Raw genomic sequence first — 85,352 nt, forward strand, 5'->3', positions numbered from 1 at the left:
TCGCAATGAGCGTTACTGCCAGCAAGAGCGCATAGCGGAGGCGGCGTGTGTTGAAAAGAAACATGAGCGAAAAATTTTGATTTCGCAGCAAAAATCCCCCTCTGCGCCGCGCCAAGCGCCCTTGCTTGTAAGGTGAGTCCCTTTTTTGGGGTTATGTTGTAGCAAATTGCCCGTGCCGTTGACGAGCTCTGTTTACCCCATACGCAATCGCTAAGTTGACGAGCCAACTCAACCAAGCCGCGAAGTTGTAAACAAGGTCATATTCGTAGGGCAGGAGTATGGATAAGGGCATGTAGATGCGTAAAGTCACTGCTCCTAGACAAGCTGCATAACTGTACGTCATCATTTCTTGGTGGCGCACAAGTTTTTTCATAAAGACATGTTGTTTTGATGACGCTGTAAAATTCTGCGCCACATTTATGCCTTTCGCCCTTGCTTACAAGCTAGCACCAACAGCTCGATGTTGTTTTACGTAATCAGAAGGAGAGAATCCCGTCATTTTTTTGAAGTAGCGATTAAAGGCTGATTTGGAGTTGAACCCGCAATCGTATGCAATCGCAAGGAGAGTAAACCGTTGATTATGAGGGAGAAAAATTTGGCGTTTAAACTCTTCAACTCGGTGGTGGTTGATGTAGTCATAAAAATTTACTCCCGCTACTTCGTTGATTACTTGAGACAAATAATTGGGGTGAATCTCCAGGCGATTGGCCAAGTCGGTGAGGGTAAGTTCGGGCTCGGTAAACAGTTTTTCATCGTGCATCAATTCTTCCAAACGCTGATGAAGGTCTTGGGCGCGGTCTTCATTAAGCCCCGATTTGGCGTATTTTTTTCTATGGACTTCTATCTCTTCGGGTTCTTCGGCGGCTAATTGAAATGGTGGGGTAGCGTTGGGGAGGGTAGGAGAGGTATTCGTAAAAATGCCAACCTGCTTGATGCCATAATACCCAATAAGCACCACAAAAACGCTACTGGCTGAAAAAATAAGCGGGTCGTTTTTGAGAAAAATGATAAAAAACCAAATCAGCCCCATGGCGTAAAAAAGAAATCGGAGCCAGTTGAGGTTGATTTTTTCTTGGTAAGAAAATTGATTCAGAATCCGTTTGCGGTGCTTTTGTAGTAAATAGTTTGTTGCTACTACGTAGAAAACCCCCGAAATGGTTAGCAGCGCATTACTCACTAGAAGGGTGAACTCATAACCCGCGCCTTCCCTTTTGAAAACCTCAATTTTTTGCGTTCCCGAAAGCATCCAAAAAGGGGAGTAGAGGGCAATAATGAAAAAAGGTATCGCGCCGTGAAGTAGCCATTTTTTGGAGCGAAATTGTTCGGGGCGGGTGAGGGCAAGGGTGTATAAATAAAGCAGTGGCCCGTGTAAAAAAGGCAATGGAAAATTGATTCCAAGAAAAGCGGGGTAGCGATAAATGAGCTGGGTAAGGTAGCTGTAGTAAGAAAAAACGTGCATACTCACTACAACCATCCAAATTCCCAAAATTAGGTCGGCGGTAGTTCTGCCTTTTTTGGTAAGAATAATGACAGCGAGAAAGAGGGCAATAAACGTTCCGACGAGGTAAATCATAGACTGTAGCGAGGTTCTTTCCTATGACAACTCAACCAAGTTTTACCCTATACGAAGCGGCGATTGTACTTTATTTTTCTCCATTCCCGTGTCTTCGGTTACTTATAACCGAAGAGTGAGGTTTCTCAAAACCTAATGACCACAAAATAGCGAACGGCGAATAAGCAAACCAAAATGCCGAAAGTTTTGTTGCAATAGGAACAATCATTTCAGGATTGTCTATTTATTTTGATGAATCAAACAACGAGTCATACTTTTTCTATGCAACCCGTATTTATTTATACCGAAGCAAGCCCCAATCCAAACTCGATGAAGTTTGTCTTCAATTTTGAACTTGTTCCCCAAGGTTTATCTTTCGACTATCCCGATTTGGCTGCGACGCAGGCCGAAGGAAAGTCGTCGCCGTTGGCGGGAGATTTGTTCCAATTTCCATTCGTGCAGCGCGTGTTTTTGGCGTCCAACTTCGTGACCCTCACCAAAGATGACACGACTGACTGGGGTTCAGTAATTTTGGATACCAAGCAGTTTTTGAAGATTTATTTTGAAGAAAATCACCCCGTATTTGAGCAAAAAACGGTTGAACGTAATACCACGATTGTGGACACGGATAGCCCAACGGTACGCCAAATCAAAACTGTTTTGGACGATTACGTACGTCCAGCGGTAGAGTCAGACGGAGGCGCTATTTCGTTTCATTCGTTTGAAGAAGAAACAGGTACCGTAAAAGTACTTTTACAAGGTTCGTGCAGCGGCTGTCCGTCTTCGACTCTGACCCTCAAAGCAGGTATCCAAAATCTGTTGACGCAGATGGTTCCGACCGTCAAAGAGGTGGTTGCGGAAGGAGTATAGTCGCTTCCGTGTGCGATTTACCGTATTTTTGAGTTTCTTTGTGAAAAATATCCTCCAAAACCTTCTAAGTTTGTCAATTAGACAAAAATTTAGAAGGTTTTGGAGCGTTTATTTATGGTTGAATAGCCTCTCTTACTCATTCACAATAAGCCATAAACTTAAAGAACCACTCATGTTGAACACGTTCAAAATAGGATTACTGCTTGGTTGGATCACTTTTTGTAGTTTTACTTTCAAATCGGACTCCGATGGGAGTATCGATGTTATCGTGTTGGATGCGGGGCATGGAGGAAAGGATACGGGAGCTAAAGGTAAAATATCAAAAGAAAAAGACATTGTTTTGGACATAACAATGCGGCTGGCGCGGAAAATAAAGCTTGAAATGCCAGAGGTAAAAATAATTCTGACGCGAGCTTCGGATAAGTTTGTGGAATTAAATGAGCGTTCCAACATCGCCAATCGCCGCAAAGCCGATTTGTTTATTTCGATTCACTGTAACTCTTTGCCCAAAAACAAAAAGAGCCCAGCTGGAACGGAGACTTTCGTGATGGGTTTGCACAAATCCGACGAGAACTTCGACGTAGCAAAACGAGAAAACTCCAGTATCTTGTTGGAGCAAAATTACGAAGAGCGTTACAAAGGCTTTAACCCCAATTCTCCATTGGCATATATTATGTTGGCCAACCGCCAAAATGCCTACATCGCGAGTAGCTTGAGTTTTGCGGGTAAAATCGAGCGCCAATTTCAAAAATATGCCGATCGCAACAGCCGTGGTGTAAAACAGGCGGGTTTTATGGTACTTTGGCAAACGGCCATGCCGAGTGTATTGGTGGAAGCAGGGTTTATTAGCCACGCACAAGAAGAAAAATACCTTAATTCAGACGACGGCCAAGACGAAATAGCAGAGGCTATTTTTCGGGCGTTTAAGCAATACAAGCAAGACGTAGAAGATCGGTAGTCATAAAAACAATCAACGATTCACATTCATGAAAATTTCTAAGGAAGCAAAAGTAGGGTTGATGGCAATCGTTGCGTTGTCGATGCTCTATTTTGGGTTTAATTTTTTAAAAGGAGCTGATTTCTTTTCGAGCAAATACAAGTATTTTGTAGTATATGACAACGTGGGCTCACTTCAGCCGTCGAACCCCATCAAACTCAACGGCGTGCAGGTAGGGCAGGTCAAAAGTACCGAACTGATGACCGACCGTGGAAACAAGGTGTTGGTAACGCTGGAAATTCAAAAAAATGTATTGTTGACCCAAGGTTCTAAAGTAATGCTGACGTCGGAGTTGTTGGGTGGAAGCGCTCTGATGCTGCAAATTGCGACGGGTGGAAAACAACTTCAGCAAGGCGACACACTAATGGCTGATTCTGAAAAAGGGATTCAGGCATTGCTCCAAGAACAAGCTTTGCCCGTGGTAAAAAATGCTGACTCGCTCATTATCAATTTGAACCGTATCGTAAAGCAGTTTGACCAAACGGGGTACGTATTGAATAAATTACTTACTACCACCGACCAAACGGCTTCGGGTATCAACGCAACTGTTGCTCAAAATCGCCAAGCCATTGCGGCGACTTTGGCCAATGTCAATGCCCTTTCGGCTTCTTTGATTGAAACCGAAAAGAGTTTTAAGCCTATTTTGGGAAATCTAAAAACCGCCACTGATTCGTTGAAAGCGCTTCGTTTGGGCGAAACATTGGCACAGGCCAATTCGGCAGTAGCTACCCTTCAAAAATCACTTACAGCCCTCGAACAAGGCGAAGGAACGGCAGGAAAGTTGTTGAAAGACCAAGCTTTGTACGATAATATCAACCGTACGATTGTGAGTGTTAACAAACTGATGACCAATTTCCGTCAATATCCTAAACGCTACGTCAATGTGTCGGTCTTTGGTAAAAAAGACAAAGGCCCCGCTGACAGCCCCGCCGATACGACGTTGAAGTATTAGTGGAGCCTTTGGAGGTGTATAAAAGACGTATTGCTAGGCACTAGCGAAGCGCCAATTTGATGAGTTGTTCGACGGTGATTTGGTCGCCTTCGCGTTTTAGAATGGTATCGACACTCTTCTCGGCGGTAGGCTTTGGAATCCCCAACATGACCAAAGCCGCCAGCGCTTCGCTGCGCACTTGGCTGTTGGCTGCCATAAAGACATTGGGCTGAGGAGCGATTAAGCCCTCTTTCTTGATTTTATCCTTCAAATCAATGATGACGCGCTGGGCGGTTTTTCCACCAATTCCTTTGATGGTTTGAATCAGTTTCACGTCTTCGTTGACAATTGCCTGCTTGATTTCGGGTGCTGACAACGACGAAAGCATAATCAACGCCGTTGCTGACCCTACGCCTGATACGCTTACCAAGTCCAAAAATAGAGTTTTTTCGGTAGGTTCGGCAAAGCCGTACAGCGTGTGGGCGTCTTCGCGGATTTGCTGGTAGGTATAAATTTTGCAGGCATCTCCTACATTGGGCAGCGCCCCGAAGGTTTGTAAAGATACTTTTACTTCATAACCAACGCCGCCTACGTCGATGATTACGTAGGCGGGGTCTTTATGAGCAAGTTTACCGTGTAAGTAAGCTATCATGGTTTATTTTTGAGTCCAATAATCAACCACCAATACTTTGTCGAGGTAAGGCCCTAAGACTTTACCAAAAGCTTTGTGGTCGGGGTGAGGCAAATAGACCGCACGGTCGGCTTCCGACGCAAACGTCAAGAAGAAGCAATGGGTAAAACCTTGGTCGTGGCCTTCTGGGCTATTGTTGGTTCCCCACTCAAACCCTTTGATTTCTTTGATTTGGGTAGGCAGTTTACGAAAAGCATCTTCCACTTTTTTGGCTTGCTCGGCAGTGGTGCCGTCTTTAAATTTAAACAAAACGACGTGACGAAGTACTTTGTCGGAAGAAGATTGTGCCATAGCGCCAAAGGTAAATAATGCCAAGAAAAGGGCTAAAAATGTTTTTTTCATGTGTAAATGTCTGTTTATGATAGTGAAGTGTCAAAACCGCTAAATCTACCCAGAGCAGTTGATACACTCGCCTGTGTTATCAAAAACACTGCGTTCAAAATCGCCAAGTTGTTCTTTTAACTCCAAAATCTCGTCTTCAATCTCACAACGGTCAAACAGCGATAATTCGCCCGAAGCAACTTGATTTTCAAGGTTTTTGAGCTTGAGTCTCATTTCTGAAACTTCCATTAGGGTTAATGTTGCCATGGTAATAGTAGGAGTATAAATGGATAATGTGGTTAAATGTCAATCCGAATAAGGCGGAAAAAGTTCGATAACTTTATTGAATTGTGGGGGTGTCATGCCACCATTCGTCGTTTTCCCAGTAATTGTCCCAGCCCAAATGGCGGTATTTTTTATTGATTTCTACGTCACGTTCACCAATAGAAAAATCGGTTAGAATATCGTTGGCAAAAATGAACAAATCTTTTGCCCACACCACGGGTTTTGTCTGATTTGTTTTATAGTTGCGCCAATTTCCGTCAAATTTAAAGCCACTTCCCTGCGCAGGGGCATTTTGGGAATAGTACCAAAGGTCAATTGTTCCATCTTTGCGTTCGTAAAAATCGAGGAACATTTGCCCAGAAAACACGCCTGAACCCTTAAAAACGGCGTTTTCTTTTAGCTCAAACGTAGCTTGGGCAGAATACGACTCTTTCAAAGCAAATTCGTCGCTATCGTAAGATTCTTCTTTATGATTGGGGTCTTTGAAGGTCGCCAGTTTCTCAAACTTAAGTGTTCCTTCAAACGGGGTGATGTTCTTTTTATAGCGGTTTTTCCCTTTTACATAATAAACCGTTGGATTTAACGAATCGCGGCGAACTTCCGAGAAATAAAACTCAATTCGGTAGTGGTCTGCACCATAAAAACCATCAAAACGGTTGGCATATCCGCCTTCGGCATCAGTCATAAATAACAACGGCGTAACATCGTGCTGTCCAAAAAAACTTGCCAATTGTTTCTCGGAAAGAGGGCTAACAATCAACGCTTTCAATGGTGCCGTGGTATCTTTCCGCAGCGAGTCCACGGCTTCTTTGTGCGTTACGAGTTTAACGGGTACGGCCGTAGGTTTTGAGTTCTCGTTGGTATTGCGAGCACATCCATACCAAGTAAGAGCAGCGAAGCCCAGAAAAAAAGCTTTGTTTAAAAAGAAGCGCATCAACGAATTTTATGGATTAGGTATGTACCAAGGTTATTATAAATCAAAACTTCTGCAATTATCAAATTGACGACCCACGATGCCCAAGTGACCGTTAGATAGGTTTCGATGGGTTTAGTACTTAAAAAATACACCATTACGTAGCTTCCCACTCTCAAACTCATCGCGGCCAGCGTCACGGCATAGCTTCGCATCATCCATTCTACGTGCCTTTGCCACTGATTTTTACGAATTTCGTACCAAGCAACGAGGGTAGTTAGCCACCATACAAGGCACTGCAACGAAAAACCTACTTTGGCAGGCAAGCCGCCGTTGGCATACAATGCCAGTACAAAACCCGACGGAGCGGCTAAAAACAGTATCGAAAATACGTAAACTTTTCCAAGGGTTTGGTGCAAACGGCGATATTTTTTTACAAAACTTGGAATGAACTGAAACAGGCCAATTCCCATCACCCACCAGCTGCTGAGGATATGGACGTAGAACCCCACTTGAAAATCTTTTTTTGCCAAAACTCGGTCGGTTTTGGTCGTCAAGAAGTCTATTTCTGGTTCAAAACTTAGGTAGGGAATTACCTTTGTGAGCATCAAAATCGTGAATGCCGCAACGGAGAGGAAGAAAAGGGTAGGAGAAAATCGAGAAAAACGCATATTCAACTACCCTTTTATAATTGATATTACAAATACTTCATATACGTAGCCAAATCTTTGTCGCCACGCCCTGAGAGGTTGATTACTACTGTTTCGTTGGCAGCCGCTTTTAGGTAAGGAAGTACCGCTAAAGCGTGTGAACTTTCAAGGGCGGGGATGATGCCTTCCAATTTGGCGAGTTCCATAGCTGATACCACCGATTCGTCGTCGGTGATGGCGTAGAATTGCGCCCGCTTGCTATCGTGCAAATGCGCGTGCAACGGCCCAATGCCTGGGTAATCCAATCCCGCCGAGATAGAATGTGGCTCCACAACTTGCCCATCTTCGGTTTGCATCAAAATACTCTTACTGCCGTGCAGTACGCCAATTTTTCCCAAAAATGTCGTCGCCGCCGACAATCCCGAATGAATTCCGTGACCGCCCGCTTCGGCTGCTACCAATTTCACAGGCGCATCATCTAAGAAATGATAAAATGCTCCTGCGGCGTTTGAGCCTCCACCTACGCACGCAATCACATAATCAGGGAGTTCGCTACCCGTTTTTTCTAGCAACTGTTTTTTAATTTCTTCCGAAATCACTGATTGAAAACGAGCCACCATGTCAGGGTATGGGTGTGGCCCCACGACCGAACCGATGATGTAGTGCGTATCGGTAGGATTGTTAATCCAGTGGCGCATGGCTTCGTTGGTGGCGTCTTTGAGGGTTTTAGAGCCACTCGTTGCAGGGCGTACTTCGGCGCCGAGCATTTTCATCCGAGCCACGTTTGGCGCTTGGCGCTGAATGTCAATTTCTCCCATATAGACAATGCACTCCATGCCCATCAAGGCACATACCGTAGCGGTTGCCACGCCGTGTTGTCCTGCGCCCGTCTCAGCCACAATCTTTTTCTTACCCAAACGACGCGCCAACAGAATTTGTCCGATGGTGTTGTTTACTTTGTGCGCTCCCGTGTGACACAGGTCTTCACGTTTGAGGTAAATGGTTGTATTGTATTTTTCAGAAAGGCGCTGTGCCAAATACAGCGGAGTAGGACGCCCTACGTAATCGCGGAGAAGGGAATGAAACTCTTCTTGAAAATCGGGTTGAGCGATGATGTGGAGGTAGTTTTCACGAAGCTCTTCCACGTTAGGGTAAAGCATTTCGGGAATATATGCCCCTCCAAACTGGCCATAATAACCGCGTTCGTTGACTTGGAAGGGTGAATTTACTGACGTTATTGCCATTGTGATGTTATTAAAGTTCGATTTCTTCTTCGGCGGGTCGAACCAATTCGAAGAGTTGTCTTAGTTTTTCAATGTCTTTAAACGCAGGTTCAGTTTCAAATTTACTGTTGACATCCAATCCAAAAATTTTGATGCCCAGTTCTGCGACCTGCTCTATATTTTCTAATGATAAACCACCGCTGAGAAAGAATGGTTTATCGTTTTGATAGCGTTTTAATGTGTTCCAATCAAACGTCACTCCGTTTCCACCTGGCTGTGAACCTTTTGCGTCAAACAAGAAATACTCGCAATGCGGGGTGTAATTATTAAGGCTGTTGAAGTTAAATGCTTCGTCGATTGAAAAAGCTTTAATGATATTGACACCTCTGCTTTTGAGGGTTCGGCAAGCATCGGGTGTTTCGTTTCCGTGGAGCTGTACAAATTGCAAATCGTAGCGTTTTACTTGCCTAAGGATAAAGTCAGGGTTGGCGTTGACAAAAACTCCTACCTTTTTACTGGTCTTGGGAATATTTTTGACAAATTCCTCATCGAGGCTTTCCCCTACGAAGCGAGGTGATTTGTCGTAAAAAATAAATCCGATAAAATCAGGTTTCAACTCCAGCAATTCGGCCAAATTAGCCGTGTCACGCATTCCACAAACTTTAATTTTCATCATAAGGCAAAAAGTGCATAGGCACCATTAAAAGGTTAACTATTACGTCGGCTATTAAGCAAATTGTGTTTTTGACGTAATCTCATCGACCAAACCGCGCAAGGCAGCGGCGGGGTCTTCGGTTTTCATAAACGTTTCTCCAATGAGAAAACCCTGATAACCAGCTGCGCGCAATTGTAAGATTGTATCAGCATCTTTGAGACTACTTTCGGATATTTTGACGAAATTATCGGGAATAAGTTGCGCCAATTCTAACGATGTTTCGACCGATGTAACAAATGTTTTAAGGTTGCGGTTGTTGACCCCGACCATGTCCACGTGCTCGCACAAGCTTTGCTCCAATTCTTCGCGGTCGTGTACTTCCAAAAGTACTTCTAAACCAAGGTCGTGGGCTTTTTGTCCTAAGTAGCTAATCTCGTCAGGAGTCAAGCAAGCTGCAATGAGTAAAATCACATCGGCGCCAATGGCTTTGGCTTCCCACAGCTGATATTCGTCAATCATAAAATCTTTGCGAAGCATGGGCGTCGCAGGATTGGCGGCACGTGCTTTGCCAAAATCCTCAAACGTACCACCAAAAAAATTGGTATCGGTCAATACCGATAGGCCATTCGCCCCCGCTGCGACGTATCCTTGCGTCACAATTTCGGGGAGAACGCGGTCGTTGATGATGCCTTTGGAAGGAGACTTACGCTTAAATTCGGAGATAATACCCGAAGCACCGTTGGCGGTGAGGGCGTTTTTGAGCGAGAGAGTGGGGCGACCAAAAAGTGGCGCTTGTTCAAGTTGGGCAAGGCTCACCCGACTTTTGGCGTCGGCTACTTCGGTACGTTTGTGGGCTACTATTTTGTCGAGAATATTCATTAGGGTTCAAAAATTTTGGCGACCGATATTTCAAGCTCAGGTAAGATGCTCGTCGTTATCACGTCGTCTTCTGTAAAAGGCCGTAAGCCAATGTATTTTCCTTCGTCATTGAGTACATACACAAAGATAGCGTTATCGTTGGGTTCTACCAACCAGTATTCTTTCACGCCATTTTCTTCATAAACTTCGTATTTATCGCGCATTTCTTTTTTGGTATTTCCTGGCGATAAAATTTCTATGATTAAATCAGGGGCACCAATACAACCACGGTCGTCGAGTTTATCAATGTCACAAATCACACAAATATCAGGTTGAACCACCGTGTAAATTTGATTATCCGAACGCTTTTTACCTTTCAACGGCGTGAGACGTACATCAAAAGGAGCTGTGTACATTTCACAACGTTTTCCATCGAGATAGTTACCGATGGGTAAAGACAACTGACGAGAAATTTTTTGATGTCGTCGTGCTGGTGCAGGCGACATGTTAAAAATCTTTCCTTTGATGAGCTCCAAACGCTCCTCAAACGCCCACGTTAAATAATCGGCGTAGGTGTAGGTGCCATTAAGGTCTAATTCTTCAAATGTCATCACACTCATAAGAAATAATGCTTTTAGAGTTGATTTCTTTGGGTTAGGAGTAATCCAAAGCACGCTACTTACTCTTCAATCAACGTTTTGAACGCCGCCAGCGCTCGCTTGCTTTCCAACGACTCTCGGGCCATGGCTACTGCGTCAGTGAGCGACAAAGTGGAATCAGCGGCAAAAAGCGCCAAACCTGCATTGGCCAACACGGCCTCTTTTTGAGCTGGTGTTGCCTCATCATTCAGTACATTCAGAAATATCGTTGCCGAATCTGCTAATGTTTCTCCTCCAAATAGCTCTTCAGGTTTCAGCGTCTTTAATCCTAAGTCGGCAGGCACGAGAATCTGCTCATTTTGTGCCGTAATAATCTTAAAGTCACCCGTCAATGATACTTCATCGTAGCCATCCAACGAATGAACAATCAAATATTTCATGCCCGATTGCTGATATAGATACGCGTAAAGGCGAGCGAGTTCAAGGCTAAAAACCCCCACCATTTGTTTGGGCGTAAAGCTCGGGTTAATCATCGGCCCCAACATGTTGAAAAACGTTTTTATCCCCAGCTCTTTACGAATGGGAGCTACGTTTTTCATCGCAGGGTGAAAAAGCGGGGCGTGCAAATAGCAAATACCTGCCGTTTCCATTTTTCGACGGAGATAATGAATGTCGTTGGTGAATTTAATTCCCAAATACTCCAACACCGTCGATGACCCTACTGCCGACGATACGCCGTGATTACCCTGTTTAGCCACTTTCTGCCCAGTTCCTGCCACCACAAATGCCGAAAGTGTCGAGACATTGAACGTATCCTTTCCATCCCCACCCGTTCCGCATACATCCATGGCATCAAAGTCCGAAAAGTCAACGGGCAGCAACATCTCTAGCATTGCTTTACGAAAGCCTGTTAATTCTTCTACCGTAATACCTCTAAGGGCAAAAACTGTTAAAAAACTAGCAATTTGAGATGAATTATACTCACCACGACCAATCCCCAACAGCGTTTGATAAGCCGTTTGTTCATCCAGCGTTTGATAATTGAGTAAGTAGTTGAGGGTTGCTTTCATATTGGTTCGGTTTAGACCTGCCAAGTTTTAAAAACTTGGCAGGTCTGGAGCCTCGTTTACTGTTTACAAATTCTGTTTTATTTGCGCTAAAATCTCGGCCGCACCTTCGCCCAGTAGTCTTTCGGCCAATTCGCCGCCTATTGCTTCTGTCGCTGAAGTATCTCCCGTTACGGTATGTTTTAGCAAGGTTTTTCCATCCAGACTTACTACCCCTCCTGTGATGCTCAAACCTTCTGCTTGGTGCGTTGCTAGTCCAAAAACAGGTACACTACAGCCGCCTTGCAAACGTCTCAAAAAGGCACGTTCGGCCAAGAGACAGGCTTCGGTAGCGGGGTGGTTGAGTAGCGCTCGTAGTTTTTCTTTTTTTTCTGGAGCAATGGTAGAGCTGCATTCGATAGCCACGCTTCCTTGCCCCACCGCAGGCGTAAATTCATCAAGTTGCAAGTGTTCACAAATCAGCGAGTCGTATTCCATACGGTGTACGCCTGCGTACGCGAGCAAGATGGCATCACACTGCCCTTCTTCCAGCTTACGAAGACGCGTTTGGAGGTTACCCCGCATATCCACTGTTTTGATATGGGGATAAAAATGTTTCAACATGGCTACTCGGCGCGTCGAAGAAGTCCCCACGACAAACGCCTCTCCGCTTTTCAACGACAGCGTTGGGTTGTGGCTTACAAGCACGTCGTTGACGCGTTCACGCTCAGTAAAAGCAATCAGTTCTAGGTCTTCGTCAAGTTCCGACTGCAAATCTTTGGCACTATGAACGGCAATATCAATGCGACCATCGCGAAGCTGGTCTTCAAGTTCTTGGGTAAAAACCCCTTTACTTCCAATTTTGGAAAGCGAACGGTCGAGAATTTGATCGCCTTTGGTTTCGATGATGACAATCTCCGTCGAAAGCCCTCCCTGTTGAAGTGATTTTTCGACGTAATACGCTTGCCAAAGCGCCAAACGGCTTCCGCGTGTTCCGATTTTTATGTGCATGAATGAATTCCGTTCTGAGTAAATAAGTATTTATTACTGAATGTAAAATTTATGCGACAGCATAACCCGAGTAGGAGCGTATAAATTCAGGTTGAAACCCTAACACAATATCATTCCGTTCAACTCCCTGTTCTACTAAGGCATTTGCAATATCATCTTCTGTCCAATTGGCTAAAATCCACACTTTTCCAGTCGGTTTTAATTGAATATGAATTAAAATACCTAGGCGAAATGTATCTTTATCAGCCCATCCAGAACGTAATACTTGAAAATGGCCGTGCTCAAAATCGGTAAGGAGGTGTTCCTCAATATTATTTTGTGGTTGACTATGAACGTACTGTTTTAGCAAACCCACGATGGCTTCTCTATACTGCGTTAGTTTTTCCATGATACTATCATTTTTTCGCTTGCATCATAAACAATAAGCCTAATGTGATAGGTTTCTATCGCTTCTATTATCATTCCTAAACTTTCAAAGGCTCGATTCGCATGGGAAGGAATCGCCAAGTACAGGATTCGTTCTGGTTCTTGTTTACGTAGCCCAATCAAATAATTCATATACTGTCCTAGCGCAGTATGAAAATCATAGACCAATGAAGGGTTCAAAAAACTTTTAACTTCAACAGCAATTTTCTGAAGCCCTCGCTCTGCCGCAAACATTTTTTCTGCGCCCAAATCAATATCTTGTTTTGGGCGAAATTCAGGTATATTGATTGTATAAGGATCATGTGTAATGCTCCACCCCTCTTTTTCAAGGGCCACTCTTACAGCCTGATGAAATATATCCTTTGCCATTGTTAACCCCCTCCTTCTATCCTAAACTCTTCTTCGCCTCTGCTTTCAGGATTTCTTTATCAATCGGCACTACCCCAACGTGTTCGCAAACGAGTCCGCCGCCTAGGTTGGAAAGTTCGGCTACAGTCGCTGGTGCAACCCCCAATGCCACCGCACAAGCGGCAATACTAATAACAGTATCTCCTGCCCCCGATACATCGGCGATTTCGCGTTGATGCGCTGGACTGCGGTGTTGTTTGTCCAAATAATCAATATACACTCCTCGCTCCGAGAGGGTCACAAATGCTCCTTTGGCGTTGAGTTCGTAGCGGAGTTTTTTTACGACAGCTTTCAGTTCGTCTTCATTCCGTACATCGAACTCTACTTTCAACCCTTCTTTCAGTTCCTTTAGATTCGGTTTGAACAAAGTGACGTTTTGGTAGGCCAAAAAGTTGCGTTTTTTTGGGTCAACCACCGTCGGAATCCCTAATAAGTTGGCCGCATCGGTGATTTCTTTGATGACGTTGGGGCACAAAACGCCTTTATCATAGTCTTCAAAAAGAACAACGTGGCACTCGGGTAAAAGTGCTTTGGCCTTCTCAATCAGCTGCGCTTGTTCTTCCAGCGTTATTACTTTATCGGTTTCAGTATCCACTCGAACCACCTGCTGCGAACCCGCAATGATACGTTCTTTGATAGTCGTGATGCGGTCGGGGCTTTGTAAGATTCCGTCGGTGCGCAACTGACGCTTTGTCAATTCGCCCAATAAATTCTGTCCCTCCGTATCTTGCCCCACCACCGAGCAAATAATGGGTTCGGCGCCGAGCGCGTGTATATTCAAAATTACATTCCCTGCTCCTCCCAAACGGTATTCGCGGCGTTGGGCCACGACTACAGGGACGGGTGCTTCGGGCGAGATTCGGTCCACTTTCCCCCACACGTAGGCATCCAACATCACATCTCCTACAATCAGTACGCGCAGTTGGTTAAAAGAATCGAACAGTTGGTCAATAGTCATACGATTAAATAGCAAGCCAATTTTGTAGCATTTGTTTTCCGTGCTCTGTTAGCACCGACTCAGGGTGGAACTGTACTCCGCGCACGTCGTACGTATTGTGACGAAGTGCCATCACTTGGCCATTTTCGTCCACGGCTGTGATGGTCATGGTATCGGGTACGGTTTCGCCCACCACTGTCCATGAGTGATAGCGCCCTACTTGAAACGACGACGGAAGTCCTTTGAACAAAGGTTCATTGGCATCTGTTACAATGGCTTTATCACTAATGCCGTGAAGCACATCCGACATATTGTTTAGGCTTGCCCCAAATACTTCCCCAATGCCTTGATGCCCTAAGCATACACCCATGATGCTTTTTGTCGGGGCGTAAGTGCGCACTAAATCTTGCAAAATCCCTGCTTCTGACGGAATGCCAGGGCCAGGTGAAAGAAGAATTTTATCATAGTTGGCGACATCTTCCAGCGCAATTTTATCGTTGCGGTGCACTTCCACATCATCGTGCAACTCACGAAGGATATACACCAAGTTGTAAGTGAAAGAGTCGTAATTATCAAGAACCAAAATTTTCATAGTAATAGCTATTTGTGGCAAAAGTACCCAATTCCGTCCGTACCTCAAACCTTACGTTTAAGATAGGAGTCGTAGTCGGGTAAGATGGTTTCATATTCTTGGTACATCAACGGGGAAGTGAGGATATAATCGGCCGTGATGCGGTCGCAAGCCATGGGAATGTTCCAAAGTACCCCCAAACGCAAAAGCGCTTTGATGTCAGGGTCGTGCGGCTGTGCCGACATAGGATCCCAGAAAAAAATAAGCACATCAAGGCGCCCTTCGGCAATCATTGCCCCAATCTGCTGGTCGCCGCCGAGCGGCCCACTAAGCAGGCGCGTGACGTGGACGTCGAGGGCATCTTCTAGCAACCGCCCCGTCGTTCCTGTTCCAAACAATTGATGGCGACCCAAAGTAGCCTTATTATACACCGCCCATTCGATGAGTTCGGCTTTTTTGTTATCGTGTGCCACAAGCGCAATTCGCTTTCGGGCTGGAGTAAGGCGGGTTTGCATATTGTAGTATAAGTATTCGTTACAGAGTTTGCACATAAGAAAACAAACCAAAAAGCCGATTCGGCTGCTTTCGGTGTTTCTATGTGTTTATTCCTATGTTTTCTATGTGTTTAAAATCAATGCGTCTTCATCTAGCATTTATTTTTACACCCCTAAAACCCAATTTTCCCTTTACGACCTTTCGTATTTTTCCCTTCAAAATAGGTTTTTAACTCTTCAAGCTCTTTCTCAAACCCTCCCGACAAAATCGGGAAACGACACCACGCCCGAGGGTCTAAGTTGTAATCGTCGAGATGGAAGCCTGGGGCGTAACGCTCTCGCTTCCATTGATTTCGGCTCCATAATTTAAAGAAACGATCAACTGACGCGTACAACGTTTCCCTTGAATATTTTTCGGCAAAACGCACTTCCATGCTACGGAAACAATCGACAGGGGACTTCTTGTCGCGAATCGCTACTTCCTCAATGGCATCCAATACCTCGTAAGGCATCAAATCTTTCTCGTCGGTTTGCATCCGTTCTTTAGGGCGCAATTCGGCCGTGGGCTGCAAGCTGTTTACTTTTTGCAAACCTTCCACTTTAATATGGTGTCCTTTGACGTGGCATCCGATGGTTTCGAGCCATACCAACCACTGCCGCAGCCAGTATTTGTCAATCCCCGCAATAGGGCTAATGCTCCCCGCCGTGTCACCGTCCATGGTACAATACCCCACGGCAACTTCAGAACGGTTGGAGGTAGCGAGTAACAAATGTCCGTATAAGTTAGCCAACATCCATACGCTCGGGGCACGTACCCTCGCTTGGATATTTTGCAACGGAATATCGTCTTGCTCCCACGTGAGGTCGCGGCCAATTTGCTCCTCGATAAGCCCTTTGTAGGTTTCTACTAGGCCATTGATATTAATGTTGTGGAAAGTCGCGCCGATTGAATGAGCCAAACTTGCCGCCGATTCGTAGGTGTCGGTAGAACTATTTTCTGTCCCTTGATAAATACTATGAATCAACTGTTTGGCAATACCCTCCACGGTCGTTTCTTGCTGAATTTTTTTGATATGACCCAGTTTTTGTTTGAACGCTTCGAGCCCAATGCTTTCATCGGCCAAACGAATCATCAAGCCACACAATGCTACGCAAGCACAAGAATCAGCCCCGCCCGAAAGTGACACCGTAAAACCATACGAACGGGATTTGCGGAGGTAATCAAACAATCCTAAACAAACAGCCCGCGCAAACTCTTCTTCTTTTAAATACCCGCCACGCTCAAAAGGCTCTAACTCGGCCACTTGGTACGCGGGTGCTACTTCGTGCCACTGGAAGGTATCGGTCACTTTCCAATTTCCGCCAGGAACGGGCGATTTTACCTGCGAATGGGAAAGTCGGGTGACATCGGTATCAATGACCGCCGAAGTAATGTAATAATCGGCATAGCCAAACCGTGGGCTAGAGGCCAACAACGTACCATCGCTGGCAATCATGGCATCGCCGTCAAAAAGAAGGCGACCCGCTTCGTTGCCAAGCAAGTTGGTATAAACATAACTACACGAAAACGAGCGAGAGCCGTCAATGACGAGTCGCTCACGGGTCATGAATTTCTGGAAAGCAAACGGGCTGGCACTCGGATTGAGGATAATGTCAACGCCTCGGTCAAAATGCAAACGCCCTGGACGTTGGGCCACCCACGCATCTTCACAAATTTCAAACCCAATTCGGATACCCGATAAATCAAAAATCAAATCGCCAACGGGATACGAAAAGTCACCTACTTTTACTTCGTCACGCATCCCCGCAGGCCAACGGTGAAACCAACGGTCTTCGTAGAAAAGTCCGTAGTTGGGCAAATGTTGCTTGGCCACAAATCCAAGAATACGCTTATTGACAATCAAACAAGCCGTGTTGTATATTTTATTGTTGAATCGCAAAGGAAGTCCTACCGCGACGGCAATACCCGTCGTATGAGGGGCAATTTCGTGCAAACTTTCAATGGCCTGTGCAAGGGTATTTGCACTGTAAAAAGCATCGTCGCAGCCATAGCCTGTAATACATAATTCGGGCAAGCAAAGCAGGCTAATCTCTTGTTGGCGAGCGTCTTCAATCGAACTTACGATGTGTTTACGATTCGATTCCCACGCTAAAGGAGTGGTATTGATAGTGCCTGCGGCTACTTTAATGATAGACATAGCAGAAAGAATGGTTTATAAAATCCCTGCAAAGGTGCAAAGTTGTCCCTTTTTATCAGCGTATCAGGGGCTAAAACTTTCAGCTACTTTTTTTACGGTTAATCAGGCAGCCTACGGCTTCGGTGCGATGAGGGGCAATAGTTTTTCCTGAAATAAGCGCTTCTAGAGCATTTTGAAGATAAAATTCGGTGGTTTTAGGACGGTACTTGCCAAGTCCAAAAAACTGGTTGTCAACCGCCCCGCGATACACTTCTTGGCCTTGGACATTGAGCAATACAACCTCAGGCGTCGTGCGCGCGTCATAGCGTTCGACCAGCTTGTGTTTTCGGTCTATTACGTAGGGCAATGTAAATTGGTATTCTTTGGCAAAAGTCCTTACTTCCGACTTTTTAAGAGACTTGGTGGAAAAAACAGCCGTAAACGCAACGTTTTGGCCATATTTATCGTACATTTCTTGTAATCGTTTGGTAGTTTTTTGGCAAATTGGGCACTCGGTATCATAAAAAACAAACAAACGTCCCTGAGAATGAGCCGCTAACCCACAAAGATAGAACGATATGAATAAAAGCAACTTTGACCAAACCATCTTAAAGTCGTCGTTAATTATCCCAAAATTAGATACAGTACTTTGGAAAACATTCAGTAGAATCTTTCGTTCTTAAAAGTACAAATAATTTGGACAAGCCTGTTTTTGCCTGACTTTTTTGTCTAACTTTTCGCCAACAACTAAGCGCTGTCTTGAGGATAAAGCTTGTTTTTAGATAAACTTTGTTGATTATCAGTTGTTTACTAAAAGTGACTTCGTTTGTCTGGTCGCAAAAACGCTGACAATTAGCCCAATTCGTATATTTTTTCTAACCTAATAGCTAATTTTTTTCCGAAACGCCTGATTTATAAAATACGTTTACATGAATCAATTGTTACGCAAGTCTTTCTTCATTTTAAGCATGACCTTGGGCTTCTATGGAGCACTCTGGGCCCAAAATCGTACGATAACGGGCAAGGTCACTTCTGCTACCGACGCGCAGCCTTTGCCAGGCGTAAACGTTACCCTTAAAGGCGCTACCACGGGGGTTTCGACAGACGGCGAGGGGAGCTACCGGATTGCGGTGCCCGACGGAAAAGTGACCTTGGCTTTTTCGTTTGTCGGAATGCTCAGTCAAGAGGTGGTGGTCACTAATCGAACTATCATCAACGTCGAACTTCTCGAAAGCCCTACTCAGCTCAACGAAGTTGTGGTGACAGGTTACACAACCACCCAACAAAAGGATGTCATTAGTGCCATGACAACCGTGAAAGGGGATCGCCTCAAAAATTTGCCCGTTTCGGGGATTGACCAAGCCTTACAAGGACAAGCGGCTGGAGTTCGCGTGTCGGCATCGTCAGGAACACCTGGCGGGGGGGTAAAAGTGGTTATTCGAGGAAACACCTCTATCAATGCCTCTAACCGTCCGTTGATGATTGTCGATGGGATTCCAGTGTATGACGGAGCCGTATCACAATTTAGTTACGGAGGCCAGCAAGACAACGCGATTTCGGCTTTTAACACCAGCGATGTTGAGTCCATTCACGTCCTTAAAGACGCCTCAGCTAAGGCAATTTATGGGGCAAGAGGAGCCAATGGCGTAGTACTAATTACGACAAAACGCGGCAAAGCCAACCAAAAAACCAACATTACATTTGATGTACAGCGCGGGGTGTCGGACGTGGTTAAGCGCCTAGACTTGTTAAGCTCCAGCGAAATTTTGACCCTTCAACGCGAGGCTGTGGCCAATTTTAATGCCAAACAAACCCGCTTTCAAGACATGGTTGACCCCGATGCCCTTGGATTAATTCCTGGCGTGACGGATGCGGTTAATACCAATTGGGTCGATGAAATTCTTCGTAAAGGGATTTATCAACAATACCAACTTTCTACTTCGGGAGGAAACGATCGTACGCGCTTTTATTTGAGTGGTAGCTACCGCGACGAAGAAGGGGTGCAGCTCAACAACCGTTTTGCGCGTTATACGGGTTCTTTTAACCTCGACCATAAAGCTTCTCCCAAACTTTCGTTTGGCTTAAACTTAAGCATTGGTAGTACCAAAAACCGCCGTGTGTTTAGCGACAACGCCGTGGACGGCGTTTATGGTTCGGCACTTCGTAGCTTACCGTTTTATGCACCTTTTAACGAGCAATCAAAACTTTACACCCCCAACGACCCCAACTACCAAGGCTTCCCCAACGGTAATCCCGTGGCGGAGGCATTGTTGCCACGTCAGCTAACGTACGGGATTAAGTTTTTGGGCGGTCTGAATGCCGAATATGCTTTCATGCCAAATCTCCGTCTTCGTACCAAGTTTAGCATGGATTACAACGGCTCGCAAGAAGATACCTACAATCCCACAGGAACATTTTACGGAAGTTTGCCGTCGATTGGGGGACAAGGTTACGGGGCGTATGGAACGTCTTCGTTGGCAACCTTCTTAAATTCGACCATCTTAACTTACAACACCAGCATTTCTGAAGACCACCACATTAGTGGATTGGTGGGAGGGGAGCTTCTTCATTCGCAGGGACTTTCGTCGGGAGTGCAAGGGCGTATTTTTCCACGAGACGAATTTACGTATATCACGTCGGCAGGGGTGGTAGATGCAGGTAGTTCGTTTTTCGCTCAAAACGGTTTAGTATCTGGTTTTGGAGAAATAAAATACGATTACAAAGACAAGTATTTGTTTAGCGCCACTGCTCGCTACGACGGTTCGTCGCGTTTTGGGCAAGACCGCAAATTTGGTTTCTTCCCTTCGGCTTCGGTAGGCTGGCGCCTAAAAGAAGAAGGCTTTTTGAAAGATGTGGGCTTTATTGAAGACTTAAAACTCAGAGCAAGTTATGGTTATACAGGAAACGAACGTATCGGAAACTTCCAGTTTTTAGGAACGTGGGGAGCCACGACTTACAATGGTTCGTCGGGGGTGGGGCCAATTAGCCTTAGCAATCCGAACTTGCAATGGGAACGGACACGAGAAACCAACATTGGCTTGGACGTGGCGTTTTGGAAAGGCCGCTTGAGTTTCACGGCCGAAGTGTATGACAACCTTACCGACGCTCTTTTGTTTGCCGAACCACTACCTGCCACTACGGGCTTTGGCTCGCTCCAAGGAAACATCGGCAGCATCTCAAACCGAGGGTTTGAGTTCACCTTACGTTCGGTCAATTTTGACGGCGCATTTCGCTGGACTACCGATTTGAACGTGTCTCGCAATGATAACAAGGTGGTAGCGTTGGCCTCAGAACAGCCTTTATTCCGTGGGTTTTCGGCAGCGGGAGTGGGATCTACCAATGTCATCAAAGTAGGCGAACCCCTCGGAACGTTTTGGGGACTTAAATACCTAGGGGTGGACGTGGCAACTGGCGATGCCTTGTACGAAGATTTTAATGGCGATGGCCGAATTACAACCGACGATGCGCAAGTGATTGGAAACGCCCAGCCCAAATTGATAGGTGGCTTGACAAACACCTTTTCTTGGAATGGCTTTGATGTCAGTGCTTTCCTTCAATTTTCGTACGGAAATAGTGTTATGAACTACGGAAATTCGTTTTTGCTGAACCCAGGCACTGACCTACGGGTGAACCAAACGCGGGCATCGTTGCGCCGTTGGCAGAAAGCAGGTGACATTACAGACGTGCCTCGTTATGAGTATAACAATACATACAATAGCTACTCAAGTAGCCGCCTTGTGGAAGATGGCTCGTATTTGCGTCTTAAAAACGTGGCCATTGGTTATACGGTTCCAGCCAAGTGGACAAGCAAAATAAAGCTTGGCACAGTACGCTTGTACGCTACGGGTACGAACCTTTGGACGTTGACGCGCTACACGGGCGCCGATCCAGAAGTAAGTACGCTCGACGGCTCGACGGCAGCCCAAGGCATCGACTTCTTTACGTTACCGCAAGTGAAAACGATTGTGGGTGGGGTAACCGTAAATTTCTAACCAGCTTTAATCTCCCGAATTTTATGAAACGTTTATCATACGCATTCCTTCTAACAGCTTTGATGTCGGCTTGTAACACGGTGGTTCTTGACCCACCTGCCGTTGATTTGCTGATTGACGACATTGTATTTACTACCGCCAGCGATTTGCCTTCGGTACGAATTGGGTTGTATTCGGCGGCACGGAGCATTGGAAGTCCTACGGTGCAAGCGGGCGATTTTACGGCCGATAACATTATTCACTTAGGAACTTTTACGGATTACCGAGAATTGGGTACCAAACAAATTACTCCTTCCAACGGGGTCGTGGGGGCGCTATGGGGAAGTGTGTTTCGCTCGATTTATTTGGCCAATTTTGTGCTTGAGCGCCTGCCAACCATTGCGAGTGTGCGAGCGGCTGATGCGAAAGCCCTGACGGCGGAAGCAAAATTTTTACGAGGGTATGCCAATTTTATTGGTGCTCATACTTTTGGAGGGATTCCCAAAGTCACTTCAACAACATTAGCAACCAACCGCACCGTTCCGCGTGCTTCTAAAGAAGAAATTTTGACTTGGGCGCTGGAAGATTTTCAAGCGGCGCTTGCTGATTTGCCCGATGGTGACCCGCAAGACCGTAACGTATTTGCGGGCTATGCGACCAAAAACGCTGCTCGGGCTGCATTGGCCCGTTATTATCTCTACCAAAAAAACTGGGCACAGGCCGAAGCGTATGCGACACTTCTCATTAATTCAACCAATTATTCGTTGGTTTCTTATAATGACGTGGTAACCAAGGATTTTACCCAAGAGTCTATCTTTGAGTTTGGATACACCCTCAACGATTATTCGGGAGATATTAATAATTATTTTGTAGGTCGCAGAGAAGTGGTTCCTTCCAATCAGGTGGTGGTGTCGTTGTTGTCAAGGGAATCGGGAAACCGCAGCCAAACCCTTGTATTTGATTTTACCAAACAAAAAGGCAATGACAATGGTTGGACACTCCGTAAGTATGGAACCGCCGATGAAAGTAACCGTAATTTTGTCATATTCCGTTTGGGAGAAATGTACTTGATTCGGGCAGAAGCACGGGCGCAGCAGGGGAAAATTACGGGAACAACGGGGGCCATTGCGGACATTAACAGGTTACGTACTCGCGCAGGTGACGGGTTGGACGACAGTGCAAAGCCTCCATTGATTACCACAGCCACCCAAGCCGAAATGCTCAGTATTATCGAGCGTGAACGGGTTTATGAGTTGGCATTTGAAGGGCACCGTTGGTACGACCTTGTCCGTACTGGGCGGGCGCAGGTAGTGATGTCGGCTTTTTCAACCAATTGGAACGTCAAATATGAATTATGGCCCATTCCACAAACTGAAATTCAACGAAACCCCTCCCTGGTAGGACAGCAAAATCCAGGTTATTAGGTTATACCTTTTTGGTTTGGAGTTTTCGGTTTATGGTTTCGGGTTTGGAGTTTATGGTTTATGGTTTGGAGTTTAGTGTTTCAGGTTTAATAAATTAACAGTAAACCCCAAAACAGGAAACAGGCAACCAAAAACTCGAAACAGTAAACCCGAAACTGAAAACAGGAAACCCGAAACTGAAAACAGTAAACCCGAAATTGAAAACTCGAAACAGTAACCCCAAAACTGTAAATCAAAGATCTGAAAATGAAATCTAACTATTCAATCATAAAATCAGTCATTTTTGTTTTTCTGATGGTATCGGCTGGGCTATGGCTGGCGGGCTGTGAAGAAGAACGAATTACCTACCAAGGAGGGAATTTTGTGGTTTTTAATGACACTGCCCTCAGTTTCAAAGAAAGTTATTCCAAAGCCATCAAAATCAAAGTACACAATGGTGGGGCAGTACTTAATGAGTCAATAAACATCAGTTATACGGTAGGAGGGACTGCTCGTGAAGGTAAAGATTACCGCATCGAGGGGACGAAAGGAACGGTGATTATTCCTGTAGGCCAGAGTTTTGGTGAAATTACCCTGTATCTGCTCAACAACGCCAATAACATTCTCGAATCAAGTACCATCGAATTTTCCTTGACGTCAGTCAAACCTGCGGACAAAGTACAAGTTGGTTTTGGAAAAGGAGGCATGGGCAACAAAATGATATTTACCATTCGGGATGCGTGTTTGATGGATGGGCTTTACACGGGACAGTTGCCAGTAAATGCGACCCAGTCGTATCAATTGGCCGATATTGAAATTTCAAGTACAGACTGCAAACGTTATACAATTTCCAATATTAACGTTGGCTTGATAGGTTTTCAGCAGTTTTTTAACTGGGAAGCACCCGTTGGTTTCCAAGCCGAAAAACCAACCCTCGATTTTATTGACAACGGAAACAATACCTTAACTATTCCACAACAAGTCATCCCTCAGTTTGCTGCAGGATATGATACATTGTCAGGAACAGGAGTTTGGAACCCTGTCAATAAGCGAATTTCGCTGAATATTAGAATGAAGGTATATAGCTATGCCACTAGAAAAGATACAAACGTCATTGTTCCATTAAACTACGTCCCCCAATAACCACCTTACAGAGATGAAAAGAAGTATGCTTATTGCCTTCGTTGGTATAATCATAGGTGCGCTAAGTGGGTGTACCGAAAAGTTAGACCCTAAACCGTTGACTTACTCTCAGTTGCTCACTGGTACTGAAAAGAAAACGTGGGTGCTGAGTGCGGTTACGATTGTTGATGAGAAAGATCCTTATGATTTGGCAGGAAGTGATGTCCTTGAAGCTTGTCAACTCGACGACCAGTTTGTGTTTTATGCCAATGCCGAAAAGAAAATGGAATATACCAACGGGGCAACCAAGTGCCGTACAACAGAGGCAGAGATTCTGATTACAGACGTGTGGCAATTGACGAGTGCCAATGCGACGCTTGAAATGGGCATTCCTCGGTTGTTTGGAGGCTTTAAGCTGCCGTTTATCGTAAAGACATTGACCGAAAACACGATGGTTCTTGAATATTATTTCGGAGATGTTGATGCGAGTTATCGTTTTAAATTTACATCCACAGGCAAATAATTTCGTGCCCCGTCTCAATTTTGTACAATTACTATGCGCCAGTTACTATACATTTTTGCCCTCTCTATTCTAACAAATTTTGCTGCCCACGCACAGCGGCGTCCAGAACCTTGTGCCACCATGGAAATGGACAGCCTACGCCGACTTCGGTTTCCTAGCGAAGGTAGCCTTGATGATTTTGAGCGTGATTTACAGCGAAAAATGGTTGAGCTCAAGTCCAAGATGGCGTCTAGCAGAGGTGCGGCAGATATTATCACCATTCCTGTTGTTGTACACGTGATTCACAACGGAGAAGCTGTAGGAGTTGGGAGAAACATCAGCCAAGCGCAAATTCAGTCGCAGATAGAGACGCTTAATGAAGATTTTAGACGAAGAGTAAATACCAACGGTTTTAATAATGACGCCCGCGGAGCTGACATCGAAATTGAATTTTGTATGGCCCAATTTAACCCTAACGGCCAACGCATGACGGAGGCTGGTATTGATCGGGTCAATGGAAATCGTACAAACTGGGCACGTACTGACATTGAAGGTTCACTCAAGCCAACTACTTCGTGGGATCCTAACAAATATTACAATATCTGGGTGCTTGATTTTGCGGCACAAGACGATAACCTGTTGGGATATGCCCAGTTTCCAAGTAGTTCGGGACTGTCGGGGATTCCATCTGGTGGTGGAGCGGCCAGTACTGACGGGGTTGTGATCAACTACGCCAATTTTGGAAATTCTCAAAAAGGCAGCTTTTCTCTGTTGAGAGCACCGTATAACCTCGGTAGGACTCTTACGCACGAAACAGGTCACTGGTTAGGGTTGCGCCACATTTGGGGAGATGCCGCTTGTGGAGATGACTTTTGTGCCGATACTCCAACCCAAGCGTCAGAAAGCCGTGGCTGTCAAAAAGGGCGTATCAGTTGCGGAGGAGCAAACATGGTCGAAAATTACATGGACTATTCGGACGATGGCTGTTTTAATATTTTTACGAGAGACCAAAAAACCCGAATGCGAACGGTGATGGAAGTCAGTCCGCGTCGGGCAAGCTTGCTCACTTCTAATGTGTGCGGTCAGCTTATTTCGGGGAGCCCAATTCCTAATTTTGTGGCTGAAAACCGTACGGTATTGCTAGGTGGCCAAGTACGCTTCACAGATCTTTCTACCAATTTCCCAACCGCGTGGAAATGGGAGTTTGAAGGAGGGGACCCTGCTACTTCGACGACCCAAAACCCGACTGTAACCTACACGACTGCGGGTAAGTTTAAGGTGACGCTCACTGTGTCAAACACCGCAGGAACCTCAGCCCCACTGGTAAGAACAGAATATGTTGAAGTAATAAACGCGGGATTATGCGCTACTGTCACCAATTTTTCTGGAACAGGAACTGTCTTACGTCAAACGGGCGGTACAGGCTATATTGCAGGACAAAATAGCCGTCGAACCCAAGCAGTTGCAGAGTTATACTCAAATCCGCTTGGATACACCAATTTACGAGGCGCGACCCTGAAATTTGGCGTGGCCAAGGCGGCAAATAGTACTGGAACTGAAAGCGTGGTACGCGTTAAAGTATGGAACGCACGCGGTTTTCAAGGGGGGCCAGGTTCGGAGTTGACAGTCAAAGAAATTCCGTTGCGTAAGATTCTGGACGATGTTAGAAACAACCGAGAAACCAAAGTGGTTTTTGACCAAAATATTAACCTTTTAAGCCAAAATAACCTCGCTTTCTTGATTGGCGTAGAGTTTGATTACGTGGCAGGTGATACCGTAGCCCTTGTCACAACCCGCGACGGTGAATCGCTCAATGCGACTTCTTGGGAGCGAAATTCGAGTGGTAGTTGGGATCGATATATTGTACGTACAGGTTTGAACATAGCCCATTCTATCACTGCCGATGTAGGGATGAAGCCTTCGGTGCAGATACAAGCATCGGCACAATTTATTAACCCTGGTGAAGCTGTTATTTTACAAGCACGGGGAGCAGGGGTAATCAATTGGTCGCCGTCGGAAGGACTCAGCTCAACGCTGGGGCCTCAAGTAACCGCCCGCCCAACCCGTACACTGACGTATTTAGTAAAAGGCTCAGGCACGGATGTGTGTCGTGACTCGGCAAGTGCTACGATTTATGTTCGTAACGTTCAAATTTTGGGCAGTGAAACCTTGCCAGACAAAGAACTGACGTTGAGTCCCAACCCAACCGATGGCATGGTGGAAGTGAAATTTACTAATTCATTGCGCGGAAAAGTACTCCTGCGCTTGCGAAGCATCACGGGGGCAGAAGTGTGGCGCGCTGAGTTTGAAAAGAACACCGATGCTTTTGTGCAGCCAATCAACGTTCGGACTTACCCTGCGGGCGATTATTTCATTGATTTGCAGTTGGGAGATTATGCCGACCGAAAACGCCTCGTGAAGTTTTGATAATAACCTTTGGTTATTGCCTATTCGTTGTTTTTGGGCTTATTATTAGGAAATTAACAAGGCAAGCCCGTACTTTGTATCACCAATAGAGGGAGACCTCATTTTAAAGGGAGTAAAATCCCTTTAAAAATTTATGAATTACAATATTAACTCGATAGAATTTAGGAATTAATAGATATGTCAAACATCCAATTCACATCAAACATAAGCGAAGCTGCGCGCCGCGATATTCTTGAGTTAGAAAGCAAAATCAGCGTTTTTAGCGACGGAAACGTGCCCGAAGAAGCTTTTCGTAAATTCCGCCTTGCAAGAGGGGTGTATGGTCAACGCCAAGCGGGGGTACAGATGATTCGCATCAAACTTCCTTATGGTCGTATTACTGCCGATCAGTTGGTACGAATTGCCGATTGCTCTGACAAATATGCTACGGGAAATCTCCACGCCACTACGCGTCAAGATATTCAGCTGCACTTTGTAAAGTTGGCCGATTCGCCTGCTTTGTGGGCCGATTTGGAAGATGCACAAATAACCCTACGCGAAGCTTGTGGAAATACCGTTCGTAACGTAACGGGTTCTGCGCGTGCGGGAATTGATCCGTTGGAGCCGTTTGACATTACCCCAATTACCCACGGCATTTTTGAATATTTTCTGCGCAACCCAATCTGTCAAGACATGGGGCGTAAGTTTAAAATTGCGGTGTCATCTTCAGAAAAAGACTCGGCTTATGCTTTTATGCACGATGTAGGTTTGATTCCACTCGTACGTCTCAATGAGCAAGGCGAAGAAGTCAGAGGTTTTAGGGTATTGATTGGTGGTGGCCTTGGCGCACAGCCACTTTTGGCAAAACCTGCGCACGAGTTTTTGGAAGAAAAATTCGTTATACCGTTCATTGAGGCTGTTATTCGCGTATTTGACCGTTACGGAGAGCGCGTGCGCCGTCACAAAGCGCGTATGAAATTTCTTTTGGCCGACATCGGTTTAGAAGAGTTTTTGAAGCGTGTAAATGAAGAATGGACATCCATCAAAAACAAAGAATACCTTCCGCAAGGACTCGACTTTGCGAGCTCGAACTTATACACTTCGACGCGTGAAGGTGGAGTGACAAAAAAAGAACTAATCGCGGCTTCGACCGATGATACCTATACAAAATGGCTTCAAACCAACGTTTTTGAACAAAAACAAAAAGGCTGGTACGCCGTGCAGCTTCGCGTTTTGTTGGGTGATATGCACTCGTCAACGGCACGTAAACTAGCCGACATTGTGCGTCAATACGCGGCCGACGATATTCGCGTTACCGTAAATCAAGGCTATTTACTTCGTTTTGTAAAAGCCGAAGATTTGGCCACGGTTTATCAACAGTTGAATGATTTGGGATTGGCCGAGCCTGGTTTTGATACCACAGCTGACATCACTACTTGCCCAGGAACGGATACCTGTAACTTGGCGATTTCGAGCAGCTACGGCATCACCCGCGTTTTGGAAACGATGATGAAAGAAGAATTTCCTGACATCATTTACAACAACGACATCAAAATTAAAATCAGCGGTTGTATGAACGGCTGCGGTCAGCACAGCGCCGCCAATATCGGTTTTCACGGAAGTTCCATTAAAAATGGGAAACTCGTATTGCCAGCTTTGCAAGTGTTGTTGGGTGGTGGATTCAACGGAGTAAGTGAAGGAATGATTGGCGATAAAGTGGTGAAAGTACCGACCAAGCGTGGCCCTGCGGCGTTGCGTTTGTTGTTGCAAGATTACGAAGCCAACTCGTTTGAAGGTGAGTATTACAACGATTACTACCTCCGCCAAGGAAACAAATATTTTTACGCGATGTTGAAGCCGTTGGCCGATTTGACAACCGCTACGCCAAGCGACTACATCGATTGGGACCACGAAGAGCCTTTCCAAACGGAAGTAGGAGTAGGAGAATGTGCTAGTGTATTGGTTGACTTGGTGGGTACAACGCTCATCGAAGCCCAAGAAAAATTGGGTTGGGCTTACGAAAATCTTGAAAAAGCCGTTTGGGCTGACGCCATTTATCATTCATACAACGTGTTTGTGACGGGTGCCAAAGCCATGCTTGTGAGCAAAGGCGTACCTACCAATACACAGTACGGAATCATCCGTGACTTTGACGAGCACTTTGGCGCAGAATTTGGTCATTTGACGGAAGGTGGTTTCAAAGAGTTGGTATTTAGCATCAACAAAAGCGAACCAAGCGAAGCCTTCGCTCGCCAGTTTGTGGAAGCTGCTAGTCAGTTTTTGAGCAAAGTAAACGAACTGCGTCAAGCACAATTGGAAGAAGTAGAAGAGCCAGCGTTATCGTTGGTAGAATTTGGAAAAGATAGCTAGTTTTATGAAAGTCACCCTCATTGGAGCAGGTCCAGGTGATCCCGAATTAATCACCTTGAAAGGCATCAAAGCGCTTCAAAGCGCAGATGTGGTATTGCACGACGCCTTGTCGAGTACCGAATTGCTAGCGTATTGCAAACCCGATTGTGTGATTGTCAACGTTGGGAAGCGCTTCGCCCAACACAGCTGTAACCAAGACGTTATCAACCACCTGATTGTTGAATACGCCCAACAATATGGCCATGTGGTGCGCCTCAAAGGTGGCGATCCGTTTATTTTTGGTCGTGGCTACGAAGAACTCGAATATGCCGAGCGTCATGGCATTACGGTAGAAGTAGTGCCAGGGATTTCGAGTAGCTATGCAGTGCCTGCTTTGGCGGGGATTCCGCTTACGACCAGAGGCATGAGCGAGAGTTTCTGGGTGATTACAGGCACGACCAAAGACCACAGCTTATCCAATGACTTGTCGTTGGCGGCGCGTTCGTCGGCTACGGTGGTAGTACTGATGGGGATGCACAAACTTCCCGAAATCGTTGAGACGTTTGCGCAGTTAGGAAAGATAAATTTGCCCGTAGCCATCATCCAAAATGGCAGCCGTCCCGACGAAAAAATTGTCACGGGGAAAGTCGGAAATATACTTCAACTAGCCCAGGCTGAGGGAATTGGCTCGCCCGCCATCATTGTGATTGGCAAAGTAGCGCAACTCGCTGATAAAGTAAAAGAAATTTCTCAATTAGCTGATTATTAGCCCACCCTTCATTTATTTGACAAGTCCCCCATCACTCATGGGGGCTTTTTTTTAGTACCCCAAGCAACTTTACCCGCAAAAATTGGGTTGAGTTTTTGAGTACGTTTTTTAATCAACCAAAAATTTACGTTGAAAACTATCTCCACCGACCCCTACGCCGCGCTGCGTTATCCAGAGTTTGTCAACCTGATAACCACCAATAGCCTCATTACGGCGGCGCTTTTGATTCAGGAAGTGGTGATTGGGTATGAATTGTACAAAATTACCCACGACCCACTCTCATTAGGTTTTATTGGGCTGGCCGAAGCCATTCCTTACATTTCGTTGGCCTTGTTTGGTGGCCATTATGCCGACCGCAAAGACAAGCGCACCATCATGCAAATCAGTCAATCGGTGATTTTGGTTTGTTCTTTGGGACTCATTGCTTTGATGAACCCCGAAAATCGCAGCCATCTTTCGCAGACATCGTTGTTGTTAATGGTTTATGGCGTGCTTGCTGTTATTGGTTTTGCCAAAGGGTTTTATTCCCCAGCAGTCTCTTCGATGAAAGCCTTCTTGACCCCTCGTGAGGTATATTCCAACGCCGCCACTTGGAGTGGTACTTTTTGGCAAGTAGGGGCCATTGCAGGCCCAGGCGTAGCTGGTTTTTTATACGCTTATTTGGGATTAATTAACGCTTTGTGGGTTGTCGTAGTGATTTTAGCCGTCACCCAAGCGATGTTACTTTTGATTTCTAAGAAGCCCATTCCGCAAGTTGCCGAAGAAGAAACGGTCAGTTTGTGGCAAAGTATCAAAGAAGGAATCCAATTTGTATATGAGCAAAAAATCCTTCTCTACTCCATTTCGCTTGATTTGGCGGCGGTACTTTTTGGGGGAGTGATTGCGATACTACCCGTGTTTGCCGAAGACATTTTAAAAGTAGGCGCCGAAGGGCTTGGAATCTTACGTGCTGCGCCGTCGGTAGGGGCGGTCTTGACGATTTTTATGACGGCTTATTTTCCTCCAGCTCGGCACGCATGGCGCAATATGCTTATTTCAGTGGCGGGATTTGGGGTGGCTACGCTTGTTTTTGCAGTTTCAACCCACTTTTGGTTGTCAGTAGTGATGTTGTTTTTTACGGGTGCTTTCGATGCTATTAGCGTTGTCATTCGCCAAACAATTTTGCAAGTTGTTCCACCCGACCACATGCGTGGGCGCGTTATCTCGGTCAACAGTGTCTTTGTGAGTTCGTCCAACGAAATTGGGGCGTTTGAGTCGGGAGTGCTTGCCAAAGTAATGGGAACCGTACCGTCGGTACTTTTGGGCGGTAGTCTGACGATGGTAATTGTTATCTGGGTGTGGATTAAATCGAAAGAGCTGTTTAAAGTTGAATTGATATAGGAAAACATTTTTGGGCACAATTGGTTACATACCTACTTGTCCAAAAATCTATAAAAGTGAGCGAACCTTCCTCTTCACAAAAATCAACAATTACCTCTGGCCGTCATGGCCTAGAGAAAGAAGACTATTATACCGACGAAAATGGCTTTATTGTATTTACGGCGGCGTATCATCTCAAGCGAGGCTACTGCTGCAAAAACGGCTGCCGCCATTGCCCTTATGGGTTTAAGAAGATAAAAGGGTAGTATAGTGTGACTTGATTTTTTAAAAATTGACCGAATTATTGGCTAAAGTTGTAATATATAGTTAGGAAAAACTATATTGGAAAACGAGTTCAGGATTGTTACCCATGACACTACTCGTTTTTGTATGCGCTCTTTTTTACTTATTTTCTTTAGTGGTGTTGCCTCCCTGTGCATGGCACAGCACTATCCTATTCTTCATTATACCTCGCAAGATGGGTTATCGCAGCTACAAGTGATGACAACCTTTCGAGATAGCCGTAATTATCTTTGGATTGGTACAAAATATGGGTTCTGTAAGTTTGATGGTGAACGTTTTGAGCGATTTGCCCCCAATGAAAAAACGATCGGTAACATCGTTCGTAAATTTGCAGAAGATAAAAAGGGCTACCTATACATAGAATCCAATAATGTTATCTCTCGATTTGATGGCAAATGTTTTACTCCTCTAAAGCAGGATAAACAATCTTATTTTGGTATATGTATTGACAAAACAAACCGCCTTTTTTGCCTCAATACCGCAACGGGTGAATTATTTACGAGCATCCAAGATTCTTTGGTGGCAGCAAAATGGCCTTCACTTCAAAATAAAAGGCTGTCTCGGCTTATCTATGACTCTCCTAAACAAGTACTAATTGCCAACATTGATTCATTGGGCTTGGTAGAGATTACTCCCGAGCGACTGACGCCCGTTGCTAAAGTGCTTCAAAATGCAAGTGCAACCGATTCTTGGCTGCGCGCTCGAGGAGGCAAAACAGTTATCCACCGCCATTTTGGGGGCAAAAACGAACAGTTTTTAACAGAGTTTGGGCCGAATAACTGGCAACCATTTTTACAAATAACCAATCAAAAATGGGAAGTATTACGTCCAATTGAATTTGATTGGTTATTTACTTTTGAGAGCAAGACATATCTATTAGAGGCCAAAAGTCAAAAGGTAACACGAGTGTTACCCAATGAATTTAATCATAATACAGTTACCTATTCTACACATGGGACATGGGTAGGTACTGAAAAAGGGCTTGTATTTATCGTTCAAAACGGAATAAAATATTTCCCCGAAAATGAAGTGCCTTACGCTTGGTCGGTAGTAGAGGATGCCCAAAAAAGAATGTGGTTTTTGAATTATCTCCAACCTATTCAACAGTTTGATGGAAACCGAATTAAAATAGTAAAGGGTTATGCCGAGAAAGTGTTTAGTCAGTTAAAAGCGGCAAAAGTTTCCAATATTCCGACCTCACAAGACGGCTGGTATTATGCCGCTTTGCGGGATAAATTGGGGCATTTGTGGCTGCCAAACTCCAGTGGGGCAGTTTGGCACGATGGGCAAAAATGGGAACTGCTGTTGCGGCCTACTGCTGCCCATAAAACGTCTATTGCTTTCGGTATGCTTGAAGACGCCGACCGAAACGTGGTTTTACAGGGAGGAGAAGGAGCTGTGCATATTTTTGACAATAAACCTCCTTTTCGGACTACGTCTTTGGATCAAACAAATGGCATGAATATTAAGCCCTACGTACTAGCTATGGCACTTGAAAAAACAGGAGTGTATTGGTTTGGTGGTGTCAAAATGCTAAGTAGGTATGATAGTAAAAAAGAAAAATGGACGGAGTACTCAGTTGATAACCAAAAACTAGGAGCTCGTGGTATTTTCGACTTAAAGTTTGATAGCAAAGGAACGCTTTGGCTGGCTACTTTTACGAAGGGACTTTGCTACTTAGATAGCCGCCGTGATACGGTCAGGTGTTTATCTACTCCCGAATTAAAAGAACCTGTAAATGCTATTTTTCCAATAAATGATGATTTTTTGTTCATTGGGTCTTTACGAAATGTGTACGTCTTAAATTTAAAAAAATGGTACGCTTCTCAGAAAGTAGAGCTAAGGTGTTTCAACCATCACAATGGCTTTGTGGCCATTGAACCTGGACAAAATGGGTTTTACCGAGATTCGAAAGGTCAAATCTGGCTTACGGGCGGAGCCGCTTTGTCGGTGATTGACCCTAAAAAAATAAACTTTAGACCAGAACGGCTTCGAACGTATGTTAGTAAGCTCAATGGGCAGCGCCTGCCGTTTTCTCAGTTTTTAGCAGATAGTACTTTCACTTTGCCGTTTGATGAGGGAAACGTACGGTTGGAGTTTGAGTCAGTAGGGGAAGATAAGCCCTTTGTGTCTCAGTATAGTTACTTGGTAGAAGGGGTAACTGATGGCTGGTCGGCTTGGCAAGAAGAACCCGTTGCAACACTCGTGCATTTGGCGTCGGGAACGTACACCGTGAGGGTGAAATCACGTACGGGCGGGATAGGGGTGAGCAAAAGCCAAGAAGCTACGATTCGTTTTTCTATTCGGGTATGGCCCTGGAATTCGCCGTATTTCCCCTATTATGCTTCCCTTGCGATTGTTGGCCTGTTGACAATTGGTGGAGTGATTTATTGGAACAACCAAAAACAGGTACGTCGAGAAATGCGAACAGCCCGCGAACAAGCCGAAAAAGCGGCCAAAACGGAACAAATGGTCAAAGTGCTAGAAGTACAAACCGCCCAAGCCCAAATGCACCCGCATTTTATCTTCAACGTTCTGAACACCCTTCAAGGTTTGGTGTATAAACAGGAAACGGCTCGTGCCAACGAACATATCGTAAAATTGGGAGAGTTGATGCGGAATTACTTGTCGGCCTCGTTGTCATTGGATGGAACGCGGGAGTCGTTGGAGCGAGGAATGATTACCCTCGAACAAGAAATAAAGCTATTGCAGATGTACGTTGATTTTGAACAACTACAATACCGCGACCGTTTTGAGGTGTTTATTGAGGTTCAACCTTCGCTAAGTCCTGATTTTTATAGAATCCCTCCGTTGCTGATTCAGCCCTTTGTCGAAAACGCCATTAAACATGGGGTACTCGGTGATTTGTCAAGAAAAGGTCATGTATGGATACGCTTTTGGTTAGACACGGATGAAGCTTTATTGTGTGAGGTCGAAGATGATGGAATAGGACGAAAAGCTGCCGAGCAAAAACGCCGAAATGCGTATCAGACGCACCGTTCGGAGGGGACGAATTTGGTGAAAAACCGAGTTAAATTGCTCAACGAATTGGGTTTTTACATTGATATACATACGATTGACCTTCCTGAGCGAGGGACACACGTAATCATACGAATGAACGATAGATTATGAAAAAACTAACGACCATTATTGCCGAAGATAGTCAAGAACAACTGGAGTTGATACGACGCCTTATTGAAGATTATTGTCCACAAGTGTCGATTTTGGCCGAAGCCCTGACGCTAGAAGAAGCGTACCGAGCGATTAAGCAATACCAGCCCGATTTGGTACTGCTGGATGTAGAATTTCATGCGCACGAAACCAGTTTTAATCTATTGGATCGTTTAAAACAGGAGAATGACCTGTCGTTTCAAGTGATTTTCTTTTCGGGTCATGCCAAAGAAAAAAATTATGCGTATTCGGCCTTGCAGTATGCGGCTTTACAGTGCCTTCAAAAACCGATAGATTACCACCTTTTGGTAGATGCAGTGGAAAGAGCGGTGGTTTTTGCGGAGGCAAAAAACGTGGCTCAACTTCGGGCTCAATACGAAGTGTTGATGAACCTTGTCAAGACGCGAAATTTTAGCGATACTCCCCTTTTTATTCGTACTTCTAAAGGAAAGTGGGAAAATATAAACCCCGATGAGATTTTATATTTAAAGTCGGCGGCAACGGTAACCATGATTTATCTTAAAGGAGATAGAGAAATTATTGGGATGGAACTGATTGGCCACTATGAGTTTTTGACGGAAAACCCGCATTTTTTTCGAGTCCACCAGAGTCATATTGTGAACCTCAAACACGTCAATAGTTACGACCCCAAAGAGCGTATCTTATTCCTCAACAATGGGGAAACGTTGGAGGTAGCTCGCCAACCCGACCGAGAATTACGAAAAAGATTGGGGATGAGGTTATAACATGACCGAATTATGGCCAATAGTACCAAATTCTGGTTTTGAATTGTTTGCCGCTGGAGGTTGATGTAGTTTAGCTATAGACTCAACTGCCAGCCTTATGCGATTTCTTCCATTTGACAAAGACAAACTAGCCGACGTTTTTTTGTTTGAAGCCGAGCGCAATTACACGATGGTTTACTACCTCAACGGCCATCGCGACGTATATAGCTTACCGCTCAAGCGCTTTCACGAGTTTTTACTCAACGAACCCAGCTTTGTACGCATCCACAAATCGTACTTAGTCAATCGTCGTTACATCAAAACCATTGCCCGCGACCATGTTCAGCTCCACAACGGGCAGTTGCTGCCCGTGGCGAGGCGGCGGGAAGTGTGAAGTAATTGATAATCAATCATAAATAAATCCAAATCGAACCCAACTCCCAAACCTATACTTCAATGAAACGGCTTTATTCTCTACTCGCTTTCTTTTATTGTACTGTTTTTGTTTTTACAAATGTCTTTGCCCAAGCTCCTACCAATGGCTTAGTGGCTTATTATCCTTTTAATGGCAATGCCAACGATGCAAGTGGCAATGGTAATCATGGGACAGTGAATGGTACACCCACATACCCCAATAGAGTTATTGGGAGTTCAATACGTTTAGATGCGTTTGGCATACAAATTCCGCAAATAATCACAAATAGCACGACATCTTTTTCAATTTCAATTTGGGTAAAAGAGGAAGGTCTAACAAATAATGATGGTGAAGGATATATTTTCTTTGGAGATCATTCAAATAGTGGTTGGTTAGGGATTCTGCATGGTGATGCAGAAAGAACAATTGAAAAGATTTATTTTGCAGTTAATGGCGGTGCAAATATTGCTATTACCCCTCCAGCCAACTACAAGAATAATTGGGTAAATTATCAGATGGTTTACAACAATGGTATTCTGAAGGCATTTGTAAATGGAGTGATTGTTGGCCAAATTAACTCAGCCATCATACAGATAGGGCATAATAACTCAGGAATTGGTACGCATTGGTTTTCAAATGGATGGGATAATACTACTCGCTTTATTGGTTCAGTTGATGACATTCGTATTTATAATCGCGTCTTAACTGATAGTGAAGTACAATTAATTTATCAATCTGAAGTTCAAGCTACTTGTCCCACATGCCTCACTGCTCAGACTGTTGCCAATTACAGCACTCAAGAGCATTTTTGTGCGGCACAGGGTTTATGTACGCAGAGTATTATTCAAAAAACGCAAACAGATCCGAAGCAACCAATCAATCGGGGAGATTTGGCTAAGATTGCGTATTTGGGTTTATTAGGAAAAACCGCCATCACTACAGCCGTGGATTTTCCCGTGCCTTTTGTTGATTTGCAGGCGGCTTTTGCTACCGATACCACTTATTACAAATACGCCAAGGTACTTTCCTACCTCGAATACGCCGATAATCGTGCGCCCTTTGACAGAAATCAGCTAAATTTTAACCCTACCGGTGCAATTACCCGAGCGTTGGTTTTGAAGGTTTTACTGGAAGCGTGGAATATTGACGAAAGTACCGCCACGGGTGCATCACCTTTTAGTGATGTAGCGGTTTCACACCTTTACTATAAATACATCAAAAAAGCCCACGAATTGGGGATTGTAACGGGAAGCGGCGGCGCGTTCAGTCCCGATGATAACTGCAAGCGCGAAGATGCCTTTTTAATGCTTTATCGCCTCCTTTCTTCCTCCGGTATTCCTAAACCTACGCTTACTCAAGTGAATGTAGGGTTTTTCATTCCCGGGCAATATCGTCCTGATAATATGGGCGTTGGGGTTGGGACAGATAGGGGTAATTTTAACCATTATACCAAAACCAGTTTTGCGATAGATGGAGTTGTACCTTTGGTTTTTGCGCATAGCTATAATTCTTATACCACAGAATTGCCCAATCAGTTGTACCCCAACTATTTAGGTCGCGGATGGACACATTCATTTAATTGTTATATCACTGTCATAGGTACTTCACCTAACCTAAAGTTGGTAGTCCATTATCCTGATGGTAAATTACATTTTTATAAAACACAAGGAGGCGTGTTTGTACCAGAAACGATTGGCGTTTTTGACCAAGTAACTACTTCGGGAAATCCCATAAATTCAGTGACCATCACAACGCCAAGTAAAGTAGTATATCTATTTGAACAAATAGCTGGGCAGACAAACAATGCCTTTTGGTTAATAAAATCCATCAAAGACCGAAACAACAATACCCTCACTTTTACGAATGAAATAGGCATTTCGGGTGTACCAAGATTAGCTTCCGTAGCTGACCCGTCGGGTAGAACCATGAATTTTACGTACCTAACAGGACAAAATTATAACTATCTCTCACAGGTTACTCTGGCTGGGGTGGGGGCTTTCAATGGCCGAAATATTCAATTTACGTATCATACAGCAGTTTTGGACGGTGATGGTATTAGAGATCTGGCTACTTATAAAGAATATGATTTAACGGGTGCTTTAAAGACTACTTCTTACTCTTATTATACTACAGAAGGCGCTGAACATTTATTGAAAACAATCACCCTCCCCAAGGGAAACGTGATTGACAATACCTACGAAAAGCGCAAGTTGAAAAGCAGCCAAACACTGAATGGTGCTACAGTAGTACAACAAATGAGCACTAACTGGACACAAACCTACAACTCCACGGCGGCAACCAGTACAGGAGCCGTGACCGTTACGGCAGGCGGAACAACCAAAACAACCAATTATACCCATAACGGCAACGGATTGGCGCAAACCCTCAAATCCACAGGAACAAACCCCGTGGATTTGACAATGACTTATGGCGTGAGTGCCGACCCCACTTCGGTAAGCCAAATTACGCAAATGGCGGGAAACGTAGCCACGAATGTCACGATTGCTTATCACCCGACTGCGCCTTATAATGTCAGTTCCGTAACAACGGTTGGCCCTAATGGTAATATCACCCAATCTTATACTTACAATTCATTCAATGATATTTTGAATTTTACCAATGGACGGGGTAAGACGACCACCTTCGGTTATAATGCCACGGGTAATTTAACCTCCATAACTCATCCACTGGGACAGCCTACTACCATGCTGAGAAATAGCAACGGAACTATTTCAAAAGTGACTACTCCTGCGGGGGTGGTGACCAATTTTACTTACAATACCTATGGTAATTTACTGACTACCAGTACTCCCAACGGTGCAAGCCCTGCCATTACGACCTCTGCCACTTACGATGCTTTGAGTAGGGTAACCTCAAAAACCGATGCCCGAAATCAAACCGTTACCTATGATTATTATGCCAACGACTTATTGAAAAAAATGAATGCGCCTTTGGGGTATTTCGTAGAATATAATTACGATGCCAACGATAATAACACCACCGTAACCAACGCCAAAAACAATGCCACTACCAACGTATATCATCCACAAACCGACCAATTGACGAGTCGTTCGTTTGGCAGTAAGACGGAATCATTTACCTATTACGAAGACGGTTCGCTCAAAACCTTTACTAACGGACGAAACCAAACGTTTACGTTTACCTATGACCCATCAGGAAGGGTTACGGGTGACAGCTACGCTACCTATACCTACAACCCCGAAGGGACGCTCAACACAGTTACGCATACGCAAGGTGCAAAAACATATACGTTGGATTATGATTATGACGTACTCAGAAGGCTCACCAAAACGACCTGCGATGGCTTTGCGGTACAATACCGCTACGACAACAACAATAACTTGGACTTATTGACGTATCCAGATGGAAAGACCGTTGCCTACACTTACGATGATAAAGACCGCATAACCAAAGTAACGGATTGGGCAGGAAAGGTAACCACCTACGTATATGACGATGACGGTAAAGTGTTGAGTTATACACTCCCCAACCGCACCAAAGCCCTCTATACCTACGATGTCGCAGGCAGACCCACGGGCATACGACACGAAAAAAGTAACGGTAGTGTCATTTGTGCTTACACCTTTACGCTCGACCAAGGCGGAAACCATACCGAAGAGAACATCATTGAGCCTTACACTACCTTACCTGTGTTGGCCCCAACCACCACCAATTATACTACCAATGCCCGTAATGAAACCACTGCCGTAGGCAGCAATGCCTATGTTTTTGATGGCAACGGAGCTACCACTACCCAAGCGGGACAAGCCATTACTTGGGACTCCAAAGACAATCTGTTGACCCGTAACGGCATCACCTATTTTTATGACGGCAACGAAACCCGCCGTGCTAAAACGGGCAGACGCTACGTGATAAACGAGTTGAGTAACAGTGTATTGGCCGAAACCGATGAAGCGGGTACTTATTTCTCTTACTACGTGTATGGCCCCACTGGCTTACTTTACCGCCCGTATGTAAGCCCGGGCACTGCCTATTATCATTATGATTTTAGGGGCAGTACCATTGCCCTGACCGATGATGGCCAAAATACATTTCGCCAATACCAATACGATGCCTACGGCAAGATACTGCAACAAACCTCCGCTGGTTCTGACGATAACCCTTTCAGATACGTAGGGCAATACGGCGTACAATACGAGGCCCCTGACCTCTACTTTATGCGTGCCAGATATTACGACCCCACCACAGGTAAATTCCTCTCCGAAGACCCGATTTGGAGTACAAATTTGTTTGCGTATGGAGGGGATAATCCTATAAAATTTATTGATTTTGATGGAAAAACTCCTGTAGAACCTTTGGTTACAAATCCCGATTATTATAAAGATTTTGCGCAGGAGGTTTTTTTTAATGTAATGGATAGCGAATACGCATATAAAACTGTTCATTCTTTTGGAAAAATGAAAACTATTAACAAAAACACAAGAGATGCTTATGGAAATTTAGCACTTGCTTTGCAAATGGCAGATGCAATATCAATAGTTTTTGAATATGGAGAAAATATTTACTACGGAAATTATGATGAAGCAAGTAGAAGTATTATTTGTGATGGAGTTGGCAATGTAACCCCTTTTGTCGGGGGAATAGTGGCTGATGCCTGTATTGATATGTCAAAGAATTTAAATGGGGAACATACAGGAACGAGTTTTGATGAATGGTTAACAAATTTTGGGGATAAAATAACGGTTTATACAAGGACTTCAAAAAATGGAGCATTCATAAGAAAAACTCTTAGACAACTTCTTCAAATGCCAGAAGAAATGCTCTGTAAAGAAAGATAATTACTTTACAGAGCATTGAAAAAATACGAGGTAAAGAAGTTAAATAATTGATAATCCATCACTCAAAAACGACATTCAAAAATGAAAAAATATATCATTCTCATTGTACTGAGTTTGGTCTGTTGGGTAGGTATCCACGCCCAAACACCCAAAAAAGTCACCTACACCTACGATGCCCTCAATCGGCTCACGGAGGTAACGTATCCTAATGGAGAAAAAATCACGTATAATTATGATGTGTTGGGTAACAGAACAAGTGTAGTACAAACGGGCTGTACAGCTACTCCCACGGCGGTTATTTCGGGCGGGGGTACTATCAACATCGGAGAAACAGCCGATTTGATAATCACTTTTACGGGGATAGCACCTTACAATTTTACGCTCTCAAGCGGGTCTTCAGGTACCGCTTTTGGTTCTCCGTACACATTACGCACTGGTCCTACGGTCACAACCACTTATACCCTCGCGTCCGTCAGTAATCAATGCGGTACTGGCACAGTCAGCGGCAGCGCGGTGGTAACGGTCAATGGTTCGAGTCCTTGTCCGCCAACTATCACGCACAGTGGCAATATAGCAAGCGGTACATACTCGGCTTCGGGTACTATCGTGAGCACAGCCAATGTCCCCAATAACACCAAGTATTATGCGGGGCAATCTGTCACCCTTTCACAGGGGTTTTCGGCAGGGCCTGGCGAGAATTTTGAAATTAAGATTCAGGGGTGTAATACTACGCCTACCGCACAAACACCTCGCCCGCGTATTGATTAAAAGTACCTTCTTGAAATCACAAAACAGCCCAGCCGCGTTGGCTGGGCTGTTTCTATTTCATAGGTTATTGACAACATCTGTTGAAAGTTCCGTCATTTCTGAGATGGTTTCGGGGTCAAAGCCTTTGGCTTTCATTTTTTTTGCCATTTCAATACGGGCTTGTTGCTCGCCTTCTGCTTTGCCTTCTATTCTACCTTCTGCTTTACCTTCAATACGCGCGGTAGAGATAATTCCCCGTTCTGAAAGGAGCATTTTTTCGTGTTTTTCGTAGGCTTGCTGCTCTTGTTCAGATAGTTCGTCAAATTGAAGTTGTGCTTTTACTTCGGCCAATCCTTGTGCCTTGAACTCCTCTTTTACCTCATTATTTTTGAAGTAATAAATCCATTCATCGAGGCTATCTCGTGCTATATCGTCGAAATTGTTGATTTTAATGACATAATATTCAGGATAAACTTCATACACGGCGTCTTTCTGAAATAGTTCTTTTTGTTTGACTGAAAGTCCTAAAATATCGTTTTGATGAATGCCCCTAAACTCTGTTTTGCCATGATAGACATAATCGGTACCATGCCCTAAATCGAAGTAAATTAAGTTGATAGAGAATATTTTTTTGATGTCTTGGTAGGGTTTTCCTTTTTGGAGGGTCTCGGTTAAGTGTTTGGAAGTAGCAAAAAGCATACGCTGAAAGTAGTCGAACTCTTTGCTGTATTGGAGTTCGATGATGAGCCGTTCTTTTTGCTCATTTTCAACCAACATATCCACCCGATTGATTTTTTGTTCGTCATCCTCCGCGTTGGATTCACTTTCCAACAAATTGATAATGAGGATGTCACGTTTTAGTAAAACGCTCAAAAAACCTTCAAGAATAGCAAAGTTGGCTTTCTGTCTAAGAAGCCGTTTTAAAGCCCAATCAAAACTGACAAGTGTGCGGTTCATTTAGATGAAGTTTGCTGCAAAAATAACGAAAAATAAGAAGCAACCCTCAGCAATGTTTAACTGCACCGCAGGAGTTGCGTTTTTGAACAATCTCAATCTTTAGGGAGGTGAGAGAGGAAACTATTACGGTAGATGCTTGCTGCCAACAGGATTTTCTGCCAATTTATTTTCTACTACTCCACCCACCCTTCGGGAAAATGTCCATATACGGTTTGATAAGCCCTAATGATAAGGGGTGGGAGTTGGTATAGCGCTTCTTCTCGTTCTTTTTCGTAGGCATCGTCTAGCTGGGCTTGAAGTTTGGCTACGTCTTCGAGACGTTGTTGGCGAGTAAGTTCTTCTTCGAGGGCTAGCTGCGGGTCATAGTCTTCGGGTTGGGTAACTTGCTCAGGTTTCTCAAATGACACAATGCCAATCCTTGGGAAACTGTACCGCCAGTTGAATCGACCCTTTTTGAGCCTTTCAAACAGTAAAACCAAGAGCGAAAAAACGGTATCGTCGTCGAGTAGTAAGACATCAGCACAGTAAAAATCTATGTAATCGAAGATTACTTGGGAGGGGAAATACTCATTGAGAAAATCGGCAATAAAACGTCCTGACCCTCTGAAAGACCCTAAATGGTAAACAGTCCCGTTTTCGTCAATCACATCGTGGTTATTAGAGAAAATGCACCACAAACAGGATCCTAACACATCTAAAAACTCCTCGTAGGGTTTGATGGGTTTGGGATTTTCAGCCAATTCGTTTTCAATATCCGTAAGTACAGGTGCGTCTAATGCTTTGCCTGCTTGAGTCATCCAAGCTTTGAGGTTCTCATGGATGTGCAAGCTTTTCTCATAAACTTGTTGGGCGGTTGGATGAAAAATGAATTTGTAAGGAGAGTTTTCCCAGCCATCGGGGGCAATAGCAGTCATCAATTGCTCAGATGAATCTGTTAAATACTTCAACAGTTCTTGACACGCTTGTTCAGTGGCTTGGGTTGAAGTGTCCATCATTTTGTGAGATTTTTTCCATGCTGGTCAGGATCTGCAAACTCGACTCAACGGCATTAAACAATCAAATAATATTCCTCTTTAGCAAATATAACCACAATGAAACGATAATCCTTTTTACTCCTCCAGGTTAAACGCATTAAAAAAAGTAGCCTCAGCGAGGCTAAATCTTAGTAGAAAAAAGGGGGTAAAGGCCATCCAAAAGCCCCATCGGGGCGGCCGACGTTCGGTGAAAGATGTCACCGAACGTCGGCCGCCCCGATGGGACTTTGTGTGGATTTGATACATTTTTCTACGAAGATTTAGCTCCTCTGGAGCAATGAATAGCCGCTCTATATTTTAACGCGTCCAACCTGTCTTTACTCCACTAGCCGCCGCAACTCATTGAGTTTGAGCAATGCTTCGATGGGCGAGAGGGTGTTGATGTCGAGGATTTTTAGCTTTGATTTTAGCTCTTCTATTTTGGGGTCTTGCGGTTCAAAGAGCGTCATTTGGTAATTCACTTTTGGCATTTCTTTCACCGCTTTGGTGGTTTCTTGCTTGCGATGACTCTTTTCGAGGCTGTGCAAAATATCGTTGGCTCGCAGCACCACTTCTTGCGGCATCCCTGCCATTTGAGCTACGTGAATCCCAAAACTGTGCTCGCTTCCGCCTTCTTTGAGCTTGCGTAAGAAAATGACTTTATTGCCCATTTCCTTGACGGCTACGTTGAAGTTTTTGACCCGAGGAAAATCTTCCGCCAATTGGTTGAGTTCGTGGTAGTGCGTCGCAAAAAGCGTTTTGGCGCGGTGGCGCGGGTGATTGTGCAAAAACTCGGCGATACTCCAAGCGATACTCACCCCGTCGTAGGTGCTGGTGCCGCGCCCGATTTCATCCATAAGTACTAAACTGCGCTCGCTCAGGTTGTTGAGGATACTGGCAGTCTCGGTCATCTCGACCATAAAGGTACTTTCGCCGCGACTGAGGTTGTCGGAGGCGCCCACGCGCGTAAAAATCTTATCTACCAACCCAATTTCGGCTTCCAATGCGGGGACAAAACTGCCCATTTGCGCCATCAACACAATCAAGGCCGTTTGACGCAGCAAAGCGGATTTACCCGCCATGTTAGGCCCCGTGATGATGATAATTTGCTGTGTAGCGTCGTCCAAATATAAATCGTTGGGTACGTAGCTTTCGCCCAATGGCAACTGCTGCTCAATGACGGGGTGACGTCCTTCCTTGATTTTGAGCGCTTTGTCGTCGGTGATGACGGGTTTGTAATAGTTGTTTTTCTTGGCAATTACTGCAAACGACGACAGCGCATCCAACACCGAAATAATTCGAGCGTTTTGCTGAACGGCCGTTACGTAATCGTTGGCCGTCATGACCAAATCGTTGAAGATGCGCTGCTCTATGACAAACAGTTTTTCTTCGGCACTCAAAATTTTATCCTCGTATTCTTTCAACTCGGGCGTGATGTAGCGCTCGGCGTTGACGAGGGTTTGTTTGCGAATCCAGTCGGACGGTACGCGGTTTTTATGGGAGTTGGTCACTTCCAAATAATACCCAAAGACCTTGTTGTACGCAATTTTTAGCGACGTAATTCCCGTACGTTCAATCTCACGGTTTTGGACTTGAATCAAGTAATCTTTACCAGAAAAGGCCAGTTCTTGCAAACGGTCTAACTCGGCATCAATACCCGCTTTAATCATGCCCCCTTGGTTGGTTACGGTTGGAGGGGCGTCGCGGAGTTCGGTTTCAATTTTTTCAAGCAAAAACTCGCAAGCGTTTAATTGGTCGGCGTATTTGCGAAGAGGGCCTAATGCGGAAGGGGCGTTTTCGGTTTCATTCCAGGCCGCTTGCAACAACTCTTTGACGGGCGCAATGTGACTCAGCGATTTTTTGAGTTGCACCATCTCTCTTGGATTGATGCGCCGAACGGCTACCTTAGAAATAAGTCGCTCTAAATCACCAATTTGTTTGAGGTGTTGGGTGAGCGTTTCCAGCATTTCTTCATGCTTGAGAAAATGCTCCACCGTTTGGAGACGTTCTTCGATGGGCGCTTTGTCTTTGAGAGGCAACACCAGCCATTTGCGAAGCAAACGCGCACCCATGGGGGTCACGGTTTGGTCTAGAATTTGAATGAGTGGAACGCCCCCTTCTTGTTGGGGATACACCAACTCAAGGTTGCGAATGGTGAAGCGGTCGAGCCACACGTATTTTTCTTCGTCGAGGCGGGTAAGACGCGTAATGTGCTGGATTTCGCGGTGCTCAGTATCGGCTAAGTACCTCAAAATCACGCCTGCGGCCACAATACCTTCGGTCAGTGCTTCTACCCCAAAGCCCTTCAACGAGGCGGTGTTGAAGTGCTTGGTGAGTAAGTCGTAGGCAAAATCATGGGTGTAGGCCCAGTCTTCAAACGAAAAGGTATGAAACTTATCACCAAAAAATTCGGTAAACTCTTGGCGGTGTTTTTTGCAGTACAATACTTCCGAAGGGGCGAAGCTCTGGAGGAGTTTTTCGATGTAGTCTTTGGTGCCTTGGGTAGTCAAAAATTCACCCGTAGAGACATCCAAAAAGGCAATGCCGAAGACGTTATTTTTGCCAAAATGAACCGAAGCAAGGTAATTGTTGCGCCGAACGTCCAACACGTTGTCGTTGAACGAAACTCCTGGCGTCACCAATTCTGTTACACCTCTGCGCACAATCCCTTTGGCCACGGCGGGGTCTTCAAGTTGGTCGCAAATGGCTACCCGTTCCCCCGCGCGGACGAGTTTGGGGAGGTAGTTGTCTAACGAATGGTGAGGGAAACCCGCAAGTTCTTCTTGCGAACCGCCGTTGTTGCGGCGCGTCAAGACAATCCCCAAAATGCGACTAGCGCGCACGGCATCTTCCCCAAACGTCTCATAAAAGTCGCCTACTCGAAAGAGGAGCATGGCACCTGGGTATTTCGACTTTATTTGGTTGTACTGACGGTTGAGAGGTGTTTCTTTGACTTTAACGGGTTCGGTTGCGTTTTTTGCAGTGCGGGCCATGCCTAGTTCGTAATTTGTAAGGATTGGCCGCAAAAATAGTCAAAATATCAAGAGGAAAGACGCTTCCTTTTTATTGTTTGACAACCGCAGGTTCCACGCTTACGCCCATGCTCATAATACCAGGCAGGGGGTCTTGGCGCATGTATTGACGCACTTTAAAGGTATATTTTCCTGCTTTTGGGAAACGGTAGTTTTTGAGTGCCACGATTTTATGGTCAAACAAGTCGCCGAGCCCGTCACCCATGGGTTTGCCCGTACGTTCGTCCATCAAAATCAATTCGTTGAGGGCTTCGTTGACAACTTTATTTTTGTCATTTACCAAAAAACGTTTTACGAATAAGTTGTAATACGGGTAAGAAATACTGTTGCGTACCAAATAATACACGTTGTAAGGCTGCGAAATGTCGGTGATTTCGAAGGTAAACGAAGGCTCGTTTTTGACGAACCACATGCCATCATCGATGTCTTCGTGGTCTTTGAAAACAGCGTTTGAGTCGCAAGAAAGTAAGCTAGTAATGGCTAAAAGAAGAACAAATTGAGTGATTTTTCTTGCGTAAGCGGTAAAAAACATGGCAAAATTGGTTTAGCTCAAAAACGGTATTTTTCGACGGATTTTCAAAGGTATTGATTCTCGTTCAACGAGCAAAATCCCGAATCCGTACAGCAGACATAACGCTAAGTGGTACGGAACCGATACCCAGAAGCTGGAGATTTTTACAAGGGTTGAAAAATAAATCAACAGCCCTGCGCTAAAAATATACCCTAGTGCCGATCCTACATTGTAGGGAACGGAATAGTATTTCTCTCCCAACAAATAACATACCACACACATAGCAATGCTTGATACCAAAAAGGCGTAGGCGCAGCCTAAGTAGCCCATTTGGGGAATAAGCCACAGGTTTAGCCCGACCGTCAAAGCAGCGCCAATGAACGTAATAAGGGTTCCAAAGTGGGTCTTATCGGTCAATTTAAACCAAAACGCCAAGTTGTAATAGACGCCAAGGAAAAGGTTGGCTAACAATAAAATGGGAACAACCTCCAGTCCCACGCGGTAGGCTTTGGAAAGCATATAATGGCCCAAAATATCAATGTTTAAACTAACCCCGACCCAAAGTACGACGCATACAATTACAAACCATTTCATGACAAGTGCCAACAACTCGGGAGCGTTTTTGTCTTCGGCTTTGGAGAAAAAAAAGGGGTCGGCGGCGTACTTGAACGATTGAATCGCGAGCGACATAAAGACGGATAGTTTATAACAACTGCCGTAAATGCCGAGGGCGTCCTCGGAGGTGAGTTTGGGGTAAAAACCTGTGGGGAGCAGGTGGCGTAAAAACCAGCGGTCGGCCATTTGGTTGACAGTTCCTGCCAAGCCCAAAATCAAAATAGGGTAGGCATACACCCACATTTCGCTGAAAACAGGCCCTTTCCACGTAAAGTGAAATCCCTTAAACGCATCGCGAAGCAGCAGTAAAAAGCACGCATTGGCAATCAGGTTGGCAATAAAAATATAGCCTGGGCCGATTTCGGGGCGGTACAAGTACGAACCAATAGGTTGTAATGAGGTGAGGTATTTACCCAAAGAAATGTCACGACAAAGTACCAAGAAAAAGACGTTGAGAATGACGTTGATGGCAATGTTGATAATTTTGACCGCCACAAACTTCTTGGCTTTTTTCTCCAACCGAAGGCGCGCAAAGGGAATCGCCACGATGGCATCAATGGCCACAATGAGGGCAAGAAAGACAATGTTGGACGACTCTCCAGGGTAATTGAGCAATCGACTGAGCGTAGGAGCCATGACAATAAGCAAGCCCGAAAAAACAAGGCTTACCACCGTTATTGCGGTTTGCGCTTGATTAAAATATTCTTGGCGGCGTTCGGGGTTGCGGTTGGCAAAACGGAAAAAAGCCGTTTCCATCCCAAACGTAAAAATTACATTGAACAGAGCTACCCAGCTGTATAATTCGGTATTGGAAGAAAGCTCGCCAGGACGAAGAAAGACGTGGGTATGAAGAGGAACTAAAAACCAGTAAATTACCCTGCCTAAAATGCTACTCACTCCGTACAGGGCGGTTTCACCAGCTAATTTTTTGAGAACACTCATGTAGTAATTTCTTTTTGGTGTTGTTTTTTGGTTTGTCTAGCGATTTCATTGGGTAGTATTCGCTTATTTTTTAGCCTGCTTCATTCTTGTTTATAGAAATGTAACGTTGTCAGGTACCAGGTCGAGGGTGTTGACTGGAGGCATAATCAGTTGATTGAAAGGAGTTTGTTCAGTTTTGGTGTGCAATACTCCTCTAAGTGTACCCACGGTGGTTATGGCCAAATGAATGGCAAAATTTCGGGGCAGTTGTATTTGGTCGGTATTTTCTACTTTGAGGTCATTCCAGCTATTGTCTTCAATCCTGAAATAACACACTACCGTAATGAGCATAAAGGGGGGGCGGTCCGGGTGTAAATATCGCGCAGTTTTACGTGCTAAAACGATTTGATGGGTTTTATCTATACCGAATGCAAGTTCGTGATTTATCTCGAACGGGGCGTGTTCTTGATAAGATTCGGGAATGATGGCAAACTGTTCGGTCTGAATCCGAACGATATTAAAACGAATGGTTTTTTCTTGATTTTCCATTAGGCAGCTATTGCATAAGCGTAGTTGGAGTCGGAGGGGGCAGTATCGGTTGTGCTTTTTGTAGGCGGTATTTGCACCTGCACGTCCATCGTTTTAAAGTCAAAGCCTTGTACAGGCATTTGGGTAGGAGTAACATACGAAACGGTGGAGCCACCCAAAAAATCAATACTTGTTTCAATGTTTTTATCATCAAGCAGCGGAGATTGCAAGATAGCCTCCAAGCGAGTGATGGTTTCGAGGGTGAGGTTTTCGTTCCCTTTTACAATTTTATTAATGTATTGGGGCGAGGCTCCCATTAAATCGGCCAACTCTTTTTGATTAGCGGGGGTTTTGCCCGCTTTTTTATTATTGCGCAATTGGCTCAATATTCTAATTGCAATTTTGGCTGACCGGTCGAGCCACTCTTTATTTTCTTGGCGCCATTGGGCTTTTTGAAGCCAACCCGAGGGTTCTGTACTGACCATTTGGTCCAAAATATCGGTTACGGTTTGGTTTGTCATAAAAGGGTTGGTTGTGGTTATATGTCAATGTATCCAGTGTCAAAATCAGTATTTTCGCTAAAATGATTTCGCTTTAAGATACTTGCCACATTCAATAATTTGTCCAATTCGTATTGAGTATGGGGGCGTTCTTCCATTGTTGACGTTAGTTTAATGGCCCCGCCTGTTATGATGAAAACGTCGGCTATACGCACTGCATAGACCCTAAGCCAACTTGCTTTTGCAAGCCCGTAGGCTTTTGTGGTACTATTGAGCAGGGGTTTGCGCGTAGAATTTTGTTTGAGTAGCGGTACAAAAAGGGAGCTTAGATTGGTTTCATCGGGAGCAGTGGTTGAGTTGGCAAGGTCAATTATCTTTTTTTCAAAAGCATCTGTCTGCCGCCTTGTTCTTTCGATAGCCTCTTCGGTAGAAATAATTTTCCCAAAAAGTGATACCCAAAACTCACTTTGAAGGTCTGTTTGGTGCTCTTCAAAAAAATCAAAAAGGTATTCTATGTCATTCCAATTGTTAAAAATCTCTTCAAAAGCGTGACCGTCAGCATTTTCAAATACTACACTGTACAGGTTATGAGCAATTTTTTGAAGCGCAAAGTTAGTGCCAACTTTCATAAAATCAACTTATAAGTTTACTTATTTGTTCTTTGAGTTGGTTTTCAATGTATCTAATGTTGTTGGCAATAATGACATTCGGGATAATCGTATGTATCTTTCAGGGCATTTACGGCAGAAATCTAATGGTTTTGAACCAAACCAAAATCAAAGATAAATTACTTTTACGGTGGAGAAAAATGGTAGTTGTATTTTTACGAGGAAAAGGGAACTGATAACTGATAGATTCTGCTTAGTTTTAAAACATTAACCAATATTGATGTCATGCCCACTCTTTTAGATTTTGTAGGAAATACTCCCTTGGTGGAGTTGAAAATGATAAATCCAAACCCAAAAGTAACCCTTTTGGCCAAACTCGAAGGTCATAACCCAGGAGGAAGTGTCAAAGACCGCGCCGCGTATAGTATGATAAAAGGAGCCGTTGAGCGCGGTGAAATCAAACCTGGGATGAAACTCATCGAAGCCACAAGCGGGAATACAGGCATCGCGTTGGCGATGATTGCCCGTTTGTACGACATTGAAATTGAGCTAACCATGCCCAAAAATTCTACTCGTGAGCGCGTGCTTACGATGGAGGCATTTGGGGCAAAAGTGATATTGACAGACACCATCGAGTCGGCTAGAGACTATGCCGATGCCAAAGTCGCCGAAGGTGGGTATTTGATGTTGAATCAGTTTGCCAATCCTGACAACTACTTGGCGCATTATCGAAGTACTGGTCCCGAAATTTGGCGAGATACTGAAGGGAAAGTGACGCATTTTGTGTCGTCTATGGGAACGACGGGCACAATTATGGGAACGTCACGCTATTTGAAAGAACAAAATCCTAACGTGCAGATTGTAGGCTGCCAACCCACCGACGGGTCGAGCATTCCAGGGATTCGGAAGTGGCCTCAGGAATATTTGCCAAAGATTTTTGAACCTGCGCGGGTGGACAGAGTGATTGAAGTATCTCAGGATGATGCCACGCAGCGGGCGCGTGATTTGGCAAAAATAGAAGGCGTTTTTTCAGGAATGAGCAGCGGAGGAGCGGCGCACGCGGCGATTCAGTTGGCCAATGAACTCGAAGAAGGCGTGATTGTCTTTATCGTATGCGACCGTGGCGACCGCTACTTGTCAAGTGATTTATTTGGGTAAAAATAATAACCTCCCGAAAGTTCTAAACTTTCGGGAGGTTGTAAAGTCTAGTAGCCTGGGTTTTGTTTCAACGTTGGCTGACCTCCTTTTTGGCTGTTCAAGATTTCGTCTTGCGGAAGTGGGAAGTACAAGTTTTTAGAAGCAAAAACTTTTCCTACCATGTACGAACGCTTATTGAACTTACGGCCAGAAGGTTCAGTCCCTTGTACTGATTCTTCGGCAGCGTATTTATTCAACACTTTTTCGGCGATGCCCCAGCGTACCAAATCAAAGAAACGGTGGCCTTCCATCGCAAACTCAAGACGTTGCTCCATCCGAACGGCGTTGCGGGCATAATCAGCGCCTTTGCCTGCAAAAGTACCTGCTGGGTACGGTTCCACTTGGTATGTTACGGTTGGGTCTTGTACTGAACCAGTTTTGGCACGCACACGAAGTTGGTTTACGTAACCTTCAGCAGCAGCCAAGTTGCCAAGCTCAACTTCGCATTCTGCCAACCACAACAATACGTGCGAAAGTTTGATGAGGCGGTAGTTGTTGTTTACGTTTCGGCGGCTTGTCGAGTGAGTCGTGCTGTTTTCTTCGGCAAGGTAATACATCCATTTTTTACCAGTGAATGGCCCTGCGTAAGCTTGGTCACGAATCCAAGTAGAACCTGGCATTGGTCCCCAGTCAAGGAAATTTACGCCACGGCGACCTACTGTCCAGTCCAAACGAGGGTCAACAGGGATTGTTTTGTCAAGGGTAAAAGCAGTGGCAGCAGCGATACCTTGGTCAGTTGGTAAATCTACTTTGTTGTACGTATCGAGCGTGCCGTCAGCGGCGGTGCCAATCATTGGCAAACCGTTCTCTGTTTTAAACGCGTTTACGAGGTTGTGCGAAGGTTGGTAGAATCCGCAGCAGCCACGACCTGGAGCAGTTGCCGAATAAGGCCAGTTAAGGTTGTCACCAGCGTTACCGTTGTTACCCGTTGTACCGTCGTTTACTGAGAATTGTACTTCAAAGATAGACTCTGAATTATTATTGGTCACTGTGCGGTAATTATCATGGTAATTAGCTGCCAATTTTTTGCCAGAATTTTTCACGACATCTTCCAACAGAGTTTTTGCAGCAGCCCATTTCTTTTGGAAGATATAAGCTTTTGCTAGGTACGACTTAGCAGCCCACTGCGTCGCTCTTCCTTTTTGAGCCTGAAGGACAGGAAGGTTTTTGGCAGCAAAGTCAAAATCCGCTTCGATGTTTGGCCAAATGTCTTTGTCGTTAGGAATCTTTGTGGAATTCGGATCGTCGCGGTTATAGACTTTTTCGTCAATATACGGAACGTTGTTCCACATTTTCTTCGCCTCGAAGTGATAGTGCCCTCTTAAAAAACGTGCTTCTGCAATGGCCTGCGTTTTTTCGGCATCAGTCATGTCTTTTACATTGGCTATGATTTGGATTACTTCGTTGCAACGAGCCACTCCATCGTACGAATGCCACCATTTTCCTAAGAAATAGGTATTGTCCGACAACCAGTTGTATTGTTCAATAAACGACTGTTCTGGCTGGTCACCCGCGTCAGTACCTTTTACGGCGTCATCGCTACTGATACCACCGAAAACGTAGTTCGAAATCGTTGATTGACGACCTGTGTTACCCGCACCAACTCCGTCGAGCAACGAATAGGCACCAATCAAAAGGGCATTGATACCATTTTTCGTAGATAATTGGTCCAAAGACGCGCGTCCTTGGGGTTTGAGGTCAAAGAAGCTCTCAGAACAAGAGAAGCTTAGGCCGACCAAAAGCGTTAATATGATTACTTTTTTCATTGTTGTTTCGAAAATGTTTTGCTTGTTGTTGACTAAGATTAGAAACCAAAGCGTAAACCTACAAGATACGACTTCGCTACAGGGTACGCACCCTCATCGACACCCATGTGGATGTCTTGGTTGTCGTTACCTGATCTTCTCAAGTTGATGTCTGGGTCAAGACCAGTGTATTTTGTAAGTGTAAAAACGTTCTGGCCTTGGACATAAACCTGAGCAGAACTCATGCCTAATTTTTTCAACAAAGTGCTAGGCAATGTATAAGTCAACTGGATGTTTTTCAAACGCAAGTACGAGCCATCTTCCAAGAAATAAGAAGAAACTTGCTGGCTAGTCGCATCCCCAGAGTTTAAGCGAGGAAGTTTCGCATCGTCGCCTGGTTTTCTCCAAGAATCGTACAACATTTCTTTCGAGCGGTTGCCTTGGAATACGTTGAAGTCTGTCCAATAACGAACGTAGTTGAACAATTGGTTACCCTGAACGCCTTGGCCAAACATGGTCAAATCCCAGTTTTTGTAACCTAAATTGATGTTGAGACCATACGTAAACTTAGGGTGCGGGTTGCCCATGATGGTACGGTCAGCGGCAGTAATTACGCCGTCGCCGTTGATGTCACGGAATTTGAATACCCCAGCTCTGGTATATGTTCCAAACTTAGGCGCAGCAGCTGCTTCCGCATCGTCTTTGATGATACCATCTACAATATAGCCGTAGTAACTAGCAATCGGTATGCCAGCCTTGGTAGCCGAGATGGCAGGAAGGCGCGTTGTGAAACCAAACACCGTAGCATTCGGGTCGTCGTTCAATTTCTTCACTTCGTTTTTGTAGTGACCAACGTTCAATCCCACTTGGTAACGGAAGTCTCCTTTTTTGTCGCGGAAGTTGATACCAAGGTCAATACCACGGTTTTGAACCGAACCGATGTTTGTGTATGGGATAGTACCAGAACCTGCCGTACGTGGAATCGCAATCTGGGTAAGCATGTTGCTTGTCAGACGATTGTACCAGTCCACAACCAACTCCACTTTGTTGTTCAACAACACCGCATCAATACCGATGTTGGTAGAGGTATTTGTTTCCCATTTACCTTGTGGATTACCAAACTGTACAAGGTCAAAACCTCCAACGATGGATGTTCCAGTACCGTTGATGTCGTAGGCGTTGTTAGATGGATCCGCTGCGTAAAGTGTGTAAGCGTTATAAACGTTAGGAATCAACTGGTTTCCTGTTTTACCCCAGCCAGCGCGTACTTTCAAGTCGTTGATAAACTTCACTTCTTTCATAAAGTTCAGCTCAGTCATACGCATACCCACCGAGAATGCAGGGAAGATGGCGTAGCGGTTGGCGGCTGAGAAACGTGAAGAACCGTCGCGACGAAGGGTGAAGTCAGCAAGGATGAAATCTTTGTAGGCGTAGTTGATTTTTCCAAACTGTGAGAACAATGAACTAAGCGTTGCTCCACCGCCCGCGTTGCTCAAACCTGATGCCGAACCTGCGTCAAGGTAGCGGTAATCCAAATCATCGAAAGCAAAAGCACTACGACTGGCTTGGAAACCAAAAGCGTACGTTTTCACGGCTTCTGTCCCTACGAGTACGTTGAAATTGTGAACGCCTATTGTTTTGCTGTAATTCAAGGTATTAAACCACGTCAACGAACGGTCGAATTGATTAATAACGTTCAAGCTGTTGGCGTTACGTGCTTCGGCCGCTTCAATGTCACGGTGGAAGTACTCAGAGCGGTTGTATTGGTTATATTCCAAACCAAGGCTTGTGCGTGCTTTCAATCCAGGAAGGATGTCTAACTCAGCAAATACGTTACCAAATACGTGCGAACCTTTGGTAATGTTGTCTTTTTCACGGTACAAACGCGCCAATGGGTTAGGAGCATTTCCGAGGTTACTACCTCTACTTCCCGCGAAACCGTTATAAGGAGAGGTGTTTGTTCCACCCAATTCGGCAGGGCCGCCAGTGATGTCAAATACAGGGATGATTGGGTGAACACGAATGGCAAACATGATAGGGTTTGACTCGTCGTTGTTCGTAATCCCTTGTCTTTCGTCGTAAGAGAACGTAAAGTTTTCCCCGATAGTCAATTTTCCTTTGGTAAACTCAGTATTGGCGCGGACAGAATATCGGTCATATTTGGTGTAGCGCAAGATACCGTCTTGTTTGAAGTAGTTGGCCGAAATCGCGTACTTACCTGATTTCATACCACCTGTAGCTCCTATCTGGAAGTTGGCGATAGGGGCTGGGTCAAAAATAACATCTTGCCAGTCAGTTCCTTCTTTGTTGGCTTTGGTAATATTGAAAGCCGTTTTACCTAAGTTAGGGTCAGCGATGTCGTTGGTATAGGTGTAGTTAGATGGAAGTGCGCCATACACGTTGGGATAAATGTAATCTGCAATTGTTTGCTCACCATTTGATCCAAATTTATACTGCGCCGAAGGCGATGCTGCCGAAGGGTTTTTGCCCGCACCCAACTCAGACTCGTACAAGTATTGACCAAGCTCTTGGGTGTTTAGCAGGTTGAGCATTTTGCCTGGGCGCTGCGTACCGCTGTAGAAGTCGAAGGTAATGCTTGGCTCGCCTACTTTGCCTTTTTTTGTTGTGATAATAACAACCCCGTTGGCGGCACGCGCTCCGTAAATAGAAGCAGCTGAGGCATCTTTCAACACCTGCATCGACTCGATGTCGTTGGGGTTCAATTGGTTCAATGTACCTTGGGTAGGAACACCATCGATTACGTAAAGTGGGCTGTTGTTGTTGATTGAACCAAACCCACGAATCCGCACCATCGTTCCACCACCAGGTGAGTTATCGTTTCCTACAACTACCCCCGAGGCACGTCCTTGGAGCATTTGAGTAACGCTGGCCGCAGGAGTAGCGGTAAGTTCTTTGGCACTTACCACGGTGACAGCTCCAGTGATATCTTTTTTACGCTGAGAGGCGTAACCCGTTACAACCACTTCCGAAAGCGACTTGACATCGACGGCCAAAGAAACATCAATGGTTGTACGGTTTCCAATCGCAATTTCTTGTGTATTGTATCCGATGTAGGATACCACAAGTGTTGCGCCAGCAGATGGAGGGGTAAGGGTGAAGCGGCCTTCGCCGTCGGTGGTAACACCTGTGTTGGTCCCTTTGATGAGCACACTAACACCTGGTAGTGGATTGCCATCATTTGAGTCAGTGACGCGGCCAGTGAGGCGGCTTTGTGCCCATGTTGTTAGTACAACAAGCCACAATAATGCAGCTAGGTAGAGCTGTTTTCTCATGTGTTAAAAAAAGTTAGATAGATAGAATGAGCAATAACAAGGAACAGTAAACCATTCTTAACCGTAAAACTAGAAAAAATGTCATTTTTACTTTAAAAATTTAAAAAAAATATTTTTCAGGAAAATATGATTTGGTCGAAATTAGTGGTCTGTATGTCGATAAATAAAGTGGAGTTGACAGTTTTTGGTATAAATAACAGTGGGAAGCGTATAAACAGCAAGCGAGCCTATCCTTAGTATGGATAGGCTCGCTTGCTCGGGCTATAATTGAATACGGTTACTTAATCAGGAACTGTACCCGACGGTTGCGTTGCCGATTCTCTTCCGAATCATTGGGAGCAATGGGTTTACTTTGTCCTTCGCCACGGTGGGCAATGTTGGCTTCGGTGGCTCCTTGATTGACGAGGTAGTTGGCGATTACTTTGGCGCGTTGCTCCGAAAGGGTTTGATTGAGTCTGGGGTCGCCTATATTATCGGTATGGCCTACGATTTCGATTTTAATGTCAGCGTTTTTTGCCATAATCACCGCTAGGCGGTTGAGTTGGCCGTAAGCTTCTGGCCGTAAGATATAGCTACTTTGGTCAAAATAAACATTATCTTCAATCGTCAGGGTTTGGCCTGCTTTGATATTGTCAAAGATTTTTTCGTTTACAACAGGTTTGCCCTTAGCGGCTGCTTTTTTGTGAGAAATCAACGAAATATTGGTCAGGTATTCGCCTCTTTTTGCCCAATCACCCGCGTCGATGCGCATTGAGTACATTTCGTAGCCGTTGGCTTCGGCTTCCACCAAATAGGCTTGGTCGAGGAAAAGTTGGGTGGTTACATCGGCATATCTCACCTTGGTGGGAATCGCTTTCTGAGTGGCAATACTGGTAACGCGAAAACGGAGATTAGGGATACTCCTGCGCGATTGGGCATCTAACACTTTAAACGTGAATACATGTGAAGGCGAGGCAGCAGGTTTGGCCGCGTTGGGGGTAAGTTTGGCTTCGTACGAAAACACTTGACCCACCTTCATTTCTTCGGCATCAAGGTTGTGGGTAACCGATTGATAACCATTCGCTACTACTTCAATTTTGTAAATATCAGGTTCCTTTATTTTGTGTCTGGCAACGGTTGAGGCTGTGCCTCTTACTTCCGTTGTTTGTTCGGTGAGGGAGGCCGTAATTTTAAAAATGGCTGGGATACGTTGTCCTGTGTTGGCGTCGGTTGCGGTGAAGCTGAGATACGTGTCGTCGATTTTAGTCAGTTTGACGGTTAAGTCGCTCGTTTCAGTCAGGAGTGGGAGTACTTTATCCAGTGGTTGTTGGTACGACATAAAACCCTTAGCTTCGGCTTCAATAATGTATTGATGACCAGGGCTAATAGGGGTGACAGCTTGCCCTTGTGGCGTTCCCTTAATGTTCAAAATGGCACGTTTATCAGCTTGGTCAATCACCCGTAAATTGGCGATGATTGGCTGTCCAGATTGTTCTTCAATGATTCTAATCTTTAGGATAACATCTACTTTTGAGAGCTTAATTACTTGTGGTGTGGCGGGTGCGGTGGTTGTAATCGAAAGTTTTGATTCGTAACGGCGGTAACCACTGGCAGTAACTGTCAGATTATAAGGTTGTTTTTGAACAACGACGGTTGGATTGAACAGGCTTCCATCAGCGCTTGTAGTCCCTGTATAGCTTTCTTTTATTTCGTCCGAAAGCTTAAATTGTGCCGCTACGGGTTTGTTGGTGAGGGCGTCAATGGCCACAAATTTTAGCTCTTGCTTGGGTATTCGATTAAGAACCACTTCCGTGGCTTCCCCTGCTTTGATTTTTAGCGAGCTCTTGTAAGTTTCATACTCGGGAGCGCTAACTTCGAGGGTATATTGCTCCGTATCTTTTAACTCAGCCAGCCAGCTACCTCCAACGTTAGGATTTTTTTTGGCAGTGATAAATTGCCCATTTCGTTCGTCTTTGATGGTGACTACCGCCTTGGTAACAACCGAACGCTGTGCTTTGTCAATCACTAAAATGGTATGCCCAGCATTGGTGGTTGTGGCCACTTCAAATGCTTTGGGTGGCTTGAGTGGTTCGAGGTCAATCACAAAAGGAAAATAGCCTGTGGAGGAAGGAGTGCCTGCCTCAAATGTGTGCGTTTGGCGGTAGGTTCTGTACTCTTGAAAAGCGACAAACACTTGATATTGAGTGCCTGGGGTTACTTTTACAACGTAAGCATCATTGACCATTTGGCCTGGTAATTCGGATTCGGTATTCACGGCCAAAACTGAGACAATTGGAACAAGCGGACGCTTGGTGTATTTGTCTCGAACTTCGACGCCAAGACGGAATTCGGTTTGTCCCCAGAGGGAGGAGGAATACAAACTTGCCAAAAAAACTAAAAAACTGACTGTAAGACGCATAGGTTAGGGGAAATAGGAGAATAGGCAAATTTAAGTACTTTCCCTTAAAAAATGATAAAGCCGCCGTAAAACCCTATGTTTTTAATGGAGAATACCCTTGTAATAAAAAAATGGAATGCTCTTTTGAAGAACATTCCATTGGACGGAAACCTTTAAAATAAAGTACCTAAACGACCTAAACTTACTCTTGCTTAGTGTCTTTTGCGTCTTTTTTCTTTTCAACCTTTTTGCCTACCAACGTACCTGCTTTAAGGCGCTTCGAGACTTCGATAAACGGTCCCGAAATGATTTCTTCTCCTTCTTTAAGTCCTGAGATAACTTCAATGTTTTCAAAATCACTGATGCCAGTTACTACTTCACGCGTGGCAGCTTTGCCTTTGTCGTTGATGAAAACTAGCTCTTTCAACTTCTCTTCTTTCTTAGCTTTTGATTCGTTGTTGTTTGAAGAAGCAGGAGCTTCCTCGCCTTCTTTTTTCTCTCCGCTTTCGTCATCTTTTCCACGGGTTGTGACGGCCGAAATTGGCACTGATAAAACGCCCAACTTACGTTCAGTAATGATTTCAACGGCGGCAGTCATCCCTGGTTTGAACGGGTATGATTTTTTGGCGCGTTTGGCCATCAAGTCACGATACGATGAGTTAAGAATCTTAATTTTTACTTCAAATTCAGTTACGGCATCCGCAGAGTTAGAAGCGGCCGTTGCCGTTCCAACGCCGTTGGCCGTGTTGGCAATTTCAGTGACCATCCCCTTAAACTTACGGTCAGCGTAGGAGTCAACTTCAATTTCAACGGTATCGCCCAAATTAACCCGAACGATGTCGTTTTCATTAACATCCACGCGAACTTCCATGTTGTTGAGGTTGGCAATACGCATCATTTCGGTACCTGCCATTTGGGAAGTTCCTACGACGCGGTCGCCTAGTTCAACGTTTAGTTTTGAAATAGTCCCACTTTGGGGGGCGTAAATGGTGGTTTTGCGCAAGTTTTCTGCCGCGTCACGGAGTGCTGCTTCGGCACTTTGCACATTAAATTTTGACGCTTCAACGGCAGCTTTAGCCGCTTCTACGTTTTGTTGTGCCACGCGATAGTCGGCCTCACTGCGTTGAAAATCAGCTTCTGCTACTACTTTGTCGGCTAGTAGTTTCTGATTACGCTCATATTCGGTTTTTGCCCTAATCAACTGCGCATTCGACTGAGCAAGTGAGGCTTTAGAACGTTCTACTTCGGCCTTACTTGAGTTGACCGATGCCTGCGAACGTGCCAAGAGCGCTTCGTAGTTGTCGGGACGAATTTTGGCTAACAGCTGGCCTTTTACTACTGAATCGCCTTCTTCGACGTACAAGCCAATGATTTCTCCTGGAACGTCAGGGCTGATTTTTACTTCTATTTCTGGCTGAACTTTTCCCGACGCACTTACGCGCTCAATGATGTCAGAGCGTTTTACTTTGGTAAATTCTACTTCGGTGGGCTTCACTTTGCCAATCCATCCAGCTTGTTTGGCAATAAACAGTCCTGCACCGAGGGCAACGACAACGCCTCCGAGTATCCACCATATTTTTGAAGAAGATTTTTGTGCCATGGCCTACGATAAAGTTTTGATTTTAGTCAGTTCGGTTTTGGTTGATGCGGTTAGGAAAAGAGGGGATTTACTACTCAAGAGACAATGGTTTGTTTTGGTAGAAATCCAAAATCTTTGAACGGAAAATGTACTCGTATTTGGCCTGAATAAGGCTTGCCCGTGAGCGGTCGAGGTTGTTTTTTGAAATGTTGTATTCAACGGCGTTGATGGCACCCGCATTGAGGCGGGCCTCTGCGGCTTTGAACGACAACTCCAACGATTCGATTTGCTTGGCTGTAGCCTCGTAGCGTTTGGCAGCGTTGAGCATGGTATAATAGGCTTGCTCTACCGTTTGACGTACTTGGTTACGCACAATTTGGGATTGGTATTCGGCATTTTTCTGCTGAATTTGGGCATTCGCAATGCGGTATCTTACTTGATAAGCGTTGAAAATTGGCACACGAAGCGACAGCGACAACGATGCGTTGCGGTTAAAATTCAACTGGTCGAGGTAGCCAAAGTTTTGGATTGACCCGCTGGGGATGGTCGTTTTTTCAATGACAGGAACGGTAAAGCCAGCGTAAGAAACATACCTAGTGGTTGAAGGAACATCCACAACCCTAGAAGCCCCACCGTCGCCTACAAAACGTTGTTTGGGGGCGGCGCTTGAAAAAGACGAACTTAAACCTCCACCGAGCGACAACGAGGGCAGTTTGGCGCCGCGTGCAATCTCAATGCCTGTTTTGGCACTTTCAATCCGAAGCGTGGCTGCTTCCATATCGGGTAGGTATTTGATGGCGGCGTTATAGACTTGCTCCAACGTCGCATCGTAAGGGGCTGACGACGATGGAAGTGGTAAGTTGATGGGAATAAGGTCGAAGTTCTCGCTGGCAGGCAAATTGAGGTATTGCTTGAGGGTCAATTTCGCAATTTCGATGCTGTTTTGCGCATTGACAATCGACAACTCATCATTGGCTAATTGCGAACGAATATCGTACAGGTTGATTTCGGGTAATGACCCTGCTTTTACCAATTTCTCAGTACGCTCCAACTGAAGCCGCGTTGTTTCGGCTTGGCGGCGGGCAAACTCCAATTGCTCTTGGTTATTAAGGACGTTGAGATACGAAGTAGCCACGTTCAAAATAAGCGCGTTACGATTGCTTTCAACGTCTTTTTGCAGCGCCTGAAGGTTCTGTTGGTTTTGCTTAATGGTATTTTTAAGTTGGTACCCATTAAACAAATTGACGCCTGTATTTAGCTGAAAACTTGAAAAATTGACCGTTTGCTCCACAAATTGGTTGGTAAAAGGGTCGATGTTACGTCCCGATTGCAAACCTTGGTTGGCGCTTAAATTGAGGGTAGGGAATTTCTGCCACTTCGATTGGTCGAGGGTATTTTGGCCAGATTGCACCTGAAGTCCCTGTTGTTTCAGTTGCAAGTTGTTTTCCAACGCTATACCAACGCACTGTTGGAGGGTATATTTTTGTTGAGCCTGGGCGGACGCACTAAAACCCAGCGCAAAGGCGAGTAACCATTTTTTCATCGCTGTATTGGGATTTTCAGTTCAAGGTTACAAAACAATGTTTGCTCGCTCTACGAAAATTGGATAAACGGTGAAATAAATGGATTAGTTGGAGGATATAAAGGATGCAGGCAGTGAGCTACTTAGCGGGGGGAGATACTTTTTTAAACTCAATATCACCTGCGTTGGCTATCCCAACAACCACCCGGTCGATGGCTCCTTGTGGATCGATTTTAAACTCAAACTTGCTTTGGTCAAAAGTGCCCGTTCCTTCAAAAACATCGTAATGATAATGTTGCAAACGAAACGATAATCCGTGAAATGCCCCTACGTAGTCGCTTTCTCCGCGTGCTTCGAGCGTGATGCTGCCGTAGGCAGGGTGCGTATAAACGCCACTATATGCTTCCGCTGAGTGAGAAGGACGGGTATCGGTTTTGCGTTTGGCGGCGTTGTCAGCTTTGGCTTTATCGATTTTGGCCTTGGCTTCGGCTTGGGTTATTTTTAAACGCGCCGACCAGTCGATCATCGAAAGACCCAGCCATTGGTCAGAAACGTAGTTACTCACGGCATTGACAAAATGATAGTCCGCAAATCCTGTGTTGGTCAAGACCACTACGCCGAGGTTGTTATTGGGGAAAAAGGCCATTTGTGAGCGGTAGCCTTCGATGGAGCCGTTGTGGGCCAATCGCAAATGACCACGATAGGTGTTGATACTCCACCCCATGCCGTAGCTTGCATACCCAAGTTCGCTAAACGTAACTTCGGCGGGTGCAACGATGGTTTGGGGGGTATGATTTTCTTTGAGATTGGCGGCAGAAACGATTTGTTTTTGCCCAAAATTGCCTTTGTTTAATTGCATCAAGAGCCAATTGGCCATCTCTGTAGCACTCGACTTGATAGAACCTGCTGGACCAATCGCATCGATGTTACTGCCAAACCCTTGTTCGACCCATTGCCCATTGTTATCGCGGTACGACAATGAATAGTCTTTGCTCGTAAAAAGCTCAGGATAGGTCAACACCGTTTGATTCATTGCTAAGGGTGTCAGGATTTTTTCGCGGACAAAATCTTCCCAGCTTTTCCCCGAAAGGCGTTCCACCAAAATACCCGCCGTCATATACATGAGGTTATTGTATTGGTATTGGGCAAAAACGGGTTTTGATAAGGGTAAAAACTTGAGGCGTTGGTAAAGTGCTTGTCGGTCGAGGTTGGCGTACAACCACGTCCAATCGTGGCGAGGTAATCCCGTACGGTGCGAAACTAATTCGCGTGCGGTGATCGTACGCGTGGCGTATTCGTCGGCCAGTTGAAAATCGGGCAAATAATCTTTGATGGGTTTGTTCCAGTCAAGTTTTCCCTCATCCGCCAGAATCGCCAGTGCCGCCGAAGTAAATGATTTGCTGCATGAAGCGATGGGAAAGAGCGTATTTTCAGTAACTGGTAAGTTGTTTTTAATGTCCTTTAAACCATATCCTTTGGCATAAAATAGCTTTCCGTCTTTCACAATCGCCACCGAAGCACCTGGCACTTTCCATTCGGTCAGCATCCGATTCACAAACCCATCGAAACTTTCAAACGGAGTAGGCGCGGGGACTTTCGACGTTTTCTTTTGAGCAAAAAGAACGTTGGCGCAGACCAAGAAGAGTAAAAAGAGCGAACGAAATTTCATAGTTGGCGGGAGGGTGAAAGACAAGTTGATGAATGACGATTTAGGAATGTCAAATATAATAATTTACCCCTCAATTAGCATTAAACGCCCTAAAAATGCCTCAGCGAGGCATAACGTTTGTTGGCATAACATTTGTCATCATTCGGTAAAAACGAATCGTCAGGAAAACCGCCGAAAACGTAAGCCCCGCCGACAACGATACCCAGACACCCTCTACGTCCATCTTAAACGTAAATGCCAAAAAATAACTCAACGGTAATGAAATAACCCAATACGCAATGAGCGTGATAAACGTTGGTACGTTGACGTCTGTCAGCCCCCGTAGCGCCCCCAAAGCCGTTACCTGTACGCCATCCGACAGTTGAAAAAAGCCCGCGTAAATCATCAACGTTGCTGCGATGGTTGTTACTTCAGGATTGTCTTTGAGATAGAGAGATACTAAAAATTCGTTGCAAGTAAGGAACGTAACGCACCAAACACCCATAAAAGCGATGGTAAGAAGCAGTGCCGCTGTACCCGCTTGCTTGACCTTAAACGGATTTTTTTCGCCATAAGCCCGTCCCACGCGGATAGCGCCTGCCGAAGCGATGCCCGTTGCCATCATATAAGTCGTAGAAGCCATGTTAATGGCGATTTGGTGGGCGGCGAGTTGGTTTTCGCCCAGCCACCCGATAATGACTACCGCTAACGAGAAAGCCGCAATTTCAAAGAAAAACTGAAACCCGACGGGAATTCCTAACTGAAAAACTTTCTTTATCAATTTTCCTAGTGCCTGCTTATGGGAAGCTGTGAGGTATGGCGTGAAATGTTTGCTTCTATAAATATAAACCAAAATAGCGACTGCCATGTAAATACGCGACAATAGAGTTGCGAAAGCAGCGCCGTTGAGCCCCATTTTTGGAAAAAAACCGATACCATTAATGAATATCCAGTTGAAAAAAGCGTTGAAAATCAGGGCAGAAACTGTAACCGCCATAGCCACCCGCGTGAGTGAAAGCCCGTCGGCCAACTGACGAGCAGCGACAAATACAAGCAAAGGAAGGGTGGAGGCGCTTAAAATGTACAAAAATGGCTTAGTAAGGCGGGTTACTTCGGGGGTTTGACCAAAAAGGTGTAATTCGATGCCCATGAGCATACCCGCTAGTCCCAGCCCTGTGCCAAGAATGAGGGAAACGATAAGACCTGCTCTGAAAAGCTTTCCGATTTCGATGGTATTGTTTTGCCCCTTGGCCTGAGAAATCAATGCCGCCACTACACCCAGACCACCCACACCAATACTTGACATTAAAAATGACAACGAATTGGCCAAGCCCGCCGCGCCGAGCGGCACGGCGCCAAGGTAGCGGCCTACCATCAGGTTGTCGGTCATTCCCATGAGTGTTACTCCAAGTTGGGCAATAATGATAGGGATACTTAACTTAATGGTTTCACTGATTTCCTTGCGCATTCTGTTCTGATTTTGGCTATTCGTTGGCTGATGATCGTCTAAACAAGACGGCAAAGGTAGAAGATGCAAGCTGAATTGTTTGAATTAAATAGTAATTTTGAGGCTTCAAGCTTCCTTATTGAATGGCACACAATCTCAAACTTAGAAAACCTCTTGCTTTTTTCGATTTAGAAACAACAGGGGTAAATATCCAAAAAGACCGCATTGTTGAAATCAGTGTGGTGAAAGCGCTCATCAATGGTGAGATAGAAAGCAAAACTTTTCTAGTCAACCCTGGCGTTCCAATTCCGCTCGAATCAAGCCTTATTCACGGGATTTATGACGAAGACGTGAAGGAATGCCCAACCTTTAAAAATTTTGCGAAAACGCTCGCGCAGTTTTTGCAGGGCTGCGATTTGGCAGGATTTAATTCCAATCGTTTTGATGTGCCGATGTTGGTGGAAGAATTTTTGCGTGCCGACGTCGAATTTGACATCAAAAACCGTCGCTTGGTGGATGCACAGCGCATTTTTCACATGATGGAACCTCGAAACCTTGCGGCAGCGTATAAATTTTATTGTGGCAAAGACCTCGAAAATGCCCACAGTGCGCACGCTGATACGGTGGCTACGTTTGAGGTATTATGCGCTCAAGTGGAACGCTATGCAGGGGTAAAAATCAAGAACGACAAAGGAGAGTTGTATGAGCCTGTACAAAATGATGTAGAGGCATTGCATAACCTGACAGCGGCAAAAATTGTAGATTTCGCCAACCGAATGGCCTATAACTCAAAAGGGGAAGAGGTTATCAACTTCGGAAAACACAACGGAAAGCGTGTTGTGGACGTTTTGGCGCAAGAGCCTAGTTACTACGATTGGATGATGAAAGGTGACTTTACCCTCGATACCAAACGGAAATTGACCGAGATAAAAATGCGAGCTGCATTTGGGAAAAAGTAGTTAGTCCACGGTCGGTGGTCGATAGTCCATAGTAAAAAAGCCTTTCCAAGTTTTTGAAACTTGGAAAGGCTCCCTCTGACAAACTTGTCAACTAGCCACTTACCATCGTCTGCCGACTATCGACCATTGACCCAAAACTACGTCTTCAACTTCTTCTTTTTGGCCGCTGGGAACAAAATGTTGTTCAAAATCAAACGGTACCCTGCTGAGTTAGGGTGTAAGTTTAAATCTGTAGGTTCTTCATTGATTTCGTGGCGGTAATCTTCAGGGTCGTGGCCACCGTAGAACGTAAAAAAGCCTTTGGCATACGTACTGTGAATGTAACGCGCCTCACCCGCTGCGCGGTTTTCAGCCAAAATAATCACTTCGGGCTTGATGTATTGCTTTTTGAAAGCCGTGGTTTGACCCATAAATCCTTTGATGATTTGCTGGTGGTTTTGGGTAAGCATGGTAGGAACAGGATCCCATTTGGCCGAAAACTGAAACAACGTAAAATAATCGTTGGCTTCGTTCATGCCACGCTCATTAGGTTGGCTATCGACCGACGAAAACTCGATTTCGTACGGATTGGTCACAACTTGAAAGTTTTGGAAAGCAAACGTCTGGCTAAAATCTAGCTTCTTTTGGGCAGTGGGGTCAGTAGGGTCACCGTCGTAAATCACGTCTGCAATGTCGGTATTTTGTGTTGCCAAAGCTACATCGTACGTATCAGTGGCATTGCACATGGCAAACATATATCCGCCACCTGCTACGTACTCTTGTACTTTTTTAGCCACGGCCAATTTAAGTTTTGATACTTTTGAAAAACCCCATTTTGCCGCAATATCCTCAGCTTCTCGCTTTTGTGCGCGGTACCAAGGGTAGTCGCGGAAGTGAAAAAACTTGCCGTACTGTCCCGTAAAATCTTCGTGGTGAAGGTGTAACCAGTCGTATTCCGATAGTTTGCCTTCCATAAGATCGTCGTCATAGACAATGTCGTAGGGGATTTCGGCGTAGGTCATCACGAGGGTTACGGCGTCGTCCCAAGGTTGTTTGGTTTTAGGCGAATAAACGGCCACTTTGGGAGCTTTGTGGAGTTTTACATTGTCCATGTTGGCATCGGGTTGGGCAATTTCGCTTAAAATTCCGCTTCCTTGCGCGTCAGAAATGACCTCGTATGAAATCCCACGGACAACCATTTCGTTGATGATTCGCTGGTTCCAATCCATCATAAAACTGCCTCCTCGGTAGTTGAGAAGCCAGTCAATTTCAGTATCGTAGGTGCGCAAGACCCAGTACGCCAGTCCGTACGATTTAAGGTGGTTTTTTTGGGATTCATCCATCGGAATCAGAATCTTAGAGGCCCAAGCCCCGTGTACTACGCCCAAAAAAATGATAAGTGGTAGGATGAACCGCTTCATCGGTTTGTGGATTTAAATTTTCAGAATGACTTTTGTAATAACGAATATATTGCAAAAATCGTGCAGAATCAACCATTGCCATGAACCTTATTGAGAACTTTCGTGAAGGACTTCGCTCTATTCAATCAAACATGCTTCGGACTGTCCTGACGGCCCTGATTATTGCCATTGGTATTACATCGCTGGTGGGGATTTTGACGGCCATAGATGGAATGCAAAGTTCGGTGAATAATAGTTTTGCCGATTTGGGGGCAAATACCTTTGATATCCGAGGCCCGCAGCCTTTTCGCCGAAGAAACGGAGGAATGCGCTCTAAAGATTTTCCTTCGATAACCTACCGCCAAGCCAATCAGTACAAACGCGAAATCAGAGACACCTATAATGCCCAAGTGTCGATTTCGTCGAACATTAGTGGGGCTGTACAAGTCAAATACAAATCCGTCAAAACCAACCCCAACACGCGCGTAGTTGGTATTGATGATAACTATATGGCGATTAAGGGCTATAAGCTTGCGAATGGCCGTAATTTCTCCCCAACTGACTTAGACAATGGCCTTAACGTCATCATTGTCGGTTCTGAAATAGCGCAGAAACTGTTTGAGGGAAAAATAAACCCAATCAATGAAGAAATTATCGTTCGGGGAAATCAATATAAAGTGGTAGGCGTACTGGACAAAAAAGGCTCATTGACGGGAGGAGGAGATGACCGTGTGTTGTTGGTGCCCCTTGAAAATGGCCGAGCTTTGGCTGCAAACCGCGAATTGACTTTTGATATTACGACTTCGGTCAACAGCATGGAAGACCAAGAACTCATTATGGGGGAGGCGAGGGGAATCATGCGGCGGGTTCGGAAAGACCTCATTGGGAAGCCTGATTCGTTTGAAATAGAAAGCGCCGATGCACTGGCCAAAAACTTTGAAGAAATATCGGGATACTTGCGCATGGGGGGCTTTGGAATCGGCATCATTACGTTGTTGGGGGCGGCCATTGCGTTGATGAATATCATGCTGGTATCAGTAACCGAAAGAACGCGTGAAATAGGTATCCGAAAGTCGCTAGGGGCAACCCCACGGCTGATTCGTCTGCAGTTTTTGATGGAAGCAATTGTGGTGTGTATTTTGGGAGGAATAGGAGGCCTTATTCTTGGAATTATTGTAGGAAACATCATTGCTAAGGTTATAAGTGAGAATGCAAGTTTTATTGTGCCTTGGTTTTGGATGATGATGGGCATATTGGTGTGCGTTGTGGTTGGAATTCTTTCAGGAATTTATCCAGCCATAAAAGCCTCACGCTTAGACCCTATCGAAGCATTACGCTACGAGTAGCGAAAGTTTTTGATTTTTTTTCAGTGGGAATGTTTGCATTTTAAATCTCAACCGCTACCTTTGCAGTCCCGTTTACACAATGACTTGCCCAGATGGCGGAATCGGTAGACGCGTTGGTCTCAAACACCAATGAGGTTACACTCGTGCCGGTTCGACTCCGGCTCTGGGTACTCGGGTAAAACTCGAAGCGAAAGCTTCGAGTTTTTGCTTTTATACCTTTGTGAAAAGTGCTCACTCGGGAGGGTAGGAGGCTATAAAAAAACGGTTCAGAGATTGCTCTGAACCGTTTTTTTATGTTGAAATAATAAAATCTCAATTAATCTTCGCTATCGACATGGGAAGCACTAGGGGCTTTGATGATACCTCGGTCGGCATTGCGAATAAAATTTACAATGAGGTCGCGTTCGGGCGTTGCAGGAAGGTCTTGCTCAATATGCTCTAAAGCTTCAGAGTTGTTGAACCCTTTGAGATATATATAACGATAAACCTCTTGAATGTCGTTAATTTGCTCGTTGGTAAAACCACGGCGACGCAAACCAATTGAGTTTACTCCCGCGTAAGAAAGAGGCTCTCTTGCCGCTTTGGTAAACGGTGGAACATCTTTACGAACCAGTGAGCCGCCAGCCACCATAGCATGGGCGCCAATCTTTACAAATTGCCGTACCGAACTTGAGCCCGCAATGATGGCCCAATCGCCCATGTGGACGTGTCCTGCCATTTGGACGTTGTTGACAATAATGCAGTTGTTACCGATACGACAATCGTGGGCGACGTGTGAGTAAGCCATGATAAGACAGTCGCTGCCAATTTCGGTTTTCCAGTGTTCCTCTGTTCCTCTACTAATGGTGGCGTATTCACGAATAATCGTATTGTCGCCAATGTAAGTGAGGGTATATTCTCCCTTGAATTTTAAATCTTGGGGAGTAGAAGAAATTACTGCACCAGGATAAATTTGGCAGTTTTTTCCAATTCGGGCGCCGTCATTGATGATTGCGTGTGAACCAATCCACGTTCCTTCACCAATTTCCACGTCTTTGTGGATCATTGCAAATGGCTCAATAATTACATTGGGAGCAATTTTGGCCTCAGGATGTATGTATGCTAACGGTTGAATCATGTTGGGTTGATAGTTTCCAAAGCATCGTTCTCAGAAAGAAATCCTTTCAAAAGAGCTTGCTTTGTTTACCATTACTTTTTTCTAACTAGGCTTGCGGTCATGTCAGCTTCACATACAAGTTGTCCTGCCACGTACCCTGCGCCGTGCATTTTTACAATTCCTCGTTTGATAGGCGCTGTAAACTCACATTTGAAGATAACGGTATCTCCAGGAACGACGTTGCGACGAAAACGGCAGTTTTCGATGGCAGCCAAGAAAGGCCAATAGTTCTCAGGGTCTGGTTGCGAACTTAAAGCAAGAATAGCTCCTGTTTGCGCCATGGCCTCCATTTGTAAAACACCTGGCATGACAGGATTGTTTGGAAAGTGCCCCGTAAAGAAGGGTTCGTTCATGGTGACATTTTTGAGACCTGCTACGCTGTTTTCGTCCATATAAACGATTTTGTCAATCATCAAGAACGGATAGCGGTGGGGAAGAAGCTCACAAATGCGCTTCAAATCCATCACAGGAGGCATTTTGGGGTCGAAGTGAGGCACTGGGCTTTTCGACGACTCCATGAGTTTTTTGATTTTTTTCGCCAAAGCAACGTTGGCTGCGTGGCCCGGACGTGCTGCCAAAATTTGGCCTTTGATAGGACGGCCTACGAGTGCCAAGTCACCTACTACGTCAAGTAGTTTGTGGCGCGCCATTTCGTTGGGGTAGTGTAATTCTAAGTTATTCAGAATACCTACTTTTTTGTTGACCCCAATGGTAGGTTTGTTGAGTAACTGAGAAAGATAATCTAGTTCTCCCTCTTCCACATCGCGATCAACGATTACAATGGCATTGGTGAGATCGCCACCTTTGATGAGGTTGGCTTTGTAAAGCGCCTCAAGCTCGTGCAAGAAACAGAAAGTTCGGCACGAAGCAATCTCGCGTGAGAAGGTAGTAAGGTCGTTGAGCGAAGCGTGTTGGCTGCTGATTACTTGTGAATTGTAATCTACCATCACCGTGAGGCGGTAGTCGTTGAGAGGTAAAGCTACCATCTCAATGTCTTTTTCCGCGTTTATGTAGCGTACAGGTTCTGAAATTTCGAAGTAATTGCGCGAGGCATTTTGTTCAATAATTCCAGCTTCTTTTAGCGCTTCTACAAACTTGATAGAGCTGCCGTCCATGATAGGAGGCTCGGGACCATCAAGCTGAATGAGTACATTGTCAATTTGTAACCCAACAAGTGCGGCGAGGGTGTGCTCAACCGTGTAAACACGGGCTCCGTTTTGTTCGAGGGTAGTCCCCCGCGACACATCCACCACATTGTCCACGTCAGCATCAACGATAGGCTGACCTTCCAAGTCAATACGTTGAAATTTATAACCGTGATTGATAGGGGCGGGCACAAAAGTCATGGTAGCCGAGACACCAGTATGCAACCCTACACCCGATACCGACACCGATTTTTCGATGGTTTGTTGTTTAATGTTCAACATTCCTAGTGTTTATCTTCTTTGTTTTGTTTCTCTAATTCGTGCACTCTTTTTTCCAAGAGCGGTAATTTACGGAAAATTGCCGCCGAACGTAAACTGTCTTTGAGTTCGAGGGCTGGAGTTCCGTTAAGTGAAAGTCCTTCTTCTTCCCATGTTCGAGTAACACCCGCTTGGCCACCCACTTTGGTTCCTTTTGGCACCGTAATGTGTCCGTTAAAACCAGCTTGTCCGCCTATGACGCAATTTTCTCCGATTTTGGTTGAGCCCGCTATGCCTGCTTGAGCAGCAATGACGGTATTTTTACCAATTTCGACGTTGTGCCCCACTTGCACTAAATTGTCCAGTTTTACTCCCTGTCGAATAACTGTCGAACCCATTGTGGCGCAGTCGATTGTTGCCCCTGCTCCTATACTTACGTTGTCTTCGATGACGACGTTGCCTAGTTGGGGAATTGTTTTGTAAGTTCCGTCGGGAAGAGGGGCAAAACCAAATCCATCGCTTCCGATAACGGCGTTGGCAAAAAAGGTGCAATTTTGACCAATAATGGTATTGTTATAAATTCGGACACCCGAATGAATCACCGTACCATCGCCAATTTTGACGTTATCGCCCACGTAAGCATGGGGATAAATTTTTACATTTTTCCCAATCTTACAATTTGTTCCAACGTAAGCAAAAGCACCTAAATAGGGGTTTTCGCCCAATTCAGTGCCTTCTCCAAGGTAAGAAGGTTGCTCAATTCCTCGTTTATCGCCCTTGATGATTCGTTCGTATTGTTGTAGAAGTTGAGTAAACGCTGTATAGGAGCTTTCTACCCGAATAAGGGTAGTTTTAAACGCTTTTTTAGGTTCAAAGCTTTTATCTACAATTACTGCCGAAGCCTCGGTTGTGTATAAATAAGGCTCGTATTTTGGATTGGATAAAAAAGAAATACTACCAGAGATACCCTCTTCAATTTTTGATAACTGACTGATTTTTAGGTTCTCTTCGCCTTCTATTTCTCCTCCGAGCAGTCCAGCAATCTGCTTGACGGTAAATTCCATACGGTCACAATTAAGACTGCAAAGTTAGGGGTTTCATCCAACAAACATAATACTTTCGGACAATATTACTCAGGGCCTTAATTGTCGGTAAATCAGAGGCATCAGCAATATCGCATACGCTGCCATCTTTCATTTTGATAAGAATGCGTTCTTTGCTCGAAACATAGGCCGCATTGCTCGACTCGCCCAGCACCAAAAAATAGTCATGCCAGCTGTCCGAAATGCCTTGTTGGCGCAGTTGTTCGTGGATTTCTTGGAGCTGATTTTGGTCAAATGGCGTGCTTGAAAACTGTATTTTGTACAATTTTCGGTCAAGTAAATGTTGACAAATCATGGAAAGCACGCGGTCTTCGTGAGTAGCCCATACTTTCAAACAACCCCAAACGTCGTAATCGTCGATTTTGGTGAAGGATTGAAGGTATTGAGGGTTTTCTTGAAACTGCTGCAAGGTGATTATCTGACGAAGAAAAAGCCCAAAATCACTAGGTGCAAAGATGGTTTCTCCACTTCTGGCCAACTCGCGCGCACGCCTGATGGCCTGAATTAGCATCGTTTCGGCACAGATGGACGTCTTGTGAAGGTACACCTGCCAATACATGAGACGCCGTGCGTTTAGAAAATTTTCGATGCTTAATATCCCTTTGGACTCCACAACGAGTTGGTCGTCAACCACATCCAGCATTTTGATGATGCGCTCGGTACCAATGGCTCCTTCGGCTACGCCCGTAAAAAAACAGTCGCGGTTGAGGTAATCCATACGATCCATGTCCAATTGACTGGAAATCAGTTGGTGAAAAAACTGCCGTGGATAACTGCCCTCAAACATCTGAATAGCCATTTCGAGCCGCCCGTCCAGCTGGCGGTTGAGTTCTTTCATAATTTCCAACGAAAGATATTCGTGGTGGACGTCGTTCAAAATGGTTTTTTCCAACACGTGAGAAAACGGCCCGTGCCCAACGTCATGCAGCAAAATCGCAATTTGGGCGGCTTCCCATTCGGCTTCCCAAATCAAGTGACCTTTGGTGCGTAATGTTGACAGGGCTTGCCCCATGAGGTGCATGGCGCCAAGGGCATGGTGAAAACGGGTATGCAGTGCCCCAGGATAGACCAGTTCGGCCATTCCTAGTTGCCGAATGCGTCGAAGTCGTTGGAAAAAAGGGTGTTGGATAAGGTCAAAGACCAAATCAGACGGAATGCTGATGAATCCATAAACGGGGTCGTTGAAAATCTTTCGTTTGTTCACGCCTGAGTAAATTTGGGAAACGGAATTTTTGAGTGCAATTTCGTGAAAAAATACCTCCATTACCTAATGAAACACGTTGCTCTTTCCTTTTTCGTCGTCTTGAGTACGGTGGCTTTTGCTCAAAAAAAAACAAAAAAAGCCGAAGTGGTCACCATTCACACGTCGTTTGGTGATATGGCAGCCATTTTGCATGAGCAGACGCCGCTTCACAAGGCCAATTTTTTGAAATTAGCCAAAGGACACTTTTACGATAGCTTACTTTTTCACCGAATCATCGAAAATTTTATGATTCAGGGGGGAGATCCTAATTCCAAAAACGCCAAACCAGGCGACCGCTTAGGTGGGGGTGGGGGCAATCTGGAGCGAATTCCTGCGGAGTTTCGTCCCGATTTGTTTCATAAAAAAGGGGCGTTGGCAGCCGCAAGGGATAATAACCCCGAAAAAAAATCATCGGCCTGCCAGTTCTATATCGTACAGGGAAAAGTATATAACGATGCTGAACTCGATGCACAGTTACGTCGGGCGGTAGGGACTCGGCAAGCAACACCTGAGCAGCGAGAAGTGTATAAAACAATAGGCGGTACGCCGCATTTGGATGGAAATTATACGGTTTTTGGGCAAGTGATAAGTGGGTTGGCGGTGCTCGATAGCATTGCGCATCAACGCCGAGATGGCTCCGATCGACCATTAAAAGATGTACGAATGAGTATGCGCGTGGAGAAAATGAAAAAGAAAAAAATTGCCAAACGCTACGGTTATCGGTTTGAATAAGGACTTCCTACCGAGTCATTCGTTTGAAGTTTTCTAAATTGTTGGAAAACTAACTTTCTTTCGCGTTATTTTCCCGATGGGTTTACTAACTTTGCCCATTAACTTATTTCTACGACTGATGGCAAAAATCCTGATTGTGGATGACGAGAAAAGTATCCGTGCTGCCCTGCGTGATATTTTAGAATACGAAGATTATGAGGTTGAAGAGGCCAAAGATGGAGAAGAAGGTCTCTATATGATTCTCAATAATCATTATGATGTGGCGCTCTGCGATATTAAAATGCCAAAATTGGAAGGACTTGAGGTACTTCTAAAAGCTGGCGAAGCAGGCCGAGCGACTCAATTTATTATGATTTCGGCTTTTGGTAGTGTTGAAAATGCCGTAGAGGCTACCAAACGTGGTGCGTATGATTTTATTACCAAACCACCTGATTTGAACCGCTTGCTGGTCTCGGTTCGAAATGCCATTGAGAAAGCCAAATTGGTCGCAGAAACTGTTGATCTCAGAAAACGTATTTTCAAAATCAACGAAATTGTGGGTGAGTCGGCGCCGATTCGTAAGGTCAAAGAAACCATTAGCCGTGTCGCACCTACCGAAGCCCGTGTGCTTATTACTGGAGCCAACGGTTCGGGTAAAGAAATGGTAGCCAAGCAAATTCACGAGCGGAGCAACCGCGTTAATAAGCCTTTGATTGAGGTAAACTGTGCCGCAATTCCGAGCGAATTGATTGAAAGTGAGCTTTTTGGTTACGAAAAAGGGGCATTTACGGGTGCAGTCAAACAACGTATCGGTAAGTTTGAACAAGCCGATGGTGGAACGCTCTTCTTGGACGAGATTGGTGATATGAGCTTGTCGGCGCAGGCCAAAGTGCTGAGAGCGCTGCAAGAAAGTAAAATCACCCGCGTGGGTGGAGATAAAGAAATCAAAATTAATGTTCGGGTGATTGCGGCGACTAACAAAGACCTCAAACGTGAGATTGCAGAAGGAGGTTTCCGTGAAGACTTGTACCACCGCTTGAACGTCATTCCGATTCACGTACCGCCGTTGTCCGAACGCCGCGAAGATATTCCGTTGTTGGCCGAAAAATTCTTGTACGATATTTCGCAAGAATATGGTGGTGTGCCCAAAGAAATTATGGAAGATGCCATGACCCACCTAAAATCGTTGCCGTGGACGGGTAACGTTCGTGAATTGCGCAACGTCATTGAGCGTTTGGTGATTATGTGTGGAGACGAAATCTTGCTCGAAGACGTCCGTTTGTATGCAAGCTTTGGAAGTTAGTCTAACTTATTAAACGTTTTTTTAGTAACTGGTGCTTTGGCACACATGATAATGGAAATCAATTTTTCAAAATCTCCCGACGGTTTGGTTCCTGCCGTTGTTCAAGATGAAGAAACGGGGAAAGTACTCATGGTTGGGTATATGAATGCGGAAGCATTGGCTAAAACCGAAGCCGAAAAAGTAGTCACGTTTTTTAGCCGTTCTAAGCAAAGACTTTGGACCAAAGGTGAAACATCAGGTCATTTTTTACAAGTAAAAACAGTTTTGCTGGATTGCGACCAAGACACGATTTTGATAAAAGTGCATCCAATTGGCCCAACTTGCCATACGGGTGCGGATACCTGTTTTTTTGAAAAAAATGAAGGCAAAGCCTCGTTTTTGAATTACCTACAAAAGCAAATCATTCGCGACCGCAAAAATAATCCCTCGGACGCGTCATATACGAGTAAGCTTTTTGCCCGTGGAGTCAATAAAATTGCCCAAAAAGTAGGCGAAGAAGCCGTAGAATTGGTGATTGAAGCCAAAGATACTAACGATGACTTGTTTAAAGGTGAAGCGGCCGATTTGTTATTCCATTACCTGATTCTTCTCGAACAACGTGGGTTGGATTTAGATGATATTGTGGACGTGTTAAAAACCAGACACAAATAAAAACAATACGTGAATCAGGGTATGAGTATCCTGATTCACGTATTGCTACCGTAAAATTCTTAGCTTCGCAAAACTCAGTAAGAGGGTTTTTTCTCCTGTTGTATCAAAATGAATGATGGCTTTGCGGTCGGTGCCGTTGACGTCCATTTTCTTTACCGTTCCTTTCCCAAATTTAGGGTGCTCTACACGATTCCCTTCTTCCAGACTTGAGGTATCACTTGCCACAAAAGGCTCACTTGCGCCGTTGGTCGGTGGGGGAGGAGTGGGTACTTTGGGGCTGGATACTCCAGCTGAACTTTTAACCGTTTCGGTCGTTCCTTTGGGAGTTTGAGAAGTTCGGTTGGTTATCTGACGAATAAAATTATTTGCTGATGGTTCTGCGTTGTTACGGTAGTCGTCCATGCCTCCCGAACGGCGCCCTTTGGCCATCATCAAAAAGCGCTGGTCAACTTCAAACAAAAAGCGGCTAGGTTCGCACATGTTGAGGCGACCCCAGTTGTAGCGACTTTCGGCGTACGAAAACGTCAGTTTGGTTTCGGCACGGGTAATGGCTACGTAAAACAACCGCCGCTCTTCTTCCAAATCTTCCCGTTTTTCGAGCATCATTTGGCTCGGAAACAGTCCTTCCTCCAGCCCGACCACATACACATTTTTAAATTCTAGCCCTTTCGCGCCGTGAATCGTCATCAACGTCACGCGGTCGGTATCGCCATCGTCGTCAGTTTCGTCGGCGGTGGTCAAAAGGGATACTGTTTGCAAGAACGAACTTAACGTTTTGTCTTCGTTATCGGCATTATCTACAAACTCCTTGATGGCATTGAGCAATTCTTGCACGTTTTCGTAGCGGCTCAAGCCTTCTACGGTTTTGTCTTCGTACAACTCCCGCAAAATCCCCGACGTTTTAGCTACGTGAGAGGCCACGGTATAGGCGTCTTTGCCTTCTTCCAATAATATCTTGAAACTCTTAATCAACGTCGCAAAGCTCTCAATGGGCAACGTAGCACGCCCCGCCACGTAGCGTGAGATATTAGAAACTACTTCCCAAATCGGCACGCGGTGTTCGGCGGCTGAAACGGAAATTTTGGCCACTGTGGTGTCGCCAATACCGCGTTTGGGAAGGTTGATGATTCGCTTAAAGGCTTCCTCGTCGTTTTGGTTCACGATAAAACGCAAGTATGCCAGCAAGTCCTTGATTTCTTTGCGTTGGTAAAACGACAATCCCCCAATGATTCGGTACTTGATATTAAGGCGGCGGAGGGCTTCTTCAAACGCCCGTGATTGGGCATTGGTACGGTACAAAATCGCGAAGTCGGTGTTGCGTAAGCCTTTGTTTACTTTTTCTTCAAAAATCGCGGTTGCAATCAGTCGCCCCTCTTCGTTGTCCGAACTAGCTTTGACCACGTCAATCAATACGCCTTCGTCGTTGGTGGTAAAGACGTTCTTTTTGAACTGCGCTTTATTTCTGGCAATCACCGAGTTAGCCGCGTTCACAATCGTTTGGGTCGAACGGTAATTTTGTTCCAATTTCACTACCCGTACTTCGGGAAAATCACGTTCAAAATTGAGAATATTCTGAATATTGGCCCCACGGAACGCGTAGATACTTTGCGCGTCGTCGCCCACCACGGCAATGTTCCGATGCACCGCCGATAACTTTTTGGTAATCAGGTACTGCGCCACGTTGGTATCCTGAAACTCATCGACCATCACGTACTGAAATTTGTGCTGGTACTTGTTCAAAACTTCAGGAAAATCGCGGAATAGCACGTTGGTATTAAACAACAAATCGTCGAAATCCATGGCATTGGCCTGAAAACAACGCGTTGCGTAGGCTTTGTACAAACGTCCGATTTCGGGGAGCTTGGCCGCTTCGTCGTCGGCTCTAAACAAAGGGTTTGCCAAATAATCATCCGCCGAAATCAGGTTGTTTTTTGCTCCCGAAATACGGTTAAAAACGACGTTGGCCTTGTACGTTTTATCGTCAAGGTTAAGCTCTTTGACAATGCTCTTAATCAACGATTTCGAGTCGTCGGTATCATAAATGGAGAAGTCGGAAGTATAGCCCAAAAAACGCGCCTCAATGCGGAGAATTTTGGCAAATACCGCGTGGAAGGTACCCATCCAGATATTACGGGCTTCGTACCCAACCACTTTTTCGATACGCGCCCGCATCTCTCCTGCGGCTTTATTGGTAAATGTCAACGACAAAATCCGAAACGGATCCACGCCATTTTCTATCAAATGGGCAATTCTGAAGGTCAGCACTCGTGTCTTACCCGAACCCGCTCCCGCAATAATCATCAACGGCCCAGGGCCATGCGTTACGGCTTGCGCTTGGGGTTCGTTGAGGCCACTTAAATAATCAATCATCTACGTCATTTTTTAACACTACCACAAAGTTAGGGGAAAAGTTTGGGAGTCACCCACAAATCAATAACTACTATCGCCTCCGCGAGCGCGATAGCGGGAGTGTATCGCTCGTGCTGACAGGGATGTAACTTAATCATCTGGGAATATTCTTACTTTTAGCAAGAAATCGCTTCTTTTAATGCATTAGCCAGGTTGAACGCATTAAAATATAGAGCGGCTATTGATGCTCCAGAGGAGCTACATCTTAGTAGAAAAATGAATCAAATCCCCTCAAATCCCCATTGGGATGGCCTTCCCTCTTTTTTTCTACTAAGATTTAGCCTCGCTGAGGCTACTTTTTTAATGCGTTTAACTTGGAGATTAGCAGAGGAACAGGAAAAACCCGATTTAATCAGTATGAAAAGTTTAAGAAGATGCCTTTGGTTTGCACTTTTTTTTCACCTGACGTCCTTAATTGTTAGGAGTCAGGTGAAGGTAGCTTCATTTGATGAGTTTGCAGATTTTAAAGGTATTGGTTTATCTGGTTATCTAAGTTTACATGTTTCAGATAATCATAAAGGGTTGGATACTTTATGCTTGAGAACTTGCCTATTTATAAAGTTCAGGATTAGTAAAGAAGGTGAAATAATCAATATCTCAAGTAACGTAGGCGCTCCTCCAGTCGTTGTTGAGGGTTTTAAACGTGCGCTATTATCTACCAATGGTCGTTGGTCTCCTCATATGGTAAACGGGACTCCCATTGATAGTCCTTATTTTTTGCTTCCGATATACATTCATTTAAGGGCTTGCAAAGACGAGCAATCGAAACAAGATAGTTTCTTTAAGAATTTTACGAATAGCTATGAGTTTGACGATAAAACTACGCTTGAAAACGAGTTGTGTATTTTTTTAAAACCTGCTATGCTTGTAGCGCTTCATTAGCTATTATAACATTTTATATTCGGATGATATTCACCAAGCAAGTACATAACAGCTTGATAACCTAAGTGTTGACGCAGAACTGACAAGATACGTGAATAATGAAAGGGGCATTTTTTGATAATTTTCAACAAACCTGCTTTAACAGGGGCAGTTGTGGGAGACGCAACTCCTAACTTAAGAAGAATTTTCGATAGCGCGAGTGGGACACTCGCGCCATCGACTGCCATCAACTAATTCGACTCCAGTTGGTTTCCTCCTTCCTAAGCGAGTCGATGTGGGAACGAATGGGCTCGTTTTTGGGGAGTATCAAGTCGGGGTCTTCTTGCAAAATCTCGTCGGCAGCTTCGCGGGCGGCTTTTAATACGGCTCCGTCTTTGGCCAAATCGGCCAACAACAAATCCATCAAACCACTTTGCTGCGTACCCGTAAGGTCGCCTGGGCCGCGTAATTTTAAGTCCACGTCGGCAATGTCGAAACCGTTGTTAGTAGCACAGAGCGTATCAATCCGAATGCGGGTATCTTTGCTGAGTTTCACACCCGTCATCAAATAGCAATAACTCTGCTCGGCTCCCCGCCCAACGCGCCCCCGCAACTGGTGCAACTGCGACAGGCCAAAGCGCTCGGCACTTTCGATGACCATCACCGACGCGTTCGGGACGTTTACCCCTACTTCAATCACCGTCGTAGCCACCATGATTTGCGTTTCACCTTTCACAAAGCGCTGCATTTCAAAGTCTTTTTCGTACGGAAACAGCTTGCCGTGTACCATGCTAATGTGGTACTCAGGGAAAGTGCGTTGAATACTTTCGTAGCCTTCCATGAGGTTGTTGTAATCCAGCTTTTCGGATTCTTCGATCAACGGATACACAATATACACTTGGCGGCCTTTACGGATTTCCTCTTTTACCCGTCCAAACATAGCGAGGCGTTTTGTCTCAAAATAATGAACCGTCTCAATGGGCTTACGCCCTGCGGGTAGCTCGTCGATGATACTCAGATCCAAATCCCCGTAAAGCGTCATGGCCAACGTACGCGGAATTGGCGTGGCGGTCATGACCAAAATGTGCGGGTGAATGGTTTCGTTTTTAGCCCACATCTTGGCGCGTTGTGCTACCCCAAAACGGTGCTGTTCGTCGATGATACACAGCCCCAAGTTTTTGAACTGTACCGTATCTTCCAACAACGCATGGGTACCAACTGCAATATGGATGCTGCCATCTTGCAAGCCTGGCAACACGATTTTACGACCTTTTTTAGTGGTAGAACCCGTCAAAAGCGAAATGTTTATCCCTAACGCATCACAAAAAGGCTTTAAACCACGGTAATGCTGGTCGGCCAAAATTTCGGTGGGAGCCATGAGGCAGGCTTGCGCACCGTTGTCGATGGCCATCAACATCGAAATAAACGCCACAATCGTTTTACCGCTCCCCACGTCCCCTTGCAAAAGGCGATTCATCTGCTTGCCCGACTTAAAATCGTCGTGGATTTCGCGGAGAACTCGTTTTTGGGCGTTGGTTAGCCCGAAAGGCAGGTGGTGCTGATAAAAGGTTTTTAGCATATCAAGGTTGCCAAAAACCTGCCCAGGGTACTCGCGTTTTTGCAGAAGTTTATTTTTGAGCAACCGCAATTGGTTGTAAAACAATTCCTCAAACTTCAATCGGCGCAGAGCCTGCGTGAGCGCGTATTGGCTATCGGGCAGATGAATCCCCCACATGGCCTCGGCTTTGGGCAAAAGTCGAAATTTTTGCACCAACTCTTGCGGCAGGGTTTCGCGAAAATGCGGCGTGGCTTGTTCTAGCAAACTCCGCATGATTTTGCTCAAAAACCGACTATCGAGGTATTTCTTACGGAGTGTCTCCGTTAGGTTATAAACGGGCTGAAAATAGCCACCTCCTTCGTTTTCGGGGTTGATGGTTTCAAGATCGGGATGGCTAAAATTAAAGCGCTGCCCAAACCGCTGCGGTTTACCGTACGCGATGTATTCGCTCCCTTCTTTGAGGTGCTTGAGGTGCCAGTCAATGCTTTGGAAAAAGACAAACTCCACGAGGCCCGTCCCGTCCGTAAACTCAACGGTAAGCCTTCGTTTGTGGCCTTCTCCTATCACCGTCATGCTACGAATACGGCCTTTGAGCTGCGCAGCCGACATCGTATCATTCAGCTCGCTAATGCGCTGAAACGACGTTCTGTCCTCGTGGCGAAACGGATAATACTGAACTAAATCGCCAAACGTAAATAGTTTGAGTTCTTTGTTGAGCGTAGCCGCACGCGTAGGCCCGACTCCTTTCAAGAACTCAATTTTGGTATCGAAAAACTGGGTATTGGTTCGTTGACTCATAAGTGCAAACGCACGTTTTAAAGGTCTTCCATGTAGTCAGTAGAGCTTGGGTTCCGCCGTTCATGAAGAATATCTAGAATAATAATACGCTCAGTTTCTACATAAAAATATACTTTGTAGCTTTTCATTATTCTAGCGTACCGAAATATTTTCTTCGTCTGAGAGATTCTCGCAACGGAATGGAAAGTAGGTCGCTCACAAATATCTTGAACTACATCTACAATGTCTTTTTGGAACTTCTGACTACTTTGGTATGAATTTCCTTTTAGGAACTCATATATCTCTTTGAAATGGTCACGAAACCTTTCGGTTACCTCAACTGGATAAGGATTTACTTCCATTCTGCCATTTCTTTTTTAAAATCCTCGAATGATATGCGTTTATCTGTCAGAGCATCTTCTAAATGCGCCTCTAGCTCTTGAGAAGACAGGGCGTTTCCTCCAATAAATTCATCTTCCGAAATTTCAATTTTTTCGACGTGCAGCCGCTTGGCTAACTGAACGACAAGTTCCACATCTTCTTTACTCAGAATTTCTAATCTCACGACTGTCATGGTCTTGTTTTTTTAGTAAAAGTAACCTTTAAAGAGTATTTTTCCAACAATTCTTCGCTTTTGGTACTAACGTCCAAGCTCCTCCGTTTTCTATGAATCGTCGCGATGCCCTCCGCCAAACGGCGCTCCTAAGTGCCACTTATTTCACGGCTCCTTTTGACCCGTTATCCGACTCTCTTCGGCGAAGCTATCCGCTAGGTGCCTGCGATTGGTCATTGCAAAGAGCCTGTAATCCAGCCGTTTTTATGTATGCCAAAAAGATAGGACTGGACGGTGTACAACTCAGCTATAATTCTCGCTCCGACGAAAGCTACCTATTACGCCCCGAAAACCAGCAAGTCATGCTGGAAGCGGCAAAAAAATCGGGAGTAAAAATTGCTAGTTTGGCCATTGGCGAACTCAATCGCGTTCCGCTCAAATCGGAAGCTCGCACTGTCGATTGGGTAAGTGGCAGCATCGACGCCGCTAAAGCATTAAAAGTAAAAGTGGTCTTACTAGCCTTCTTTTCGCAGGGAGATTTACGCAACGACGAAGCTGGCAAAAAAGTAGTCATTGAACGCCTCAAAAGCCTGATACCGAAAGCCGAAAAACAGGGCATTACCCTCGCCATTGAGTCTTATTTAAGTGCTCAAGAGCACCTCGATATTATTGAAGCAGTGGACTCTCCTAACCTCAAAGTCTATTACGACCCGCGCAACGCCGCCGACGCAGGCCACGACCCATATACTGAAATTCCTTTATTGGGTAAACGAAAACTTATCTGTGAAGTACATCTCAAAGAAAACGGCGCGTTGCTCGGACAAGGTTCAATCGACTGGCCTCGCATCAGACAGCTGCTCAACGAAATTCATTTCAAAGGGTGGGCGCAGCTCGAAGGGGCTATGCCGCCAGGCAAAACGTTGGATGAAGCATATCCCCAAAATGTGCAGTACGCGCGAAAAATTGTGGGGTAAACGAGTTTTTTTCGCCCTAATGAAGTAGATAACAACCATTTAAAAATATCACTGTCAACCATGAATCGTCGTCAATTTATTGGAACTACGCTCGTTGGAAGTACGCTGGCTCCGTCGGCTTTTGCCACAAATGCTGCCCCCGTGGCTGCTTCGCCCAAGATTTTTGTTTTTTCTAAAATGTTCCAATGGATTGAAGACTATGACCAACTCGCCGCCACCATTGCAGGCATTGGCTTCGACGGGCTCGACCTTACCGTTCGCCCTGCGGGGCACGTCTTACCCGAACGCGTAGAGGAAGATTTGCCCAAGGCCGTCGCTGCGTTCAAAAAGCATAAACTTGAAATTCCGATGATGGTGACCACGATTTTGGACGCCGATGCGCAGTCGGAACGTATTCTCAAAACGGCCAAGTCTCTTGGTATCAAGCACTATCGCATGGGATGGTATCCGTACGACCTCAAAAAAGAAATCGCTCCCCAAAGCGTTGCCATTGGTCAACGAATCAAAGCCGTAGCTGCCTTGAACGAGAAATACGGGATGGTGGGTCACTACCAAAACCACTCGGGTAACTACTTTGGGGCATCGTTGTGGGATTTTCACCAGCAACTTCAAAGCATAACATCGTCGGCCATTGGCTGCCAGTATGATATTAACCATGCCACTGCCGAGGCAGGAGGTTCGTGGGAAACGGGGCTTCACTTGATTGCGCCCCACATCAAATCACTGGCCATCAAGGATTTTTACTGGACAAAAAACAATGGAAAATGGGGCAAACTTGGCTGTCCACTGGGCGAAGGAGTCGTCAATTGGAAACGCTATTTTGAAATTTGGAAGCATTACAATTTCCAAGTACCCATCACGATGCACTACGAGTACCCGCTCGGGGGAGCGGAAAATGGGGCAAAAAAACTCAGCATTCCGTCGCAAGACCTCATCACTGCGATGAAGAAAGACTTGGTATTATTTAAAGAGTGGGTCGCAAAGGTCTAACCGAAGGCTTTTTAACTTCGGTAAAGTTTTAGACCTTTGCCGAAGTTTTTGGCTTATACTATTTTCATGCACATCTTCATCGACCAACTTGGCAAACGTTTCAACCGCGAATGGATTTTTCGGAACTTTAGCCACCACCTCCAAAGCGGGAAAAGTTATACGTTTGTTGGCTCCAACGGAAGTGGAAAATCTACCCTTCTTCAAGTACTTTCAGGAGCAACACCCTCTAGCGAAGGAAAAATTAACTACGTTATTGACAATCAAACGACTGAAGAAGATAAGTGGTACAAGCAGTTGGTCATTGCGGCACCTTATCTCGAACTCATCGAGGAGTTTACGCTTACTGAACTCTTAAATTTTCACGCGGGTTTTAAACCTCTCAAACCGTCGATTTCGCAAGCCCAAATCATCGACCAACTTGAACTAACGGCCTCTAAAGACAAAGCAATTAAGTATTTTTCGTCGGGAATGAAACAACGCTTAAAGCTTGCCTTGGCGTTTTATTCGGATGTGCCCGTGGTTATGCTCGATGAGCCTACGTCTAACCTCGATGCACGGTGGTCGGCCTGGTATTTGGAACAAGTGCAACAGCTTTCCTCCAATCAATTGGTTCTTATTTGCTCCAACGTACCTGCTGAATACGATTTTTGCGACGAAGTCATCAACGTATCTGACTATAAGTCCTAAATGCCCTAAGTGCTCGTGGATTCTCAAATCCACGAAAGAGGTTTCTCAAAACCTCGTTAAATCTACAGCGCTTGGTTTTGAGAAACCAAGTGGGGTGGTTAGGAGTAACCACCCGCACA

General features: G+C 45.1%; 72 protein-coding genes and 1 tRNA gene (1 of these 73 only partly in view). 28 read left to right on the forward strand and 45 right to left on the reverse strand.

Features of this window, described 5'->3' with window-relative positions; translation table 11 throughout:
- From K339_RS0114615 to K339_RS0114625, 3 genes are all read right to left on the reverse strand, one after another.
- On the reverse strand, positions 1–64 hold the 5' portion of the coding sequence (locus K339_RS0114615; protein ID WP_028524258.1) for an outer membrane beta-barrel protein. Its footprint begins 536 nt before the window's first position; 64 of the gene's 600 nt are visible here — the first part of the coding sequence; the start codon lies at positions 62–64; the stop codon falls past the left edge of the window.
- A gap of 87 nt (positions 65–151) precedes the next feature.
- Positions 152–415 (reverse strand): DUF2306 domain-containing protein, encoded by a 264-nt coding sequence (locus tag K339_RS0114620; protein ID WP_262506016.1) that lies wholly within the window; start codon positions 413–415, stop codon positions 152–154.
- A gap of 21 nt (positions 416–436) precedes the next feature.
- Entirely contained in the window at positions 437–1,573 is a 1,137-nt protein-coding gene (locus K339_RS0114625) for a helix-turn-helix domain-containing protein (RefSeq protein ID WP_028524260.1), read from the reverse strand.
- A gap of 261 nt (positions 1,574–1,834) precedes the next feature.
- Between K339_RS0114625 and K339_RS0114630 the strand changes: the two genes are divergently transcribed.
- The 3 genes from K339_RS0114630 to K339_RS0114640 all read left to right on the forward strand — a co-directional run bounded on the left by K339_RS0114630 (position 1,835) and on the right by K339_RS0114640 (position 4,371).
- Positions 1,835–2,422: a NifU family protein gene (locus tag K339_RS0114630; RefSeq protein ID WP_157607598.1), complete on the forward strand. Its 588-nt coding sequence runs from the start codon at positions 1,835–1,837 to the stop codon at positions 2,420–2,422.
- Positions 2,423–2,594: 172 nt separating this feature from the next.
- The gene (locus K339_RS0114635) at positions 2,595–3,380 is read left to right on the forward strand and encodes an N-acetylmuramoyl-L-alanine amidase family protein (protein ID WP_028524262.1); all 786 of its coding nucleotides are present in this window, start codon (positions 2,595–2,597) and stop codon (positions 3,378–3,380) included.
- A 28-nt stretch (positions 3,381–3,408) separates the two neighbouring features.
- Positions 3,409–4,371, forward strand: a complete 963-nt coding sequence (locus K339_RS0114640) for an MlaD family protein (protein WP_028524263.1) — start codon at positions 3,409–3,411, stop codon at positions 4,369–4,371.
- A 40-nt stretch (positions 4,372–4,411) separates the two neighbouring features.
- Here the strand turns inward: K339_RS0114640 and ruvA are convergent, their stop codons facing one another.
- From ruvA to K339_RS0114730, 18 genes are all read right to left on the reverse strand, one after another.
- A complete protein-coding gene (gene ruvA, locus K339_RS0114645) occupies positions 4,412–5,002 on the reverse strand; it encodes a Holliday junction branch migration protein RuvA (RefSeq protein WP_028524264.1) in 591 nt (196 codons plus the stop codon).
- Positions 5,003–5,005: 3 nt separating this feature from the next.
- Positions 5,006–5,332, reverse strand: coding sequence for a Dabb family protein (locus K339_RS0114650; protein ID WP_374754641.1), 327 nt, complete (start codon positions 5,330–5,332; stop codon positions 5,006–5,008).
- 96 nt (positions 5,333–5,428) lie between these two features.
- A complete protein-coding gene (locus K339_RS0114655) occupies positions 5,429–5,629 on the reverse strand; it encodes a hypothetical protein (protein WP_028524266.1) in 201 nt (66 codons plus the stop codon).
- 73 nt (positions 5,630–5,702) lie between these two features.
- Positions 5,703–6,581, reverse strand: a complete 879-nt coding sequence (locus K339_RS0114660) for a hypothetical protein (RefSeq protein ID WP_028524267.1) — start codon at positions 6,579–6,581, stop codon at positions 5,703–5,705.
- On the reverse strand, positions 6,581–7,231 hold the full coding sequence (locus K339_RS33735) for a DUF2306 domain-containing protein (RefSeq protein ID WP_064750968.1): 651 nt from the start codon (positions 7,229–7,231) through the stop codon (positions 6,581–6,583). The genes K339_RS0114660 and K339_RS33735 overlap by 1 nt, the downstream gene beginning before the upstream one ends.
- 26 nt (positions 7,232–7,257) lie before the next feature.
- Positions 7,258–8,454, reverse strand: coding sequence for a tryptophan synthase subunit beta (gene trpB, locus K339_RS0114670; protein WP_028524268.1), 1,197 nt, complete (start codon positions 8,452–8,454; stop codon positions 7,258–7,260).
- Between the two features lie 10 nt (positions 8,455–8,464).
- Entirely contained in the window at positions 8,465–9,106 is a 642-nt protein-coding gene (locus K339_RS0114675) for a phosphoribosylanthranilate isomerase (protein ID WP_028524269.1), read from the reverse strand.
- A 54-nt stretch (positions 9,107–9,160) separates the two neighbouring features.
- Positions 9,161–9,967, reverse strand: a complete 807-nt coding sequence (gene trpC / locus K339_RS0114680; protein WP_028524270.1) for an indole-3-glycerol phosphate synthase TrpC — start codon at positions 9,965–9,967, stop codon at positions 9,161–9,163.
- Positions 9,967–10,566: a Uma2 family endonuclease gene (locus K339_RS0114685; RefSeq protein ID WP_028524271.1), complete on the reverse strand. Its 600-nt coding sequence runs from the start codon at positions 10,564–10,566 to the stop codon at positions 9,967–9,969. Before K339_RS0114685 ends, trpC begins: the two co-directional genes overlap by 1 nt.
- Before the next feature lie 59 nt (positions 10,567–10,625).
- Positions 10,626–11,615, reverse strand: coding sequence for an anthranilate phosphoribosyltransferase (trpD, locus tag K339_RS0114690; protein WP_028524272.1), 990 nt, complete (start codon positions 11,613–11,615; stop codon positions 10,626–10,628).
- Positions 11,616–11,678: 63 nt separating this feature from the next.
- The gene (gene hemC, locus K339_RS0114695; protein WP_028524273.1) at positions 11,679–12,602 is read right to left on the reverse strand and encodes a hydroxymethylbilane synthase; all 924 of its coding nucleotides are present in this window, start codon (positions 12,600–12,602) and stop codon (positions 11,679–11,681) included.
- Positions 12,603–12,651: 49 nt separating this feature from the next.
- Complete coding sequence (locus tag K339_RS0114700; RefSeq protein WP_028524274.1) at positions 12,652–12,990, reverse strand: XisI protein; 339 nt, start codon at positions 12,988–12,990, stop codon at positions 12,652–12,654.
- Complete coding sequence (locus K339_RS0114705; protein WP_028524275.1) at positions 12,978–13,397, reverse strand: element excision factor XisH family protein; 420 nt, start codon at positions 13,395–13,397, stop codon at positions 12,978–12,980. The genes K339_RS0114700 and K339_RS0114705 overlap by 13 nt, the downstream gene beginning before the upstream one ends.
- Before the next feature lie 16 nt (positions 13,398–13,413).
- Positions 13,414–14,394 (reverse strand): bifunctional heptose 7-phosphate kinase/heptose 1-phosphate adenyltransferase, encoded by a 981-nt coding sequence (locus K339_RS0114710; protein ID WP_028524276.1) that lies wholly within the window; start codon positions 14,392–14,394, stop codon positions 13,414–13,416.
- Positions 14,395–14,398: 4 nt separating this feature from the next.
- Positions 14,399–14,965, reverse strand: a complete 567-nt coding sequence (locus K339_RS0114715; RefSeq protein ID WP_028524277.1) for an anthranilate synthase component II — start codon at positions 14,963–14,965, stop codon at positions 14,399–14,401.
- Positions 14,966–15,009: 44 nt separating this feature from the next.
- Entirely contained in the window at positions 15,010–15,459 is a 450-nt protein-coding gene (locus K339_RS0114720; RefSeq protein WP_028524278.1) for a methylglyoxal synthase, read from the reverse strand.
- Positions 15,460–15,611: 152 nt separating this feature from the next.
- Entirely contained in the window at positions 15,612–17,636 is a 2,025-nt protein-coding gene (gene nadE / locus K339_RS0114725; protein ID WP_028524279.1) for an NAD(+) synthase, read from the reverse strand.
- A gap of 79 nt (positions 17,637–17,715) precedes the next feature.
- Positions 17,716–18,222 (reverse strand): thioredoxin fold domain-containing protein, encoded by a 507-nt coding sequence (locus tag K339_RS0114730; RefSeq protein ID WP_084332218.1) that lies wholly within the window; start codon positions 18,220–18,222, stop codon positions 17,716–17,718.
- A gap of 322 nt (positions 18,223–18,544) precedes the next feature.
- Here K339_RS0114730 and K339_RS0114735 point away from each other — a divergent pair, with 322 nt between their 5' ends.
- The 14 genes from K339_RS0114735 to K339_RS36515 all read left to right on the forward strand — a co-directional run bounded on the left by K339_RS0114735 (position 18,545) and on the right by K339_RS36515 (position 41,698).
- Positions 18,545–21,607 carry a SusC/RagA family TonB-linked outer membrane protein gene (locus K339_RS0114735; RefSeq protein ID WP_028524281.1) on the forward strand — a complete coding sequence of 1,021 codons (3,063 nt, stop codon included), beginning with the start codon at positions 18,545–18,547 and terminating at the stop codon, positions 21,605–21,607.
- A 23-nt stretch (positions 21,608–21,630) separates the two neighbouring features.
- Complete coding sequence (locus K339_RS0114740) at positions 21,631–23,010, forward strand: RagB/SusD family nutrient uptake outer membrane protein (protein ID WP_028524282.1); 1,380 nt, start codon at positions 21,631–21,633, stop codon at positions 23,008–23,010.
- 246 nt (positions 23,011–23,256) lie between these two features.
- Positions 23,257–24,132, forward strand: coding sequence for a hypothetical protein (locus tag K339_RS0114745; RefSeq protein WP_037300393.1), 876 nt, complete (start codon positions 23,257–23,259; stop codon positions 24,130–24,132).
- A 13-nt stretch (positions 24,133–24,145) separates the two neighbouring features.
- Positions 24,146–24,634 (forward strand): hypothetical protein, encoded by a 489-nt coding sequence (locus tag K339_RS0114750; RefSeq protein WP_037300395.1) that lies wholly within the window; start codon positions 24,146–24,148, stop codon positions 24,632–24,634.
- A 33-nt stretch (positions 24,635–24,667) separates the two neighbouring features.
- On the forward strand, positions 24,668–27,040 hold the full coding sequence (locus K339_RS0114755; protein WP_028524285.1) for a M43 family zinc metalloprotease: 2,373 nt from the start codon (positions 24,668–24,670) through the stop codon (positions 27,038–27,040).
- 177 nt (positions 27,041–27,217) lie between these two features.
- Positions 27,218–29,389: a ferredoxin-like domain-containing protein gene (locus tag K339_RS0114760; RefSeq protein WP_028524286.1), complete on the forward strand. Its 2,172-nt coding sequence runs from the start codon at positions 27,218–27,220 to the stop codon at positions 29,387–29,389.
- A gap of 4 nt (positions 29,390–29,393) precedes the next feature.
- A complete protein-coding gene (cobA, locus tag K339_RS0114765; protein ID WP_028524287.1) occupies positions 29,394–30,137 on the forward strand; it encodes a uroporphyrinogen-III C-methyltransferase in 744 nt (247 codons plus the stop codon).
- Between the two features lie 129 nt (positions 30,138–30,266).
- Positions 30,267–31,517, forward strand: coding sequence for an MFS transporter (locus K339_RS0114775; protein ID WP_028524288.1), 1,251 nt, complete (start codon positions 30,267–30,269; stop codon positions 31,515–31,517).
- An 89-nt stretch (positions 31,518–31,606) separates the two neighbouring features.
- The gene (locus K339_RS36675) at positions 31,607–31,762 is read left to right on the forward strand and encodes a C1orf53 family protein (RefSeq protein WP_169731861.1); all 156 of its coding nucleotides are present in this window, start codon (positions 31,607–31,609) and stop codon (positions 31,760–31,762) included.
- Positions 31,763–31,886: 124 nt separating this feature from the next.
- Entirely contained in the window at positions 31,887–34,931 is a 3,045-nt protein-coding gene (locus K339_RS0114785) for a sensor histidine kinase (RefSeq protein ID WP_084332220.1), read from the forward strand.
- On the forward strand, positions 34,928–35,716 hold the full coding sequence (locus tag K339_RS0114790) for a LytR/AlgR family response regulator transcription factor (protein ID WP_028524290.1): 789 nt from the start codon (positions 34,928–34,930) through the stop codon (positions 35,714–35,716). Before K339_RS0114785 ends, K339_RS0114790 begins: the two co-directional genes overlap by 4 nt.
- 97 nt (positions 35,717–35,813) lie before the next feature.
- The gene (locus K339_RS0114795) at positions 35,814–36,089 is read left to right on the forward strand and encodes a LytR/AlgR family response regulator transcription factor (protein ID WP_028524291.1); all 276 of its coding nucleotides are present in this window, start codon (positions 35,814–35,816) and stop codon (positions 36,087–36,089) included.
- Between the two features lie 62 nt (positions 36,090–36,151).
- Positions 36,152–40,930 carry an RHS repeat-associated core domain-containing protein gene (locus K339_RS0114800; protein WP_028524292.1) on the forward strand — a complete coding sequence of 1,593 codons (4,779 nt, stop codon included), beginning with the start codon at positions 36,152–36,154 and terminating at the stop codon, positions 40,928–40,930.
- Between the two features lie 81 nt (positions 40,931–41,011).
- Complete coding sequence (locus tag K339_RS36515) at positions 41,012–41,698, forward strand: RHS repeat domain-containing protein (RefSeq protein ID WP_064750969.1); 687 nt, start codon at positions 41,012–41,014, stop codon at positions 41,696–41,698.
- A 57-nt stretch (positions 41,699–41,755) separates the two neighbouring features.
- On the opposite strand, the gene K339_RS0114810 is transcribed toward K339_RS36515, so the two are convergent.
- From K339_RS0114810 to K339_RS0114845, 8 genes are all read right to left on the reverse strand, one after another.
- The gene (locus K339_RS0114810; RefSeq protein ID WP_028524293.1) at positions 41,756–42,634 is read right to left on the reverse strand and encodes a PD-(D/E)XK nuclease family transposase; all 879 of its coding nucleotides are present in this window, start codon (positions 42,632–42,634) and stop codon (positions 41,756–41,758) included.
- Positions 42,635–42,807: 173 nt separating this feature from the next.
- Positions 42,808–43,629 carry a hypothetical protein gene (locus tag K339_RS0114815; RefSeq protein WP_028524294.1) on the reverse strand — a complete coding sequence of 274 codons (822 nt, stop codon included), beginning with the start codon at positions 43,627–43,629 and terminating at the stop codon, positions 42,808–42,810.
- 356 nt (positions 43,630–43,985) lie between these two features.
- Positions 43,986–46,640, reverse strand: coding sequence for a DNA mismatch repair protein MutS (gene mutS, locus K339_RS0114820; RefSeq protein ID WP_028524295.1), 2,655 nt, complete (start codon positions 46,638–46,640; stop codon positions 43,986–43,988).
- 70 nt (positions 46,641–46,710) lie between these two features.
- Complete coding sequence (locus K339_RS0114825; RefSeq protein ID WP_051398019.1) at positions 46,711–47,211, reverse strand: gliding motility lipoprotein GldH; 501 nt, start codon at positions 47,209–47,211, stop codon at positions 46,711–46,713.
- Between the two features lie 12 nt (positions 47,212–47,223).
- The gene (locus tag K339_RS0114830) at positions 47,224–48,747 is read right to left on the reverse strand and encodes a lipopolysaccharide biosynthesis protein (protein WP_028524297.1); all 1,524 of its coding nucleotides are present in this window, start codon (positions 48,745–48,747) and stop codon (positions 47,224–47,226) included.
- A gap of 90 nt (positions 48,748–48,837) precedes the next feature.
- The gene (locus K339_RS0114835; protein WP_028524298.1) at positions 48,838–49,275 is read right to left on the reverse strand and encodes a hypothetical protein; all 438 of its coding nucleotides are present in this window, start codon (positions 49,273–49,275) and stop codon (positions 48,838–48,840) included.
- Complete coding sequence (locus K339_RS35990) at positions 49,275–49,775, reverse strand: helix-turn-helix domain-containing protein (protein WP_051398020.1); 501 nt, start codon at positions 49,773–49,775, stop codon at positions 49,275–49,277. Before K339_RS35990 ends, K339_RS0114835 begins: the two co-directional genes overlap by 1 nt.
- A gap of 17 nt (positions 49,776–49,792) precedes the next feature.
- On the reverse strand, positions 49,793–50,383 hold the full coding sequence (locus K339_RS0114845; protein WP_028524299.1) for a hypothetical protein: 591 nt from the start codon (positions 50,381–50,383) through the stop codon (positions 49,793–49,795).
- Positions 50,384–50,647: 264 nt separating this feature from the next.
- Between K339_RS0114845 and cysM the strand changes: the two genes are divergently transcribed.
- The gene (cysM, locus tag K339_RS0114855) at positions 50,648–51,520 is read left to right on the forward strand and encodes a cysteine synthase CysM (RefSeq protein ID WP_028524300.1); all 873 of its coding nucleotides are present in this window, start codon (positions 50,648–50,650) and stop codon (positions 51,518–51,520) included.
- Positions 51,521–51,567: 47 nt separating this feature from the next.
- On the opposite strand, the gene K339_RS0114860 is transcribed toward cysM, so the two are convergent.
- The 7 genes from K339_RS0114860 to K339_RS0114890 all read right to left on the reverse strand — a co-directional run bounded on the left by K339_RS0114860 (position 51,568) and on the right by K339_RS0114890 (position 65,191).
- Positions 51,568–53,325, reverse strand: coding sequence for a RagB/SusD family nutrient uptake outer membrane protein (locus K339_RS0114860; RefSeq protein ID WP_028524301.1), 1,758 nt, complete (start codon positions 53,323–53,325; stop codon positions 51,568–51,570).
- Positions 53,326–53,363: 38 nt separating this feature from the next.
- Complete coding sequence (locus K339_RS0114865; RefSeq protein WP_028524302.1) at positions 53,364–56,597, reverse strand: SusC/RagA family TonB-linked outer membrane protein; 3,234 nt, start codon at positions 56,595–56,597, stop codon at positions 53,364–53,366.
- Between the two features lie 277 nt (positions 56,598–56,874).
- Entirely contained in the window at positions 56,875–58,995 is a 2,121-nt protein-coding gene (locus K339_RS35995) for an OmpA family protein (protein ID WP_051398021.1), read from the reverse strand.
- 181 nt (positions 58,996–59,176) lie between these two features.
- Entirely contained in the window at positions 59,177–60,574 is a 1,398-nt protein-coding gene (locus tag K339_RS0114875; protein WP_028524303.1) for an efflux RND transporter periplasmic adaptor subunit, read from the reverse strand.
- A 70-nt stretch (positions 60,575–60,644) separates the two neighbouring features.
- Positions 60,645–62,096 (reverse strand): TolC family protein, encoded by a 1,452-nt coding sequence (locus K339_RS0114880; protein WP_028524304.1) that lies wholly within the window; start codon positions 62,094–62,096, stop codon positions 60,645–60,647.
- 118 nt (positions 62,097–62,214) lie between these two features.
- Positions 62,215–63,744: a serine hydrolase gene (locus K339_RS33755; RefSeq protein WP_051398022.1), complete on the reverse strand. Its 1,530-nt coding sequence runs from the start codon at positions 63,742–63,744 to the stop codon at positions 62,215–62,217.
- A 100-nt stretch (positions 63,745–63,844) separates the two neighbouring features.
- Complete coding sequence (locus tag K339_RS0114890) at positions 63,845–65,191, reverse strand: MATE family efflux transporter (protein WP_028524305.1); 1,347 nt, start codon at positions 65,189–65,191, stop codon at positions 63,845–63,847.
- Between the two features lie 122 nt (positions 65,192–65,313).
- Between K339_RS0114890 and K339_RS0114895 the strand changes: the two genes are divergently transcribed.
- Positions 65,314–66,129 carry a 3'-5' exonuclease gene (locus K339_RS0114895; protein ID WP_028524306.1) on the forward strand — a complete coding sequence of 272 codons (816 nt, stop codon included), beginning with the start codon at positions 65,314–65,316 and terminating at the stop codon, positions 66,127–66,129.
- A gap of 137 nt (positions 66,130–66,266) precedes the next feature.
- Here K339_RS0114895 and K339_RS0114900 read toward each other — a convergent pair whose 3' ends face one another.
- Positions 66,267–67,529, reverse strand: coding sequence for a hypothetical protein (locus K339_RS0114900; protein WP_028524307.1), 1,263 nt, complete (start codon positions 67,527–67,529; stop codon positions 66,267–66,269).
- 80 nt (positions 67,530–67,609) lie between these two features.
- Here K339_RS0114900 and K339_RS0114905 point away from each other — a divergent pair, with 80 nt between their 5' ends.
- A complete protein-coding gene (locus tag K339_RS0114905; RefSeq protein WP_028524308.1) occupies positions 67,610–68,854 on the forward strand; it encodes an ABC transporter permease in 1,245 nt (414 codons plus the stop codon).
- Positions 68,855–68,940: 86 nt separating this feature from the next.
- Positions 68,941–69,024, forward strand: a tRNA-Leu gene (locus K339_RS0114910).
- 146 nt (positions 69,025–69,170) lie between these two features.
- Here the strand turns inward: K339_RS0114910 and lpxA are convergent.
- From lpxA to K339_RS0114930, 4 genes are all read right to left on the reverse strand, one after another.
- The gene (gene lpxA, locus K339_RS0114915) at positions 69,171–69,971 is read right to left on the reverse strand and encodes an acyl-ACP--UDP-N-acetylglucosamine O-acyltransferase (protein WP_028524309.1); all 801 of its coding nucleotides are present in this window, start codon (positions 69,969–69,971) and stop codon (positions 69,171–69,173) included.
- Positions 69,972–70,042: 71 nt separating this feature from the next.
- Positions 70,043–71,434, reverse strand: a complete 1,392-nt coding sequence (locus tag K339_RS0114920) for a bifunctional UDP-3-O-[3-hydroxymyristoyl] N-acetylglucosamine deacetylase/3-hydroxyacyl-ACP dehydratase (protein WP_028524310.1) — start codon at positions 71,432–71,434, stop codon at positions 70,043–70,045.
- Between the two features lie 5 nt (positions 71,435–71,439).
- Complete coding sequence (gene lpxD, locus K339_RS0114925; protein WP_028524311.1) at positions 71,440–72,477, reverse strand: UDP-3-O-(3-hydroxymyristoyl)glucosamine N-acyltransferase; 1,038 nt, start codon at positions 72,475–72,477, stop codon at positions 71,440–71,442.
- A gap of 10 nt (positions 72,478–72,487) precedes the next feature.
- Positions 72,488–73,720: an HD domain-containing protein gene (locus tag K339_RS0114930; RefSeq protein ID WP_028524312.1), complete on the reverse strand. Its 1,233-nt coding sequence runs from the start codon at positions 73,718–73,720 to the stop codon at positions 72,488–72,490.
- A gap of 66 nt (positions 73,721–73,786) precedes the next feature.
- On the opposite strand from K339_RS0114930, the gene K339_RS0114935 reads away from it, so the two are divergent.
- The 3 genes from K339_RS0114935 to hisIE all read left to right on the forward strand — a co-directional run bounded on the left by K339_RS0114935 (position 73,787) and on the right by hisIE (position 76,424).
- Positions 73,787–74,491 (forward strand): peptidylprolyl isomerase, encoded by a 705-nt coding sequence (locus K339_RS0114935; RefSeq protein WP_028524313.1) that lies wholly within the window; start codon positions 73,787–73,789, stop codon positions 74,489–74,491.
- Between the two features lie 118 nt (positions 74,492–74,609).
- A complete protein-coding gene (locus tag K339_RS0114940; RefSeq protein WP_028524314.1) occupies positions 74,610–75,773 on the forward strand; it encodes a sigma-54-dependent transcriptional regulator in 1,164 nt (387 codons plus the stop codon).
- A 45-nt stretch (positions 75,774–75,818) separates the two neighbouring features.
- Entirely contained in the window at positions 75,819–76,424 is a 606-nt protein-coding gene (hisIE, locus tag K339_RS0114945; protein ID WP_028524315.1) for a bifunctional phosphoribosyl-AMP cyclohydrolase/phosphoribosyl-ATP diphosphatase HisIE, read from the forward strand.
- A gap of 45 nt (positions 76,425–76,469) precedes the next feature.
- Here the strand turns inward: hisIE and K339_RS0114950 are convergent, their stop codons facing one another.
- Positions 76,470–78,794 (reverse strand): ATP-dependent helicase, encoded by a 2,325-nt coding sequence (locus tag K339_RS0114950; protein WP_028524316.1) that lies wholly within the window; start codon positions 78,792–78,794, stop codon positions 76,470–76,472.
- Between the two features lie 192 nt (positions 78,795–78,986).
- Between K339_RS0114950 and K339_RS0114955 the strand changes: the two genes are divergently transcribed.
- Complete coding sequence (locus K339_RS0114955; protein ID WP_028524317.1) at positions 78,987–79,715, forward strand: hypothetical protein; 729 nt, start codon at positions 78,987–78,989, stop codon at positions 79,713–79,715.
- A gap of 226 nt (positions 79,716–79,941) precedes the next feature.
- Here K339_RS0114955 and recG read toward each other — a convergent pair whose 3' ends face one another.
- Genes recG through K339_RS0114975 form a run of 3 tightly spaced genes read right to left on the reverse strand, consistent with a single transcriptional unit; the run spans position 79,942 to position 82,603 of the window.
- The gene (recG, locus tag K339_RS0114965; protein ID WP_028524319.1) at positions 79,942–82,050 is read right to left on the reverse strand and encodes an ATP-dependent DNA helicase RecG; all 2,109 of its coding nucleotides are present in this window, start codon (positions 82,048–82,050) and stop codon (positions 79,942–79,944) included.
- 17 nt (positions 82,051–82,067) lie between these two features.
- Positions 82,068–82,391 carry a type II toxin-antitoxin system RelE/ParE family toxin gene (locus K339_RS38115; RefSeq protein ID WP_028524320.1) on the reverse strand — a complete coding sequence of 108 codons (324 nt, stop codon included), beginning with the start codon at positions 82,389–82,391 and terminating at the stop codon, positions 82,068–82,070.
- Positions 82,382–82,603: a hypothetical protein gene (locus tag K339_RS0114975; RefSeq protein ID WP_028524321.1), complete on the reverse strand. Its 222-nt coding sequence runs from the start codon at positions 82,601–82,603 to the stop codon at positions 82,382–82,384. The genes K339_RS38115 and K339_RS0114975 overlap by 10 nt, the downstream gene beginning before the upstream one ends.
- A 92-nt stretch (positions 82,604–82,695) precedes the next feature.
- Between K339_RS0114975 and K339_RS0114980 the strand changes: the two genes are divergently transcribed.
- From K339_RS0114980 to K339_RS0114990, 3 genes are all read left to right on the forward strand, one after another.
- Positions 82,696–83,556, forward strand: coding sequence for a sugar phosphate isomerase/epimerase family protein (locus K339_RS0114980; protein WP_028524322.1), 861 nt, complete (start codon positions 82,696–82,698; stop codon positions 83,554–83,556).
- A 60-nt stretch (positions 83,557–83,616) separates the two neighbouring features.
- A complete protein-coding gene (locus tag K339_RS0114985; RefSeq protein ID WP_051398023.1) occupies positions 83,617–84,546 on the forward strand; it encodes a sugar phosphate isomerase/epimerase family protein in 930 nt (309 codons plus the stop codon).
- 66 nt (positions 84,547–84,612) lie between these two features.
- Positions 84,613–85,233: an ABC transporter ATP-binding protein gene (locus K339_RS0114990; RefSeq protein ID WP_028524324.1), complete on the forward strand. Its 621-nt coding sequence runs from the start codon at positions 84,613–84,615 to the stop codon at positions 85,231–85,233.
- Positions 85,234–85,352 lie beyond the last annotated feature (119 nt).

The organism is Runella limosa DSM 17973, assembly GCF_000482465.1.
Taxonomy (GTDB): domain Bacteria; phylum Bacteroidota; class Bacteroidia; order Cytophagales; family Spirosomataceae; genus Runella; species Runella limosa.

Coding starts and splice junctions, on each gene's coding strand:
- K339_RS0114625 (WP_028524260.1), bottom strand. CDS start 1,573: ATGATTTACCTCGTCGGAACGTTTATTGCCCTCTTTCTCGCTGTCATT.
- K339_RS0114630 (WP_157607598.1), top strand. CDS start 1,835: ATGCAACCCGTATTTATTTATACCGAAGCAAGCCCCAATCCAAACTCG.
- K339_RS0114635 (WP_028524262.1), top strand. CDS start 2,595: ATGTTGAACACGTTCAAAATAGGATTACTGCTTGGTTGGATCACTTTT.
- K339_RS0114640 (WP_028524263.1), top strand. CDS start 3,409: ATGAAAATTTCTAAGGAAGCAAAAGTAGGGTTGATGGCAATCGTTGCG.
- ruvA (WP_028524264.1), bottom strand. CDS start 5,002: ATGATAGCTTACTTACACGGTAAACTTGCTCATAAAGACCCCGCCTAC.
- K339_RS0114650 (WP_374754641.1), bottom strand. CDS start 5,332: ATGGCACAATCTTCTTCCGACAAAGTACTTCGTCACGTCGTTTTGTTT.
- K339_RS0114655 (WP_028524266.1), bottom strand. CDS start 5,629: ATGGCAACATTAACCCTAATGGAAGTTTCAGAAATGAGACTCAAGCTC.
- K339_RS0114660 (WP_028524267.1), bottom strand. CDS start 6,581: ATGCGCTTCTTTTTAAACAAAGCTTTTTTTCTGGGCTTCGCTGCTCTT.
- K339_RS33735 (WP_064750968.1), bottom strand. CDS start 7,231: ATGCGTTTTTCTCGATTTTCTCCTACCCTTTTCTTCCTCTCCGTTGCG.
- trpB (WP_028524268.1), bottom strand. CDS start 8,454: ATGGCAATAACGTCAGTAAATTCACCCTTCCAAGTCAACGAACGCGGT.
- K339_RS0114675 (WP_028524269.1), bottom strand. CDS start 9,106: ATGAAAATTAAAGTTTGTGGAATGCGTGACACGGCTAATTTGGCCGAA.
- trpC (WP_028524270.1), bottom strand. CDS start 9,967: ATGAATATTCTCGACAAAATAGTAGCCCACAAACGTACCGAAGTAGCC.
- K339_RS0114685 (WP_028524271.1), bottom strand. CDS start 10,566: ATGAGTGTGATGACATTTGAAGAATTAGACCTTAATGGCACCTACACC.
- trpD (WP_028524272.1), bottom strand. CDS start 11,615: ATGAAAGCAACCCTCAACTACTTACTCAATTATCAAACGCTGGATGAA.
- hemC (WP_028524273.1), bottom strand. CDS start 12,602: ATGCACATAAAAATCGGAACACGCGGAAGCCGTTTGGCGCTTTGGCAA.
- K339_RS0114700 (WP_028524274.1), bottom strand. CDS start 12,990: ATGGAAAAACTAACGCAGTATAGAGAAGCCATCGTGGGTTTGCTAAAA.
- K339_RS0114705 (WP_028524275.1), bottom strand. CDS start 13,397: ATGGCAAAGGATATATTTCATCAGGCTGTAAGAGTGGCCCTTGAAAAA.
- K339_RS0114710 (WP_028524276.1), bottom strand. CDS start 14,394: ATGACTATTGACCAACTGTTCGATTCTTTTAACCAACTGCGCGTACTG.
- K339_RS0114715 (WP_028524277.1), bottom strand. CDS start 14,965: ATGAAAATTTTGGTTCTTGATAATTACGACTCTTTCACTTACAACTTG.
- K339_RS0114720 (WP_028524278.1), bottom strand. CDS start 15,459: ATGCAAACCCGCCTTACTCCAGCCCGAAAGCGAATTGCGCTTGTGGCA.
- nadE (WP_028524279.1), bottom strand. CDS start 17,636: ATGTCTATCATTAAAGTAGCCGCAGGCACTATCAATACCACTCCTTTA.
- K339_RS0114730 (WP_084332218.1), bottom strand. CDS start 18,222: ATGGTTTGGTCAAAGTTGCTTTTATTCATATCGTTCTATCTTTGTGGG.
- K339_RS0114735 (WP_028524281.1), top strand. CDS start 18,545: ATGAATCAATTGTTACGCAAGTCTTTCTTCATTTTAAGCATGACCTTG.
- K339_RS0114740 (WP_028524282.1), top strand. CDS start 21,631: ATGAAACGTTTATCATACGCATTCCTTCTAACAGCTTTGATGTCGGCT.
- K339_RS0114745 (WP_037300393.1), top strand. CDS start 23,257: ATGAAATCTAACTATTCAATCATAAAATCAGTCATTTTTGTTTTTCTG.
- K339_RS0114750 (WP_037300395.1), top strand. CDS start 24,146: ATGAAAAGAAGTATGCTTATTGCCTTCGTTGGTATAATCATAGGTGCG.
- K339_RS0114755 (WP_028524285.1), top strand. CDS start 24,668: ATGCGCCAGTTACTATACATTTTTGCCCTCTCTATTCTAACAAATTTT.
- K339_RS0114760 (WP_028524286.1), top strand. CDS start 27,218: ATGTCAAACATCCAATTCACATCAAACATAAGCGAAGCTGCGCGCCGC.
- cobA (WP_028524287.1), top strand. CDS start 29,394: ATGAAAGTCACCCTCATTGGAGCAGGTCCAGGTGATCCCGAATTAATC.
- K339_RS0114785 (WP_084332220.1), top strand. CDS start 31,887: ATGCGCTCTTTTTTACTTATTTTCTTTAGTGGTGTTGCCTCCCTGTGC.
- K339_RS0114790 (WP_028524290.1), top strand. CDS start 34,928: ATGAAAAAACTAACGACCATTATTGCCGAAGATAGTCAAGAACAACTG.
- K339_RS0114795 (WP_028524291.1), top strand. CDS start 35,814: ATGCGATTTCTTCCATTTGACAAAGACAAACTAGCCGACGTTTTTTTG.
- K339_RS0114800 (WP_028524292.1), top strand. CDS start 36,152: ATGAAACGGCTTTATTCTCTACTCGCTTTCTTTTATTGTACTGTTTTT.
- K339_RS36515 (WP_064750969.1), top strand. CDS start 41,012: ATGAAAAAATATATCATTCTCATTGTACTGAGTTTGGTCTGTTGGGTA.
- K339_RS0114810 (WP_028524293.1), bottom strand. CDS start 42,634: ATGAACCGCACACTTGTCAGTTTTGATTGGGCTTTAAAACGGCTTCTT.
- K339_RS0114815 (WP_028524294.1), bottom strand. CDS start 43,629: ATGATGGACACTTCAACCCAAGCCACTGAACAAGCGTGTCAAGAACTG.
- mutS (WP_028524295.1), bottom strand. CDS start 46,640: ATGGCCCGCACTGCAAAAAACGCAACCGAACCCGTTAAAGTCAAAGAA.
- K339_RS0114825 (WP_051398019.1), bottom strand. CDS start 47,211: ATGTTTTTTACCGCTTACGCAAGAAAAATCACTCAATTTGTTCTTCTT.
- K339_RS0114830 (WP_028524297.1), bottom strand. CDS start 48,747: ATGAGTGTTCTCAAAAAATTAGCTGGTGAAACCGCCCTGTACGGAGTG.
- K339_RS0114835 (WP_028524298.1), bottom strand. CDS start 49,275: ATGGAAAATCAAGAAAAAACCATTCGTTTTAATATCGTTCGGATTCAG.
- K339_RS35990 (WP_051398020.1), bottom strand. CDS start 49,775: ATGACAAACCAAACCGTAACCGATATTTTGGACCAAATGGTCAGTACA.
- K339_RS0114845 (WP_028524299.1), bottom strand. CDS start 50,383: ATGAAAGTTGGCACTAACTTTGCGCTTCAAAAAATTGCTCATAACCTG.
- cysM (WP_028524300.1), top strand. CDS start 50,648: ATGCCCACTCTTTTAGATTTTGTAGGAAATACTCCCTTGGTGGAGTTG.
- K339_RS0114860 (WP_028524301.1), bottom strand. CDS start 53,325: ATGAAAAAAGTAATCATATTAACGCTTTTGGTCGGCCTAAGCTTCTCT.
- K339_RS0114865 (WP_028524302.1), bottom strand. CDS start 56,597: ATGAGAAAACAGCTCTACCTAGCTGCATTATTGTGGCTTGTTGTACTA.
- K339_RS35995 (WP_051398021.1), bottom strand. CDS start 58,995: ATGCGTCTTACAGTCAGTTTTTTAGTTTTTTTGGCAAGTTTGTATTCC.
- K339_RS0114875 (WP_028524303.1), bottom strand. CDS start 60,574: ATGGCACAAAAATCTTCTTCAAAAATATGGTGGATACTCGGAGGCGTT.
- K339_RS0114880 (WP_028524304.1), bottom strand. CDS start 62,096: ATGAAAAAATGGTTACTCGCCTTTGCGCTGGGTTTTAGTGCGTCCGCC.
- K339_RS33755 (WP_051398022.1), bottom strand. CDS start 63,744: ATGAAATTTCGTTCGCTCTTTTTACTCTTCTTGGTCTGCGCCAACGTT.
- K339_RS0114890 (WP_028524305.1), bottom strand. CDS start 65,191: ATGCGCAAGGAAATCAGTGAAACCATTAAGTTAAGTATCCCTATCATT.
- K339_RS0114895 (WP_028524306.1), top strand. CDS start 65,314: ATGGCACACAATCTCAAACTTAGAAAACCTCTTGCTTTTTTCGATTTA.
- K339_RS0114900 (WP_028524307.1), bottom strand. CDS start 67,529: ATGAAGCGGTTCATCCTACCACTTATCATTTTTTTGGGCGTAGTACAC.
- K339_RS0114905 (WP_028524308.1), top strand. CDS start 67,610: ATGAACCTTATTGAGAACTTTCGTGAAGGACTTCGCTCTATTCAATCA.
- lpxA (WP_028524309.1), bottom strand. CDS start 69,971: ATGATTCAACCGTTAGCATACATACATCCTGAGGCCAAAATTGCTCCC.
- lpxD (WP_028524311.1), bottom strand. CDS start 72,477: ATGGAATTTACCGTCAAGCAGATTGCTGGACTGCTCGGAGGAGAAATA.
- K339_RS0114935 (WP_028524313.1), top strand. CDS start 73,787: ATGAAACACGTTGCTCTTTCCTTTTTCGTCGTCTTGAGTACGGTGGCT.
- K339_RS0114940 (WP_028524314.1), top strand. CDS start 74,610: ATGGCAAAAATCCTGATTGTGGATGACGAGAAAAGTATCCGTGCTGCC.
- hisIE (WP_028524315.1), top strand. CDS start 75,819: ATGATAATGGAAATCAATTTTTCAAAATCTCCCGACGGTTTGGTTCCT.
- K339_RS0114950 (WP_028524316.1), bottom strand. CDS start 78,794: ATGATTGATTATTTAAGTGGCCTCAACGAACCCCAAGCGCAAGCCGTA.
- recG (WP_028524319.1), bottom strand. CDS start 82,050: ATGAGTCAACGAACCAATACCCAGTTTTTCGATACCAAAATTGAGTTC.
- K339_RS38115 (WP_028524320.1), bottom strand. CDS start 82,391: ATGGAAGTAAATCCTTATCCAGTTGAGGTAACCGAAAGGTTTCGTGAC.
- K339_RS0114975 (WP_028524321.1), bottom strand. CDS start 82,603: ATGACAGTCGTGAGATTAGAAATTCTGAGTAAAGAAGATGTGGAACTT.
- K339_RS0114980 (WP_028524322.1), top strand. CDS start 82,696: ATGAATCGTCGCGATGCCCTCCGCCAAACGGCGCTCCTAAGTGCCACT.
- K339_RS0114985 (WP_051398023.1), top strand. CDS start 83,617: ATGAATCGTCGTCAATTTATTGGAACTACGCTCGTTGGAAGTACGCTG.
- K339_RS0114990 (WP_028524324.1), top strand. CDS start 84,613: ATGCACATCTTCATCGACCAACTTGGCAAACGTTTCAACCGCGAATGG.